The organism is Psychrosphaera algicola (genome assembly GCF_028401425.1).
In the GTDB taxonomy this organism is placed as follows: domain Bacteria; phylum Pseudomonadota; class Gammaproteobacteria; order Enterobacterales; family Alteromonadaceae; genus Psychrosphaera; species Psychrosphaera algicola.
In genome coordinates, this window is record NZ_JAQOMS010000002.1 from 1 (window position 1) to 115343 (window position 115343).

Consider the following 115343-nt stretch of genomic DNA (forward strand, 5'->3'; position numbering starts at 1 on the left):
CCGACTTAGACGGTGACGGCGTGATGGACTACGACGATAACTGTATTGCCGTGATGAACGATGGACAGGAAGACGCGGACGATAACGGCTTAGGCGATGCGTGTGATATTGCGGTGAGTGACATCAGTGGCCTTTGGCATGGTAAAGGACAAGAATCTTTTAGCGATATCAGCTCTGACATGACGTGCGACATGAGCGGCATGATTTATCCTATGGGCGGCTTAGGCAAAATTGAAATGGAAGGCAATCAGTTCTTCGTTTTCGATGCGAATGTAAATGATGATCGTGACGATGACATGTACGGCATGGAAGGCATGGAAGGCATAGAAGGAAACATGGGCGGCCATATGATTGCGTACGGCGTACTGGCCGAGGATGGCAGCTACATGTGGTACGAAATGAAGGACGACATGAAACCTAACAATGCCGAGGGCACAGACGACGGCATGAGTGAGAATATTGCCGAAGACGGAACGGACGACACTGGATCAGAGCAAATGGCACCGATGTTCCGGATGTACATGGGTCAATACGACGAGTTATCGGATACGATGATGCACAGTGATGTGGTGGAAGACACTGAAAAAGGCTGTGTTGTCACCACGACAATGAGCATTGAACGCCCAGATATGAGTGTTAATGAAGAAACGGCATTTATGGCTGGTTTGAGCTGGTTTGAAGGCGAAGATTACGGCGACCATATGTGGTTTGACTATGGCCGAATAATGGATGCGAGTGACACAGTGGATGAAATCTCCTATGTTTATGATTTTGAAACAGCGGATTGGGTTGAAGAAATGGACCCTGAAGTTGAGTTTGTCATTACGGACTTAGGCATTACAGAAAATACTAATACCTTAATGGTGGTGGGTTATGGCGATAATGGCGACACCGCAACCTTAAGCAATGGGTTAGATACGTTTACGGTAGACTTAATAGGTCTGGATATCGCGGGCCAACGCATTGAAGATTATGTGCTAGGGAGTTACGAATGGCATCTAGGTGATGGCATGCCGATGTTCAGTGATGGGGCCATGAGCTTTATCGCGGAGATAAATCAAAGTGGCGACGCACAATACCGTTTCTGGTGTGATTCAGGCGGTGGTTTATCCGACTGGTTCCCAGAGTTGAACTGTGAAAATGTGATTATCGTGGACTGGGTATTGGACGCAGAAAGTAGCAACGGTGCTCAACTTCCAGTCGCAGCGATGAGCATTGATGATGTGATAAACAATGCCAATGAAACGACAGATATGCCGGTTCAGGTGTGGCTTGGCGATAATCAATTTGTGGAAGTTTGGTCAGACGACGGAACGTTTGCCGGTGGTAACCTCGAAGTGAAATACCATTCAGGAATGAACGCAGAAGCGGGCCCTGTAGCGGTAAGTAATGGACTGGAATTGACCATGATGGGCGATGTTGCGGTGTATACATTTGTATTACCAGACGGCATTGATATGCCAGAACAAATGATGTTCCTATTTGAAGAGTCCACATTGGAAAGCACGGATGACATGACAAATACCTACTTACGTATGGGTTATGTGGTTGACGGTATGGGTGTTGAGCAAGTCATGTTGTTTAACGATGTGGCGAAAGACGATGTGCTGATGCACTTTGCACCAATGAAGCCAGTGAGTGATAAAGACTATGATGGCTGGGATGATGATATGGACAACTGTCCAGAGCATTATAATCCGCAACAACATGACCAAGATGGTAATGGTATTGGCGATTTGTGTGACTTCAATTATCAAAATAAAGACTATGACCAAGATGGTTGGTTAGACGGTGAAGATAATTGCCCAGTCGTGAAGAACGAAGACCAACTGGATGTGGACGAAAATGGCGTTGGCGATGCATGTGAAATCAACGGCGAAGCAGATACAGACGGTGACGGTATTGAAGACTATATGGACAGTGACATCGATGGCGACGGCGTGATGAACGACGAAGACATGGATATTTATAATCCATGGATAGGCAAAATGGTTGATGAGCCAGATTTTGATGAAGACGGCATTCCAGATTATATGGATGATGACATCGATAATGACGGCGTATTAAACGAAGACGACGCTGATGATTACGACGATATGGTGTGGGACAGAAGGCAGTTCACCGACTTAGACGGTGACGGCGTGATGGACTACGACGATAACTGTATTGCCGTGATGAACGACGGACAGGAAGACGCGGACGATAACGGCTTAGGCGATGCGTGTGATATTGCGGTGAGTGACATCAGTGGCCTGTGGCATGGTAAAGGACAAGAATCTTTTAGCGATATCAGCTCTGACATGACGTGCGACATGAGCGGCATGATTTATCCTATGGGCGGCTTAGGCAAAATTGAAATGGAAGGCAATCAGTTCTTCGTTTTCGATGCGAATGTAAATGATGATCGTGACGATGACATGTACGGCATGGAAGGCATAGAAGGAAACATGGGCAGCCATATGATTGCGTACGGCGTACTGGCCGAGGATGGCAGCTACATGTGGTACGAAATGAAGGACGACATGGAACCTAACAATGCCGAGGGCACAGACGACGGCATGAGTGAGAATACTGCCGAAGACGGAACGGACGACACTGGATCAGAGCAAATGGCACCGATGTTCCGGATGTACATGGGTCAATACGACGAGTTATCGGATACGATGATGCACAGTGATGTGGTGGAAGACACTGAAAAAGGCTGTGTTGTCACCACGACAATGAGCATTGAACGCCCAGATATGAGTGTTAATGAAGAAACAGCATTTATGGCTGGTTTGAGCTGGTTTGAAGGCGAAGATTACGGCGACCATATGTGGTTTGACTATGGCCGAATAATGGATGCGAGTGACACAGTGGATGAAATCTCCTATGTTTATGATTTTGAAACAGCGGATTGGGTTGAAGAAATGGACCCAGAAGTTGAGTTTGTCATTACGGACTTAGGCATTACAGAAAATACTAATACCTTAATGGTGGTGGGTTATGGCGATAATGGCGACACCGCAACCTTAAGCAATGGGTTAGATACGTTTACGGTAGACTTAATGGGTCTGGATATCGCGGGCCAACGCATTGAAGATTATGTGCTAGGGAGTTACGAATGGCATCTAGGTGATGGCATGCCGATGTTCAGTGATGGGGCCATGAGCTTTATCGCGGAGATAAATCAAAGTGGCGACGCACAATACCGTTTCTGGTGTGATTCAGGTGGTGGTTTATCCGACTGGTTCCCAGAGTTGAACTGTGAAAATGTGGTTATCGTGGACTGGGTATTGGACGCAGAAAGTAGCAACGGTGCTCAACTTCCAGTCGCAGCGATGAGCATTGATGATGTGATAAACAATGCCAATGAAACGACAGATATGCCGGTTCAGGTGTGGCTTGGCGACGATCAATTTGTGGAAGTTTGGTCAGACGACGGAACGTTTGCCGGTGGTAACCTCGAAGTGAAATACCATTCAGGAATGAACGCAGAAGCGGGCCCTGTAGCGGTAAGTAATGGACTGGAATTGACCATGATGGGCGATGTTGCGGTGTATACATTTGTATTACCAGACGGCATTGATATGCCAGAACAAATGATGTTCCTATTTGAAGAGTCCACATTGGAAAGCACGGATGACATGACAAATACCTACTTACGTATGGGTTATGTGGTCGACGGTATGGGTGTTGAGCAAGTCATGTTGTTTAACGATGTGGCGAAAGACGATGTGCTGATGCACTTTGCACCAATGAAGCCAGTGAGTGATAAAGACTATGATGGCTGGGATGATGATATGGACAACTGTCCAGAGCATTATAATCCGCAACAACATGACCAAGATGGTAATGGCATTGGCGATTTGTGTGACTTCAATTATCAAAATAAAGACTATGACCAAGATGGTTGGTTAGACGGTGAAGATAATTGCCCAGTCGTGAAGAACGAAGACCAACTGGATGTGGACGAAAATGGCGTTGGCGATGCATGTGAAATCAACGGCGAAGCAGATACAGATGGTGACGGTATTGAAGACTATATGGACAGTGACATCGATGGCGACGGCGTGATGAACGACGAAGACATGGATATTTATAATCCATGGATAGGCAAAATGGTTGATGAGCCAGACTTTGATGAAGACGGCATTCCAGATTATATGGATGACGACATCGATAATGACGGCGTATTAAACGAAGATGACGCTGATGATTACGACGATATGGTGTGGGACAGAAGGCAGTTCACCGACTTAGACGGTGACGGCGTGATGGACTATGACGATAACTGTATTGCCGTGATGAACGATGGACAGGAAGACGCGGACGATAACGGCTTAGGCGATGCGTGTGATATTGCGGTCAGTGACATCAGTGGCCTTTGGCACGGTAAAGGACAAGAATCCTTTAGCGATATCAGTTCTGACATGACGTGCGACATGAGCGGCATGATTTATCCTATGGGCGGTTTAGGCAAAATTGAAATGGAAGGCAATCAGTTCTTCGTATTTGATGCGAATATAAATGATGATCGTGACGATGACATGTACGGCATGGAAGGCATAGAAGGAAACATGGGCGGCCATATGATTGCGTACGGCGTACTGGCCGAGGATGGCAGCTACATGTGGTACGAAATGAAGGACGACATGGAACCTAACAATGCCGAGGGCACAGACGACGGCATGAGTGAGAATACTGCCGAAGACGGAACGGACGACACTGGATCAGACGAAATGGCACCGATGTTCCGGATGTACATGGGTCAATACGACGAGTTATCGGATACGATGATGCACAGCGATGTGGTGCAAGACACTGAAAAAGGCTGTGTTGTCACCACGACAATGAGCATTGAACGCCCAGATATGAGTGTTAATGAAGAAACGGCATTTATGGCTGGTTTGAGCTGGTTTGATAGCTTTAATTATATCGAAGGCAAGGATTTTGAATATGGCACCATTATTGATGCTGTCGATCAAAGTGCAGAAACCATGTATAGATTTAATTTGGCGGCGCAAAGTTGGTTAGAACATACTGAGAGTTATATGCAAGAATTTATTATAAATGACAGCGGCGTTATGCAAGCTCTTGGTAATCTAACGTTTGATGGCTACGGCTCCGAAGGCCATACCGCAATGTTAAACGTTGATGGATCGCAACTTAATATAGATTTACAGGCAATCGATTTGTCGGGCATGCAAATATCGCATTATTTACATCATGATTATAAAGCCGCTTTTACCAATGAAACGTTTAGTGATGACGCGATAGGTTATATTGCTAACGTTGAAAATGTAGACGGAACTTACCGTTTTTGGTGTGACCAAAATATGGATATGATCGACAGTTTAGATCTGGAATGTGCTAACGCTATTGTTTTGAAATGGCAGGAAAATGAGTTCGAAGAGGTCATTCCGGTTATAGCAACAAGTATTGATGACATTATTGCAAATAAAATGCTCGATGATGAAAATGACGGTTTTAAATTGTATTTAGAAGGCGACATGTTTGCAGAGTTTTGGTCGGATGATGGCACTATTATGGGGGATAATTTAACGGTCACTATATTTAAACACGGATATAACGACCACGGCGATATGGAGAAACTATTATTAGGTGAAGGCCTTGTGCTATTTTCCAATATGGGTGGTTTTGATATTTTTGTTCTTGAACTTCCTGACCATTTACAAATGATGAGAAACTCAGACATGTTCTTATTTGTCGAAAATGTTATTGAATCAGATGGTAAAACGGTATTACGTCAGGGTCACTATGAGTCAGGAACTGAAAATGAAATGCAAATTTTGTTTAATACTGAAGCAACAGCAGATATCTTACTTTCGTTTAATATTGACCATGGACCGGACATGAATTCTGATATGGATTTGGACGGAATAGTTGATTACATGGATAATTGCGTTGCTTACGCTAACGAAGATCAAATGGACTCTGACGGTAATGGCGTTGGTGACATGTGTCAAGACGTTGATTTTGATAATGATGGTGTTGATAATAGTACCGATAATTGTTCTGACGTCTTTAACCCAAATCAGGAAGATTTTAATCTCGATGGGCTAGGCGATGCATGTTCAGATTTTGATTCTGATGGTTATACGGATGAAAAAGAAATCATAGACGGCACAGATCCTGAAGATGAATTTAGTTTCCCTATACCGCTTAATCTGATCTTAAAAAGTTAAACTTAACATATTAGAAGCCAGCTAATCCCTTAGCTGGCTTTTTTGTTTTTGCGGGGAAATTAAATTAACACTCGGAAATCATAACTTATTCAATCAGGCACTTTCACCTCGTCATTTGTTTTAGTAAAGTGCTGTCAAAGAAAGTAATACGAGTTGTTTATTATGTATGAATTACCACCAATTAGTTTAAAAGGCCAGGTCTCTGAACAAGAATGGCAAACTCGTGTTGAGCTTGCGGCGGCTTATCGGCTGTATGTAATACATGGTTGGGATGACCTAATTCACACACATATTTCCGCCAGGATCCTAGGTACTGAACATTTGCTTATTAATGCGTTTGGCCTAGCATTTGACGAAATCAATGCATCCAATTTAGTAAAAATTGACATCGATGGCAATGTGATCCAACAAGACTGTCCTTTCTCAATTAATCCAGCCGGTTATACAATACACGGTGCGGTGCATGAAGCACGCCACGAGGACCAATGTGTACTCCATGTACATACCAATGAAACCATTGCTGTTGCGAGCATGAAAGACGGGTTGTTACCTATTTCTCAATATTCGATGTTTGCATTAGCGTCAATGAGCTATCACGATTACGAAGGTTTAGCGGTAAATCAGGATGAAAAGAAACGCCTCCAAGACGACTTAGGTGCAGCAAATTTTATGTTGTTACGTAATCATGGTGCGTTAACGTTAGGTAAAACTATAGGTGATGCTTTTATGCATATGTACGACCTTGTCCGTGCCTGTCATATCCAAGTGCAAGCTTTGTCTATGCAACAACCAATCAATTATGTTGAACAATCGATTATTGACGGAATCAAGGCCTAGGCTAATATCGTTCATTCTGGCCAAACAGGTGGTGAAAAAGCCTTACCCGCAATGATGCGAAAAGTAAAACGAACTTACCCAGAATTTGACCAATAGAGAATTAATAATGAAAATAACTCATGTAGAGATCTTTGACATCCATTGCCCAGACCGTACCGCTTGGAATCCAATATTTGTTCGTGTTCATACCGACGAAGGGATATCAGGTGTCGGTGAAGCTGGCTTAGCCTATGATTGGGGCCACAGTGCGGCTGCAGCCATGATAAAAGAGATCACTGAAGCCGTTCTTATCGGTTTCGACCCGTTTAAAACAGAGCTGTTGTGGTCAAGAATGTTAAGGGAAAGTTTTTGGGGATTAGGCGGTGGGCCTGTCCTGTATGCGGCAATGAGCGCAATAGACACCGCATTGTGGGACATCAAAGGCAAGGCGTTTGGTGTACCTGTTTACCAATTATTAGGCGGCAAAACAAATACCAAGCTGCGTACTTATGCCAGTCAGTTGCAGTTCGATTGGGATAAGGACATTAAAAAACTAATCGAACCTGCTGAGTACGCTGAAGCGGCATTAAAAGCGGTAGCAGAGGGTTTCGACGCGGTTAAAGTTGATCCAATCGTTTATGATAAAAATGGTGATTCGTCATTTGACCGAACCAATTTATTCACTCGCCCACAGCTTAGATTATTTGGTGACCGCTTACGTGCTATTCGAAATGCAGTCGGCCCAGACGTTGACATTATTTTTGAATCGCATTCTTTAATCGGGGGCTGCATCTGCGATACAGATGGGTGAAATTGTTAAAGAAGTGGATTGCATGATGTACGAAGAACCAGTGAATTACTTAAATTCTGCTGTCCATAAAAAAGTTGCCGACAACGTAAATGTGCCAATTGCCGGTGGCGAACGTCTATATCATCGTTGGGATGTTCGACCTTATTTTGAAGATCAAAGTATTGACGTTTTACAACCTGATGTTGGTTTATGCGGAGGCTTTACAGAAGCGAAAAAGTCTGCGATTATGCCGATGTTTATGACATCCGAATTCAAGCTCACGTTTGCGGTGGTCCGGTAGCAACAGCCGCCAGCTTGCATTTAGAAACAGCAATCCCTAACTTTTTAATTCATGAACACCATACTTACGCAACCAAACACTGGAACCGTGAACTGTGTATTCAAGACCCACAACCTAAAAATGGTATCTTTGAAGTATCAGAGACACCGGGAATTGGAATTGAATTAAATGATGACGTTGTAAAACGCTCACCCAATATTACCGTTAAATAACGGTATAACTAAAATTGATACCATGTATGGGCGTTGTCGTGAAAGAGCGCCTGTGCATGGACAATATTAAGTTTATTGAGTTCTTGCCAATATTGTTGGTAGCCATAACTAAAAGTACACAGAGGAAAGTTACTCGCATACATAACTTTTTTAGGACCAAATATGTCGATGCATTTGAGCACAGCAAAGTGAACATCAGCAAAACCATATGCTCTATCTATCATTTCCCATCCTGAGCATTTCACCGCTATATTAGGCAGTTGGCTAACTGATATTAAGTTTTGATAGAACTGACTGTTAATCTCTGAGTGACTTAAATTGATAAAACCGCAGTGGTTTAATGTAAATTTAATATTATTAAATGGTGTCAGTTTGTCGACACACAACAAAGTAAAATCAGTGTTGTTAAGATCAAATTGTAACTCAAATATCCAACCGAGATTATCAAGTGTTAATAAGTTGATTGCGGTATTTTGATGACTCAAAATAGCAGGTAGATCATCATCTAAGATATGTCTAACCCCAACAACCGAATTTAACACCTTGAGCTTGGAAACTTGGTGCTTGAAGGATGCAGGTGGCAGCGTTAAATCTATCGCCGCAATGCTTTTGAATGGCTTTTGGCAAATACGTTCAAGCCACTCTATTTCCCGCCATGGGGCGTTATTATCAAAACCTGCTTCTATATGGACAAAACCCGCCAGCGTATTCGACATACCAAGCGTTAGATCTTCTTCTGAAAATGAACGAAAAATACGGCTTTTATCCGGCCAATTTGGCTGGTTTTCTGGTTTTAACCAACCATATTCGCCTTTTGATAAGTCAAATAGATGAATATGCGGATCGATTATCTTCATTATTGTGCTGTGTAACCGCCATCGATTACTTGCAAACTACCAGTGATAAAACTGGCTTGGTCACTTGCTAAAAACCACACGAGTTCTGCCACTTCACTCGGTTGACCGAGTCGCCCGAGGGGTTGTAGCGCGGCTTCTTCTTTATGAATTTGGGCTTTATCAGCGCCTGATTTTGCACAATAATTATCAATCGCCCGGTGATAAAGCGGGGTTTCAATCGTACCGGGACAAACGGCATTAGCTCGAATATTAAATTTGGCGTAATCAATAGCCGTAGTTTTTGCCATAGACGCAATTGCGGTTTTGGTTAGGTTATATATAAATGAATTTTGTTTCGCAACAAGCGCTTGGTCAGACGACATTAAGATAATTGAACCTGAATTTTGCTGCTTCATGTAGGGCAGTACCGATTGAACCGCTGAAAATGCGCCCTTGACGTTTATTTCAAGTACACGGTTAAAATCGGCTTCCGTGGTATCTTCAATATTGGCTGAATGATGCACACCAGCGTTTGACACAAGCACATCGATATTGTGTATTGCCCCAATATTTGCAATTGCGGTGGCAACCTGCTGATGATCAGTCACATCGCACTTTATAAATTCACCGTGATTTGAAGGGGTTAAGTCCAAATTGAACACGGTAAAACCACCGGCCAAAAATCGCATTACAATGGCTTCACCAATACCTGAACTGCCACCGGTGATCACACACGTTTTATTATTAAGATCCATAAACCAAATTTCATTCTAACTCGTTAAAAACATGTTAAACGAAAACGAGGTTAGATGCTTTATCCAAAACTAAATTTTTGAACATTGCTCTCGCAGTTTTTCAACAAAAAATTGTGTTGCAGGGCCCAACATATCATCATCTTTATATAACAAGTGCAAACTAACTAACCGTGAAGAGCCCCGCTTAAGCGCTAATGGGGTGATGGTGTTTTGTTGCAGCGCCGTTTGAATCGACGTAACAGGCAGCCAAGCAAATCCCAATCCGCGACTTAACATATCAAGAGAAGTTCGAATATGGCTTACAGTCCAACGCTGATGCGCCCCTAACCAACCAGCATCTTTGCTTTGGGTTAACGCTGAATCGCGGATAACAATTTGTCGATGCAATTTAAGTTCTTCATGTGAAATCGGTTGTGTGTTTTGTTGCAAGGGGTGCTCAGGACTAGTGACTGCAATAAACTCTATTTGGCAAATTGCTTCGCTGCTGCCAGACGTATTGTTTATTGACGAAATTGCCAAATCGACCGCACCTTTTTCGAGCAATTCATTGGCACCACTTAATACCGACTCCAAAATTTCTACCCGTAAAAAGGAAACGCCATCGACGTAAGCTCAAGTGCTTCACATAAACGGTCTTGGGGAAACATTTCATCTACTGCTATTTTTAGTTGAGACTCAATGCCTTCAGATAATATATGGCCAATTGATTCGAGTTTTTCCGCTTCTTCCAACAGATAGTTAGCCCGCCTTAATAATAGGACGCCAGAGTCAGTAAGATGTGTTTTTTACCTTCAATGTAAAATAATTTTAACCCTAAGGATTGTTCAATTTTACTTACCGAGCTGTGAATGCTCGATTGGCTTTTATGAATATTTTGGGCGGCCTGATTAAAACCGCCAAAATCCACAACGGCCTTAAACATTCGCCATTGCTCAAGTGTAATCCGTATCATTGATTACCCTCTATTGTGGGGCGCTAGGAAGTCTTGTTTAGGCCCTTCCGGAATAACTTGGGTTGGGTTGATCATCGTATGACTAAAGTAATAGTGGCGTTTGATGTGCTGCATATTAGTGGTTTCAGCGACCCCAGCAACTTGATATAACGATCTTACATAATTGGAAATATTTGGGTAACTGTCTATTTGTCTTTGGTTACATTTAAAGTGTCCAAAATATACTGCGTCAAAACGAATAAGCGTTGTAAATAATCGCCAATCCGCTTCAGTCTGTAGGTCACCTACTAAATATTTATTGTTAGCGAGAATTTCTTCAATTTTATCAAGTGCGACAAATAACGAATCATAAGCTTCTTTATATGCTTGTTGCGTCGTTGCAAAACCACATCGATATACGCCGTTGTTTATGTTTGGATAAACAAACGCATTAATGGCGTCTATTTCTTTGCGCAATTCAGCTGGGTAAAAGTCTAATGTATTGCCCGTGATATCATTAAACGCTGAGTTAAACATTCGAATAATGTCAGCAGACTCGTTACTAACAATTTGTTGGGTGTTTTTATCCCACAATACAGGGACCGTTACTCGTCCTGTATAGGCGCTGTCATTTTTGGTATAAATCTGGTGCATATATTCAGATTGATATAAGTTATCGCCACTGCTGCCGGTATTTGGGTCAAACGTCCAGCCGTGTTCAATCATGTCAGAGCTTACAACGGATACGTCAATATGCGATTGCAGGCTTTTTAACTGCCTAAAAATTAATGTCCGATGCGCCCAAGGGCAGGCGAGTGAGACATAGAGATGATAACGCCCAGACTCAGCTTTAAATCCTGCTTTACCAGTAGAACCTGCACTTCCATCAGCGGTAACCCAATTACGTAATTTAGCGTCTTCACGTTTGAATGCACCACCATTATCAGCCGTTTTGTACCAATCGTCGCGCCAAATACCATCTACCAATAAACCCATAATTTGTTACCTATTTTTACCACGTTACAACTACATTATTCTTGTTGCATTTAGAGCTATCCAACCTAAGCACTACAAGATATCGCTACTTTGATGTTCTTAATCAGGTTTAAATTGTCAATTGGCCAAATTTGCCCGTTTGATAATCTTGTACAGCCTTATTAATCTCAGCTTGTGTATTCATCACAAATGGGCCCATATGAACAATTGATTCTTTAATTTTATTGCCTGTTAAAACTAAAATACCAGCCCCTACTTGACTCGATGTCATTTCGATAATTGATTGTGAGTCAACAATAACCAATTCACCGCGAGCGAGCGGTGGCGTGCTTAAACTTCCCGTGTGCACATAGATAAGCACTTGCTCAAATTGCTGTAAGTTAAGTGTTGCTTCTTTATTCGCGTCAAAAGTCATATCCGCAACAGCGGCTCCGGTAGCTAAACCATCAAGAGGAGAAGCAACGTGTTGATTTGCAAATTGCCAACTTCCCGCCAACGCTTTTAATGTGACTCCTTGTTGATCGTTTATGACAGGGCTTCCAGCTTCAGCAGAGTCCTGGTAAATAGCTGGACGCATTTTGTCTTTAGCGGGCATGTTTAGCCAAATTTGAAACCCATGCATGCCATGCTCTTCATCGGCAGCCGGCATCTCAGAATGAATAACTCCTGAACCGGTACTCATCCATTGCACGTCACCGGCGCGAATATGTTTTTATTGCCCATCTGGTCTTGATGTTCAAATGCACCTTTAATCATATACGTGAAAGTTTCAATCCCACGATGCGGATGTGGAGGAAAACCCCCAATGAAATCCTTAGCATCGTCGGAACGAAGCTCGTCTATCATTAAATACGGATCTAAGTGAATGCCTGAAAAGTCCGCTATTCTTGAGATTTTTACTCCATCGCCATCTTGAGTAGGGCGACTTTGCAGTTTTTTAATAATGTTCATGAATTGTTCCTCTCAATCAGTAATGTGTTCAGACTAACACTTATATAGTGGAATGATATTAGTATAAATCGAGCCTATCATTCTATTAAATAGAACGATAAGGTGAGGAGTCATTTTCTATTGCAGATGAAGTGACCCGTATTAAGTTATTGGAGCAAATGCATTTAACCAAAATAAAAAATAAGTTATGTTGAAATCAACCAACTACCAGACAACATCGAATGAGTATAGGCTAAATGAGGAATAATAAGCGTGATTAAAAATTTCAATTTAGAAGACGCCAGTCAGGTGTTCGTTGGAGCCTTTGCATTAGCCGTTCCTATTTCATTTTCTGAAGAAGCCTTAGCGATTAGGGGAAACCTTGCCCTAGGTAAATTTGTTTTTTCTGTTTTGCCTTTCGATGATGTTTTTAGGGCTATTTGCCTATCAAAGCGTCTTTCAACAAGATATTAGCCACCGAGTCTCTACCTTTGTATTTCGAATACTAATTGCTTATGTCATTTCAGCGTTTGTTGTTGCACTTGTTTTGATGTGTATTGATAAGTTGCCAATTGTTGACAGTCCCGTTTTAGCGTTTAAACGGATTGTTGTCATCACAATGCCCGCCTCAATGGGGGCAATAATTGTTGATAGCTTTGATAAAGAATAGCGAGAATCAATTTTTCTGCTTAAAGAATGAGCTATTTATATAAATGATTTTATTGATTAATTCTTAATGTCCACGGTTAATATTTTTACCAAAAAATAGAAAAACGGCTATGCTTAATTTTGAATGTTTATAATTAGGATAGTTTTTATTTTATGGGTGACCTCTTAGACTCCTATTTCCGTGCAGACTATATGCCGCATGGTCATTGCTATTTTTGGCAGCCGCATATTTTATGGGCGCACGTCATATCAGATCTTGTTATTGCCGCCGCCTATTTTTCGATACCAATTGCTCTAATTGCATTTATTCGCAATCGACCTGACATTGAACACCGCGCCGTATTTGTCTTATTTTCGGGCTTTATTTTAATGTGCGGAATTAGCCACTTAATGGGCGTTTGGACTATTTGGCAGGGGGTTTACGGCTTACATGGCATCGCAAAAATTCTCACGGCAATCATCTCTTTAGTCACCGCGATAAGTTTATATAGGTTAATGCCTCAAATCGTTAAAATCCCAACTTTAGAGCAATACGAAGGGATCATAAATAAATGGTCCGACAGTCAAAAAGAAAATGAATATTTATCAGGCCAACTTAGAAGCCAGAAACTAACCCAGTTTGTTTTAGATTCGATTCCAATTAGCTTACTTTTAGTCGATGACGAAGGTCGAGTCATTCTCTCAAACTCGTTTTATAACAAAGAATTTAATGACAACGAAGAGTTAAATTCAGTTCATATATCGACGTTATTTCAAGGGAATTCGACAGAATTTAAGTGGGAGTTCCATCAAGAAAAATTATTTGATGGCGTCGAAATAGGCGATCAAATTAAGTTTCTAGACAGTGTTCAATACGGAAATAAGCTAATTCCAGTTGAGGTTGTGATAACGAAAAAGAATTTCAAGAAAAAATGGCCTTTGTTATTACGATCAAAGACCTGCGCGAAGTCATGCAAATTAAACAGATGTTAATTGACAGTAATTCTAGATTTGAGAGGGCCGTTCGGGCTACCGAAGAGGGGCTATGGGAATGGGATCTCAAAGCCAACAAGATGATTTGGTCCCCTAAATTTTACTCGATGATAGGCGCTAAGTTGGGAGACGAACCGAGTTTTGACAGCTGGTTGTCTAATGTACACCCAGATTACGTTGATGCTGTTAGTCATGCACTTAATCAACATTTAGAACATGGCGAACGTTTTTATGTGGAGTATGTGGGTAAAAATGAAACTGGGGAATATGGTTGGTTTGCGATAAATGGTAATTCAATTCTAGACATTAATGATGTGCCAACGCTGGTTTCCGGCTCTCTACGATATATTGAAGAAGAGAAACAAAAAGAAGAGAAGTACTACCAAAAAACAAACTTCTCAATGCCATATATGAAGGCTCTAGCAACGCAATTTTTGTTGTTAATAAAATGGAAGATGATGAGTTGTGTTATACCATCTTAAATGACACAGCGTTAAAAATAGTAAATGTTTCCAAGGATGTCATCATTGGTAAACCGTTTAAACAACTCGCTGGCAGTTTGTTACCACAGGCATTTGTTGATCACGTCTCCGCTCGATACCGAAGTTGTATTAATTCTAAAAAGACCATCGAATATATTGAGAAAGTAGAGACCATTAGAACATTTTGGTTTCAAACGACGTTGTACCCAATTGCTGATTCTCAAGGCGACGTTTCTATGTTAGTTGGTACTGCGACTGACATTACAGAACTTAAAATCGTCGAAGAAAAATTGGAAAAAATACGGAATTTTTGGAAAGTTTGGTTAATAATTCTGTGTGCGGTATGTATATTTTTGATTTAACGACTTATAAAAATACTCTTATCAATGAGGCATACCAAACTATATTAGGGTACACAATTGATGATTTAGACAAGTGCGACAACCTGTTAGCGTTGTTCCACCCAGACGAACAAGAGCTCATTACAACGCATTTGGACAAAATGGCTAACTGCAAAGAGGGTGAACTTCATCCGTTGGAGTATCGTTTCAAACATAAAAACGGTGATTGGGTTTGGTGCTATTCGGTTGATTCAGTTTTAACTCGTCATCCAGACGGAACGCCAAGTCAAGTATTGGGGACGTTTGTTGATGTTACCGAAAAGAATCAATTAGTGGATAAATTAAAAGAATCAAATGAATATTTAGAACGTTTTGCGTTTGTCGCATCCCATGATTTACAGGAGCCATTGCGTAAGATAACCGCATTTAGTGACTCCTTGTCTGAGCGTTTAACACCATTGATCGAGAATGACGAAGCGTCGATATTCGAATTATCGCGAATGAAGTTAGCCGCACAGCGTATGGGAGCAATGATCCACGATTTACTTAAATTGAGTCGGATCACTTCCAATTCACTAGATAAAAAGAACATATCTTTACCAAGGTTATTGGAAGAGGTCTGCGATATTTTGGAGTTGTCTATTGCCGATAGGAAAGCCGATGTAAATTGGGATAAATCGGTGGGTGACATTGTGGGCGATGAAGGGTTAATTTTGCAAATGATGCAAAATATAATCAGTAACAGTTTGAAGTTTTGCAATGCAGAAACAACACCATGTGTTTCTATTCGTTGTAAATATAGGGCGCAGAACGTCGATATTATAATTCAGGATAATGGCATTGGGATCCAAGACTCTGAAATTGCCAACGTATTCGAACCATTTAGGAGGCTGCACGTTAGAGATGAATATGAAGGCAGTGGAATAGGTTTAGCAATTGTGACTCAGATAGTGTCAGTTCATAAAGGGACTGTCGCTTGTGACAGTGAAGTTGGCGTAGGGACGACTATAACTATTTCATTACCAAGGCATTAAAAAATGATTAATTTATTATTGGTAGATGATGATCAAGACGATATATATTTTTTTAAGCAAGCCGTGAAAAAAGTCGCCCTGCCGATCAATTTAAGTACATATAGAGACGGTAAAGAAATTTGTGATTATTTAGCGGTAAATAAAGATTGTGAGAATTCGATTGTTTTACTTGATCTAAATATGCTAAGGCATTGGTGGTCTTGAAACACTTCGGATTATTAGGCAAAGCTTAGGTCTCGTAACGTTACCAGTTTTGATCTATACCACTTCTAAAAACGTAAAAGACATTGAAGAAAGCTATAAAATCGGGGCAAGTTCTTATATAAAAAAACTAGACACAATAAATGAAATAGCGGCTTTTCTAAAGTCAGTAGTAGGATTTTGGGCAATATATAATAGGGCAATTAACACATGAATGTAGATAAAAGTGGATTACTCATTTATCTCCTCGAAGACGATACAGAGGACGCCTATTTGATCACGAAAGCGATTCAAAGTGACGTACTTGATAAACATTCGATTGGTGTATTTAAAACATTGGAGTCGTTAACAAGTGGCCTTAAAAACTTAATGCCTGAACTAGTTATCATTGATCTAAATGTCCCCGACAGCAAGGGGTTGGATACTATGATTAAGGTCAAGAAGCTCGCACACAATGTACCAATCGTTGTTCTCACCGGGATAGATGATCCTAAAATGGGTAATCAGTTGGTGCAACTTGGGGCTCAGGATTATATCCCTAAGCCTGAAATGACGGCATCGTTATTACAAAGGGTTATTCGATTTTCAAAGGAACGGTTTAAGTTAATTAAAGCACTAGAAGAGTCGGCATCGAGAGATGTTTTGACACGGCTTTATAATCGGGAGGCTTTAGAGTCGAAGTTTGCTGAATTGATAAGTAAAGCAGAACGATATGACGAAAAATTTGGCATCATATTTTTAGATTTAAACAACTTTAAATATTTGAACGACACCTACGGTCATCGAGCTGGAGATACCTTATTAACGCTTTTGGGGGGACGGTTGGAAATTTTCAGTCGTTCATCTGATTTTATCGCCCGCTATGGCGGTGATGAATTTGTTACGTTATTGCCAAATGTACAAACTATTGATGAGTGTTTGGCCGCAGCAAAAAGCCAGCTAAGTGTGGTTTGCGATGACTATTTTGTCGAATCAGACGATGGCGTTGCGATCAAAGTTGAAGTCACAGGAAGTATGGGGGTTGCTATTTACGGCGATCATGGCACGACCAAAAAGCAACTTTTAGAATCCGCTGACACAGCAATGTATGAGGCGAAGACTAAAAAACTAGGCCTATCAGCAGCTAAATCAATCAAGCGCTAGATCTGTAAATATAATTAGAGCAATGGTACCTAAGTAAAACGAAAAAAGTGCAACATAAAGGTGAAATGATGAGTGTTGTAATGTATGGTTTGTAAAAGCAAAAACATGATAAAGATAAATGAGTTATGAATAAAATCACATTAAGCCTTTTGATGTTTTTGTGCAGTCTTAGTATTGATGCTAAAACATTACATTTTGCTGATCCTGCAGGTACCGCAATAAGTAATGTTGTTGTTAAGTTTTCCAATCAAGCGGTCGACAAGTCATTGACGAAACCCGTTGCTATTATGGACCAAGTCGACATTCAATTTGCCCCTTATGTTTTGCTCATAGATAAAGGTCAACAAGTAGCTTTTCCAAATCGAGATGATGTTCGCCATCACGTTTATAGCTTTTCAAAAACCAAACCGTTTGAAATAAAACTATACAAAAACACACCCACTGACCCCGTGACGTTTTCATCGGCGGGCGTAGTGGAACTTGGCTGTAATATTCACGATAAAATGATTGGTTATATCTATGTGACTGACCAAGCCAATACCTTTTTGAGTGATAGCGAGGGTAATGTCAATTTGCCAGAATCGATGGGGCTTGCATCGACAATGGAATTTCAATATTGGCATCCGCGTCTGTCCACTAATCGACTCGAGCACAAAAAAGCAAATTTGTCAGACCCGATAGAAGCGACACAAATCATTACCTTATCCTTGTTAAACAATGACGCTTCAACAAAACAACAAAAACGGAAAACTCGTTTTGGGAAAACATATTAGTGTTATTTAAAAATTCATTAAAGTTTAGAATAAACAAGCTCGTCGTTAGCATCGTTTTGTTGATCTCAATCGTTATTTTAATGGCGATTTGGTTTGCAACCAGTCGACATGCCGATACGCAGTTGTCCCGTGAATTAGAAGTTGGTCATAGTGTCTTTGTAAACTCACTTGAAAGTCGTGAAAACCTGTTGGTTAATGCTGCTACGGTTTTAACCGAAGACTTTGGTTTTAAACAAGCCATCGCCACGTTAGATAGCGCAACGATAGACAGTATGCTGAATAACCACAGCGAACGTATTTCAGCGGATCTTATGCTGGTGATGTCATTAGACGCTAAAGTCATTGGCAAAACGGATACTCTAACGACAGATAGCGGCAGTTACCTCACACCAGAAATTTATGATAATGTTTTGCGCGATGGTGGTTTAATTACGTTTAATTTGATTAATGGCAAACTCTACCAATCTTTATTTCTTACCGTCGACGCGCCAAACCCTATCGCCATAGCTATGATAGGGTTTGAAATGGATCAAAAACTCGTTGACCGATTTAGCCAATTAACGACTCTCGATATTACCCTTTTATTTGACCAAGAAAAGTCGGCATATTTAACCACATTGTCGCCGGCAGACGCTGAAATCGTGCTGCAATCAAATTTACCTTTATTAGAAAACGCTAAAAAATTTAGTCGCTTGCATCTAACAACTCAGGCTTTCAGACTGGAAAACTACCCACATTTCACAGGTTATGTGATGCTAAGTCATAACACCGATCTGTTATTTAAAGAGTTTTATACGCTTATTAAAGACGTTGCCGTAATTTCTGTTATCGCCGTATTTGTTGCGCTATTACTCGGGGTTGGTTTTTCTAAAAATGTGACAAAACCTCTGGAACGCCTCTCTATACTAGCGAAACGTATATCCCGTGGTGACTACCAAAATACAATTGAACTAAACACCAGCACGACTGAAATTGCTGACTTATCTGTTGCTTTTAAACAGATGCAGTTGAACATTTCAGAACGTGAAAAAACGATTAGCTATAACGCCACTCACGATATGGTAACTGGCCTTTATAACCGCACTCGATTGCTTGAACTCGTTCAGGAAGGCATAGAAAACAACGGTGCTTTTCAGGTCATTGCAATTCAGATAAATGGATTTAGAGAGCTGAATGAGACTTTCGGTTATAAAGTTGGTGATGAGTGTTTGCAATACCTCGCTGGTGAAATTAAAACGAAGGGCGGCTGTACAGCGAGAATTGCTGGCGGGGAAGTTATTTGGCTCCCCAATCAAACCGTGACGCTAGAGAACATCGTCGATATTCAATCAGAAATGGAACGTTCAATATTGGTTTCGCAGGTAAAAGTGCGGATAAAATTGGTCATTGGCATTGTAAGTGTCAACGACAGTAATAATAAAAATAGCGTGTTTGACAAAGCTGAAGACGTGATCCGAAGTTTAAGTATTGCAGCAAGTCATGCTCGGACAAAAAGTAACAATATTCAATATTATCTGCCTGAGCAGGAAGCCGCCTATATTCAACGAATCGAAGTTTTATATGAATTACAGCACCTATTAGAAAGTGACAATAAAGACGAACTGGCAATGTTCTATCAACCTAAATTGGCATTAAGCAACAATAGCGTTGATAAAATGGAAGCCTTGATCCGCTGGAATAGTAAGAAATTAGGCTTTGTTTCGCCAGAGATGTTTATCCCAATTGCAGAAAGTGCCGGTATCATTAAGTCTTTAACACAGTGGGTTATTCGACGCGTTATCAGAGATTTACATCACTGGCAATTACCTGAACAACAAATAGCAATTAACCTCTCGGCACAGGACATAGTGTGTGGGGACTTAATTGAATATATTGATGATTGCTTAAAAGAGTTTGATATTTCAATTAATCAATTGTCGTTTGAAATAACTGAAAGCGACATCATGTCAGATCCACAAAGAGCCATTGCGCAACTCAATTTGTTTGTCGAAAAAGGGTTTTCGTTGGCCATCGACGACTTTGGTACAGGCCACTCATCGTTGTCTTATATTAAAGACTTCCCGGTGCAAACATTAAAAATTGATAAAGCGTTTATTCTACAACTTGATCAAAATGAAGACGATTTAACCATTGTGAAGTGTATTATTTCCTAGCAACAAACTTTGGATTGTCTGTGGTGGCAGAAGGGATTGAAAATAAAGCATCGTTGGAGATATTGCGTCAATTAGGTTGCCAGTATATCCAAGGTTATTACATTAGCCGGCCTATGCCAGCCTCAGAGGTGACCGGTTGGTTAGCGCAATATCACGATAAAAAGGTGCAAGAATGACAAGTTGGAAAACGATATTAAGCGCAATTTTATTGCCGACTTTGTTTGTCGGGACATTATACGCGGGGACCAATGACGGCAAGTTGCTAGCAACGGCTGGCGTAACACAAATTGAGGGGTCTGCAGGCGGTGGACTTGTACCATGGGCCGTCATATCAGGTTATGGTTCGCGTGACGAAGTCGCGGCAACAGTGTCGACAACCCAAGTTTCAACCACCGATTACCGTTTAGATGTGACCAGTGCAGCAATTGGGCTCTATGATAAAGTCGAACTTAGTTACGCTAAACAACGCTTTACATTAAGTTCGCTGGGTGGTGATATTCAACAGGAAGTCTTTGGTGCCAAGGTAAAATTATACGGTGATGCCGTATACGGTGTTTGGCCGCAGGTTAGCGCAGGTCTTCATCATAAACGCTTGAAAGACTATGTTATTGCAGATGCAGTAGGCGCTAAAGAGTCCTCTTCAAATACAGATTACTACTTAGCTGCAACTAAGGTTCATTTAGGTTTAGCGGCTGGCTTTAACGTTGTTTGGAATGTCACCGCCCGGTTGACTAAGGGTAATCAAACGGGCTTTTTAGGGTATGGGTCCGCGTCAGATACCTCTCATAATTTGATGATGGAAGGCTCCGCCGGAATATTGCTTTCAAGAAACTTAGTCATTGGTGTTGAATATCGACAAAAGCCCGATAATTTAGGTCTGGGTGAGGACGATTGGTATGACATATTTGTGGCGTATGTGCCGAACAAAAATGTCAGTTTAACGCTGGTCTGGGCAAAACTCGGCAGTATTGCCGGGGCAACAGGTCAAGAAGGTTTATTTCTTAATTTAACGGGGAAACTTTGGTGATGAGTGGAAAAGTATGGGGCGTTGTCATTCTCACCGCAGCGTTAACGGGATGTGTAACCACAAATGTTACGTTATATCAGCAGTTAGGTGGCGATAAAAAAGTTGAATTGATTGTCGATAATTTTATTGAAGAGATTCAGTTTAACAAAAGATATTTCAATATTTTACTGAATCGGATGTCGATCGGTTTCGAGAAAAATTAATTGAACATATCTGCGTCATTGCAGATGGTAATTGCCAATATACGGGGATACGATGCAACAGGTACATGAAGGTATGAATATCACAGAGACTGATTTTAATACCACCGTTGACCTGCTCATTAGCGCAATGACTAAGGCCGATGTGCCACATAGGATCCAAAACCAATTATTACAACGATTAGCTAAATTACGTCACGAGATTTTGTACCTGTAGTACCTGTAAGGTTCACTTTTACATAAACGTTTATTTAGTCAAATGTTAAGGCTGTTAAAATAATAACAGCCTTAATTTATAACCAATTGTGTCTAAATTACGACATTAGCAACAAAAGCCAAGGCATAAGCCAACAAGCCATAGAATCCATAGAGACCCCAAGATAATTTATTATTACCTATCTCACCTTTAAGCGTTGCCACGGTAGCCACACATTGCAACGCAACAACGTAAAATAACAACAAGCCGATACCGGTATTAAGTGGTAAGCCTTCGTTAAGTATTTGCGCCGCTAAGCCGCTAATGTTCTCATCTGCGCCTTCCATTCCGTATAAGGTGCCTAGAGCCCCGACAAAGACTTCACGGGCTAAGAACGACATTAATATAGCAATCCCATATCGCCAGTCTAATCCAAGTGGTTCAAAAATAGGTTCAATAAAATGACCAATCGTACCCAAAAACGAATCTTCTAAACTGGCATTGAGTGGAAAATAACCCAATACCCAAATCACTAAAGACACCACAAATATCACAGGCGCTGCACGTTTTATAAATTGCACCGCACTGTTTACGACACGCTGACCTAGTGGTTTCCAGTGTGGAAGTCGATAACTTGGCATCTCGATAATAAAAGGCATTTCAGTTTTTTCTTGCTCAGTTATTGTTGACCGACTTAATAAAGCGCTGATGGCTAGCGCCGTCACAATGCCAAAAAAGTAAAGTCCAAAAACGCCACACCTTGCATATTAAATAAACCCAGCCAATACACATCAGTCGGGATTAACACAGCGATTAGTAAAGCGTAAACTGGCAGTCGAGCAGAACATGACATTAACGGAATAGTCATCATAGTTATGAGGCGTTTACGAGGCGACTCTATCGTTCTTGCCGCCATTATTGCCGGAATTGCACAGGCGTGGCCCGACAAATAAGGGATGAAACTGCGACCGGACAAACCAAAAAAGCTTAGGGGTTTATGGCAAATTAATGCGGCTCGCGCTAAATAGCCACTGTCTTCTAATAAACCGATAACAAATGTAAGTACCATGATTTGAGGTACGAAGACCAAAAACGACCCAACACCACCAAAAATAGCATCATTGATAAAGTCACTTACAACGCCATTACCGACAAAGCCTGTAATAAACTGCGCTATTGCACCGAGGCTAACTTCCACCGCGTCCATCAATGGCGTTGCCCACGTGAATATACTTTGAAATAGCAGAAACATGATGGCAAAAATGCAATGGAACCAAATAAACTGTTAAGTAAAAAAGCATCGAGTACATTTTGGTTTTTAAGAATTACATCACGATTAATTGCGTATTTAGACGCTAATTCTCGACTTCTTTTTACCGCATCGGAAACACTACTAATTGGTGTTTGACGACTCAACGAGGGGTAGGTTTGATAATCTTTCGCCAATAAAGCTTGCTTGAGTTCAGTAATACCATCTAAATCTCTAGCAGAGACCGCATAGACCGGAGCACCTAAATCATGAGACAGGGCGTCGATGTCAAAACTGTGACCAAAGCGCTTGAGTTCGTCAATAAAATTTACGACAAACGCTATGGGTTTACTCGCTTGAGTTGCAAGTTGTTGAGCTTGAAGAGCAAACACCAAACTGCGCTCTAAACGAGTCGCATCTAGAACACATAAAACCAAAGATGTGTCATCGTCAGCGAGCTTCGCATTTAGCTGGTTTATTGCGACTTCTTCATCTTTAGATAAACTATTTAAAGAATAGGTACCTGGAAAATCGATAAGTTCAACGTTGTCCATTACGCCACTTTTTATTTCGACAGTCACACTATGGATAATTTGCGACTTTTTGTCTTAGACCTGTAAGTTGATTAAACAGCAAACTTTTTCCACAGTTTGGCTTACCAACCATTAAGATTTTTTTCATGTTTATATCTTTAATTTGTAACTTAGTTTGTTGCGAGATATACGTGTTGAGCAAGCTCTTGTTCTAATGAGAAAACTGAGTCACCTAATTGGACGACGATTGGGCCAGAAAATGGCGTACGCCTTAAACACGTGATGGATTGATTCGTTTCAAAACCCATTTCCATAAGTCGCACTAACAATGCTTCCTCAAGAGTGGGAGACAGATGAGAAATCGTTGAAAGTGAGTTTTTAGTAAGGTCCCAAAGTGTCATTATTAATCTCCAAAGCCTTATAGGAACTGTCATTTTTTTGCAGTATACAGTGAAGTAATCATGTTGCAAATGATAATAATTATCATTTGTAAGGTTGCTTAAGGTCGCTTTTTGATAAGTATTTGCAAATTGTTGATATAAACAGCGATAACAAGTTGCTGAGTGTGGGGTTTTAGTATATTTAATAAGATACTTGAAATTTTATTAACTCAGAAAGCGTGGCGTTGATGCAATATTCTCATTTTAATGCCTCCATAATTGCGGCCAATCGATTTGGTTATGGAGCAAAGAGCACCGACAATGTTAAACAAAACATTGATGCAAAAGCCTGATTGAAATCAGGGCTAATAGCCCCTAATTTTGATAATAGTTTACCGACGTCAATTGCGCTGCGTCAGCAACTGTATGAATATCAGCAACAGCGGAAAAAGGCTAAAAAACAAGGTAAAGAGCTGTCGAAAGAACAAAAATCTTTTCCTAGACAAACCTATATTCGTTTTATCGACGACTCTTTCACACAAGTCGTTAACGCAGATCATACAATTCAGTGGCGATTATTAGATTTTTTCTCTAATCATTTTTCTGTAACCGCACAGTCAAATGTATTAAACGTATTGGCCCCGACATTAGAGCGCGAAGCAATTGCGCCAAATCTTTTTGGTAATTTTGAAGACTTATTGGTGGCGGTGGTTAAACATCCCGCGATGTTACTTTATTTAAATAATGAACGGTCATTTGGGCCAAATTCCAAAATGGGAAAACGTGGCAAAGGCTTAAATGAAAATTTGGCACGTGAAATTTTAGAGCTGCATACGCTTGGCGTGAACGGTGGTTATACGCAACAGGACGTAATAGAGCTTGCAAAGGGTATTACTGGATGGAGCATTGCATATCCAGCTAAAGAGCCGGATAAAGGCTTTGTGTTTCGAGAAAAAGGCCATGAACCTGGTAGTCGCAAATTGCTGTCTAGAACCTACAAAAAAGGTGGTGTTGAGCAGGGCGAGTTGATGTTAAAAGATATTGCACAGCATGCGTCTACTCGTCATTTTATTTGTAAAAAGCTTGCTTCTCACTTTGTAAGTGACAATCCTCCTAAGTCATTATTGGATAAACTTGAAGTCACTTGGCAAAAGACAAACGGCAATATTAAGCAAGTTATGACAACCTTAATTGATGCAGAGGAATCGTGGTCTGCATCGCTTCAAAAGTATAAAACCCCTCGAGATTTTGTCTTGTCCAGTATGCGATTGCTACCGAATAACAAATATAAAGGCAGACAAGTACAACAAGTATTAAAACAACTGGGTCAAGCACCTTTTAAAGCTGGATCACCTGCCGGGTTTGCTGACACTGAGGCTGATTGGATGGGCGCAAATGCAGTAATGACCCGAATTGATTTAGCCATGAATGTTGCGTCTCGATTTAAAGCAAACGCTGAACAACTATTAGCCACTGCATTGTCTAACACAGTGTCGGAGTTGACCTATCTATCGGTGGTACGCGCAGAATCTCGTAAACAAGCAACAGCCATGTTGTTGCTCAGCCCAGAATTCCAAAGGAGATAGACATGAATAGACGTGACTTTCTAAAATTTTCAGGCGCCAGTCTAGTCCTTTGGCCATCTGCATCTGCTTTGGCAACTACGGCCGTTGTGAAGCCTAAAAAATTAGTGTTTGTTATGCTGCGTGGTGCTTTAGATTCGCTGCACACCATTATTCCTGTAAATGATAAAGCGTTACACCAACACAGGCCAAAACTGGCTGCCGTTGCAGAGAAAAAGCACTCTCGTTAAATACTCAGTTTGCGCTTCATCCTTCATTGCAGACGTTACATCGTTGGTATCGGCAAAAAACAATGTTGCCAATCGTTGCAGTAGGTTCTGGATACGACGCTCGTTCGCATTTTGATGGCCAAGATTTTTTAGAATCTGGCCTTAATAAAATTGACCACGATACAGGTTGGTTGGGCAGAGCAATAGATATTCAACGTAAGTCGGGTTTGGCCGTGTCACAAACTACGCCGATTGTTTTTAGAAGTGCCAAAGACGTTAATACTTGGTACCCAACCAACTTAAAATCTGCAGATGAAGATATTTATAACGATCTAATAAATTTGTACCAAAATGATCCTAAGTTGTTAACCAAATTGCAAGAAGGGATGGAAACCAAAGCGCTGGTTGGAAGCAAAAACGATAAGAAAAAAATCAAGATAAGTTTGTGTCACTTGCTCGTTCTTGTGGCCAATTACTTAATACGAAAGGGGGCCGGATTGCGCAATGTTAGAACTTGGGGGCTGGGATACTCACAACAACCAAGCGAATCGACTCACACGTAAATTAGCCGAACTGGATAATGGCTTAAATGCCTTAGAAAGCGCGCTAAAAGAAACTTGGAATGACACTGTTGTCGTAATCGCGACAGAATTTGGTCGTACAGTCAGAGAAAATGGTACAGGTGGAACCGATCATGGCACCGCAAGTTGCATGTTTGTCGCAGGTGGTGCGGTAAAAGGTGGAAAGGTCCTTGGAGAGTGGCCGGGGTTAGCACCAGAACAGCTGTTTGAAAACCGAGATCTACAGCCAACGTCAAGTGCTTTTTCCTGGATGTCTGCGTTGTTATCTGAACATTGGCAGATGTCACCTGATCAACTGGCAAAGGTTTTTCCTAAATTCACCCTATCCTGCACGTTTATTAAAGTCCTATGCTATCTTGAACTAATAAGGCGAAAGGCAATTTGGGTGGATTTGTTACGAACTTTTAATTAAAAGTAAATAATAAGCCCTAATTGCCGATAACTTGCGTAATAAGTTGATGTTAAGGATTAATATGAAATTACAGCAAAAAGTTTACTTAAGTTTAGTTACCGCTATTTTGTTTCCGCTTACCTTGTCTACGTTTCTATTTTCTTCTTCTATCACCTCATTTTTAACCGATAAGCTTGAAACCTCAGAGCTGCCAACGGCACTAGCAGAAGTGCGAAACGCGATAGAACTGGAATTGTCGAGTCCAGTTGAAGCATCCAAGGCTATAGCAACCAATACGATGGTGACCAACTGGATTACAAATGGTGAATCAAGTTCGAAATTAGCTGAATTTACCGAGTACCTTGCCAATATCAAAGCTAACAATGAAGCTATTTCTGCATTTATAGTCTCAGGTGAAACGTCAAATTATTACACCAATGACGGCATCATTAGACAAATTAATCAAAACGAAGATAAATGGTTTTACAAATTTACTAATTCAGGGAAAGAATTTGAACTGAGTTTAGATGTTGATAAAAACTTAGGCCAAGCTGCTGTTTTTATTAATTACAGCATTAAAGTGAATAATAAAGTGGTGGCACTCGCAGGTGTTGGACGTTCTCTTGAAGCCATGACAAAACTTATTAAAGGTTACCGAATTGCCGATACGGGAATTGTTTATCTAGTGGATAGCGAAGGGATAATTACTCTGCACCCAAATCATAACTTAATTGGGCGGAAAATTGATTTAGCTGCAACTAGAACAACATCCCTTAATGAAGTTGATATTAACGGCGAGGAACATATTCGCAGTAGCATTAAACTCAAATCAATAGATTGGAATTTAGTGGCTGAAATTCCAAAAGTAGAATTGTTTGGTGCAATTCAATCTGCAATTTTTCAGAATATTTTTGTCGGGTTATTAATTGCGGCACTTGGGTTTGTTTTAACTAAAATATTAGCGAATCAAATTTTTAGTCCAATTCGTTGGATCCATAAGTCGGTTGTTAACTTGACTGAAAAAGACGGTGATTTAACCGCTCGGATCAGAGTTGATGAACAAAATGAAGTGGGCGAATTGGCTCAACAGATCAATATATTCTTAGAACAACTGCACGGTATGTTTAAGCGGGTTTCAAATGCGACAGAACATGTAAAAATTATTGCCGACACAGTGGCTGACAAAGTAAACCATTCGAAACATTTAGCGGATACTCAGTCCAATAGTACCCAAACGGTTGCCGCTGCGGTTAACGAAATGGAATCCACAGTCCGACAAATCTCTGAAAATGCGGAAGTGGCATCCGGTGTCGCTCATGACACTGAGCTTAAGACAAATGCGGGTAACGAATTTGTGCAACTAACAATAGACCAAATGAAATCGTTGGAATTGTCGATGAATCATTCAGTGGATTCAGTTAACGAGTTGTCGAATGAGATCCAGTCGATCACCCACGTACTTGATGTTATTAAAGGTATTTCAGAACAAACCAATTTGTTGGCGCTAAATGCGGCGATAGAAGCAGCGCGAGCTGGTGAACAAGGGCGTGGGTTTGCTGTTGTTGCTGACGAAGTACGAACTCTTGCCAAACGTACAGCGGATTCGACGGAAGAAATTAATTCGATGATCGCCAAATTACAAAATAAAGCTTCAGATGCGGTGTCTGCTATCAAAATTGGCAGCGAGGGAACACAAAATGCGGCGGGTCGTTTGATTAAAACAGGCGAAACCTTCACTGAAGTTGCCCATGAAATTGTTAAATTAACTGAAATGAATAACCAAGTAGCATTGTCAACGAAAGAACAAACATTGGCTACAGGTGAAATCAATGAAAACGTTGTGCTTATCTCTGACACAGCAGGGGACAATAAACAAAAAATGGAAGAAGCGGCTGAGCTTTGTTTAGAGCTTGAAACGAATGCAAAAGAGTTAGAACATTTGGTGTCTAAATTTGTACTTTAAGTCTCCCTTCTTGTTGCGATGTGTCACCAATTAAACGGTTAGCAGTCTCGATGTTGTTATGGACGTCGAGACTTTATTCACTCAAAAACGCCTCACTTCCTTTTTATAAGGTCAATCATCCTACCTAGTAAATTATCAAATAAATTATAAATATCAGCTTGTTATGTTTGTACTAGTAATTGTGTAATGTATTTTACAATATTTTTATTTGGTTAATTGTTTACAAAATACTATCCAAAATGGAAAAGCTAAGGTATGGTCTTAAAAAGGTTAACGGTTAAATTAAAATGAGATCAGCATTCATCGACAACAAAAATCACATAACTCACGCAGCGTTATTTCAAAAGAGATCATTATTAAAACTTGCTGTATTAAGCATAATGCCGATTAAAAAATATCGGCAGGTTTTGTTGTTCGTTAAACCGGTTATATTAGCAACAGCTGTGATCTCAAGTGCGCTTACAGCAGGGTGTTCTGAGCAGGCAGTAAATTCAAATGTAGGTCTCGCCGCTTTTTCTAATAAGACGGTATTGCCAAACTCACCCCTATCAAGTGAAGTCAATATCACGGGTAGTTTAGTGAAAAAGTTAACTATTGAATTAACTAATCCTGCAAATTACGCAAGTTTAAGTCTTTATGGTGATAACGTTTTACTCGCGGATAACCTCAATATTGCCAAGTCCGGAAAACAGTCCATAAATGTTTTAGTACGGTTTCCCTCAAACGGAAAGGTTAAATTAACATTTAGGTCAAATAACGCCGACGTAATGATTAATCATTTGCTGCTCGAAGATATGGGACCAATAAATGTACCTAATTTTTCTGACATTTCGATTAAGGCCGGAATAGATAAAGTGAACTCGATAAAATACGGCGGGCCGACTATCGCCGACATCGACCAAGACGGTGATTATGACTTTATCGTTAATAACCACAATCAAGAATCGAGTAAACTTTATTGGAATAACGGTGATGGTACGGTAAGCAAACACAATAAAGACTTAGCGCGTTGGTTTATGCATGATTTACACGGTACATCAGTGGGTGACTTTGACAACGATGGAGATTTAGATCTTGTAGTTACCCAAGGCGGTGGCAATGGTAAAAACCCTTCAAAGGCAAATTTTTATACCAACAATAATGGCACTTTTGTATTGACCACTGGTGATGTAGCGATTGACAAAGGCGGGCGCGGACGAGGGGCAAAATGGTCCGACATGGATCTCGATGGCGATCTTGATTTGATGTTAATCAACGAGACTAGCTTAGCGGGCTCAAAGCCCCAGCATTTTTTCTATGAAAACTTAGGCGATGGCACGTTTACCTATAAACCAATTGCTGGCTTGCAAGACCAACATCCTTCCAGAGCGTTAATAACCGATATTAACAATGACCATATAGACGATGTGATTTTGTACGGTCCGTTGTCAGTATGGCAAGGCAATGGCGATTTTACATTTACCGACATCACATCTCAATTTCCCGCAGATATATCGTCTATTAAAGGTGTAATGGGGATTGCGGATTTAGACATAGATAACGACGGTGACCTTGATTTGTACCTTGCTAGAGGCAAAGAATTTGAAGGTGGCTTTGGCGAAAAACCGTCACTTGATCACGACCCGATCACTAAAGAATTGTCTATAAAGCCACGAGGATACAAAGGGGTTGATTCATTTGAGTTTACCGCCGACGGCGATATCAAGTTTCATAGCTACTATTATTTATCACAGGGGTTTTTAGGGGCAAAGATTATCCCATTTTTTTAGGGGCTAACAAAAATGCTACAGTTTTGGCATCCGGTGATGAATTTGTTATTGAGCAGCAAAGTTCAATTGGGTGGCCCACCGATTTAACGGAAAATGGCATGTACTTTGGCTTTGTTGGTGATAGTGATGTTGGTAGTGGCACAGGCTCCAACCCTAACAAAGGTAAATGGAAAGCGGCGTTGGTCAGAAATGGCGACATATTTTGGGGCTTTAATTTTAGTTTATCTGGCATTAATAGCGTGACGCCAAACTTCGAACCGGAAAATCGTAATACCCAAGATATCTTATTAAGTAATGACAATGGCACATTCACCAATGTAACGGAAAGTTGGAATTTACCAAGTGGTGGCAACGCCTTAGGGGTAACGGTAGGGGATTTTAATAACGACAGTTTTCAAGATGTATTTGTCTATCGTTGGGGCAAAATAGACGGCAGAATTTCAGATTATATGTTGTTAAATGACGGCAAAAATCAATTTCAAACGGTGACGATGCACGGTGCCAATGATGTAGGCGGACCGGGCAATGGTGATATGGGTCAGGCATTTGATTTTGATCTAGATGGTGATCTTGATTTACTTAATGGTAGTGAAGGTGGTCAATGGTACTTATATCAAAATGGTGTCAGTGACCAAACTGAGTCGCTTGCAGATAATGCGTATGTGCTCGTTAATGTTGGTTATTCACCACAATCCCACGTTGACGCGATTTCGGCGGAAGTTATTGTCAAAACAGCTAAGGGAGAATTTACCAAGCGAGTCGGTTCAGCTGGGTCAGTTTTCTCTCAAAGTTTATTAAATATAGTGCATTTTGGTCTTGGTGACGTTGACGTTATAGAATCAATTAAAGTGCGCTGGCGCAATGGCGAAACGATAGCGTTTCGCCACAAGGCGGTTAATCGACTTTATGCCACTGACAGGCTCGACCCAAAGGGATTAGACGTGTTTGTTGATGCGGAAAACAATCATATCAGACAAAATGCGACGATTCAGCTTAATACGGCGATGGTACCAAGTAACGCGGACAATCAAATTAACTGGACATCCAGTAACAAAAATATCCTGAAAGTTGATGAACGCGGTCGGGTAACCGCTGTGGGTGACATAAATCAAAGTGCAATAATTACCGCAACAGCTGCCGTAAATAAACTGACAAGTTCAGTAGAACTAACAATTATCCCTTGGACTCCAAAACCCGTTACTGCAGTTACAATTGCGAGTCAAGATGCCGCGGTTCGTCAAACTATGGTGGAAGGTGAGACTCAGAAATTACGCGCAATTTTATTCCCAATAAATGCAGACAACGCCATTGTTAACTGGAATAGCAGTAACCAAGAAATAGCAAGGATTAACGATAATGGTAAGGTCACCGCGTTAAAACCGGGTACAACAACGATTAGTGCCAAATTAGGGGACTCCGCAGTTAATAACGCAAATAAAGTCGTCGATAAGTTTACTTTGACCGTAAAGCCACTAATAAAGCCATTTATTAAAATTACGAATGCTGAGGCGTTTTCGGGTAAACCGATACCTGTGAACAGTCAAATTGAAGTAAAGGTGCAATACAATGCCGGAACTGGGAATCAGGTGATCTCTTCAGATGAAGGGGAATTCGATTTTGGTTAAGGCACTTTCAGTCAAAATGGATCCCGGTAGAAGATAGGGTTGTCGTTGATTCATCGGTATTAAAAACTAACGAAGGAATTTCAAGTAAGGTCATTTCTTTGGCTGGCTTGAAGCCAACGTCAGAATTACCCGAGGGCCAGTTTTATCAACTAAGAGTGTCATTTGCATCAAGTGACGGAACGATGAATGACGCCGTGATTTACCCGCTTAACTTAGTTGCAATCGATTAAGATAGGCACTTTTTAGCAATGCTTCTCAGCGACTGTTAAAGGGCATTTGTCAGCAACAATTTAATTAATAAAAAATAGCGCAGTGTTGCTAGGGGTGCCTGCGTTATTTTTTATCTGAGTACAAACTCGACATTCTAGCCAAACGACATATTCACCAATCTGCTTTAAATCCTTGACCTAATTTTTACTCGCACTTAACGATAGTGCATATTGCAATATGGTATAAAACCATACTTATTCTGCAAAAAAACAAGACAAAATAAGGTTAAAAACCGTACCAACAACTAAATGAAAATAATAAGTTATTGTTAAGTATTAGTAATTTTAAATATATTACCCTTTAAAAATTATTCGTATACATATGATGTTTAAAAATATAAGATGTATCTCAGAAGGTTAAATTTATATTTTAGCTCTGGTTAAATCCAGAACAAAGATCAGGAGGCATCAATGAAACGTCACTTAATAGGCGCGGCCATCGCTTCGGCCCTGTTGTTAACAGCGGCTTGCAGCACAAAAGAAGAAGTTGCAGCAGAAACCGCACAGGAACAAATAGCTAATTTTAACGAACTGAGTCCATTGGAGCAGGAAGCTCGAATTAAGTTAGTTGAACTTAAAAGCATGATGGAAAAAGCGCAGAACAACGAAATAGATGTGGCCAGAGAAGAAACCATAGTTTGGTTTTCTGAACAGTTTTTAACGTTTGCTAATTGGGATGAAGCCAATCGTGACTCAATTGAAAAAGCATTTGGTTACGAGCGCTACTACGCAAAAGATAAAAAACGATTAGCAGATGAATTACCCGATTTTGAACGTCAAAAAGTTATCGATATTCTCGATAAAGGGATTGAGGTATTGGCTCAAGAATTACGTGGCGAAATTAAACGTCGACCAGTTAATAAAGTCGATTGGCAAGGAACGAAGGCGTCAGACAATATGTTTATCAGCAATGGCAAGCCTATTTTCCCATATGACTATTTCTCAAAAACAGTGGGACAACCGTTAACAAATACCGATATCTACAATGACCATTTGGGGGCCTTGTATCATGGTGGTGAAAACCTATACCCTGTCGATCATGACAGGGCCATTAATTCATTTTTGTTAAAAGAAGACGGCACATTTGACCAAGAATTAATGAAAGAGTTAACAAGTATTCCAGACACTAATGTAGGATTTCTTTATTATTGGATCATGGGCATTCCAAAGTGGGTGGAAGAACGCGAACCGGAAGTACGCAAAGGTCGCTCATTGTTTACTGGTTTTGATGTTGATAACCCATTAGTTCGTGATGTTTGGGGCAAGATCATCCGTGAAACGGGTCGTTTAACTAAAGGTAAAAAAGTTACTGAACTTGGTTTTGTGTTGGCAAATGAACCTCATTGGTTTTCTGAAAAAGACCACTGGACGTATCGTTTTAAAGAAATGAACGACATTTCATCTTACACGCTAAACAAATTTCGCAATTGGTTAGACGCTAAATACAGTGGCGATGTCGCTGAATTGAACAGCAACTGGGGCGCTGCTTTTACAAGCTTTGACCAAGTGCAAATTGACATACCTTTGGACACTAAGTTTAAAGGCCAACCAATGTGGTATGACTGGATGCGTTACAATATGGACCGCAGTACCGAGTGGTTTAAGTTTATGCAGGACGAATTGCATACTGTTAATGCCGATGCGGATACGCATATAAAGATCATGCCACGGATGTTTATGGATAATTCCCGATCTGGTGGTATCGACACTGAAGCACTAGCTGAATTAACGACTATGGTTGGCCACGACGCTAAGTCATTTGGTAGCAAAAATATTCGTCCAGGTAAGTCTTCTGAATGGATAGAAAAATACGCTTATCACTGGGGCATAGTAGCAATGTTCCATGACTTTATGGAGTCAGTTGCACCGGATAAAATTAACGTAAATTCAGAATCACACTTTCTGTCGTCAGGCCAATGGCGTGACTTAGATACTCGAACAAGTTACGTCAGAAGCGTATATTGGTTAGCGACGTTACTTGGCATGGACGCAAATATGGGCTGGTTTTGGGCCCGGGATCCAGATGGTTCGCCAGAAGATCGTTTAGAAGGGGATTTAGACTTCTTCGATCCTGGTTTAGGTGGCGCATACGCCGGTTCTAATAACATGCAACCTCACGTCACTAATGAAGTTACCTGAGTAATGTATGACTTAAATAGTTTTTCTGAAGAAATCGTTGAGTTACGTGAACAACGTCGACCCATCAGACTGTTTTACTCAGAAACCACTGCAATAAACGCAGACGATTACATGACTCAAGGTTATAAGCTTTATGAAGAACTGTTCTTTGAAGGCATGCCGGTCGGCTTTGTGACTAAGAACATCATTCAGAAACAAGATAATGGGCTTTGGGATGTTGTTGTGGTTTATCGTAACCAATTTGTGACGGAAGCAGAGTTTGCTGCACTGCAATCATACCTAAACCAAGGCGGCACTGTAATTCTCGATACCAAAGATGCGTTATCTTTAAATGAATATGGTCAGAAACGCAAACAGCAACTGGTTAAAGGCAACGGTAAGTTGTTGGTGTTAAACACTAATAATATCGCTAAAATTAAACAGGCGACGTTAAATGAGGTTAAACCAAGTAGTAAACCTGCGGTTGTGCTGAAAGAAATTAACGGTGTTGCCCACAAAACCACTATGTGGCGTGTTGTACCCAATGGTAAAGGGGTTACTTGGTTAACATCCTCAATGTAGGTCATAACAAGGCAAATATTGAGCTGACACTGGCAAATGGCAAATCGGTCGATATCACAGATATGATGACGAGCAATCCACTGGAAACTCGATTTGAAATAGCATCTGAGCAAGTTTTGTTGTTGGAAGTAACACCAAAATAATAGGGCTAGAGATATAAAAACCCGGGCTTCGCAATGACTGCGTCGCCCGGGTTTTGTTTATATAGCTCACTAAAATCAATCGATTCAGGTTTGCTGACGTAAAAGATTTATCCGTTATTCAACCAGACCGTTTTGCTGGTTAGTCCTTGCCCCGAAATCGTTATCCAAGCCGGTTTGTTGTCATTTACTCTTACAATACCTAAAGCACGGCCTTCGCTGGTGATTACTTTGGTATTTTGATATTTGTCTATGGTGCGAGAGTTACCACTGTCTAAGCCAAGTAATTGTACATTGGTAGAGACATCAAATTGCAGTTGAATTTCTTGGTGGTGGACGGCAATATTATTTTCATCAGTGAGCTGTATTTCGATATGAGCAACATGATGAGGGTTAACGTCTAATGTCGATTTATCAATTGAAATGGCGAACTGACTGGCATTTTTTGCCGTAGTCACTTTATCGCTTGCGTCACAACCATCTAAGCCTTTAGCGACGAGTTGCCCAGCAGTGAAATTTACCGCCCACTTCAACTCGTGGTCAGGTGACTCGGATAAGCTTTGTATACCTAAAGATGACTCATTTTGAAACAGTTCTACACGGTCACAATTGCTGAGAACTTCAACAATGACAGATCCACCTTCTTTGTAGTTCCAATGGCGGTTTACATCTTGCCATAACCAAACTCGCTCGGCCCATTTTCCTTCTTTCTTTTCAACAACCTGTTGCCCATCTACTTTGTAAAGAGATTTATCTTCTACTTGGCTGGTTATGTGGATATGAGGTTGGTTATTCCACAACGTTTTATACATATGGAACGATGGGGTTTTAAACCCTGCGGTATCTAACATGCCTGACTCTAACGCCTTGCGAGGCCAACCATTGTTTGATTCGCCTAAATAGTCAATGCCGGTCCAAAGGAATGTGCCTTGGTATAAAATCTCGTTCTTCAATGGCTTTCCATTCGTGCCATTGCACTAACGTTTTCGGTCCCCAAGATCATTTTATCCGGAAACAATTCATGTCCATAATCGTAGATTACCCGACGGTAACTATAGCCAACAACGTCCAAAGCATCGGTATAACCCGAAATATGGCTTACCGATGGTAATATTAAATTTGCGGTAACAGGGCGTGTTGTGTCCATTTCTTTTACCCATTTAGACAGTTTTTGAGCTGTTTTTGCGAGTACATATTGGCCTTCTTCGCTGCTGTGGAAGCGCTCCTTGATTTCTTCGGGCGAAATAAACGGTGGGTTAAAAAAGTAGTTGCCCGCGGCGTTCATATCAAAATATCCCGTGGCTTTTTTATAACGAGGGTAGGTCCACTCAATTTCGTTCCCGATACTCCACATAATTATCGATGGGTGGTTTCTATCGCGTTTAATTGGGTCTTTTAAATCGTGTTCAGCTTCTTGTTGAAAAATATCGGCATATCCACGGCTTATATCATCGTCGTGACGTTCCCATTGATTTAGCCGTTTATCTTTAGGGTTATCCCATTCGTCGAATATTTCCGCTTGAACTAATAAACCAAGCTCATCACACAACTCTAAAAAGAAACTGAAACTGGATTATGAGCCGTTCTCACTGCATTTACGCCAGCTTCTTTGAGGGTTTCCAGCCGACGTCTCCATACATCATTTGGTACCGCTGTGCCAACAAGACCGGCACCATGGTGTAGATTTACGCCTTTGATTTTGTGATTTTTACCGTTTAAAAAGAATCCTTTGTTCGCATCATATTCGATAGTACGAATACCAAAGGGCGTTTTGTAAGTATCCACCGTTTTGCCATTTAGGCGCAGTTCACTTACTAAGGTATACAGGGATGGGGAATGCAGATCCCAGAGTTGTGGTTGAGACACTTCTGACGTGCTAGATAACGTTGTTTGTGTATTAGCTGCCAATTGGCCATTTAACGAGTGTTGGCTCACGAGGGCGTGGTTTTGGTCGTAAATTCGATTCACTAACGTGAAAGACTGTGCCACATCAAAATTGTTTTTAATTTCAATTTGGCTAGCAACTTCGGCGCTGCTTCTTGTCACTTTTGGTGTGGTGACATAAGTGCCCCAAATAGGAATGTGCAATTTGCTGGTGGATACTAAGGTAACATCGCGATAAATTCCTGATCCGGTATACCAACGACTGTCGATGTAACGTTCATGTTCTACTTTGACTGCAAGCACGTTTTTGTCTGCATTCAAGTGCTTGCTGATATCAATGTAAAATGGCGAATAACCGTTTAAACGGCCTCCAATATGTTTGCCATTCAAATACACTTCTGAATTGGCATATACACCATCAAAATAAATATAGGTCGAATTATCTAACCATTGTGGATCGGCTTTAAACGTTTTTCGATACCAACCCGTTCCGCCCGGCAGATAAGCTGTCGCCCCGTGATATTTTTGATCAAATTCGGCTTCAATGCTCCAGTCATGTGGTAGCGTTAACGTTCGCCATTTTTCGTCGTCAAATTCTACCGTGGCAAAGTCTTGGTTGTCCCCAAGGGTAAATTGCCAATCGTTATTAAAGTTGAGGGCACGTTTTTCAGGTAATGGAATGTGGGTTAACTCGGTATTGGTGCAAGCTTGAAGAATAATTCCAAACAATAAAATGCCTATAAAATGTATGGTTCGCATCGTACGTTTCCTTTGTTGTCTAATGGTGGCAAGTGTTGATTGTTCATGAGTAAGATTAGGTTTTGGGAACGGGTTTATAAAAACGCACCCAATCAATGAGATAGATATTTTTTGAGGATCATTTATTTCTTCATCTGTTGGTGCAATGCCCATGTCAGAACGCCAGTCATGTGACTCAGTATTAATAATGGCTTGCATCGGTTTATTAAGACCCGAACCTTCGGTGTAATTAACAGGATCGATAATATCTTTACCGCTACTGGACTTAATAAACTTACCGTCTACGTAATACTCTAAATGCCATGGATCGCGCCAATAAACCCCAACGGTGTGGAAATCATCTTTCCACTTTATGCCGTTTCGTGCATACTAAGGTATCATCCGTTTTAGGTTGGTAGTCTTGAAACGGATTACGAATAAATACGTGATGACTTAAGTGTAATCGTTCTGAGAACCATTGTTGATCCGCTCGTCCACTGCCATACGCCTCTAAGACATCAATTTCATGGGTGGAGTCTTTACTTAAAAACCAAAAGTTAGACGCGGTAACCATATTTGATATTTTAGCTCTGACTTCCATATAGACAGGGTATTCGATGGATTGTTTTGAAGTAATACTGCCGGCAAAAACATTGCCGTTTGTTTCGTTTCGACCGGTGGTTATTCTTAAATATCCATTTTTAACTTCAGAGTATTCTGGATGCCATTCTGTAAGACCTGGGCCATTAAGGCGTTAATAAAGCCCTCAGTCCAGCGTTGATGAAACTCTTCACTTTTGCCTTTGGCGGGGGCGGTGTAATTGAAATCGTCTGACATATCAGATAACTCCCAAATCATACCATCAGGTGGTATCGCTGGAATGGGATAATCATTCCAATCGTTTACTTGGAGCGGTGCGATAACCGCGCATGCCGAAAGCAAAATAAGGTTTTTCATATAGCCTCTTATTGATGACTGTTTATTGTTGACAATTTCAGGGTAAAACGAATAGCTTAAAATTTCCACTACTAATTTAGCTACTTAGGAGATTTTGGTGCTGTTGTACAAATTAGCGGTTTTGGAGGGAGGGGCGTAAAGTTAGACTCTGTAAATCCAAGTTTTTATTGCTCTAAAAATTGGTGGTCAAAATATTAACTCTGGTTAAAACAATAAGTCTGATCATAAAAGAACAGACTTATTGAGAAAATGACTTACTTAACTGGTGAGTCATTAATTGGTAGTTACTTTATGGTATAAGGCGCTCGCTCTTTTGCTTCTTTTAAATTTTTCTCAAATAACGCACGGTAAAATTGCGACATGGCCTGTTTGTATTCATTGTGTTGGTACAAGATGTTATTGATATTTCCTGAGTTCCATTCATTCCATAATTGAGCAAGTTTGGCTTGTTCTGCTAGGTTAGTATCAACAATGTTATTTTGCTCTGTTGGATCGTTTTTCATGTCAAAAAAGCGCGATTCACATAAGAAGTCCTTGATACATATATTTTGACTCCATAGTGCGAACAGCCCAAATGTTATCAGCTTCTTCTAAACGCCAAAATAAAGCAGTTCTGGGGGTTCCGGTTTTTTACCGGTCATATACGGCGTTAAGTCGACGCCTTCCAATTTACCGTCTGAAGCATCGGCTTTGGCTAAAGCCACGGACGTTGCCGCTAGATCTGAGAAGACACTAATCCATCAAAGGTTTGGCCTTTTGCTATTTTGGCTGGCCAATGGGCGATGAACGGGACTTTAACACCCCTTCCATCAGTGCGACTTTGCCGTGGCGATATGGCGAGTTGTCGGCCCAATCAAAACTTGGCCACCAAGTATCTGGATACAAACCACCATTATCTGATAGGAAAAATATCAATGTGTTTTGGTATTTTCCTTGTTGTTTTAGTGAGTCAATCAACATGCCGATACCTTGGTCCATTTCGTCAACCATAGCAGCATAGATTTGTCTGTTTTTGTTTTTTAAGTGGCTGTACTTTTTTATGGTTTCCGCTGGGGCTTGCAATGGCGCGTGGGGCGCATTGTAAGATAAGTACATTAAAAAGGCGCATCTGTATTATCAGCAACAAATTTAGCGGCGTCTCGGCTTAAGGCTGTTGTTAGATATTCATCAAAAGACACGACTTCTTTATTCCGCATAATAGGTAGGGCATAGCCGTCTGAATTTATTGTGGTTTGCTCTGGATAGTAATGATGGCCACCATCTAAAAAACCATAGAAGTAATCGAAACCACGACTATTAGGTTGAAAATGCTCGGCACCGCCTAGGTGCCATTTGCCAAAAACAGCTGTGGTATAACCCACATCCTGCAGACGTTTGGCAAACGTTTTTTCACTTAAAGGCAAACCCATATTAGGATCGTATGGCGTGTAGGTAACGTTATTTTCCATACCAAAACGGGCTTGATAGCGGCCTGTAAGCAATCCGGCTCGTGAAGGGCCACAGTATGGGTGCGTTACATAGCCATTTTTAAAAATGACGCCACCGGCGGCAAGTTCATCAATATTAGGTGTTTGAATTGGAGTTTCGCCGGTAAATCCTACGTCGTTGTACCCTAAGTCGTCAGCAAGGATGACTATGATGTTAGGCCGTTCATCAGCAAATACTGAGCTAAAGGCTCCAATAAATAAAAGATAAACTAACAATTTTGAAATCTTCATTGTCTTCGAACTCTCTATGTCTTTTTGATTAATCGTTTGTTGTGCTTGGTTTATCGGTTCGGCTTATGGGTTCTAAATTTATCCATTCGTTCCATAGCGGAGCCTTCATATTCACGCTTTAGTTGCTAGGCCGGTCGTTCTAACGTTAGCTCCCAATTAAATAACTTTTTGTATAACCGCTTTACAACCTCTGGCCGCTGGCTCGCTAAATTATTTGACTCTGAAACGTCGTTATTTAAGTTGTATAACTCCGCTGGGCGGTCTGGGTAGCGAAGCAATTTCCAATCCCCATCTCGAATTGCACCGCGATTTTCTTTTTCCAATATAAGGTTTGGTGTGGACGTTGTTTATTCTCGCCTGTGATGTAGGGCTTTAGGTTTACGCCGTCAATGGGTCCTAAATCCTTAGTATTGCCGCCCGCGATTTCATAAAAAGTCGGCATTAAATCCAAAGTACTAATTGGCTTATCAAAATTGCCGCCAGCATCAGTCACCTGTGGCCAGCGCATTAAGAATGGCACACGTATACCGCCTTCCAAATGATTTGCTTTGGTACCACTTAACGGATAATTATTAGAAAAATTTGTATCTGATGGGCCGCCATTATCATTGGTGTAGATAACGATAGTATTGTCTGAAAATCCTTTAAGGTCGATGGCATTTAACACCTTGCCAATTTCTCGGTCCATAGCTAACGTCATTGCGGCGAGTTGTTGGCGCTTGCCGCTTAATTTTGGAAACTGTTTTAAATCCTCAGGATCGGCTTCCATTGGAGTATGGACAGCGGTAAAAGATAAAAACAAAAAGAAGGGTTGGTTTTGACGATTTATATACTCTACGGCATTGTTTGCCAATGCAGCTGTTAAGTATTTCTGATTCTCTTGATACACCTCAAAGCCAAATTCCAGCTTGTTTTGAGGCTGGATACTTTGATGAAATTCGTCTAATTCCCAATAGCTACGAGATCCCCCACGAAATCCAAAGAAATAGTCAAAACCGCGCTTAGTTGGGTGGAATCGGTCTGCATCGCCCTGGTGCCATTTGCCAATTAGTGCAGTGTTGTAACCTTGGTTTTTAAGGTGATCAGCAATCGTCTTTTCATTTAATGGCAATCCCATATTTTCTCCCATAAGGCCGTTGTGGCTCATATAGTCTAGGACATTGTTTTCTTCAAAACCAAAACGTTGCTGGTATTTACCAGTGAGAATACCAGCTCTTGATGGGCCACAAACCGCTGCAGTTGTGTATGCTTGTGAAAATTTTAAGCTTTCAGTTGCAAGCTTATCAAGGTTTGGTGTTTTAAATTCGGTGCTGCCTTGAAAACCAAAGTCAGCATAACCCGCATCGTCACTTAAGATAAATATAATGTTTGGTCTTGGGGCTTGTTCATTCGACTAAGGCGGTTAAGCTAACAAACAAGTTGACCAAAGTGAATGCAAATAGAGAGAGTCTTAACACGTTTTTACTCCAATAACTGAGGCAATATATATTCACAATTAACAACACTCAAACCTGCGTTGTTAATTGTTGACAATATTTGATAGTTACAAAAAACCTTGTTTGTGCAACAAGGTTTTTCGTTTCTATTTGATATTTGCTTTAGTCGACTTTATCGCTCAGGCAATATTCCCTTCTCTAAGGGCATTTAGTATTGCTCTGTGTTCGTTAACGCATTGCTCAGTATTTACGATACGTTTGTAATTTAAACGCATACGCATAACATATGGATACCAGATATTGACAAGTTCATCACCGCCAGCTTTTTCTATAATGTAGTGATGGAATGAAATGTCGATTTTGGTTACCGCCGTATAATCTTCATTTTCTAACGCTTCTTGCAAGGCAATTAGGATGTTATCCAATGCATTAAAGTCGCGTTCAGTCAATTTGTCTTTGATTTGCTCCAAAGCAAAAACTTCGATTTCGCGTCTAAGCTTTATCATTAATTTTTGTAATTTTGGTTCGAGGATACAATTTACAGAAGCACCGCAATTGTTTTTAGAGATCAAAAGGCCTTCTTTTGTTAATTGTAAAATAACATCACGAATCGGCCCACGTGATAGACCAAAGCGTTCAGCAAGTTCTTTTTCATTGAGTTTTGTGTTTGGTAATAAATCACCTGAAATAATATCTGAACGAATTTGATCGGCAATTTGGTCTTTTACGGTAAGGATTTTTGTAGTTCTGGTAACGGCCATCGAGGTTCCTCAGTTGTTAAGGCGGTAATTTTAGTGTTTTCGCAATAAAATGCAATTGTTTAATTGTTTACAAAAGACCAGTGTTTTTTGTTGAATTAGCCAGTAAAACGAATTAGCTATATATAAGTAACCACTGATCAAAGGTTAAGGTGATAAGAATTGTCAAATTACGTTCATTATAGTTAACAATATCGCAATGCTAATTACTGATACTTTTGCGCGTTACTTGTTTAGCGTTAAATAAAGGTTTAATAGTTGAATGCGTAAGTTAGTAACTTATTGGATTTGTTCACTTGCCTGCATGTTCGTTTGCTTTGTTTAGTTCATCAATCAATTTCAGCGCTAGTGTGGTGCTTTATATTTTACTTTCGACTAATCTAAAAAATTATTTGGCAGCGAATCATTAATTTATTGCCTTAGTTTTCATTTTGTTACTGGGGTAATTACCCTCGTTTAAGAGCCAAAATAGTAATAATTGAAAATTGTTAACAAAATATTTGTGAGGTTTATGTACGCGTCGCTAGCAAACAAATGGGCGAGTTAGGTTATGTCATAATAAACGGCAAAGTGAATGGAAATAGAGATTGAGGCTAAATGCTTCAAACTATAAAATGACTTTCTTTTGTATGTCGTATATAAAAAGTTAATTGAAGATTGTTAACAAAAACTTGTTGACATAAGTAATTGGGTAGATCTAAAGTGTGTGTAGATTTTATTCAAACTCTGTAGTTGGTGGGCGAGATAAAATCAACAACTATTAAAACTAGATCAACTGGGAAAACACAATGTCAAAATTAAAGACGAGTTTTAAGTTAAGTGCTGTCTACATGGCGATGCTTGCTTCAACAAGTTATTCCTCACACGTCATTGCTGAAGATAACGATAAAAATAACAAAGCAGAAGAAGACGTTGAGGTCATTGAAGTTAAGGGCTTTCGAGGAAGTCTTAAGAAATCGCTAAATGATAAACGATTTGCTTCGGGAGTTCGTGACACAATTAATGCTGAGGATGTGGGTAAATCTACTGACCAAAACATTGCTGATGCTTTGGGCCGAGTAACTGGTGTTACCGTAGTAAGTAGCGACGGTGAAGGTACTCAAATTACAGTACGTGGTGCTGATGCTAATCAAAATAATATTACGCTTAATGGTCAAGCATTAACATCAACGGATTTCTCTCAAGCTGTGGATTTAAGTTCGTTCTCCGCCGACATACTTTCTAAATTAGAAGTTGTAAAAACACCAAGCGCCGACCACGACGAGGGGTCATTAGGTGCGAGTGTCAATTTAGTTACCGTACGTCCATTAAACCAAATAGATGATATTCGTTCTCTAACGGTTCAAGGTCGATACAATGATTTTTCAGATGAAGCAAACCATAAGATACAGTTTTCAATTTCAGAAAAATTTTTAGATGAAACATTAGGTGTTTCACTTACTGCGTACGATGAAACAAATGCATATCGTAAAGACCAATACAATGCAGGCAATTTTGTCGAATCCCAAGAATATACTCAAGCTGTTGATCAAAATGGCAATGTAATATCTGGTGTTAAAGCCATCGAACCAAGTTTTGCAAGTTATGAACTTCATCAAAATGAAAGCAACCGCCAAGGGGCTTCATTAGGCATTCAGTTTTTACCAACAGACACATCAGAACTAATGTTTGATGTTACTTATAGTAAACAAGATTCAGTTAGAACATTTGATGCGATACAGGCAAAAAGCTTTTCGAATAACCTTAACTGGATTGAAGGTCAAGTACCGACAAGTTTCGTAAGAGCGCCAAATCCATATTCTGATCCAATTGACTGGATCCAAGTGGATACAACGACGCACGACATGACAAAACGAGTTAATCGTTATGGTAACGGTAATATGGTCCGTTCAGACGGTGGTCAAGACAATGAGAACTTGAGCACGACGTTAAACTTTCAAACTGAATTAACCGATAATTTGCGCGTACAAGCGCAAGTAGGTTATTCATCAAGTAAATCAGAAAGTTTACCAAATGCTTATACGGTTATGGAAAACTATTATCAAGTTCCATAGTCAGCTATTATGGGATGCCGGTGCAAATATTGAACCGGTCGGTGTTGATTGTACCGGGGGCGGTGATACATGCTCAATGGTATACGGTGATTCGTTTGTTGATTTAGGTGACCATTTATACGCTTATACCGATCCTGAGACCGGCTCTCGAGTGCTAGGTAGCGCCGATAACGTGGCCTTAACAGGTTTCAACCCTCAAGATGTTTCATCCTTCCATTTAGGTTATATCCGTGAAAATGATCGTAATATTAAAGATACTATTGCTAATGCTCAAGTGGATTTCGACTGGGATATAGATGACTATGGCATTACAACTATTGAGTTTGGTGCTAAAACTTCAAAACGTAACAAAGATGTTGATGATCAATCTTATAGTTTCCAATCTTTGGAAGCTACGGAGATTATCAGAGACCCTGTTACAAATGAAATAGCGGTTGAGCTTGGTGGTTCATTAACGGATATACGCGGTGATATAATCGCAGGTGACCCAATAGAGTATGATGACTTTATGGAATCACTTGGATATGCACGAGAAGGGTCTACAGTTGGCTGGACACCTATTGATGTCAAAATGGCTAAAGAGATGATTTTAGGCGACGGAAATGTGATTCGCAATGTCGACAACACTGCCTCTCGTGAAACCAATATTGATACAAATGCCCTTTATTTCAAAACAAACTTTGAATTTCTTGATGGCCAGTTAACAGGTGATATTGGTGTTCGTTATGTTGAAACCGAAGTAGAAGCTATTGGTTACTCAGGTATGAGTTATTATGAACAAGGTGGTTCAGATTTAGAGCGTGACATTGACCGCCATACTTTAGGTGAATTGGCTGATAGAAGTCTACCTGAGTGTCGAGCTGTTAATTTAGGTGATGATGGCGTTGCTCAAGATTATGAATTAAAATATCAACGTGTAGATGGAACTGGTTGGGATACAAGTGCCGGTCCTGATCCATCGACTTGGACTCGTATTGAAGACCAAGGGGCTTGTCACGATCCATTATTTGCTAATTACGCAGATGCATTAAATGATTATCGAGCTGGAAACGGTGCAATACCTACACTGGCTGACTATAGTTTGTTATGGCAAAGTATGTGGCGTTATGCTGATATAGGTACTGGCCGTACCTATGGCTGGGACAATCTACCTGCATGGAACGGAGAATCCACAGGCGTAATTACTAATTACTCTTGGGAAACATCGACTAATAATCAAGTTGCGTCAACACCAGCATATAAAACTCATAAATATACGAATGTTTTACCTAGTTTAAATTTAAACTATGCATTCTCTGATGATTTTGTTGGTCGTTTAGCTTTGTCTAAAACCATGACACGTCCAGAAATAGATTTGTTACGTCCAGGTTATAAAGTGACAGAAGCTGGTTATTGGGGCAGTGGTAATACTAATGTAGGTCGTGTTGATATGTATAACACGCAATTAGAGCCATTAGAGTCTAATAATTTGGACTTATCACTAGAATGGTATTTCAGTGAAACGGGTATGTTAAGTCTTGCATATTACAAAAAAGACATGTCTAACTTCACAGATCGTGAAACTACTTTGTCGCCAATTTACAGTGTCAGAGACCCTGAAGACGCACCAGAAAGCGGTGATGAATTAATCTTGCAAAATGAAGCTGACATTGCTGAATGTCACCCAATTAGAGCGACGACTGAATTCGGTTACCTAGCGAGTGACCCAACAACGTTTAGCGGTGATGCAAGTGACAACTGTGCAAATATGACAGTGACAAAAACAGTTAATGCAAAAGACGCGACAATTGAAGGCGTAGAAGTCGGCTACATGGATACCTACGACTTCCTACCTGGAGTTTTCGGTGGCTTAGGTATTAATGCAAATTATACTTATCAACAAAGTGAATATGAATCAGAGTATTCATCAATCAATCCAAACCTGTTACTACCGTCATTCCCAGTAGCAGATACTCCAGAGCACAGTTATAACTTTACCGCGTTCTGGGAACAAAATGGTAATCAAATACGTTTAAGCATGCGCGGAACCTCTGATTCATTAGTGGGTAAAGATTGGGCGAATGGCCAATACGGTCGTAGCTGGAACCAAGGTTCAATTTGGAATGAAGGTCGTACGACGCTTGATTTGTCAGCTTCTTGGCAAGTAAGTGAAAACATGTCGTTGACATTCCAAGCAATTAACTTAACTGATGAAGCATACCGCACCTACTTTACTAGCCGTACGTTAAATGTTGTACGAGTCGCGGCAGACAATGCAGCAGGTTACGACTTTGTTGCGTTAGAAGAAGGTAATCCACTTGAGGGGATGCACCAACACATCGTACTTATACTAAGTACAAAGTTGGTACGACATACCGCTTAGGGTTACGCGTTAACTTCTAAAAGTAGTTCGGATTGTGGCGGTATTACACCGCCACTAAGCAAAAACAGAATTTGGTACAAAATAATGAAAACAATAAAAACAAATAGAGTTTTATTAGTTAGCTCAATACTGGCAGCATTAGCTGGATGTAACGTAGAAAATCCAGAATACGACCCAGAATCAATGGGTAATTCAGTCGCGCCGACACACGGTGGTGATATTGTTGTTGATATTCACGAAAAAAATGTATTCAAACAATACAATTTATTAGGTTCAATAACGGGTGAAAATACTGGTGAAAGCATTGCAAAAGACGCCGATGGTAATTATTTGTCTGTAACGGATATAGCCATTACCACATCTGGTGATAGAACCGAAGATATCGGCTCTGACGGTATTTTAATTCAAGGAAATAAAGTAGGTGTTAGAGCTTTGGATATCGCACCTAATTTAGATACTGACGAAACCCATACGGTTGTATTAACTTACAATATAACTGACGGCGTAAACAAAACGCCTCGTACAGCAACTTTTAACTTTACCGGGAAGATTTTGCTCCTGAAATTACCGGCGGGTTACTTGGTAATTTCACGCGAGACGCTGGTGCCAGTGTATTAGATGGGCTTAAAAATGTTACTGATGCTGACAATGAAATACTTACGTTAAGCAACTTAGTTGCTGACGCAGCGAACCCATATAATTTGCCTGTTACTATAAATGGCAGTAATTTAGATGTAGATATATCTGCAGTTGAAAGTAGTATTCCTGATGGCCAAAAAGTGACATTTAACTTTACTTATACAGTAAGTGATCATCGTTTTGACCTTACGCGTAATTTAACTATTAATGTACTAGGTGTACAAGATATCAGTGGCGCACCATTAGTTTTAAACTACTTTAAAACTGATAAGTTTGACGAAACCGACGGTTTAAAAGTTTACAACCTAGCGGATGAGATAGAAGAGCGTGAAGGTGATGACATCGTAATTAGTGACGTTATGTTAGACGGTTCTGCGGAATTACCATTTGGTGTTAAATTTGAAGGCACAACATTAACGTTTAACCCTAATGCATTTTATGACGATATCGCGGCTAATTCATTTAAAGACTTTGTTTTTACTTATAAAGTAGCGGATTCCAATGGCAACATGTCTGACGGTACTCCAGAGTTAGCTCTGACTGTTGATGGCGTTGAGTCGAACTTATTTAAAGCGTTAGGCGCAGACGTAGGTTTTGAAAATGGTGGGACTGGATTTAGTTTGTTTAACTGTCCTGCAGGGATTGAATTTACAAACTCAATCGTTGCCAACGGTGAACATTCTATGCAGATGTTGGGTAATCCTTGTTATGTCACTATTGGCGCTCAGTATTTCCCTGATTTAGCCGCGGATCAAAAGTATTACTTTAGTTACAATGCTTATGTAGGAGCGGGTGATGCATCGCCATACATGATGATCAGTAATGACCCAAATGGTGGACATAACTTCTGGGCAGGTGCTCGCCCTTGGCATCCAGCTAATGGGACTTGGCGTCCACTCATGATAAATTATGATACCAATAGTGGATATTTAGCGACAGCCAATGCTGCCGGTGAAAAACCAAATGAAATTGGTGATCAATTACAAATGTTTATCATGAGCGCATGGATGGGTAATGACGGCATGCCGGTCTTTGATGACTTTAATATGGTTCGTTATGATAATTTAGAAGGTGTTGATTTACTAAATAATAACGAAGGAACATTTGAAGCCGCAGATTATGCTCCAACGTCTTCAGGTGGTGGAACGGTTGAAGTTCAAACCGACGCAAATAATGCGGATAACAAAGTTCTATATGTGGATACAACTGGCGCCGATGCTGGCGGAGTTAAAGTAGAATTTGCAGTTCCCAATGGTGCAATTGTTTCTGGTGGTAAATATCGAGTCACTTTTGATATTCAGTATGTGAACTTTGAGGAAAATAAAGCAGCAGCAACTGATCCAAATATTAACCAGTGGGGCGGTTACACATTAGATGTAGTATTTGCTAATGGTGACAATGACTTAAACTTTACTCTAAACAATACGATATGGAATGGTGCAGGCTTTGGCCAAGTTCAAGGTATTGCGGATGAAACTACCCATTGGTTCGGCTTTGGTGCTAATACTGATTGGAACAGCGATAATGTTACCGCAACCTTTGTTTTAAAAGGGGTTGGCGCTAAATACATTATTGATAATATTAAGATTGACCGCGTACCTTAACTGTTCGTAGTTAATTAAATTTGATAATAAAAGCCGGCTTGCCGGCTTTTTTATTGGGTAAAATTAATTTAATGTAGATTGATAATTGTTAACAATTGTAAAAGGGTGTATAAAAGAATATAAATTTAATAGATGAAGTCATCTCATAAAACGTGAGTAAAGATCAAAATGCCAAAACAACAATATGAATTAGTTAATACAGAAGCGCATAAACATCTAAAAATTAACACGCAGCAAGTTAATGTAGTTGAAAACAAAGTGAATGCCTGTGTTGTCGTGGCAGGTGAACTTAGTACTTTAGTTCATGAATACCCTATATTTATTAGCAAAAGCCAGCAAACACAGCAGTATCAATTAACCGCTATTTTAGGGTTACATAGTGGTGAAAACCTCTATTTAGACGGTGAAAAATGGCGGGCGAAATTTCTGCCGCTAGATATTTTACGTAAACCATTCCACGCTTTTATTCCCGACCCAAGCAAGCCAACTAAAGGTTCAATTGCAATCGAACTTAATAGCGCCATGGTCAATGAAAATGACGGGCAAAGCTTATTTGAAGACGATGGCAACGCAACGGATTACTATAAAAGAATTGAAACAACATTTGCCCAATTAATGGGTGGCAGTAAGCACAGCGCAGACTTGTTGCAGCTTGCCGCTGATTTAGAATTGTTAGAACAAGTTTCTCTCGACATTGATTTACCTAATGATCAAAAAACTAGCTTGACGGGATTATACGTATTTGATCAGGAAAAACTGACTGCACTTACCGGTGAAAAACTAGAGAAGTGTCATCAATCAGGTTTATTGCAAGTTAGTCATTTGGTTTTGAGTTCTTCCGTACATCTCCAAAAATTAATTAATTGGTTTAACGAAAAATAGCCGGTAACCAGCTTGGAATTCAGCAAGAAGAACACAAAAATGAACATTAACAAGACACCGACAAACATTTCTATAGTTGCATTTGCCCTGATCGCTATTCCTATATTATTAACTGGTTGCGGTCAAAGTAAACATCAAGACTCCGTTGAGCCAAAGCCTGGGCAAACCCTGTTTAATTTTGAGTCAGATGCAGAACTTAGACAATTAAAATTAAACAACGCTTTGGCGACACTAAGCCATATAAATCATAGTCAGGCAGCTAAGATTGAATTTTTAAGTGCTCATAACCATGAGTCAATGGTGGAATTTGTCCCTACTGAAAAATGGAATTGGTCAAAGTTTAATGCATTTGGTGTCGCGCTAGATATCAGTAACTCAGAAAACTCGTCGGTACATTTATACGTGACTGTTAAAGACTCCCATGGTTCGAGGCATAACCGTAGCTTTGTGGTACCTGCTAATTCATCAGACAAATACGTAATGGAACTTGCCGGAATTGACTTAAACATTGAAACCGGTATTCGTAGCAACCCATTTAGTTGGCAAGATAAATATAAACCAATAATTTGGCGGTATGGTTCAAAGAATATTGATTTAACGGATGTAGCCAGTATTTCTTTTAAAGTGATTGGTGTTCCAGAAAATAAAATTTTGCATTTTGATAATGTCGAATTAGTCGAACCCAAACAGATTGATCAAGATTACTTAGTTGGTTTAGTAGACAAGTACGGTCAAAGCACAAAAATTGAATTTGCCAATAAAGTTTCGACAGACGTTGAGTTAGTAAAAAAATCACAACAAGAAATTGAACGGCTTAACAAAGCTGCAAACTTCGATAGATCGAAATTTAATGGCTGGAAGTCTGGCCCCAAACTTCCTGCCACAGGTTTTTATCGAGTGGATAAATATCAGGGCAAGTGGACTCTTGTCGACCCACAAGGCTATTTATTTTATTCCAACGGAATTGCCAACGTTCGTATGGCAAACACCACGACAATTACCGGTTATGATTTCGACCCAACACACATTAAACCTCGCGACCCTAGTGATTTAACTCCAGAAGATTCAATTGGTTTAAATACGGCACCTGCGAAAGCATGGCCTACACGTAAACGAACTTCTGACCTTAGAGCAAATATGTTCACTTGGTTACCTGAGTATGATTCCACGTTAGGGCAATACTTTGGATACCGTCGTGAAGTACATAGTGGCGTAATTGAAAAGGGCGAAACCTTCAGTTTTTATCAAGCTAATTTAAGTCGAAAATATCAAATGAAAGACATGGATAAAGTCGAACGTACATGGCGCGAGACCACCATTAAACGAATGCAAAATTGGGGCTTTACCTCGTTTGGTAACTGGATTGACCCAAGTTTTTACGACATGGCGGAATATCCGTACTTTGCCAACGGATGGATAATTGGTGACTTTAAAACGGTTAGCAGTGGCAATGACTATTGGTCGCCGCTACCAGACCCATTTGATCCAAAGTTCAAAACGCGCGCCTTTATTACCGTTGAGCAGATAGCGAAAGAAGTCAAAAACTCTCCTGGTGTGTTGGTGTGTTTATCGATAATGAAAAGAGTTGGGGACAAATGGGAAGCCACAAAAGTCAATATGGTATCCCATTGAGCGCGTTGGCACTGAATAGTAACAACAGCCCAAGTAAGGCCCATTTTAGCCGCTTGATGAAACAACAATACAATACAATTGAAGGCTTAAATCAAAGTTGGCAAACCAATTTTGAGTCATGGTCTGAGTTTGATAGTGGCGTTGAGTTACAAACGCTAACGGACAATATTGTTGCTGACTTATCAACGATGTTGTACGAATTTGGTCGACAATATTTTGTCATTGTAAATCAGGCGATGGAACAATATATGCCAAATCACTTATATATGGGCGTGCGTTTTGCCGACTGGGGGATGACACCAGAGTTACGTCAGGCAGCCGCTGAAATCGCGGATGTCGTAAGTTATAACTATTACAAAGAAGTGATAAATGATGATTTTTGGCAATTTCTAGCTGAAGTTGATAAACCAACAATCATTGGTGAATTTCATAATGGTTCCTTAGATTCTGGCCTGCTCAATCCGGGTCTCATTCACGCAAGCGACCAAAAAGATCGAGGTAAAAATACGCTGAATACGTCAACAGTGCGATTGATAACCCGTATTTTGTCGGCACACATTGGTTCCAATACATTGACTCGCCACTTACTGGGCGAGCACTTGACGGTGAAAATTACAACGTCGGTTTTGTCTCGGTGACCGACATTCCGTATCAACCGCTCGTAGATGCGGCGAGCGAAGTAAATCGTAATTTATACCAACGACGGTTTAACGATAAACGAAATTAACACTAAGCCAGTGACAAAAACATTAGCGTGTGTAAGTCGCTGGTGTTTTGGTCATTAAAAAACTTGTTAATAATCAATTGTATTGAGGTAGATTGGAATTGCGTAACATAACAGCCATATTATTAGTAGTCACAAGTTGTTCTGGGTATTCTGCTCAAGCAACGGGTGCTGAAAAAGGCAAACCAAATGACATAGAAACGATAGAAGTTTTTGCTAACTTTAATCCGGTTCGGTCGAATCAAATGCCTAGCTCGACATTTGTATTAGAGAAACATCAAATCGATAAAATGCAGGGGACGTCAGCGTTAGATCTTTTGGCGCAAGTACCCGGGATTACAACAAAATCGTCTGGAATGGTGCAAGAAATTTTCCTTCGAGGGGCCGAAACCAATTTTGTCATCTTGCAAATTGATGGTGTGCAAGTCAATAACCCAATGGACAGCCGTGGTGGTAGTTTTGATTTAAATTCAGTCTCCAAATATATCATCCAAAGAATTGAGATCATTAAAGGTGCTCAATCTTCAATTTATGGCTCCGATGCCATTGCCGGAGTGATAAATTTAATTACTTTTGAGCCATCTAATGACGTTCGCACAGTAGGCCTTCATTATTCAAAACACGGAAAAAAATTGCGACAATCGCAGTTGGCGGCCAAAACAGCGCGCTTTCGGCAAATTACACAACCACTGATGTTCAGCCCAACGGAAACAAATTAAGGGCCGCAGAATTTAGCATTCATCATCAAGTCAACTTGCTTGATGACTCTACAACGCGTTTTAACATAAGGCACAGTCGTTATCGTCAGCAAGGTTATGCGGACCAAAGTGGTGGCGCCATGTATGCCGCAAATACAGACAAAGAAAACAAAGATGGTAAATCAATAACTGCTGCGGTGCGTCATACACAGAAGGTGAGTCCCGAATACGAATTGGGTGTTCAAGCTGAATATTATTTAGCGGAAGATAATATTACTTCATAAGGCATACAGCCTTATGACAATGCGCCACCATCGCAAAGTCAAAACGAATATGAGTACATTAAAGTGCGCTGGTTGAATCAGTTACTGTTAGGAAGTAATACACTCACCGCTGGCATAGACATTAAAAGCGAGCAAGGCAAAACCGATGGACAGATGTTGCTGTTTGGGACTGAACTGCCAACCATTTACGATATATCAAGAGATAACTTCGCGGCTTTTATAGACAGTCATTGGAAAATTGCCCGTGCAAGTTTATTTGCCAGTTTTCGACATGACTATAGCAATGAATTTAAGAGTATAAATACTTGGAAGTTAGGCGCTGATTATAACTGGAGTCCTAATATTAGAGGGTATATAAATGTTGGCACTGCATTTAAACAACCCAGTTTATATGCGCTAAGTAATAACTTAATCGGCAACATGGACCTTGAGCCAGAGGAAGCATTCAACACGGATTTAGGACTTGAATGGTTCGTTAACTCATCAAGCTTGAGTGCCTCTATTTTTAGTTATGAATATGAAAATCTAATCGATTTTGATGGGCAAACGTTCGCTTTAGTCAATCGTTCGAATATTCGCAGCGCTGGTGTAGAAGTTATTGTCGAACACGAATTGACAACACAGCTGTCGATGTCGGGTCACGTCACCTATGTTCATACTAAAACCCAAGAAGGGGCATTATTAACAGGCCGACCAGAGTGGCAGGCTGGGTTAACTATGAACTACCAACACAACAAAAATTTGTCTACCTCCATTAGTACAACTTATATCAGTGATACGACAGCAACTAGTTTGCATACAGGTACATTTTCGGTTGAACAGTTGTCAGCTTACTCTCCGTTTCATGCAGCGCTTTTTTGGCAACTCAGTGACAAGCATTTATTGGATCTTTATTTAACAAATGTTTTTGATGAGCAGTATCAAACTGCTGTTGGTGTGCCCGGCGAGCCTCAAACTTGGGGCGTTAAATATCAATATGTATTTTAACTTGGTATGCGTAATTAACCTTTTGGAGTGTCATATTTAATGAAGAATGGCGTTTTTAACCTAGTACTTTTGCTTCTGATCTTATCGAGTGACTTGATGGCAAACGAAGTCAATCAGCGACTCACGCAAAAAAGTTTGTCGCCGATTGAGATCAAACAAGGCCAGCAATTATTTGAGCAGGTATGTGCTTCTTGTCACAGTAAGGATCTAAGTGGTGCTTCGGGTTTTAACCTCAAAGATGCAGAATGGGTTCATGGTAATAAACCCGAGGCCATCTTACATAATGTCAAAACGGGTTTTGCTAATGCGGGCATGCCAGCGTTTGGTGCAATATTTACCGAGTCGCAATTGGAATCGATAGTCGCGTATGTCATTTCTAAGCGAGAGGGATGGGATAACTTATCTTACAAGTTGTATCAGTTGAATGGCGAACACGATAAAGAAATAACGGCCGACAAATTAGTGAAATCAGGCTCATTACCTAAAGGTTTTGCGGATTATTCGATTCCTGAAATTGAACATTATTTCATAGAGTTTGAGGGTGACTTTTACGCCCCAAAAAATATGGATTCGCAACTTTGGCTCCAATGGGGCTTCCCTCATGAATACAATGTATTTATTGATGGGTTACAAGTGCATAAAGGCGGAACGGCGTGGTTTCCAACTTGGGGTTTAAAACGAGGCAAGCAACGACTTAAGGTAACTTACCATTCTGGAACGTCAAAACCCGGTCAACGAAATTTAATTGTCTATGTTACTAACCTAGATATGACCATCAAATTGTTTGCTTTATCTAGTCGAGCAGAGCAAATCATGGCTGGAAAAAACTACGAGATAACCGCGTCGAATAAAGCCGTTGTTGAACGAAAACGAATCAATGAACTACCGCCCTATACTATTTCGGTAGGGTTACCTTCAAAAATAAATTACGCTTTTAATACTAAATCTTGCTCTATTGTCGGCCTTTGGTCGGGTGATATGTTGAATATAGGACCAAACATTGATGGTCGCGGTGATTTCCCAAGTTTACCTCTTGGTGATTTAGTTTTTAAATATCCTAAACAAATCAAATTTGAGCCTTCTCATTCTTGTAAGTATTTGGGCTATACCACCCTTAATGACGTTCCTGTTTTTAAATTTCAAATACAAAATGAAACCTATCAATTCTGGGGAGAAAGCAACAGCTCGAAGGAAATTTCTTTCTATTGGCAGTTAACGGGTCATAAAAACTTACGTTTATCACTGCCTCAGGTTGACTCTATTCAGTGGCAAGATCATAACGGTAAAACAGTAGAAAACGGTTTTGATGCAATGCCAAATAAAGAACAACAAGTATTGCTAAAAGCAGTCATAAAACAATAACTATTGGGGTTGAATTAAGATGAATAACGTATTCATAAAACAATTTTTAGAACTGCTTTCGCTATCTCTAGTGTTTTGACAATAGGCACTGCGAATGCCGCGCAAGCACCAGATCATACTTATAAACCAGACGGCTACAAGATCATTACCGTTGAAACGCCAAAAGATGTTCGTTTTCACGCGACCGGTTTAGACAGCGACAAAGAAGGTGTCATTTGGGTGGCAACTCGATTGGGGGAAGTTTGGTATTTAAAAAATAATAGTTGGTCTAAATTTGCGGAAGGTTTGCATGAACCAACGGGGCTATTAGTGGATGAAGATGGTTCTATTCTCGTTGCACAAAAACCAGAGCTAACTCGCTTAGTTGATGCTAATGATGATGGTGTTGCTGACAGTTATATACCAGTAGCGAACCAATGGACGTTTCACGACAACTATCATGAATTTACCTTTGGTCCAGTAAAAGATAAACAAGGGAATTTATACGGCACTTTGAACCTAAGTCATAATCACCCTGATGCTTTCAGAATGGGCGCGATGGGGACGACAGGCGGGAATCGAGGTTTTGCTTTTAAAGTAGACAAGGAAGGAAAATATACGCCTTATGCTCACGGTTTACGCTCGCCTGCGGGTATAGGTGCTAGCCCTCAAGGGGAAGTGTTTTTACGGATAATCAAGGGGATTGGGTACCAACCTCTAAAATGCACTTATTAAAACAAGATAAGTTTTATGGTCACCCCGTATCGTTAATTGAAATCGACGGATTTACTCAAGAGCGTGTAAAAGCATTACCCTTAGACACACTAAGCGCTATGAGTGAAAAGCCAGTGGTTTGGATACCTCATGTTGAAGTCGCCAACTCACTATAGGCAATCCAGAGTGGAACACCACTGAAGGAAAATTTGGCCCGTTTGAAGGGCAAATATTTATAGGTGACCAAACCCAATCAAATGTATTTCGAGTCTTATTAGATGAAGTGAACGGCCAATATCAAGGAGCTGTTATTAACTTCATGAATAAATTTCAAAGTGGCAATATAAGGGCTGAGTTTGATATTCATGGTCAGTTATGGATAGGACAAACTGCACGAGGTTGGGGCGCTCAAGGTGGTAAACCATTTGGTTTGGAAAAAGTAGTATGGGACGGTACAAATCCATTTGAATTGCTGGACATCAAACTCACGAAAAAGGGCTTTAAACTAACCTTTACTGAAGCGCTAAACCCTGAGTCTGTTACCGCTAAAAGTCTCAGTGCCCAATCTTGGCATTACCATTATTCTAGTAACTATGGCTCCCCTAAGGTGGATTTAACCTCTTTAACCATTAATAAGGTTACCTTGTCTGAAGACCACAAAACAATCTATGTTCAGATGCCTTTGGCAAGCGACAAAGTAATACAAATTGATTTTCCCGGTTTAAGAGACGTCAAAGGACGGTCTGTGAGCGTGGAAAAAGTGTATTACACCCTGAATCAGCTACGTAAGTAAAAGCCGTGATGAAACTAAAATTAATGCCTTTAGTGCTATGTTATTTGTTGCTTAGTTGCTCGGTGATTAATAAAGCTGAACCTAAATTAAAGGTACTGATTATTGATGGCCAAAATAACCATGCTATCTGGCCAAAAACAACCCAGATGATGAAAGTGTACTTGGAGAGCATTGGGCAATTCGAGGTTGATATTTATCGTACCCAATTCACTTGGATGGGAAAAGACTTAATCACCCAATTTCCAGCTCAAGATGGCAGAACACATCAAGCGACTAAACAACCTAAACATGATCCTACATTCAGTCCAACGTTTTTAAACTATGATGTTGTGATTTCCAATTTTGGTTGGCAAGCAGCGCCTTGGCCAGAATCAACACAATTAGCGTTTGAGCAATATATGAAAAATGGCGGTGGTTTTGTCACTGTTCACGCGGCCAACAATTCGTTTCCTCAATGGGTTGAATATAACAAAATGATTGGGTTAGGTGGTTGGGGTGGTCGTACTGAGAAAGATGGCCCTTACCTCTATTTCGACGACGCTGGCGAATTACAAAGGGATATGACACCGGGTAATGGCGGAGGTCATGGGCATCAACATGAGTTTGATATTCAAGTGAGAAACAAAAACCACCCAATTATGCAAGATTTACCAACGAGTTGGCGTCACAGTAAAGACGAGTTATATAACCGGTTGCGAGGTCCTGCGGAAAATTTAACCATATTAGCCACGGCTTACGACGATAAAAAATTTAATGGTTTTGGACGGAATGAACCCGTCTTTATGACCATTAAATACCATAAGGGCCGAGTATTTCATACGACCCTTGGACATGATTCGACGGCATTCCAAGACACAATCTTTATGTCGATACTGGCAAAAGGCACTCGCTGGGCAGCGGGTTTAGAGTAAAGCTTGAATAACTAAGTTAAAGGCGTTTTCTATGTTTCGCAACATGACACTATCGATGAGTTTGTATGGTTTATTAGCGTTATTTTCTTTTGTTCCATCGCTCAAGTCCCAGTTTCAGTTCAAGGAGAGCTGAAAAAATGGCACAAGATCACTCTTGAATTTGCTGGGCCAAATGTATCGGAACAGGATAACTACAATCCGTTCATTAACTATAAATTGAACGTATTGTTTACCCATTCAAAGACCAAAGCTACTTACCTCGTTCCCGGGTATTTTGCCGCTGATGGGAATGCGGAAAATACCAGTGCTGATTCAGGTAACAAGTGGCGTGTGCACTTCAGTCCAGATGAAATAGGCCTATGGAATTGGAAGGCGAGCTTTATAAAAGGTAATTATGTTGCCGTTGCGAAAACCAATAAAACAGGATTGAGTGCTGGTTTTATGGATGGGCAATCTGGCTCATTTGAAGTAAATGCCACGGACAAACGAGGTCCAGATTTTAGAGCATACGGCCGTCTACAATATGTTAATAAGCCCTATTTAAGGTTTGCGGATCAAGGTGGATATTTTATAAAAGCAGGACCTGACTCTCCTGAAAATTTGCTGTCGTACGCTGATTTTGATGGCGGATTTAAAAACGATGGGTTTAAAGATAATTTAGTCAAAACCTAGCAACCTCATGTTCGAGACTGGCAAAAGGGGGACCCTACGTTCAAATCTGAAAAAGGCAAAGGGCTGATCGGCGCACTGAATTATATTGCCAGCAAAGGCATGAACTCGATTTCATTCTTAACGCTTAATATTGTTGGCGACGATCAAAATGTATTTCCTTATGTCGATAATAAAGATTTTTTACGCTTTGATGTGTCGAAATTGGCGCAGTGGGAAATGGTGTTTGAACATGCTCAATCGTTAGGTCTGTTTTTACACTTTAAGACACAAGAAGTGGAAAATCAGGGTCTATTAGACAATGGTGGATTGGGACTTGAACGCAAGCTTTATTACCGCGAACTAATAGCACGCTTTGGACATCACTTAGCGCTTAACTGGAATTTAGGGGAAGAAAATGGTGAATGGCATCCTAATCCGCCAACACCACCACAAACCACCATCCAGCGGTTGGCAATGGCTGAGTACTTTAAACAAACCGATCCGTATCAACACCACAGAGTCATACACAATGGTCAATACTTTCATGATATAGCAGCCAACAACAGCCAATATACAGGCGCTTCAGTGCAAACTTCCTCACCCGATTTTTCACAAATTCATGGTGCGGTTAAACGTCTCAGAGATTGGCCTGTTAATAATGGCCGACCATTGGCTATCGCAGTAGATGAGCCCGGTGACGCTGAATACGCTTTGCGTTCTGATGCACTAAACCCTGAACATTTTGATGCGCGTTCAAATGGTTTATGGGGCGCATTAACCGCAGGCGCGTGGGGCACTGAATGGTACTTTGGTTATAAAAATAAACACTCGGATTTAACCGCGCAAGATTGGCGAACCAGAGATAACTTTTGGTCGCAAGCCAAACACGCTATCGACTTTTTAACATCACCAATTTAGATTTACCTAATGCCGTCAACAAAGATGATTGGGCTACAAACGCTTGGGTGTTAGCCAAAGATAATGAGTTTTATGTTGTTTACACCAAAGATGCATCAGCAGGTGTTTCGCTTAAATTACCTGTGGGAGCCTGCGAATTATAGTGTGTCATGGTATGACCCAAGAAACGGTGGTGAATTAAAACAAGGCTCAGTAACTCAATTGTTACAAAACGAGCCATTTAAACACTTTTGGGTTCGACATCAAAAAGATTTAGGCGCTGCACCAAACAATCCAGATAAAGACTGGGTGATTTTGGTTCGTAAAATCCAGCAGTAATGTAAGTCAATAGGGCAATCAGGTTGTGTATGAGGATACTTACAATCCTATTACCACTATTTTGAGAAATAAAACGCAAAACATTTTTTGGGAGATCAAAGAATTGAAGTGGATTGGAATAAACAAAACGATACGTACAAAAGTAATTTTGCCAAAGGTGCTCATGATCGCTCCTTAAAAGAGCTTAATAATTATTCCGATATAGCGTGTGAACATTAAAGTTTGTTGTATTCGCAAACTAAGAGTTAAAACAAAAATTAGAACATTAACCTGAGTATATTTTATGAAACGAAAAAGTTACAAAATCACCTCTTCAATGATATTTATTTTGCTCACTGCCGTAATGACTGGCTGCAATAGCTCACAGACTGCAACGAACAGTCAAACAGCAGTCCAAAAAGAAAAAGAGCAACCCAATATATTGTGGATCATTACAGACGATCAACGACCAGACTCGGTCAGTGCATACAATCGCGTAATGTACGGTACCAACGAGAGCCCGTTAGGGTATGTAGAGTCTCCAAACATTGATAAGTTGGCTGCAGAGGGCACGCTATTTGTTAATGCATTCACGAACTCGCCGGTGTGCGGGCCTTCAAGGGGCTCGATGTTGACAGGTCGTTATCCTTTTAGAAATGGTCATTATGCATTTGAATTGACTCATCAGAATCCTGACTTTGTAAAACCTACGGTGTCACAAACCATTCGTGACAATGGTTATCAAACCTCTGTTTTTGGCAAAGAAGACTCTTATATTTTTAAGTGGGGACCCGGTCAAGGTTTTCATGATGCAGGTTTGTTCGACTATAAAGTGCATTTTAAACATCACTTACAGGCAAATAACAAAGGCGATATCTTCGGCGAAGCGTCGTACGGCGAAGTTGATGGTTCTCCAGTAATGAACGGTTATGCTGAGAACGTTGTTTATGCAGACGGTCGTACTCGTAAGTATTTTCTTAAAAGAAAAGGTGGTGAGCTTACTGAACAAGATTTAGCTGAAAGAGAAGTGACCAACCAAGAATTTGATATTTTACGTGCGTATACGCGCACCAATACATCGCTAATTTTAGCAGGGGAAAATCCACAACCTGCAGATAAAACGGTTGACGCTTATATTGTTAAAGAGTTTGTAAACTACTTAGATAATGCAAATAAAGCATTTAAAACCAGTTGGGGCAGTGACGCTAAAGGCGCGAATTCAAATAAACCGCAATATATGCAATTGGGATTTCATCTGCCACACACACCGGTTTTACCGCCTAAATCCATTCGAGATAGATTTAAAACTAAGTCTTACAACATACCTGACTATTCAGCCGCAGAAACTGATAAGTTGCCAGAGCAACTGCAGGCGATTCAACAAGCCGGTGACATATCGGGCATGACTTATGAAGAGAAGCAAAAAGTAATTCAAGACTATTATGCCTTTTGTGCTCACGGCGACGACCTAATTGGTAAAGCCGTTGAAGCATTTAAAGAATACAGTAAAAACAGTGGCCGAGAGTACGTCATCATCTACACTATAGGAGACCACGGCTGGCATTTGGGTGAGCAAGGCATCGAAGCCAAGTTTGGCCCATGGGCGCAATCAACCGCGAATGCCGCGATCCTTGTATCTTCAGACAAGTCCCTTATCCCAGCGGGTAAAGTGTATAAAGACTTAGTGGAGTTTGTTGATTTCGCTCCAACGGTATTAAGTGCCGCAGGCGTTGATACCAGCACAGAACAGTTCGATTATTTAGACGGCTATAACTTGTTTGATGTATACAGTGGCAAGCTACCAAAACGCGATTATGTATTGGGTGAAATAAGTGTAATTTCGGGACCAAGAGCTTATCTGCACTCTGAACGTTTTCGATTCTCAATGCGAACACGACCATTTAATAATTGGGCAACAGAAGAGCAATTAGGTAAAGAGTTAGATTGGGCGCTAACGACAAAGGCAGAGAAAGCTGAAATGACGCTATACGACTTGGACAACGACCCGTTAGAGCAAAACAACCTTGCTTATCAAAACGATTATGTTCAACTCGCGGGCTGGTTCAGGAATAAACTAGGTAATATCGTGCTGGGTGATGGACGTGTTGAAGCCGATTGGCGCAAAGCCAACGCTTACCACATCAGTAATTTTGCTAAAGGTGCGGATGATAAGGTGCTCAATATACCACAAGAGCTCATTCCTTCAATTGCCGGTAGGAAATAATATTTATTTAATGGGTAATTATTTAGTTGAAAGGGTTGCCGTTAGGGGTTGGTTAGTCGTTGGGTTAATAACGAGATAACTGGCTGAACAGCGGTACCTGACTTATTGTCAACACAGTGACGTTACAAGCCAAATATTTACCCATTGATACATTAAGCTTTTGAACATAGTAAGCGAAAACCTAAGCACAAAGTAGTTATCGGCCACTGGAACACTACTACGTCAGTTTTACACGGAAATTAATGCCGAAGTTGATCAGCGAATGGAAAGGAAGACAAGCTCAGAATTTTAATTCTGAGCTTTTTTATTTGCTTGTTAGTTATCTCATTTACTAAATTATTGTGTTATTGATCTTCTAACTTCCAAGTTCTCACCCAATCAATATATGCCGTATTTACGTCATTGTTTGAGAGTTCAGACTTTTTAGGAAGACCGCCCACCCAACTCGCTTCACTAGTCCAAAGATCAAATATTATTTCTAAATCTCTGGTAAATTCACGATCGTACGTTTTGCCATCTAAATGCTCACCGACTTTGACTTTTCCTGCTGGTTCGCCATTTAAATAAAACTGCAGGTTGTTGGCATCTTGCCACCACACACCATAAATATGGTAATCCTCATTCCAACCCACATTTTTTAGCGGATTGACATCCGACAGACCTGAACGCAAAAAGTTACCATGTTCACGAACGGTTTGAGGGTCTTTGTTTGAATCCGCTTGGAAATACTGAGAGTTCATTTGATTAGGGTATTCAGGTTTACATCCACATGACGGGTTTGAGTTATTTTCTATAATGTCGATTTCATCTCTGTTGTTGCTGTCTCCATTGTTTAACCAATATGTTGTATAGGCTGACAAATGGGAGGTTTTTATTCTCGCCTCGGTATACATAGGGTATTTAGTTTCGGCTTTACTGTGAACTCGAGCAGTTTGGAACCAACGCCCTTCAGGATTGCTTTCATTTAATGTTGCTTTAAGCCATAACTTGCCGTCGGTAACACCTGAGTTTTCGTCTGTTGTGGACATAAAAACCGGGACGCCATAGTTCCACGACGATTTGAACCATTTCGAATTATCCCAAGAATCAAATTCGTCTGACATAGATTCGAGTTTAACCCAAGACTTTCCTGTTGGCGTGGTATCTGAAATAGATACAAAAGACGGTAAGCTAGGGTCCATGTTGTTAAATAGCTCTGCGGTCAGCTGGGTTTCTATTTCGTTTACTGTAATTGATACAGTCGCTGTTACTTCGTCCCCATCAGCATCGGTCAGCGCATAAGTGAATGAGTCGTTACCTGTGAAATTTTCATAGGGAATATATTGAAATACGCCATCAGAAATTTCAGTTACATCACCGTAAACGGGATAATGAGTAATACTGTAATCATCTCCGTCGCTACCGTTAGCACCAATATCGTCGTTATTTGATACGGCAATTTGGTTTGCCGAGCCTGTTTGACTATTTGCATCGACGGTTAACAAATCATTTTGTGCGCTCGGTACAGTATTTACAGACGTGTTTTCATCATTATTTGAGCTACAGCCTAACATCAGAGATGCGCTTAACATAGACATGATAAATGGAGATTTTTTAAGGTTTAGTGTGTTCATATTTTTATTAGCTTCAGTTGATATAGAGGTACTAAAGCTATCAGAATATTTAACAAAAATGCAAGTTGTTAACAATTTATTATAAACAAAGTTGTTGGTGCTTGGAATAAACTTAAATTTGTTATTACAAATGCCTAAGGCGTTCATCGCCTACAAATGTTTCTATTGTTAACAAAAAACAGTTGACTAAGTTGTGTATTTTTATATTGTTATGTTCTTTATATAAATAAAGAAATGCATAAATGTTTGAATCGATTCGCCGAGCTTTATTGTCACTAACATCATTGAGTTTGTTGGCGTGTAATAGCATAGAAACAAATACAAGGGACATATCGTCAGTTCCTTTTGAAAAGGTTTCTAAACCAAATGTGGTGTTAATTTTGATCGATGATCTCAATCACTATGGCATAACAGCCTATGGCGCAAATCGGTTACATTCCTATGATGGTGAATTCAAACATAAAGTATTTTCAACCCCGAGTATTGATAGCTTAGCCCAGAAGGGAGTGTTGGTAGAGAGGGCTTACGCTCATCCAATTTGCGAAAATACGCGGATTTCGTTAATGAGCGGCAAAAGAAATAACCGGAATTATTTAAGACCTAAATCACAACATCATTCTGATTTAACTTTTGGCGATGCTTTTAAAAAAGCAGGTTATAAAACAGGACTTTTTGGTAAGTGGAAACAATCTCGAGGCACTGAAGAGATCGCCGGTCAAAGTTATTTATCTGAGTTTGGCTGGGATACATATACTGCGTTTGATGTTATTGAAGAAGGTCAACGTTTTATAAACCCGAGTCTAGTGGTCAATGGCGAAGTAGTAAATTATAAAGGTAGGCAAGACGTCGATCCAGAAACAGGGAGACGTTGGTATGGTCCGGATATAGTTAATCGCCATGCACTTCGTTTTATTGAAGAAAATAAACATCAGCCGTTTTTTTGTATTACCCAATGTTACTTGTTCACGATGATCATAAACCAACGCCTGATACTCGCCCTAAATCCATTTTTGACAATTTTCCAGAAGTTGCAACCTATAACAATACTCTTGGAGATGATCGTCAATATTTTCCTGACATGATCACTTATATGGACAAGTTAGTGGGGAAGGTCGTAAACAAGTTAGAAGAGCAAGGTTTAATAGAAAATACCTTAATCGTTGTGATGGGAGATAACGGTACTAAGTCAACTTTTGGTCATGTTTTGCCAGACGGAACCATCTATCCATAGTGGCAAAGGACGTACAGCTGAAAATGGTATTAGAGTGCCGTTGATATTGAGTCAACCGAGTGTAATACCTTCTGGTCAAGGTTCCTCAATAAGACGTTATTCAGGCATTGTTAACATAACTGATATTTATCCAACGGTTGCTGAGAGCGCTGGTGTCCATATGCCTAATGCTGATCAAGTAGATGGAGTAAGTTTTTGGCAGCAGGCTGTAGGGAAAAACAGTGTAGAACACCGAGACTATATTTATCGTTGGTATATTGGTAACAATCGATTTCCAACTGATGATTTATTGAGATTCGTTTTTAACAAAGACTATAAATTGTATGCCCCCGACAAAGATTTTCCAAAAGGGCGTTTTTTGATTTAACAAATGATCCATTAGAGTTACATGGCGAATTTTATATCAATCGTAAGTGGGGTATTCGCAGGTATAGCGGACTCAGTTTTGACTCCTTGACGGAAACGCAACATTTAGCTTACCAAGAATTAAAGAACAAATTAGAAAAGCATAAAGAGCAACGTGTCACATCGCTTGCCATTATCGTCGATAAAAGGCAGCTAACCGTAGGTGAACGTTTAACATTTGACGTTGAGGTTTTACCTAATTCAGCGCAACGACAAGGTGTTATATGGCATTCAACGGATCCAACAATTGCGACGGTTGATAAATTTGGCGTAGTTACCGCTTTACAGGTTGGGGAAGTCGAAATACAGGTGTATTCATGGGATGACGCAAAGCCATTGGCTGCTAATGAGGCACCGAGTTTTTTACGAGAAGGTCTATCGGATATGGTTAAAATAGAAATAAAGTGAATACGAGTGACTCCTGAAGGAATTTGAAGTGCTGAAAAGATAATAAATTGGAATGATTTAGAGTTAATCAAACTCTCTATCTCAATCAAATACAGGTAAAAAAATGAATAATAAAATATCTCGACGTGATGCGTTAAAAGTTTTTGCGGCTGGTTTAGCAGCAACAGGCGTAGCGTGTTCAACAAAAACCACAAATATGATCAGCAAACCTGTGTTACAGAACACAATTAAAGACAGTTGGAGTAATACCCACAACAGAGTTTGGTTAGGTGGTGAATATTGGGCCAATCCAATGGAAGATTGGCGAATAAACAATGGTGCTGCAGAGTGCGTTACAACGGGTGGTCAACGTAGCGTGCACTCATTACAACATCAGTTGGTTGATACCACTAAAGCATTCAGAACGTCTGTACGTGTAAAGTTAGCAGAACAAGGCATCAAAGATGGTGGCGCGTCTATCCGATTTGGCATTCGCAGCGAAATAAATGAATATCGTAGTAACTGTTTTGTACAACAAGGTTTAGACGTAGGGATAATTGATAATCAAATAGCGCTAGGAGATAAACGTAAACCGCTATCCAGACCTAATGTTAATGAAGAATTAGAAATTATAATTTCTGGCGCCCCACAAGCACAGTTGGTTGCCCTTGACGTTGAAATTAAATCGGCGACCAGTGGTGAATCCCTTGGTCGTATGGCGTCTTTAGTCGGCACGGAAGAGTTATTAGGAAACCTTGCTGTCGTGAGTAATTTTGAAATACCTTCTTTTGAAAGTGGGCCACAACAGTCCCGTAGTGATGGTGGCCGTTATCAATTTAAAAATTGGCAAATCGAAGGTGAAGCTTTTAGTCATAACGTAGAGCAAAAATTTGGACCTATCCTTTGGACTATGTACACCTTAAACAACAGTCGCAGCGCTGAAGGTTTTGTTATGAACCTGAGTGTGCTCACAGGTCCGCTAGGCAAGAAAGACTCTAAACAAGTAATATTACAAACTTTCCAAAATGGTGATTGGCAGGTCATCAGTAAAGCTGAACTGGATACCGATGCTTGGGTTGCTTCCTTTAGAATCGTTAACTGGGATGAAAAACAAGCAACTCCTTACCGTGTTGTTTATGGCGAAGGACAAGTAGACGGGACAACAAAACTAGACGTTTATGAAGGAATGATTAGGGCAAATCCTTCTGAGCGAAAAATGCGTATGGCTGCGCTGACATGTCAAAATGATTATGCATTTCCTTATGAGCCTGTTGCTAATAATGTAGTAAAAATGGACCCTGATTTAGTGCTGTTCTCTGGTGATCAACTTTATGAAAATCACGGTGGCTTTGGCATGATCCGTGTGCCAGCTAAAATGGCGATTTTAAATTACCTTCGTAAGTATTATCAATTTGGATGGGCCTTCAGAGATGCCATGAGAAATGCCCCGACAATTTGCTTGCCGGACGACCATGATGTGTTGCAAGGTAATTTGTGGGGAGAAGGGGCAGCCCAATGCCATTTTCTGCTCATGAAGAAAACAGAGTAGACAAAACCGGAGGGTATATTGAGCCAATTAGAATGTTGAATGTCGTACATCGCACTCATACAGCCCATCATATGAAACCGGCTGATCCTACTCCATCAAAAAATAATTTGAGTGTGTATTATGGCGAATTAATTTATGGCGACGTTAGCTTTGCAATTGTTGCCGATAGGCAATGGAAAAGTGGTCCAGAACGATTAGACATTTTAGTTGGCACCTCAGGCAATGAAGAAGATCCTAATTTTATAAATCCCAAATGGGATTCTCCAGATTTACATTTGTTGGGAGAACGTCAAGAGCAGTTTTTAAAAGTATGGAGCCGTGATTGGCGAGAACATAAGCTGAAAGCTCTGATATCTCAAACTATTTTCGCAAGTTTAGCGACACATCAAATGACCCCTAAACATTATTTAAAATATGACTTCGACGCTAATGGTTGGCCAGCATCAGGTCGCAATCGAGCTGTAGAAGCAATAAAAGGGTCTAAAGCCTTACATATTTGCGGAGACACGCACTTACCAAGTGTTTCTCAATATGGGTTAGAAAAACATCGTGATAGTAACTGGGCGTTCTGCACTCCTGCGATTGCGGTTGGTTGGCAACGTTGGTGGCGACCTGATGATGTAGGTTTGAAGTATACTCATCGTCCTGAACACGGTATGGCGAATACCGGTGAATATTTAGATAGCTTTGGCAATAAAAATTATATTTATGCCATAGGCAATCCAGAAGTTAGTCGCTCAAAAAATAGATATGTAATGGCACATGAGAAAAGTAGTGGTTTTGGTTTTGTTACTTTCGATAAGGAAGAGAAAACCTACACTATGGAAGCATATAAATTCATGGTGGATATCACAGATGGGAAATCGAGCAATCAATTTGATGGTTGGCCTTTAACAATCAAGCAATCGGAAAATCAGAGTGTTTGATTTTACAGATGATAAAAAGATAACAAAGATTAAGAAACCGCTGAAGTATCTGATTTTGAGTTTATTTTTTTGCAATACAATTAATGCTCAAGCCTCAGAACTGCCCCGGTGTTGATGAAACAGGGGGCTTATACGATCTACGATAAACAAGCGCTTGATTTACTTGATCTTGGTGCAAAATTAGAAGTGTTAGCATCAGGTTTTGAATGGACAGAAGGGCCAGTATGGGATGATAAAAATAAGCGTTTATTATTTGTCGATATTCCCAATAATAAAATCCATTCGTATAGTGAATTACAAGGTGTTACTGACTTTTTATACCCAAGTGGCCGAGCAAATGGTTTGTTAATTGATGCAGAGGGCACATTAGTGATGATGTCCACAGCGACTAGAACGGTTGCGAAGTTGAAAATGACTGAGCGTGTGAAAGCACCAAGCGTCCAGCATATTGTCAGCCACTATAAGGGAAAGCGACTCAATAGCCCGAACGATGTCGCTTTGCATCACTCTGGGGTCTTGTTTTTCACAGATCCACCTTATGGATTACCAAAACGTATGGACGATCCTAATAAGGAGCTCGACTTTCAAGGGGTATATCGTTTGTCAGTGGACAATAAATTATCTCTAATAGATGACGAACTTACATTTCCAAACGGTATTGCAATATCACCAAGTCAGGACAAGCTTTATGTTGCGGTATCTGACGACGCTGAGCCTGCTTGGTATCAATACCTGTTAGATGCACAAGGTAATGTCATTGATAAATCTTTGTTATTTAAACCCAAATTTTTAGGCATTGAGCATGGCACAACGGATGGTCTTAAAGTACATAGTACTGGAACTGTTTTCGCGACAGGTCCTGGAGGGGTTTGGATATTTTCTTCTGACAAGCGATTGCTAGCACAAATAGCCATGCCTTAGCTTTACTGCAAACTTGGCATTTAATGGCGATGAATCTCTTATATATTTAACAGCCCATAAAGAATTAAGACGGTTGAAATTGAGACACGCTGATTAGTTTCTAGTTGCTGGATAGATTACTAAATATAATTTTTAAGAAAAGGAGGCCTGAACATTAAGTTCAGGCCTAATATTTACCACTATGTTGAAGGTATTATTTGGCTAAACGTTGCTGGTACATCTTGCCTGTTACTTCTTTAACCGCCTTTATTAATTCAGGGTAAGGCGTGTCAGTAACGTTTACAAAACCTATATTGGCATTTTCTCCATCAAGTGCTCGACCGGTAATAGGTTCATCGACATACTGGAACCAATGCGCGCCAACCATATAAGGTTTTGATAAAACACTTTGCATATACGCTGTGTATTTTCGAGCTCGATCTTTTTGATCGCTGGCATGAACAATACCAGGATTGAACATCCCGGAATCTGACGCTGTGCCAATATGAAATTCACCAATCGTTACCGGTAAATCGACTTCTTCTAAAAATTGCCAGTAGTCATCCTGCATACTGTCTTCGTAAATGTTAAAACTCAAAACATCAGAATACGCCGTTGATGCCTTAATAATTTCATCAGGCATTCCCCAATTCGCCATTCGTGCTCCCATATATAAATGGTTTGGTAGAACGTCTTCTAACGTGTTGTGGACAACGATAAAGTACTGTTCACCTAATAACTCTAACATTTTAGATAGATCTGCTACGTAGGCCGCAGTATGTTGCTCAACAACTGCGTTTTTAGCAAATGACTTCCAACTTGCAAATGTTGAATTCCAGCTAGAGTTTAATGCCGAGATAGATTGATATTTTTGTTTTAAGTGTTTAGTGAACGCTTGTTTTGCTGGGCTTTCCAAACTGTTTTTGGATAGCGCATCCAATATTATACCGTAACGTGCTTCAATACTGCCTTCACGTTCGCCCCAGCTTTTTCATTGTCGATAAAAATACCAGCACACCAAGGAGAATTGTTAATGTTTTTCGCAATTTCTTCAATTGTCGCGCGGGCACGTTCAGCAAATACCGGATCAAAAACATCTGGCATTAACCCCCAATGATTTACTTTACCTGACAATGTTTTGAAATCACCAATGATCCAGCCATTGGCAAAGTAAGGTACTTGTTTTTTCTTATAAAAGTTTGGGTCAACCCAGTTACCAAAAGAGGTGAATCCCCAGTTTTTCATGCGCTGCAAGGTAACGTCATACCAAGAATCCATGAAGTTTTCACCGTATTTACGTTCTAGGTTAGCCCGATAAAAGTTAAATGTTTCGCCGTGGTCCATAGCGCCTTTTAAAGCCCACCGACGGTAGCTGTAGTGTTTGGCGAGCGTTTCATTATATTCGGGTAACCATGCAAATAGGTTGCGTCTAATATCCGATGATAAGTAGCGTGTTTGGCGAGTTTCGTCTGAAACGTGTACAACGCCCATTGAGTCTTCAGGGGTCAATTCATCAGGGGAACGATATCTTACCTTGTCATCCTTAAAGTCAATTCCAGTCAATGTAGACAAGTTCGCCATGCGAACATTGGCCGGGCCATGGGAAAAGTAAAGATAGCCGTCGGGGTCAACCATCCACCACTTTCCTTGATATTTCTGGGTACGAAAATAACCAGTGGCCTCTAGTTTTGGGCCAGCTTTGTAGCCACCAAATCGTGAACGAGTTGGATCAGGTTTGGCGTCTTTAAGCGCCGTCAACTCGGCTTGCGTGTTTGCCGCTAATTGCGCATCGTTATCGATATGTAAAGCCGTTTTATTGTTATTGTTTTGACCATATTGATCTAACACATTGGTCATCCAGTTTGGATCACGTGGTGGGTTTTTTCGGATCCTAATATTATTGATTTCAATTGTATTATCTTCAGCAAGACCAATTGTTTGAAAGGTCAACGCTTTAATTGTTGATACGTCAACGTTATCGTGGCGCCACGAACGCCATATCATTAATTGGTCTTTGGTTTGCCACGGGGTTGGTCCCCCAAAAACCCGCTTCGGTTTCGGCTTCTTTTCCTGATAATGGGAAGTAAACCGTTCCTTGATATCCCTCTGGAATGGCGATGGACCGGCTCTGAGCCTCGCCATCTTGATTTTCTAGCAACAAATAAAAGTGACTTGAGTGAGCGCTTAAATTTTTAACGTCAAATGCAAGATTGTGCTCAGGAAAATTGGAGAGTAACCATGGAGAGGCGGGTTCAATTCGAACTGTTGATATGTTTTCTGATGCTTTGAAATTAATGATTAGTGATTCATTATCGATCCAATCATACTTTGCTGTTTCAGCTGTTATCCAACTGGATTTTTGTCGCTGTATCTTCGGTAACAAGTCCAATAATAGGGTTTCTGTTTCAAAGTGGTCTACTAGTGCTGATTGAGACTGCTTTGCTAACTGAGGTTCGCCGTTTTGGTAGCAACCTACTAGCACCAACGAGGACAACAGAGCCGCAGTAAATAATGGTTTAAATTGAATGTTGTTGTTATTCATTTATTTCCCTTGTGATTGAATTTTAAACACGTCCCATTGTTTGTGTTAAATAGTTAATTGTCAACAATCAAAGGTGAAAAACAAGGCTAATGAGGATAGCACTGTATGAATCATAGTGGTTTGCGGTTATGTAAGCTTTAGCGTTTTGTATTAACTAACTAATTCGTTTTAAGTAGTCAGCATGGTTAGGCAATCGTACAACTTTCTTTTGAATATCTTGTTCAATGTCGTCAAGAAAACGCTTTAATTCACTCTCTGAGAGTTCGTCGGCAATTGGGTGATGGTTATCTGGGATCAAACCTTGCCCAATCATTACCTGCAACCATGAGTCGTTAAAAATTTCGTTTTTACGTTGCACAAATCGACCCGTTTGTTTAAACATATCCATTCTTTGTTGCAGACTTGGCGGGACTTTCATTTCTTGGCAGAACTGCCAAAATGGTGAGTCATTGCGGTCCGTTTGTTTGTAATGCAGAACAATAAAGTCTTTAATTTCGTTGTAGTCCGTCTCCATATAATAGTTGTATTCATCGACTTCCAGCTGATTTATGCCGTATGTTGGGAAATACTTAATAAGTTGTAAGATCCCTGCTGAATGAGATGAATTGCCGTAGACTCTAGCGGTTCAATAAAGCCACCGGCCAAGCCAATTGCGATACAGTTTTTATTCCATAGTATTTTTCTGTGGCCCGTTTTAAATTTTAGCATGCGCGGTTCAGTTAACATTTTACCTTCAACAGATGTTACTAATGTATCGCGGGCTTCGTCATCACTCATGTAATCGCTACCGTATACAATGCCGTTACCCATCCGATGTTGTAAAGGAATACGCCATTGCCAGCCAGCCTTGTGAGCAATAGAACGCGTATAAGGGAGCGGTGGTGTTGCGAGTTCGGTTTGCACTGCAATTGCTCTATTCATTGGTAACCAATGGGACCAGTCGACAAATGGTGTTTTTAATGTTTCATCAATCAACAGCCCTTTAAACCCGGAGCAATCAATAAAGAAGTCTGCCTCTACGGTAGGACCGTCTTGTAGCTCAAGCGCAGTGATATAACCATTATCAGGGTTAGTTTGTACGTGATTGACTAAACCTTCTTGCCTTTTCACGCCTTGTGATATGGCTTTGTCTCGCAGCAAATTCGCATATAAACTGGCATCAAGATGATAGGCAAAGTTTGGACCGCCTTGGAGATGGGCAAATTTACCTTGTAAAGCAGCTTGGGTTTCTAAGTTGTAACAACCAAAAGGCTTGCTGATCCCAAGCTCGATACCCCGTTGCCAGTATTCATGAAACCCTGCTGCCCACATACCTAGCCCTGTAGAGCCAAAACCATGAAAGTAGCTTTCTCCTGGTTTACGCCAGTTTTCAAATTGAATACCGAGTTTAAAACTGCCTGACGTCTTTTTATAAACTCGCTAGAATTTACCCCTAACATATCATTAAAAAAGTGAAGACTCGGGATTGTCGCCTCGCCAACGCCAATGGTTCCAATTTGTTCAGATTCCACTACCGTGATGTCAACTTTAGAAAGCGCTTTAGATAAGAGGGCCGCGGTCATCCACCCTGCAGTACCACCACCCAAAATAACGACTTTACTTACTTTATGTTGCATATCTATTGGCTCCCCAACGCCTTGGTCATTTTTGCCATGACTCTACTTTAATATAGTGTACTTTACATACTATATACAACTAGTCAATTGTAAATTGTCAACAATGAAAAAGTGAGATACAGTAAATACCGAACAAAATAATAACCAGTAAATTAAGTAGAGTGTCATTATGAAAATGTTAAAAATAATTTGCATGATATTAATTTTGGCTGCTTTCCAAAGTGCAGCCGCTTTAGATCCAAACATTAATTATCTAAACAAAGGCAGTGCGGTATCGCCATGGGAGTTGGGGTTAAATTATGGTAAGACCAAATACATAGGAGAAAGTGTCGCTACAGTTCGCAGTAGCTTGCAGGCGTCTCCTGCAAAAAAATCTGTTGATGGCGATGCTGTTCGATTTAAGTGGAAACCGAAAGGGATTAAAAACGAATGGGGCAGTGTCGACTCGAATATTCTGACGTTGAATGTGACCAATAAGATGAAACACACAGACCTAACGAGTGTCATTGACCGAGCGGCGCTAACCTTCGATGTAAAGGTAAATAAAGTCCCAAAAGAAAACGTTGAGTTGATGATGGAGTGCGGTTGGAATTGGAAATGCCGGACGAAGTTCCCACTTAAAAATGCGTTTAAACGTGCGCCTAAAGGAAAGTGGGTTTCTATCCCTATCCCGCTTAAATGTTTGGCAAATGAAGGGTTTGATTTTAGCAAAGTGACAACCATATTTAGCCTTCAGACTGTCGGTAAATTAGACATAGAAATCAGCAACATTCAATTGACTGGACTTGCTTCTGGTGAAATCAATTGCGGTTAGTTTTAATGTAATGCGAACCAATGCGCTTTTTACTTATTGAGAAAGCGCATTGGGGAGCCCTAAAAAGTAAAAATGGCCACGATTTATTGTCAGTAACAGCAATAGCCTTAGATCTGGTTGTACAATAAATGTCACCTTTTAGTTACCCCGACTTAAAATTATCAGTGGATAGCTGTTGATTTAGGTGGCAAATAGACCGAATAAAAATGTCTACCTTATATTCTTCAAGGCTGAAATCTAATTTCACCTTATCATGTTTTTTAACTTATCCAACTTTTAGTAAGGGGAAGGTTGGCGTCTAATCGTTTTGGTAATGATCTGTATTTGTTACTAATTTTCACTTACACACGATGAAATTTCGTTATCGCCATAACAAAGGTTATTTCCCCGCGAATTATAGCCGAAAACCAATGCTCGATTTATTTAACTAGGTTAAAACTATTTTAACTTTCAACTTTACATACCTAAAATTAATGTGTAGATTGTTAACAATAAACTGTAATTAGTCTTCTACTTTGAGAGTGAGTTATGCCAATTCGCAAAATTAAATCGATAAAAAATGCGATTTATAACATTCCGTTGAAAGAAGTTTTGTCTGACGCCAAACATGGTGATCATACTCACTTTGAAATTATCGTTAGTACCATCTTTACGGATGATGGGTATGAAGGTACGGGTTATACCTATACCGGTGGAAAGGGCGGCAGGGCCATATTTTCGTTGCTAGAAGACGAAATTAAACCAACGCTAATTGGTGCTGATGCCAATGACATTCAAGCCGTCTGGAATAGCATGTATTGGAATTTACATTACGTAGGGCGTGGTGGAATTTTAAGTTTTGCAATGTCAGCGATAGATATCGCTCTTTGGGATATCAAATGTAAAACCTTAGGCAAGCCACTATATCAGGTCGCCGGTGGCGCTAGTGACAGAACCAAATGCTACGCTGGCGGAATAGATCTTAATTTTAGTCAAGAAAAGCTGTTAACGAATATTCAAGGTTATTTGGATAGAGGATTCCATGCAGTAAAAATTAAGGTCGGTAAAGAAAACTATTTAGAAGATGTTGCCAGAGCCGAAGCCGTGCGCAAACTGATCGGCTCTGACATTAAGTTCATGGTGGATGCAAATTATTCAATGTCTGAAAAGCAGGCAATCCAATTTGCAAAAGCCATTGAACCTCTTGATATCACCTATGGTTTGAAGAACCAACCTTGCCAGATGAGTACGAGATGTATGGACGTATCGCCGATGCGACGACAATACCTTTGGCAATGGGTGAGAATCTCCATACTTGGCATGAGTTCACGTATGCATTTGCCCAATCTAAACTGGGTTTTGTTCAACCTGATGCATCAAATATCGGTGGCATTACGGGCTGGTTAGAAATCGCAGAACTCGCGAAACAACACAATATTCCAGTATGCAGTCATGGAATGCACGAATTACACGTGTCATTGCTGTCTTCTCAGTCACACGCTGGTTATTTAGAAGTGCACTCATTTCCAATTGATGAGTACACCACACGTCCAATTCAAATCGAAAATGGCTTGGCGCTCGCGCCTGAGCTGGTTGGCACAGGTGTCGAGTTTGACCCTGTTTTAGTTACTCCACATTTAGTCAAGACTTCTTAAATTTATAGGTAAAAACATGTTAGCAGCTCAATATATTGGTAATAAAAATTTCAACATCGTTGAAGGGCAGGCGTTAAAGCCAGGTGCAGGTGAAGTGCGTCTAAATGTTGGTTATGTTGGTATCTGTGGAACAGATATGCACATTTATCATGGAGTGATGGATCAACGTGTTAACCCTCCTGCGACTATCGGACACGAAATCTCAGGCGTTGTTGCTGAATTAGGTGACGGCGTAACCGGTTTTTCTATTGGTGATAAAGTTGTAGTACGCCCATTAGATTGGTGTGGTGAATGCCCAACTTGTAACGCCGGTTATACTCACATTTGTCAAAATCTTAAGTTTATGGGAATTGACTCACCGGGTGCGTTCCAAAACTCATGGACAGTTAAATCGCGTACATTGCATAAATTACCTGCAAATGTTGATTTGCAACAAGGCGCACTTATCGAGCCTTTATCAGTAGCATGTCATGACATTCGTCGTTCACGCTTACAAGCTGGTGAAAAAGTGGTTGTTTTAGGCGGTGGGCCAATTGGTCAATTGGTTGCAGCTGTTGCCAAAAGTGTTGGTGCAGAAGTATTGGTTTCTGAGCCAAATGAAAGCAGACGAGCATTTGCCACAGAAAAACTAGGAGTGAGTGTCGTTAACCCAATTGACACGGACTTAGCGAAATTTGTTGACGAGTGGACAGAAACAAAAGGTGCAGATGTCGTATTTGAAGTCTCTGGAGTAAAACCTGCCATAGATGCAATGACACAAATTGCTGGCCGACGCGGTCGTATTGTTATGGTGGCTATTCACGCCCAAGCACCTGAGATTGATTTGTTCCAATTTTTCTGGAAAGAGTTAGAGTTATTAGGTGCACGTGTTTACGAAGCGGCTGATTTTGACTGGGCTGTTGAGCTAATTTCTTCTGGTAAAATTGATGTTAGACCATTTATCAGTTCAGTAAATGAGTTAAAAGACATCGGTAAAGCATTCGCTGGGATGGATAACAATCCGACTGGTATGAAAGCATTGGTTTCATGTGGTGCGGAATAAACCGATAAACCATTAATATCCTAAACGCTTATATCGCTAATTAATTTATTGGTTTTCCCAGGCTTTTGGGGAAACCAAAGAGAGAATAAAAAATGTTAGAAAAATTCAATTTAGAAGGCAAAGTGGCCTTAGTAACTGGCGCTAAACGTGGCATTGGTAAAGGTATTGCATTGGGACTAGCAGAAGCTGGCGCTGACATTATCGCAGTATCAGCGAGTTTAGAACTTGAAGGTTCTGAAGTCGAAAAAGAAGTCAAAGCATTAGGTCGTAATTTTAAAGCGTACCAATGTGATTTTTCAGACCGTGATGCTCTGTACAAATTTATTGAACAAGTAAAAGCTGATTTTGACCAAATAGATATTTTGGTTAATAACGCAGGCACTATCCTACGTGCACCAGCTGCAGAACATGGCGATGACTTGTGGGATAAAGTGATTGACGTTAACTTAAACTCGCAGTTTGTACTTAGCCGCGAAATTGGCAAAGATATGGTTGAACGAGGCAGTGGTAAGATCATATTCACTGCATCTTTATTGACTTTCCAAGGTGGAATTACCGTACTTATGGTTATGCTGCAAGTAAAGGCGCAATTGGTCAGTTAGTTAAAGCATTAGCAAATGAATGGGCAGGTAAAGGCGTAAACGTAAATGCCATCGCACCTATAGTTATATTGACACTGACAATACTGAAGCATTACGCAATGATCCGATACGTTCAAAATCGATTTTAGATCGCATACCACAGGGTCGCTGGGGCACCCCAGATGACTTTAAAGGCCCAGCTGTGTTTTTATCGTCAGACGCAGCTTCTTATGTAAATGGTACCATCTTGTTAGTAGATGGCGGCTGGATGGGGAGATAATCCAATGCAATTTCAAAATAATGTAAATTTTATAAATGGCGAATACGTTGCGTCAAAAGTAACAGAAACGATCGATATCTTAAGCCCATCAACGGGTGAGAAAATTGGTGTTATCCCAAAAGGTTGCGCAGAAGACGCACAATTCGCGCTAGAAAACTCAGACGCTGCACAAAAGAAGTGGGCTAAGCTAACGGCGCGTAATCGTCAGAGTATATTACGTAACTTTGCGAATAAAATTCGTGAAAACAAAGATATTTTAGCGCCAATGATTGTTGCAGAGCAGGGTAAACTGTTATCGGTTGCTCAAATGGAAGTGGATGTTACTGCGACATTTATTGATTACGCCTGTGATAATGCATTGACTATCGAAGGTGACATTTTGCCTTCAGACAATGAACACGAAAAAATCTATATTCACAAGGTTCCTCGTGGTGTTGTTGTGGGAATTACCGCATGGAATTTCCCACTTGCTTTGGCGGGTCGTAAAATTGGTCCAGCCCTAATTACGGGTAATTCCATTATTGTCAAACCCACGCAGGAAACACCATTGGCGACAACCGAACTCGGTCGAATAGCAAATGAAGCTGGCATTCCAGCGGGAGTGTTAAACATTATAAATGGTTCAGGTTCAGTGGTGGGTCAGGCACTTTGTGAAAGTCCAATTACAAAAATGATCACCATGACAGGGTCAACGGTAGCAGGTAAGCAAATTTACAAAACCTCTGCAGAATATATGACACCTGTTATGCTGGAGTTAGGTGGTAAAGCACCTATGGTCGTTATGGCCGACGCCGACCTTGACCAAGCGGTTGAAGGCGCATTATGGGGACGTTTTGCTAACTGTGGACAAGTTTGTACTTGTGTTGAACGTTTGTATGTACAAGAAAGTGTCTATGACAAGTTTATGGCGAAGTTTTTACCTGCCGTTAAATCGCTCAAAGTGGGTGATCCGATGGACCCTGAAACACAAATGGGCCCTAAGTGTAATCAACGTGAAATTGAAAACATTGACCATATTGTTCAAGAAAGCGTTAAGCAAGGTGCAACCGTTGCCCTTGGCGGTAAAACGGCAAATGTCGATGGTTTTGAAGGTGGTTGTTGGTACGAACCAACGTTATTAGTTGACGTTGAACAAAGTAACATTGCCGTTCATGAAGAAACATTCGGTCCTGTTTTACCTATTATCAAAGTGAAAGATATGGACCAAGCTATTGAATACTGCAACGACAGTATTTATGGGTTAAGTGCTTACATTTACACGAAAAACTTCTTTGATATTCATAAAGCCATTAGCGATTTAGAAGTCGGTGAAGTTTATGTCAACCGCGGTATGGGTGAACAACATCAAGGTTTCCATAACGGTTGGAAACAATCTGGCTTTGGTGGAGAAGACGGTAAGTTTGGTCTTGAACAATATTTAGAGAAAAAGACTGTTTACCTTAAAGAAACCCCGTAAACCCATATGTTTTAAATTAAAAACTAGTCCTGTGTCTGCTCAGAACACTAAATCTGAGTCCTGTTGTTTTATAGCGATGTTAGCGAAAGCTACATCGCTTTTTTTGCCTGCAATTTATACTGGCCCATTGAACAAAATGGGCCAATAATAATTGAAGAAAAGCGAGTAAACAAAGGAGATTGCAGCAAAAACAACCCCGATTAAAACAACCCCTTTTAAAAAGAGGTAGCTAAACGCTGGTCTGTAATGGTCATCTTGTATGTGACCAATTAGTACGTCTCATTGGAAATCGTTACATTACCGCCTGACGTCCATGTTGTAAGTTTATCGTGCCACTCCTTAGTGTCCCAGCCTCGTTGTTCGGCACGGTAAATGGCATCTTTAATCATTCGAACAGCATCTGCTCGCTGGCGTTTGTCTTGCTGTTCATATGCAAGGGCCATTAAATATAGTATTTCGGGATTGTCACCATTTAAGTTCATTAGCGGTTGTAAGTAGGTTAACGCTGTTTTGGCATCGCGCAGTTTTGGGTCCGTAGCATTTAATTTAATATAGGCAGAGCGCTTTAACGCCAACTCATGACCCTGTTTCGCGGCGCGTTCTAGCCAAAAGTGTGCTTTGTGTTCATCAATCTCTATCCAAGGGCTAGTTAAACAGAGTTCACCGACCAAGTATTCGGCATTTGCGAGACCATTTTGGGCCGCTTTAATCAGCCAATGTGTAGCTTCTTTTATGTTTGTCTGTTCTCTATACATTTTGCTGCCTAGCACATATTGCGCCTCTGCTACGCCAGCGTCTGCTGACTGCCTAAGCAATGTTTCTACTTCGCCTGCTTGTCGTTTTATTCCGTCGAATGCCATTAAAACAACGGCATACAAATATTGATCTGATGGAGTTAGAAGGTCGTTTTTACGTTTGTTTGTGATGTGTCTAATCCCACTATATATTTTTTATAGTCTGTACGTAAGTCACTGACATTAAGGTGTTGCTGGGCTAGACCTAATCTAACCCGTTTAAAAAATGGTATTGTGGATTCGTTAAATATAGGTTTAGCAAATTTCACTTCTTTTAGTTGTCTCAATGCTCGACGAATAGAGCCATATTGTTGAATAACATCGATATGTCTTACGGTGCCGTCCGCAGCAATTGATAAATCCGCAATTAGCAAATAAGGGCTTTTTGGCTTCTCATCGAGGTATTACTTACATAGCTACTGCTAAACTCATCTGAAAAGTCAGAATCGACTGATAAATCTAAATCCTCCTCGTCAAGGATGTTGTCAATTATGTCATCTTCAATATCCAATAAATATGACTCGTCACCGTTTGAAAATTTAACTTTTTTGACAGATTATTGGTTATCAACTGGGGCAGAATATTGGTATTAATTGATTGTTTCCCATATATAGGCTCTAGTCGTTGTAACTGTTCGACGACGATTTGTTTGTCTTCTGGGGAAAGTTTGGCAGATAACAAATTTGCTAATTTTTTTGAGTTTTTAAAGTCATATTGCGCCGCTAATGTTAGCCAACTGATGACCATGTTTTTGTCTTGTTCAACGCCTAAACCCTGGTTGTATATCACGCCAAGAGTATGCAACGCTCTGGCATTGCCGGCCTGCGCCGCCGCTTTATATTCGGTAATGGCACTTTGATAATCACCGGATTCAAAGGCAATATCAGCGAGTTTTATGTTGGCATCAACTGGACCGGTCGCTACGATAAGTAAGGACACGAATAAAGTCTGAAATTTGGATAGCGTCATGAGTGTCCTAAGGACGGTAGTTTTGTTATCTGTTTAAAACAAATTACAACGGAAGAACCATAATTTAATATTGAGAATTGATAAATAATTTCTATTTTGGTTGGATCTAAATGTTTAACCAAAGAAGTTAGATTTTTGTTTTTTAACTTTCTATCAACTCAAAACTAAGCGTGTCGTTGTTAATGTAAACGTAAAGTTAGTGGTGTAGTATTGTTGTGTAACCCAGCAAAGAATACATCCAAGGGCTCTGATTTTATGCGTTTTTTCTACTTAATATTTGTTTTTTATTACTCGCTTTGCTCAGTGCATGTGGCACAGGTCAACACTTTAAAAATATCGAACAAGGGACAAGCCCAATCAATACATCAACACCGATTACATTAAAAGTGGCCACATTTAATGTCAGCATGGAAGCCACTAATTATGTAGAAAACAACCAAAAAGCCATGTCGAATGCAGCGTTGCGAACAGCCCTTAAGTCTGGACAACACCCACAGATAAAAAATATTGCTGAAATCGTGCAACGTGTTGCGCCCGATATAATACTGCTTAACGAATTTGATTACATTGCTGACAAGCAACAGGGCATTGCGTTATTTAAACAAAAATACCTAGAAGTTAGCCAGCAAGATCAGCAACCTATCCGTTACCCCTTTGTCTATCTGGCCCCGGTTAATACCGGTATGAAAACGCCTTTCCATCAGGATAAAAAAGTCGCTTAAGTCATTTTGGTTTTGGCAAGTACGAAGGTCAATATGGCATGGTTTTATTGTCAAAGTATCCAATTGGCCCCACTGAAGTCAGGACATTTCAGCATTTTCTTTGGAAAGATATGCCAAACCATTTGATGCCTAAAGAGACGGACGGTAATCATTGGTATCGTAAAAATGAAGTTGAGTTAATGCGTTTGTCGTCAAAGTCTCACTGGGATATTCCGGTAATGGTTTGTGGACAAACCGTTCGGGTTTTAGCCAGTCATCCGACGCCTCCTGTATTTGACGGACCAGAGGATAGGAATGGCCGCCGTAACCATGACGAACTGCGTTTTTGGGCAGATTACATTAACAATAGCAGCACAAGTTATCATTATGATGATAATGGCACTAAAGGGGGATTCCGGATAATTCTCCATTTGTTATTTTAGGGGACTTAAACGCAAGCCCAGTAGAAGGGGATGCATTTATAGCGCCATCTCGCAATTGCTAACGCATCCAAAAGTAAACAGTAAAATAATCCCAGAGTCAGAAGGGGGCGTGCTAAATCGCAATGCCAGCGAGTTCGCTGCAAATCATACAGCATCATGGGGGATAAGAGCTGATTACGTTTTGCCTTCCATTGATTTTAATGTGATGTCTAGTGGCGTATTTTGGCCAAAGCCGCAAAGCCCGTTATCGCGCCTAGTTTCAACTCGGGTAGCCTCTTCAGACCATAGATTGGTTTGGGTGACGCTGCAATTACCAGCCAAGACCAATGACTGTATAAGTAAAGATTAGAGCGTAGTTACTTGAACGAACATACTAAATTCATCGTTAAATAGGATATTTATGATTTCTCGTCGCCATTTTATGTTTGGTATCGCCGGCACTGCTTTTGCCGGACTAAGTTTAAGCTTGCTTGGCCGTAAGGTGAGCGCGCAAGTTACCAATCCTCCTCTCCCAACTTATTCTGGGTATGGCCCGTTACTTACTGATCCTAATCGACTTTTAGATTTACCAGAAGGCTTTAGTTATCAAGTGATTTCACAGTTCGAAGATCGAATGAGTGATGGCTTGCCTGTACCTGATCGAGCCGATGGAATGGGGTGCTTTAAACTTGATGACGAGCGGGTGGTATTAATCCGAAACCATGAACTGCATCCAAAACATTTCGACGATTTACCTGAAAAATCCAAAACCTACACCTCAGACAAAGCATACGATAGTTTTACTAACGGAATCGCTTTGTAAGGCGGGACAAGTAATTTAATTTATAATCTTAAAACTCAAAAGCTAGAACAGGAGTTTTTGAGTTTAATTGGCACAATTCGAAATTGTTCAGGCGGCATTACTCCTTGGGGCACTTGGTTATCATGCGAAGAGTCTGTCGCAAAGGCTGGGGACGATATTACACGCGACCATGGTTACATTTTTGAAGTCTCGGCTAACGCTACGGGTTTGGTAGAACCTAAACCGTTAAAAGAAATGGGACGTTTTAATCATGAAGCGGCTGCAGTCGACCCTCAAACTGGAATTGTTTATCTAACAGAGGACAGGGGGGACAGTTTGTTTTATCGCTTTATACCTAACGCACTTATAGCCAGTTGGATAAAGGTGGTCAGTTACAAGCAATGGTTGTCATGCACTTGCCTAAATTTGATAGCCGTAATTGGTCTAATTTAACTATGCCAATAGAGAAGTGGTTTGATGTTGAATGGATTAATATAAACAACCCAGAGGCACCTGAAGACGACTTGCGAATCCAAGGTTATGACAAAGGTGCAGCAGTCTTTGCAAGAGGTGAAGGTATACATTGGGGAGATCACGAATTGTATTTTTGCTGTACAAATGGTGGCTCACAAAAACTGGGGCAAATTATGCGTTATCAACCTTCAGTGCATGAAGGAACTAAGGATGAAGCCAAAAGCACTGGGCAAATTCAATTGTTTCTAGAGAGCACAGATGAGTCATTATATAATTTTGGTGACAATCTAACGGTTGCGCCAAATGGCCACTTAATCGTTTGTGAAGATCAATATACGGCAATAACGAGTAATCATTTACGCGGCGTTACACCAGACGGCAAAGTATATGACGTTGCGCGTATTCGAGTGCAAACCGAACCTGCAGGCGCTTGTTTTTCACCCGATGGCAGCACTTTGTTTGTTAATCTGTATTCACCGACACGAACTTTGGCAATAACCGGCCCTTGGCAGGCGTTTATAACGAGTTGATTTTATCCTAGTGAATATTGCTATGGGTAGTCTTTATCGGCTAATTAAAACGGAACTGCTCGAATGTACGGCTGGATTCAAATCTAAACATCAATCAATAAATTTAATTGCGTTATTTAAGCAACTCTAAATCCAATTGTTTTAGATAACCTTACGGCTTTAGAGTTAGTTAAATTGTAAACGAGTAGCCGTAACGATCGACTGCGCTAAAGCTTACCTTCAAAGTGTATTACACATTAGAGACGAGAATGACAACGTCGGATTATTAATTAGATAGACGAAAATCCAAATGATGGGGCATATCGATACGTTTATCCGTTACAACTTATGCAAATTGCTTCGCCCAGAAATACGTTACAACTAGGGGAAGAGATCATTCTTCAGTTGTTCTTTAGGTTGCTCTCGAACCTCAGGTAGTGGCAGGTGTGCAGGTGGCGGTGGTTCTGGCGGCAGTTAACCTTGATACTCAACTTAATGGCTTAATTGGCCGCTAAAAAATCCAGCCCTAAGGGCTGGATTTTATTGATGGTTAGATTAGAAACGGTAGGTTAAAGAAGCTTTAATCGTACGTCCTAACAATGGACGTGCAACGCCCGTGTAGTCACCATTTGAGAAAGACAAGCCACTTAGTATTGGAGAACCTTCTGTAAATGAATCGGCATCATTTAGGTTTGCAATGTGAATTTGCAGATCCATTTGCTCAGAAAATTCGTAGATACCACCTAAGTTCATTTGATAATAGGCTGGATATACAGTCACGTTGGTACTGTCATCAGTCGCAAAACGTTCTGAGTAATACATGAACTGGCTGTAGATCGATAATGGGATAGATTCAAAATCATATGATGGTCTGAAATTAACCAACAATTCAGATTGACGTCTTGGTCGTCTGCCTTCGGTTGTTGAAACATCGTATTGACGTTCGTCAAATACACCATCGCCATTTGTATCAACTTCTACGATCCCGTTTCTGATCTCATTATCTTGACTCAGTTGCGGATCTTGCCAAACGATACTGCCTTGTAAAGTCAAACCTTCCAGCGCTTCTGGAGAATAGGACGCTTCTAACTCTATCCCTATATTATCTAAGCTTCGGCGGAATACATCGCGTACCTTAGGGCAATTTGCTGGCGCAGGGATTGCCGTACAGGCGATACCATTACCAGTAGCACTAAGATCATCTAGCGTTGGACCTAGGTTTTCTTTTGCCGCAAAGTCGATGTAAAAGGCCGTTAAACTCACTGAGTTGACGGAATCTGCATAACGCAAACCACCTTCAACTTGTTTGATGTTTTCGACTTGATCACCACGTGCAACTTCGCCTGTTGTCGGATTTGTTGCAGGACCACCAAAGATATAATCTTCAAAGCCTGGTAAACGGAACGAGTCGGCAATGCTTAAGTACGTGGTGAAGTTTTCGTTGATGCGGTAGTTTGCACCAATTGTCCAACCTATATCATCGTAACTTTCAGATGCAAAACGTGGGGTACCGTCAGGCACATTAACAAAGTTATCTGCCAAGGTATCGCTAGTTGAACCGACAACGACATCTGCTGGGGTAAAGTCATTGGAACTGTTACTCAGGGTCAAATGAATTGGTTGTTAATCGGTCTACATCCAATTCTTGCCAACGAACACCAAGGTCGATTAATAAATCACCGTCTAAGAGCGTCATATGATCCAAAGCGTAAAACGCATTGGTTCTCATAGTGGCGTCCGCGCCAAGACCAAATATCGCAGGTTGATCTAAACCACCGCGAGTTATCGATGGACCAACTTGCTGTTCATTATTATCGACGGCGTATAAGTCAACTAGACGAGCACTTTCACCAATGTCACTCCAACCACTGGCAAATACAGAATAAACATCATAGGTGTAATGACTGGTGTAATAACCAAACGTTAATTCGTGAGAATTGTCACCGACTTCAAATTCTTTAGAAAGTTTAAAGTCAGCGATATTACTTGTCGCATCAACCTTGCCATAGACTGGAATGTTGTGTGCCAAAATGCTCGGCGCCTCTTCAGCACCAGTTAAATCGGTACCAGTCACGGTGTCAGAATAATAAGCTTTTACCCCAACAGCGTCGCTATAGGCATCTCCTAATACGCCAGTAAAACCTTGGATCCGGTTAAATTGATCATTGGTTAATCGAGATGTTTCAGCCGGTGGATCGTTAAATAAAGAGTAGAATCCATTGGAACCGGTTGTGGATCGAATCGAGGAAACAAAGCGCCAATCATTTTGTAAATCTTTGGAGATTTCAAGAGACAAAATATCAAATTTAGGGTTTATACCATTAGTAATGTCGAGTGGCAGTTGAGAGCCGTCGCTATTGTATAATTGATAAAAACTGGTTTGGTGTGACAATACCGTCCCATCTTGAAAATTAACGCCTAAACTGTTTACATCATTTGGATTAATTTCAAACGGATTGCTTTGAGTGCTTATAGCTCACGATTACTCTCTACTGAGTAAGGTATGTTTTGATAAAAATTGGTTTTATCGTTAATGCTGTGGGCTTGTAATTTAATTTGGGTTGTACCGTCATCGCTGGTATAAACTAGGTTCCCTCGGATTTGACCACCAGAATTACCGGTATAACCCGGATCACGGATACCATCTGCAACGCGATAAAAACCACCAACGGCAAACGTTAAGTTTTTATTAATTGGACCGGACACTAAAAAATTCGTTACGAACGTGGCCCCAATCGCCAACTTCTAACTTATAAGCGCCTTCAAACTCTTGACCACCAGTACGGGTAATATAGTTAACGGCTGCACCCAAAGCATTTGAATATAAAATGGCGCTAGGGCCACCCTTAACGGCTTCTACAGTTACCGTCATTAAGTCAGGTTTTATGAACACGTCATTATTCATAAATGGAGCTTCAGGCTCTTCATATGCTGGCAAACCATCAATTAAATTCGGAACATAACGATAACCACCAGCTTGTGGCAAACCTCGGACTAACACGTTGTTGTGGGACTCACCTGCTGTGCCACCTTCTGGAAAAAGCTAGGAATGTTACCGAGTAAGTCGGCGGCGCCATGAGGCGCTAACTTTTTAATGTCTTCTTCACTAATCGTGTTGATGGAAAAAGTCGCTTCCATTTTATGGGTGTTTTTTGTAACACCTGTGGATACGGTGATGACTTCGATTTCCTCATCTTTTTCTTTGTTCACATTTTCAGCAAATACATACCCTGATTGAGAGAGCAAAGTTAAAGAAATTATTCTGCTAAGTGTTTTTAATTTCATGTGTGTGTTCCGTTGATCAAGTTTTATTTTATAATTTTAGACTAAATGTACATCGATGGACATTGTGAGTCAAAAAAATTCGATGCTAACAAACATTGTATGTTCATCGCATCGGATCGTGATTGCTCTATTTGGCTATCGATGGACATTATGACACTTTTTATACAGTAGTTGTCAATAGTATTTTTAAAAAAGACAAAAAAGATGGTTTAATGCGCAGTTAGACATTAGGTATTGAATTTTAAATCTTTGTATCTTGTTGTAAATAATAAGAATTGTTTTTGTTGGTAAGGCGATTGGAGCCATCGGCGTATTTATAAAGTGAGAGTGGCGAACAACAATTTTGTCGCCACTCAGATGACACTGGAAAAGATTAAGCTGGCTGCTCGCTTAATTGCTTTTCGTTATTTTTTTGTCATCGGTTAAAATAACCCAAGAGACAATGGTGAAAAAGACCACCACACTGCCGAGTATTTTATAAGATAAGGTAAAGCCTATTGCGTCATACATCATTCCCGCGACCACAGACAAGATACTGGCAAATACTTGAGTGGAGAATAAAAAACCCACCAAATAGAGTGTTGAGGATAACCTTGCATCAAAAGTCGCAGAGATATATTTAAAAATGGCTATCAACATTATCGGTAATTCGGCGGCGTGCAAAAGCTTCATTGCCGATATTGAAATGGGATCCCAAGCGTAGCCTGACCCTATCATTCGTACGGCCATAATGACACCGGCTAATACAAGGCCGTTTTTAGCGCCAATTCGATTCACGATAAACGGGGCAATAAACATGCCTCCGGCTTCTAAAAATACTTGAAAAGAGTTTAAGTATCCAAACATCGCGTTGCCTTCAGCTTGGGTCGGAAATAAAGAGGCAAAATAGACTGGAAATTGCTGGTCATATACGGAATATACGCAGGTTACCCCCATTACATAGGTAGCAAATGCCCAGAATCGTTTCATTTTTAACAACCCAAAAGCATCTTGGATATTTAATGCCGACGCTTTATCGTCAATGAGATTTTCATCTTCGGCTTTTTCCGTGGGCTTAACCAAGGTTACGGAAACTAAGAAGATAATCGCACAACAAGATGCCAACCAGAAGTTAATATTAGGGTCTATATTAAACAGGGCACCTGCAAAAAATGTGGCGGTTGCCCAACCTATCGATCCCCACATTCGAGCTTTACCAAATTCGAACCCAGAAATCCGACTGACACGTTCGATAAAGGTTTCGGTCGCACCGACTCCGGCGGAAAAGGATAAACTGAAAAAGATGCCGCCAAGTATGACGCCTAAATAAAAATTAGAGGCCAAAAGAGGCGCATAGACATAAATAAAAAATGGTCCGCTGGCGATGAGTAAAACACCAACCCATTGCAACAGATATTTTTTAGCCCGAGTTTATCTTGAATAAAGCCATAAAAGGGCATGATGAATAATGCGGCCACGGCATTGAGGCTAAATATAATCCCCATATTTTCGCCATTTAATCCCGCGGCTTGATTGAGCCATATAGGAAATAATGAGAATGAAAATGACCAAGTTAAGAAGAAGGAAAAGAGTGCTAAGCTTAATAGCCAATAATTTCTATCTGAGTTTTTAAACATGTTGCTTCCTATTATTGGCCATTTGACGCTCAGAGCAGTGTAGCTACTGATCCTCTATCGACAAACTGACCGCTGATTTTATGAATTTTTGCTTGTTTAATTTTGGCGATTGCCAATTTTGCTGCCTCTTGTCCCATGGCAAAATATGGCAAGCTCACCGTGCTTAATTTGGGTAATAGATTTTCTGAAATTAGGCGATAATTATCGTAACCGACGATGGAGATCTGTTGTGGGATCTGATACCCCATCACGCCACGTACTAACATATAAGTTCGCATTGCCATTTTATCGTTACCACACATTAGAGCGGAAGGCGGGTTTGGCAAGGAGAGTAAGTCTTTAAGTACTTGCTCTAGTTGTGCAAACTCGTCAGACTCATTTTCAATAACTCCTATCCGAATAAGGGTAGGGTCGTATGCGATTTGGTGATCGGATAAAGCCTGTTTATAACCTTGGTGACGTAATTGGGAGGCCTTCATATCTTCAAAAAGTCGAAGTTCTGCGATCCGGGTGTGCCCTTTATTAATGAGGTGGACGGCCGCGTCATATCCACCTTGGTAGTCATCAGGGATAATCGTCGGGTGTAACGTTTGTTGTTCAAAACAGTTGACCAAAATAAGTGGCGTATTTTTGAAGGCCTGCTCTATTTTCACTTCTTTGTGGAAAACCGTCGCTAATATGATGGCCTGTGAGCGATGACGTTTAAAGTCGTCAACCAACCGCTCAAAGTTTTCTGGTTTACCTGCCATTTCGCCAATTAATAATTGTTTACCATGTTGGTCACAAATGTTTTGGATCCCGGCGACGATTTCATAGGAGTCTGGTGTTGTCGTCAAATTGTCGGTAATTAAACTTACGATCCCAGCTTCGACTCCACGTAGCGCTTGAGCAGCCGCAGAAGGTGCATAGTCGAGCTCCTTCATTGCATTGGTTACTTTTTCTTTGGTCTTGGCACTCACCCCTTCAAATCCGCCTAAGATCCGAGAGACAGTCTTTATCGACACATTGGCTTTTTCTGCTACGTCTTTAATTGAAGTCATAAAAATTCTTTTGTTTATCAGTATATGAGTACTGATTATCTACTTCCTAATCTGTTACGACAATTTAAATTTTGGATTAATTCTTGACAAAGGCTAGCATTGTAAAATTATAATGTCCATCGTTAGTCAAAAATAGTTTCACACCATTAGGTCAAATGAGAGGAAAAGTTTTACCGCTAAAATGTGTGCATTTAGTGCGGTGAAAATGAGAATTTTTATGAAAAACACTGAAGAAAAACAATTCACTGAACAGTGGCGACCACTGAACCATTTTACGCCACAAGAAAATTGGATGAATGATCCTAATGGCTTAGTGTATTACGACGGGCTCTATCATTTATTTTACCAGCACAACCCTAAGGCACATGTATGGGGCAATATGAGTTGGGGTCATGCTGTGTCAACTGACTTGTTGAATTGGCAGGAAAAACCCGTTGCTTTGTTACCAGATGTCAACGAAAACAAACAAGGATTAGGTTACATCTTTTCCGGTAGCGTGGTGGTCGATTGGAATAATACGTCGGGATTTCAGCAAGGTGAACATCCTCCATTAGTTGCGATTTTCACTCATCATTCTGAACAAGCGGTTCAGTGCCAAAGTATCGCTTACAGTAATGACGCAGGTGAGACTTGGACTAAATTTGAAGGTAACCCCGTTATCGAAAATCCAGGTATTAGAGACTTCAGGGATCCAAAAGTGTTTTGGCATCAAGAGTCAAAACAATGGGTCATGGTATTGGCGGCTGGCCAAGTTGTGAAACTGTTTGGTTCGACGGATTTAAAATCGTGGCAGTTTTTATCTGATTTTGGTGAAGATGTAGGAAGCCATGCTGGAGAATGGGAATGCCCCGACCTGTTTCAATTGACCACCGAAGATGGTGAGACAAAATGGGTATTGATCGTCAGCATCAACCCCGGTGGACCTAATGGCGGTTGTGGCACGCAATACTTTGTTGGCGAATTTAACGGCAACAGATTTGAGACGGATCACGATAATGTGAAATGGTTCGACTATGGACCGGATAATTATGCCGGCGTAACGTTTGACGGCCTACAGCGAGTCGATGGTCGACGGATCATGATCGGTTGGATGTCAAATTGGACCTATGCCGGAGATTTACCGACCTACCCGTGGAGCGGTGCTATGGCGTTACCAAGAGAGTTAACTCTTCTTAGCACATCAAATGGACATTTGCTTGCTAATAAGCCGGTGAACCAATATCAAAATTCGATGGTAGAGGTCACCCGGAATAAAAGCACCTAGAGCGATTTCGGCGTACCTTCCACAAGAGTCTGTCGTCAATATTGAGTTTAACGTATCGACTAGTGCGCCGAGCAAAACAACTTGGGAGTTAACTAACGTCGATGGCGAAAAAGTGATCATCAAATACAACCCATTGCGCAAGCTACTGACAGTCGATCGTCGAAATGCCGGTTTTGACATTAAAATTTGGACGATGCCAATAATTGAGGCGCCGGTATTGCCGCACAACGATCAAATATCGGGGCAAATGATTTTAGACAAATCTTCGTTAGAAATATTTTGGGGAGATGGTACCACGTCAGTTACCGCATTACTGTTCCCGTCTAGTCCTTTTGATACGCTCGTCATGCAGTCGCAATGTGACTCTGAGAAGTCGATTATCATCAGCAAAGTAGGGCAAAAATGATGAGGAATAAAGTTGCGGTATTTGGTGAAGCGCTTTTTGATTTATTGCAACAATCTAATGGTGATTATCGTCCATTTGTTGGAGGGTCACCGTTTAATGTTGCTCGGAGTTTTGCGAAGCAAGGTTTAGATTGTTGTTATTTGTCGCGCATCGGAAATGACGATTTAGGAAGTCAAATCATGCATGCGGCGCAACTAGATGGGATCCAGCTCCCGGAAAATAATCGTTCGGACAAACCCACCTCTTTAGCGCTGGTTTATAAAGATGAGAATGGGCACCCGAGCTATCAACTTTACCGTAAATCTGTTGCTGATCTGGATATGACCGCAGAGCAATTGTTAGCGATTATACCAGCGGACGTTGAGGTATTTCATACAGGATCACTGGCCTTGGTTCCAGAGATGATAGATGTGTTAACGCCAGTTTTAATTAAATTGAAAAATCGCGGGGTGAAGATCAGCATCGACATTAATGTACGACTAGGGGTTGAATTAGATCATAGCCAATATGTCGGAGCGATATGGCAGTTTATTGCGTTAGCTGACATCGTGAAAGTTAGTGATGAAGATCTACATCTGATGGGTCTGCAAGATGATCCAATATATCATGCCGCAGAATTGTTAAGTGTGATGAACGACGGTATTGTCGCGTTAACATTGGGTGAACAGGGGGCATTTATCATCACCGATGGGTTAACGGTACAACAAGACATCATTCCAACCCGTTCTTTTGGTGATGCTGTAGGGGCAGGCGATACGTTTTTTCTGCATTAGTTTCTGAGTTGCTACGTAACAACGCACTGCATCGTTTTGCCGAAAAAGAACAACTGCAACAGGGCTTGTTATTTGGCGCTATGGCTGCGTCGTTAAACGTCAGTGAAATCGGCTGCCACCCCCATCACAACAGCAAGTATTAAACGCATTAGCCCTTCTTTAGGTATGGATATAGGTATTATGATGACTACAACGCTTCGATTTTTTGCCAATTTATTGGCACTGCATGCATTTCTCGCAGTAATTTTTTTTAGTGAAAGAGCGCTTGCCAACAGCGTATTACTGACGGAAAACTTTGACAATTTAGCAAAAAGTAACGTTAAGTTATTCACTCAATTTGAGCAACCAGATAGCGTCGCGGGGGTAACAGGCAGGGCATGGCGTACTGACGGTTTTTACAGTTGGGGCGAAGCTTCAGTCTCGCTTCAGGGAGTAAATAGTTTTACATTTTCCACTTGGGTTGCGCTTGAAAGTTATCCTTCTGATTTGGAAGTGACCGCAGATAAATTAACGCCATCTGCGATAGTAAATCAACGTATCGGTGATTTAGGGTTTGAAGTTTACCTCGATACGTTTGGTCGCTGGGGGTTATGGCTTGCGACCAGTAAAGGACCGGTGAACATAAAGGCAACAGAGCCGTTCCCACTTTATCAATGGAATCATTTGGCGTTTTCATTAAACGACAAGACTAAGACGGTAAGTCTTTACCTAAATGACACGTTACTTGGTAAAGCTCAAATGCCTTCTTTCGGTCAATTTACGCCAGCCAATACACCACTTTTGTTGGCCAAAAGTCATCAAGAAGTCGAGTTATTAAACTTTACCATTAATCGCATTAATGGCGCCTTTGACAACATATTGTTGACCACTGAAGTATTTTCGCTAGAGAAGATAACTCAAATGTATCTCACAGCCGATTTGAGTGTTGTTGACGCAGAAAATGCTTTGTCAGTACCATCATCTCGATTTGCTCTAGATCATTTAAGACCACGTTACCACCCTATGCCGCCAGCAAATTGGACCAATGAACCCCACGGTTTAGTCCGGAAAAATGAATTGTGGCACATGTTTTATCAACGGACGCCAAATGGCCCCTTTAAGACTCAGATGCACTGGGGACACATGGTGAGTGATGATTTGGTAACTTGGACGGACTACCCCGACGCTCTAAGGCCTGAGATAAACCAAGCTGGATTTGGTTATGACATGAAAGGTATTTGGTCTGGAGATGTCGTCGTTGACGGTGAGCAGGCATATGCATTTTACACCAGTGTTAACCATTCGGATCGTTTAACATCCGCCAACCCTAGTGTATCCGTGGCCATGAGTCTAGATCCCAATTTAATTGAATGGCAAAAAGTTGGGCCCATTATCAATACGCAACATGTCGAAGACTTTCGTGACCCTTACCTTTGGCAGGAAAATGGTAACTGGCATATGCTCATTGGTGCAGCCTACAAAAATTATGGTGGATTAGATTATTACATCGCGGATAAGTTGGGGCCTAACGTCAAATGGCAGCACCAAAGCAACTTTAGCAGTTTGCCATACCAAACGATGGATATTGGCTCGATCATTTGGGAAATGCCTGTATTTGAGGCGCTAACCGAAGATGTGTACGTGTTAGTTGTGAACCCAATTGGCGGCACAATTGAAAAGTATGGAGACCCGGCGACACGAGGAGTCTATTGGACAGGGACTTGGAAAAACGGTCAATTTCAACCTCATTATACCAAGCCTAAAATGTTAGATGTTATCGTTGGTCATCTATCGCCAACGGTTGCTCGTGGTGAAGATGGCGCTATTAGAGCGATAGGCATTGTCGATGAACGACGCACTGCCCAAGCGCAAGAAAACGCAGGGTGGACACATACGTTTAGTTTTCCACGTCGCTGGTTTTTGAGTCAGAACCGACTAGCGTTGGGGCAGGCTCCAGCCCCTGAGTTAGTCCAGTTACGTGATAAGTTGCAGTTTAATCTACAAAAGGTCTTGATCTCGCCAGAGCCGATTTTTGTGTCATCAGAACTAAAAGCTTACGAGCTCTATATTAAAGGCCAGGCTGTTGAGTGACAACAGCTTGAAAATCGACGTATTGAGCAGTAGCGATGGCACAGAACAAACATCCATTGTGATTGATGGGGAAACGGGTAAAGTCACATTGGATAAAAGTCGTTCTAGTTTAGCTGGTGAAGACGAAGGGCCTCAGATCTTAACGGGACATTATTCTAAACAAGATTTTGGCACAATTGAGTCCGTACGAGTTTTTGTTGATGGGTCAGTCGTAGACGTGTTTATTAATGACGCGGCCGCTTTTTCGGTTCGAAGTTATCCTTCAAAACGAGATAGTGATTTAGTCAAAGTGTCGTCAACGTCAACATTCAGTTTAGAAAACCTGAAATTATGGTCTTTCCAACCAGATGTTCGGAAATTGTCGATCACTGGAAAAAATAAGTAGATGTGTTACTTAATCGAATAGCCGCTTAATGCCGTTCGACTTAGTGAGTAGGTCAATGTGCTCTGCAAGCTAGGTTAGAACGGCGATGTTTTCGACGGCTATAAACGACAGGTAATCGTTCTTGTGCGCGCTTAGGCAACCCAACTAGACTTTAGAGTAATTATCTAGTTGCAACTATCAACGGAAAGTCCGATGTTGACCAAAGTGCCTCCGCAGCACTTGCAGACGATCTTTGTTTGACGCTTACCAATATGAAGGTGATTATAGCGGGTGGGATGTTTTAGTGCATGTTGCAAATAGTGCCTATGATATTGTAGGTGATACTCAAGCAAAGAATGCCTTACTTGCTAACTGGACGACAGATCAGGATTATGCTCAGAGAGTTGATAACTTAGCTGCTGGGTTAGTGTCTGCGGTTACAAATAGAAATGTACACTTTTTATAGTAGTTTAGAAAGCCATCTAATTGCGATGACACCCAAAACGAAAAGAACAAAAACGAGTGGCACATTGAATAACCACGTAATTCTAATTTACTATGGGTATCCACACCGCCACGAATGTGACCATCCATTGGACCTAGCCAGACAAAAATTCAGAAATGATTTTACTATTCATTTTGGCATCTTGTTGAAAAATAATTGTGTCGTTTTCAGCCTAAAATTACTTACATTTGAATCACTGTATAAGTGGGCGTTAAGTGGGCGTTAAGTGGGCGGCAAATTCAGAGATGCTCTGAAAGCCTTTAAAATTGGTCGGACTGGTCAGATTCGAACTGGCGACCCCTGACACCCCATGACGGGGATCCAACCAAATGGTTTTGTGTACCACGATGTGTACCACAGTGTTAGCTTTAATGATTTTGGTGCGTGGGAATTCTATTTAAAAATGTGTTGGAAGTCTTTGTTTTAGGTGGTCCCCAAGGTGCCGATGAAAACTAAAACCTTGAACGCCGAATTGTTCAAGGCGGAGCACATTTCTGTTCCGTAGGCTTCTCGATTACTAGCCAAAGACTAGCCGAGCTTGCGCAATAGAACGGAAAATGCATTCCTAGGTAAGTATTATCGGCTCAGGGATATGAGTTTTCTGTCAAACACCCTACAAGCAACCAAAACAAACAATAAACCAGTATTTCCATAATGCCCAATAACAATATCGAACATTGTAGAGAGAATTTATTGCGTCGCGGAATATAACAGGATTAGAAAGCGCTGCAACGGAAAATAGAGAAATAAAATTCAACTGGCCATTTATTTTTCAAGATGACGTTTTATTGCCCGTTATTTACACGAAAAACAACATTCACAGCAATCTACTTCTTTAAATTCAAAATCTGTTTTACACTTAAAGTATTAAATTTTTTGGAAGATAATATGAAACATCAGGAATTAATGAGCGTAATAAACGAACACGATTTCACAGCGACAGCGAGTGAGCTACACGGTTTAATTACCGGGTTAATCGCTGGTGGCATGTTTAAAGGTTCGGAAGATTATTTAGCCCATTTAGCCGACTTGTTTAACAATGGTATGGCTATCAAAGGCTCATTAAAAAAGTCTAGCGAAGAATTAACCCAGTCAATATTTAGTCAATTGGCCTCGGAAGATATGTCGTTTGAACTTATGTTACTTGACGATGATGAGGTTTTGTCAGAGCAAGCCGAAGAGCTAATTAACTGGGTTCAATATTTTTAGTGGGTTTTGGTCTGAATCAACGTGATTTAAAAATGGCATCCAATGACGTACGTGAAATTATTGAAGACTTTACTAACATCACGCGCATGGATCCAAATTTAGATGATACAAACGAAAGTCAGGGCGACTATTACGAAGTGGTGGAGTTTATTCGCATATCGGCTGTGTTAATCCATCAGGAGTTTGGTAAGCCACTACAAGACGACGCAGAGCCTAAAAAGACCCTTCACTAATTATTTACGAGTTAATAAAACGTTATGATACCAAACAGTGAGTTTGTCACCCGCCGCAATCGTCTGTTAGCCCAAATGGCGCCAAACAGCGTTGCCATAATACCCGCCGCCAATGAACTAACACGCAGTAACGATACCGAGTTTCCGTTTAGACAAAATAGTGATTTTCAATACCTCACTAATTTTCCTGAGCCAGATGCGTGGCTTGTTTTAGAAAAGTCTTTGGATACAACAAGTTCAACACTGGTTTGCCGGGTTAAAGACAAAGTTGCTGAAATTTGGCAGGGCCGTCGTATTGGTGCAGAAGTTGCCAAGCAACAATTTGAGTTTGACGAAACGTTTGATGAGTCTAAACTCCACAGTGTGTTATTTACCGCTATAAACAATACCACTATCTTGTATTGGCCACAGGGTGAATCTGAAGCAAACGACAAACGTATTTTTGATTTGTTAAACGAACTTCGAACAGGGCCTAAAAAGGCTGGAATGCGCCAACGCAAATATCCGATCCGCGACCACTTATTCACGAGATGCGTTTGTTTAAGTCGGCTGATGAAATTACCGTTATGAAACGGGCCGGCGTAATATCTTCTACCGCCCATAAACGCGCCATGTTGTTTGCGGCAAACCTGCATAAGTTAAAGCAACCGGTCACTGAGTTTCAACTCGAAGCAGAAATTCATCACGAATTTGCGATGTCTGGTGCCAAACACCCAGCCTACGGCACAATTGTTGGTGGTGGCGAAAATGCCTGTATCTTACACTACACTGAAAACCAAGATGTGATTGAGTCTGGGTCATTAGTCTTAATAGACGCCGGTTGTGAATTACAGGGGTACGCGGCTGACATTACTCGTACCTTCCCTGTATCGGGTAAATTCTCACCAGAACAAAAAGCGCTGTATCAATTAGTATTAAATACTCAGGTTGAAGTCATTAATAACATCAAACCGGGTACGACACTAAAAGCGTTAACCGAATTATCGGTTCGACTTATTACCCAAGGGTTGGTTGAGTTAAATATCTTAGAAGGCGATGTCACGCAACTAATTTCACAAAACGCCCACCGAGCTTTCTATATGCATGGATTAGCTCATTGGCTCGGCCTGGATGTACACGATGTTGGAGACTATAACCAAGCTGGTGCTCAACGTCCGTTGCAAGCAGGCATGGTATTTACGGTTGAGCCAAGGCATTTATATCGATTCGGAAGCTAATTGTGATCCAAAATGGCACGGCATCGGTATACGTATAGAAGATAATATTTTGATCACCGAAACCGGTTATGAAAACTTAACGATTACCGCGCCAAAATCTGTTGAAGAGATCGAAGCGTTAATGCAATAAGATTACTTTTATTGATGTGCTGTGAGATTAAGCATTTTTCGTTTATCTCACCACTCAATAAATTGATGATGCAAAGTTGTTTTTTTGAATACGAACGGACTAATTGCAAACCGTGACAAGGTTATAGAAACCGAAAACAAATTTAACGCCGACGGACAAAGTTGAAATAAAACCGATGACAGAAAATGGATCAAACCCTCAAATATTCGATGTTGTTATTTCTGGCGGTGGACTGTCGGGATTGCTAACTGCAATTGGTTTGAGGCAGGAGTCGCCGGAATTAAACATTGCGATAGTTGACCCAAACGCAACAACTAAACCACAATTTGGTTTAGAAGCGCAGCAAACCGAACCTCAATTAAACTTTACAAACAACTTTGATGGTCGTTGCATCGCGTTATCTTACGGCTCGTTAAAGCTCTTGCAACATTGGCACGTTTGGCCAAGATTAAAACCCCACGCATGGCCAATTAAAACTATTGTTACGTCTGACAAAGGTCATATTGGTAAAACCATTTTAAAAGCCACTGATTTCCAATTATCCGCCATGGGATATGTAGCCGAAATGCGCAATATCGGACAGATATTTCAGCAAACATTGGCGCAAATGGCGGAACAAAAATGAGTTGGTTTGTGCAAACCGAAATTAGCGCAATTTGTCATCAGGGTGACTACACCAAACTCACGTTAACCGATGGTAATGAATTGCATTCCAAGTTGTTAGTCGTGGCAGAAGGCGGTATGTCGAGCACAAAATCTTTGTTAGGCATTGAAAACGATACAGCGGATTACAGTCAAACCGCAGTTGTGGCGAATATTAAAACCCAAGGTGCAGATGGTAAAGACGGTAAGTTTGCAAAATTGCTGCGTCACCCAAACCTTGAGAGTAAAGACTTTGTTGATGCTGTTGCGTTTGAGCGTTTTACCACACATGGTCCAATAGCCCTGTTACCGATAGGTCCGCAACAATACTCTGTTGTGTGGACCGAAAGCCACGATAAAGCAGACGACATTTCAAAATTAACAGACACTGAGTTTTGCAAAGCGTTGCAGGCTGAGTTTGGTTTTGCCGCGGGTGAAATTATCGAAGCGGGCGAGCGGGCGTCTTTTCCACTGTATTGCTCTAAAGCTCAAAACTTAACTCACAATCGCGTTGTTTTGTTAGGCAATGCGGCACATACCGTTCACCCAATTGCGGGGCAGGGGTTTAATTTAGGATTGCGAGATATTGCGGTTTTGGTTAATGAAATTAAAGTTGCTTTAGATAGTAAACAAGACATCGGTAGCTTTAGGTTATTAAATCAATATCAAAACAATCGGGTGGACGACATAAACCGGATCACAACTTTTACAGATTCATTGGTACGAATATTTGGACTGGAAGGGCGCTTGCCAGCATTTGTCCGGACTATTGGATTGATGTCCCTGCAAAAATTTGATCCCCTACAACAGTGGTTAGCATTACACTTTATGGGCAGTCAGTCGGCAAAGAATATTCCGCAACTCACGCAATTGCCTCAATTAGCTCAGTTAAAACCGTTAGTTCAAGAACAACAAGCGCATGATCAAAATTAACCCAAGAACAAAAACAGAGTAGGATTTTAGGCATGATTTCAACAGACATCGTTATCGTCGGTGGCGGAAGTGTAGGGTTAACGACAGCACTTGGCCTTGCCAATACCGGTTTTACGGTTACGGTAATAGATAACAGTGCGGCTGAAACCAAACTGTCATCGCCTGAAACGCGAGTATCAGCGCTGTCACCCGCAAGCGAAGCGATCCTGAGGAACTTAGAAGTTTGGCAACATTTGGATTGTGCTCGACTAACACCTTATTCAGACATGGACGTTTGGGAAAAAGATTCTTTTGGGCGAATTAATTTTAATGCCGAACAAGTCTCTGAACCGCGTCTTGGGCATATTATCGAAAACGCCAATATTCGTAATGCATTAATTAATACAGCGCAACAACATCATAAGATTACCTTGTTGTTTGAGACAAAATATCAAACGATTCATAACAGTGACGAACATGTATTAGTGACGTTAGAAAACGGCGCACCTATATTAGCCAAACTGCTTATTGCGGCCGATGGGGCTAATTCAAATATTCGAAAATTGCTAAAACTACCCATTACTTTTTCTGATTACGATCACCATGCAATTGTTGCCACAATTAAAACCACTGAACCACATACTCATTGTGCAAGACAGGTATTTTTGCCTGAAGGGCCATTAGCATTGCTACCACTTTATAATAGTAATTTGTGCTCTATCGTGTGGTCAACATCACCTGAAAACGCCGAGAAATTAATGGCAGACAACGATGAGCAATTTTCTCGAGCATTAACAGCCGCAACAGACAGTGTACTTGGGCCGGTTAGCTTACACAGCAAACGCCAGTCATTTCCACTTACAATGCGTTATGCTAATCAATGGCTGGATAAACGCGTGGTTTTAGTGGGCGACGCCGCACATACCATTCATCCATTAGCCGGATTAGGCATGAACCTTGGCCTATTAGATGCGGCGAGTTTGGTGCAACAACTGCAAAGCGTAGATGTGGCAAATTTACCTGAAATGACCCAACAATTACGTAGTTACGAGCGATGGCGAAAAGCGGAAGCGCAGCAGGTTATTCTTGCGATGCAGTCGTTAAAGTCGTTGTTTGAAGGCAACAATCCAATAAAAAAATTGATCCGTACAGCCGGTTTATCAATGACTAATTCGATGCCAATGGTGAAACATGAAATTATACTCAACGCTATGGGAATGAAAGGTAACCTACCGACATTAGCGGTGCCCGTTGAAATCATCTAAACCAAAATTCGGTAATGTTTCAGATAAGTATTACTAATGCTTAGGCTATGGAGAATAAGTCTAAATTAGTCTATACTCTGCCGCAATTTCAATTCCCGTGTAATTTTTGTGGTTAACAAAATGAACAATTATTTTCATCATTAATCATGATGAAAGGTTCAAACTAGGTGAGAATATGAGCAATAAAACGGTTTTATTTGATAAACATGTAGAAGCAAATGCCAAAATGGTTGATTTCCACGGTTGGGAAATGCCAATCAACTACGGATCTCAAATTGAAGAGCATCATGCGGTTCGCCAAGACGCGGGTATGTTCGACGTATCTCACATGACCATTGTTGATATTAAAGGGACAGACGCTAAATCGTTTTTACGCTATTTAGTTGCCAACGACGTTGCTAAATTAACTGTACCGGGCAAAGCCTTATACACAGGAATGTTAAATGAAGCCGGCGGCGTAATTGACGACCTTATCGTATATTACTTTGACGAAACGTTTTACCGCTTAGTTGTAAACTCAGCAACTCGTGAAAAAGACCTAGCTTGGATCAATAAACAAGCCGAAGCGTTTTCGGTCACTATCACAGAACAACCAGATTGGGCGATGATCGCTGTTCAAGGCCCAAATGCAAAAGCAAAAGTAGCCACATTATTAACTGACGAGCAAAATGCAGCCGTTGAAGGCATGAAGCCATTTTTTGGTGTTCAAGCTGGCGATTTGTTTATTGCAACAACCGGATACACAGGTGAAACTGGCTACGAAATTATGTTAGCGCCAGAGATGGCCGCTAACTTATGGCAACAACTACTAGATGCTGGCGTTAAACCTTGTGGCTTAGGTGCCCGTGATACGCTTCGTTTAGAAGCGGGTATGAACCTTTACGGCTTAGATATGGACGACACTGTTTCGCCTCTTGCCGCTAACATGGCTTGGACTATCGCTTGGCAACCTGAAGACCGTAACTTTATTGGTCGTGATGCAATTACGAAAGCGAAAGAAGCGGGGACTGAGCAACTAGTTGGTTTGGTTATGGAACAAAAAGGTGTTTTACGCAGCGGCCTGAAAGTCATTTCAGAAGCAGGCGAGGGCATAATAACGTCAGGCACATTTTCACCTACGTTAGGCTATTCAATCGCTATGGCCCGTGTGCCAAGTGGTGTTGCTATCGGTGAAAGCGTACAAGTTGAAATGCGCAAAAAATTAGTTGACGTTAAAGTGGTTAAAGCAGGCTTTGTTCGTAACGGCAAATCAGTACTTTAATTTTTATCGTTTTTGTTGCTATGCCATCTTGGATTAGGCTGAGTTCTTAACTAAGAAAATAGCGACAAATAAGAGCAAAAAGAACGTCAATTAGACGTTTTATAAAGAAATTATCGTTTGCAGGTTGAAGTATAGCCGCACACCAATTATCTTTTCCAAGGTATGTGGCTAAATTTGTAAATAACTAAACTTAAATTATCTATCCTAAGGAACATAATAATGAGCAATATTCCATCGGACTTAAAATATGCTTCGTCTCACGAATGGGTTCGTAACGAAGGTGAAGGCGTTGTTACTGTAGGCATTTCAGAGCACGCACAGGAACTTTTGGGCGACATGGTATTTGTTGACTTGCCTGATGTAGGCGACGAATATGCCGCTGGTGACGATTGTGCAGTTGCAGAATCAGTTAAAGCAGCATCAGACATTTATGCTCCTGTTGCGGGCGAAATTGTTGCTGTAAATGAAGAATTAGAAGACTCTCCAGAAACAGTTAATAACGACCCATACGGTGACGGTTGGTTGTTCAAAATTAAAATGGAAGACGCTTCTGAACTAGAAGATCTTCTTGACGCAGAAGGTTACGCTCAGTCTATCGACGAAGACTAATCGTAAATGAATAAAGGCCCCGTTAACTTATCTCTATAGGAAATGTAACGGGGCTTCTTTGTTTTTGCGCTGCAGTTTTATGGGTTGTTTAGACAAACCATATCCTGCAACGCAAATTGTAATCGTTTAAGTCTAGGTGCTTGGTTAGGCCAGAAAACGGTTTCAATGCAAAAGTACTATTTGTCGATTTATGCACCTTTCACTTTACATGGTGTTTAAAACGCAAAGCCGATTTACAACACATACAGCAATTTTAGGAAGTCGCACTACCATGACCGAAAAAACCAGCTTACAGCAACTAGAACAACACGACATTTTCATTCGCCGTCATATTGGTCCAAGCCAAAGTGACCAGTCAGAAATGTGTCAAGTGTTAGGCGTAAGTTCAGTGGATGAGCTAATTGACCAAACGGTCCCAGGTTCGATTCGTTTAGACAAAGATATGAACATTGGCGACGCGCAAACAGAAGAAGAGACGTTAGCGTATTTAAAACAAGTTGCTGGTGAAAACAAGGTTGCAAAATCTTATATCGGTTTAGGTTACCACCCAGTGTCGGTTCCTAACGTTATTTTACGTAACGTTATGGAAAACCCAGGATGGTATACAGCGTATACGCCTTATCAACCTGAAATTGCTCAGGGTCGTTTAGAATCGTTGTTGAACTTCCAACAAATGACTATCGACTTAACAGGCTTAGATTTAGCAAGTGCATCATTATTAGACGAAGCAACTGCAGCAGCAGAAGCGATGGGTCTAGCAAAACGTGTTTCTAAAGCCAAAAAAGCCAATAGCTTCTTTATTGCAGACGATGTTTTCCCTCAAACCATTGACGTTGTTAAAACCCGTGCAGAAATGTTTGGTTTTGACGTAATCATCGACAAAGCAGAAAAAGCCCCAGAATTAGAAATCTTCGGTGCCTTGTTCCAATACACAGGTGCAGAAGGTCAAGTAAACGATATCAAACCTTTGATTGCTGGCGTTCAAGCCAATAAAGCCGTTGCATTAGTTGCAGCCGATATCATGAGCTTATTATTATTAGAAGGCTCAGGTCATTTAGGCGCAGATGCCGTATTAGGTTCTGCTCAACGATTTGGTGTTCCTATGGGTTATGGTGGCCCACACGCCGCGTTTTTCGCCACAAGCGACAAACATAAACGTTCATTGCCTTAGCCGTATCATTGGTGTGTCTAAAGACCGCCGCGGCAACAAAGCCCTACGTATGGCAATGCAAACCCGTGAACAACATATTCGTCGTGAAAAAGCCAATTCAAATATTTGTACCGCTCAAGTTTTGCTTGCCAACATGGCGGCATTTTATGCGGTATACCACGGTCCTCAAGGCCTTAAAACAATTGCAACTCGCATTAACCGTATGGCAGACATATTTGCCGCAGGTCTTACTGCTAAAGGCGTTTCACTTGTTAATGCAACTTGGTTCGACACCATCACATTTGTGGCACCAAACAAAGATGAAATTTTAGCCCGTGCTAAAGGTAAGTTAGTTAACTTCCGTACCGATCTTGAAGGCAAGTTGTCAGCAACGTTAAACGAAATCACTTCACAAGCCGATTTACTTGAGTTGTTTGATGTTGTTTTGGGCGAAGGTCACGGTTTAGATGTAAGTGTGATTGACGCACAAATTGTTGCCCAAGACAGCTCGTCTATCCCTGCTGAATATGCTCGTAAAACAGACGTATTAACGCATCCAGTATTTAATTCTTACCAAAGCGAAACAGAAATGTTGCGTTATATCCGTAAGTTAGAGGGTAAAGACTTATCGCTTAATCACTCAATGATCTCATTGGGTTCTTGTACCATGAAGCTAAACGCAACTGCGGAAATGATCCCAGTGACTTGGCCAGAATTTGGTAACTTGCACCCATTCTGTCCTGCGGACCAAGCTTTAGGTTACCGTAAGATGATTGGTGAATTGTCAGATTGGTTAATCGACGTAACCGGTTACGACAATATTTCTATGCAACCTAACTCAGGTGCACAGGGTGAATACGCCGGTTTGATTGCAATTCGTAAATATCACGAAAGCAATGGCGATCATCACCGCAACATTTGCTTAATCCCAAGCTCTGCACACGGCACTAACCCTGCATCTGCGCAAATGGCCAGCATGAAAGTGGTTGTTGTTGAATGTTTACCTGACGGTAACGTCAACATGGAAGACTTAAAAGCAAAAGCGGAATTACACGCTGATGCGCTGTCTTGCATCATGATCACGTACCCGTCAACTCACGGTGTATACGAAGAAACCATTAAAGAAGTATGTGAAATTGTTCACCAGTTTGGCGGTCAAGTTTATCTTGACGGTGCAAACATGAACGCCCAGGTTGGCTTAACTTCACCTTGGCTTTATCGGTGCCGACGTTTCCCACTTAAACTTACACAAAACCTTCTGTATTCCACACGGTGGCGGCGGCCTGAGTATGGGACCAATTGGCGTTAAAGCGCATTTAGCACCATTTTTACCAAACCACGTCGTGAGCAAAGTTGAATTTTTTGGCGACAACAATGTCGACAACGTGGGAACAGAAAACGGTGCGGTTTCTGCTGCACAATATGGCTCTGCGGGCATCTTACCAATTTCATGGGCCTACATTGCCATGATGGGTAAACATGGCTTACGCCAAGCAACAGAAGTGGCTATCTTAAACGCCAACTATGTAATGGAACGATTAAGCAAACACTACCCAGTATTGTACCGCGGCCGTAATAACCGCGTAGCGCACGAATGTATTATCGACATTCGTCCACTTAAAGAAAGCTCAGGCATCACAGAAATGGACATCGCTAAACGTCTTAACGACTACGGCTTCCATGCACCAACCATGTCGTTCCCAGTTGCGGGCACGTTAATGATTGAACCAACTGAGTCAGAAGCAAAAGTAGAACTAGACCGTTTTGTTGACGCGATGATTGCCATCCGTGAAGAAATCGCGAAAGTTGAAAACGGCCAATGGACTGTCGACGACAACCCATTAGTATTTGCACCGCACACAGCTGAAGATGTACTAGACCCAGAGTGGAACCGAGCATACGCCCGTGACTACGCCGCATTCCCATGCGCCGCGGTTAAAGAAAATAAATTCTGGCCAACGGTAACTCGAATCGACGACGTATACGGTGACCGTAACCTCATCTGCTCGTGCCCTCCGCTGGATACGTACAGAGAAGATTAGTTTATATGTGAGGATAATTAACTAAGTTGGTTAACGATTTAACTAAGATGGTTATTTCAATTAAGTTGGTTAATTAGACTCAACATTATTTTTTAAAAGGCGACCCAGAAATGGATCGCCTTTTTTCTTATGCGTTTTTGAAGCCGATAGTACTTCATATTGTTAGGGAAAGTTTTAAGATGAAAGAAGTTATACATTAATGAGTATTAGCTTGTAGTTGATCTGCCGAGTCCTACTGAGCGAAATGCGATCATTCACGGTAACTCATTTCTGGATAAAAGCGTGTAATCTACCTTGTTACTTAGCTGTCCATGAATTAACAGAGTTATGGGAAAAGCTCTCTTTAAGTAAATTTAAAGTGGTACACATCTCAACTAACACACTATATGCAGCTAAGTTTACATGATAAACTAATCTGTAGTGTAACCCTATGATTTATAAAAGAACATTGTAGCGATATAGATTAAGGGTATGTTTTTCGTTTGTTGATTGGGTATAAAAATGTATTTACATTGTTTGAAAATGGAAAATTTCAGAAGGTATGAACAGTTAGAGGTTGAGTTCAACTCTGGCCTAAATTTATTGGTTGGGGAAAATGACTCAGGAAAAACGGCGATTGTAGATGCTATTAAGTATGTGTTGAACACTCAAAGTTATGAGTATTTAAGACCGTGCGTAGAAGACTTTTATTTAGACTCAAGCAAAGATGAATCACATCGAGCCACTGAATTCCGTGTGGAATGCACCTTTAAGGGCTTTGATAAGCACGAAGCAAAGCACTTTATTGAATGGCTTGGTACTGATGAAGACAAAAATTACTTCTTGAAGGTATGGATCTCAGCATCAAGGAAAACTGGCAGGGTCTTTTACGATGTTAAGGCTGGTAGTGATGATGAAGGAGTTGCAATTAATGGTGAAGCTCGTGATTTGCTCAGGGCAACATATCTCAAGCCACTACGTGATGCTGAAAGCGAACTAACACCGAAAAAGGGATCTCGTTTATCTCAAATTCTTTATAACCATGATGTTTTCGAGGATGAAGAAAACCATCGCTTACTTCGAATAATGTCCTTGACGAATAAGGCTATCGAAAAATTCTTTACAACTCATGATGGCAAAGAGTTGCTTTTAGACATAAACACATATCTAGATGAGTTTTCTCTTGAAAACAATAAGCTCAACTCAAGGTTTAATGTAAGTGATAGCTCCCTCAAATCGGTTTTAGAAAAGTTATCACTAAGATTATTCAACCAATCAGTATCTGAAAACAACAATCAAGGTCTTGGTTCCCATAACCTTTTGTATATAGCCGCAGAGCTGTTATTACTGAAAAAAGCAACTATCAGGGCTTGAAGTTAGGGTTGATCGAAGAGATTGAAGCTCATTTGCATCCACAAACACAAATCAGGTTGATTGAGGCTATTCAAAATATATGTGAAGAGAACAAAATTCAGTTCATACTCACAACTCATAGCACGAGTTTAGCGTCTAAAGTCAAATTGAAAAACTTAGTACTATGCAAAGATGGATGTTTATACCCAATGGGCAAAGAGTATACAAAGCTGAGAGAGGGGGATTATTCATTTCTGGAGCGTTTTCTTGACTCAACTAAGTCTAACTTGTTTTTTGCCAATGGAGTGATTCTAGTCGAAGGGGATGCTGAAAATATTATGTTACCTTCTTTTGCCAAAAAATTAGGTCGTGAGCTTTCACAGCATGGTGTGTCTATTGTAAATGTAGGTAGTACAGCATTCTTGCGCTATTCAAATATATTCTTGAGACAGGACGAAAAAAATTAAGTCTTGATGTTTCATTGATAACTGATGTGGATGTAAGACCTTTTATTCATGAAGATAAGCAAACTAAAAATAAAAAAGACGAAGATGGAAATAATCTTAAAGATGAAGAAGGCAAAACTATTAAAGTTGAAATGACCTCAGTAGAGATCGAAGAGATGAGGATAAATACAGCTCAAGACATTCGAGATAAATATGAAGCGCCTGTAACTGCTTTTGTTGCGCCTTATTGGACTCTTGAATATAGCATCGCTAGAAGTTGTTTAAGTGAATTGTTCCACCAAGCTGTTTATATTTGCCATAAAACAAAGTCAAAAGACTATGTGTATAACAAAGAAGAAAAAGTTGCATTAATTGAAAAAGCTAAGGTCGAATATAAGAAATGGAAAGATGAAGATAATTTGAGTGTTGATGAAATTGCTTACAATATCTATCAGAAGATCATGCTCGATAAGAAGATTTCAAAAGCTGTTGTAGCTCAGGTTTTCTCAGACTTTATCATTGACGCCGATTTTGAAGGCGTAGAAGCAGATGAAAACCTTAGCTATTTGGTTAGTGCGATTAAGAATGTGACGGGCAAATAAGTATGAGTCCGATAACAGAACAAGATATTCTAGATGTAGAGAAGAAACTTTCCCTAAAGTTCGATGACGGGAGTAAAGAGTTTATTAAATGTTCCGTCACAAAAGATATCCAAGCTTGTCCGGGGGCAGGTAAAACGACTTCATTGGTTGCTAAGCTGGATATACTCGCCACTAAAATGCCGTTCCCGGATAAAAGTGGCATTTTAGTTCTAACTCACACCAATGTTGCTGTCGATGAAATCAAACGTAAGCTTGGCCATAACGGAAGCAAGGTTCTTGGATACCCCAACCATGTAGGAACATTTCAGTCTTTTATTAATAAATACTTGGCAATACCTATGTATGTGAAGATATTTGGGAAAAAGCCCGAGACAATAGATTCTGAAATATTCAATGAGAAACTGGTCTCTTTAATGAATTCCAACTGGATTGGTAGGATTTTATTAAAGCGATGCCAAGAAAATAATTTTAAAAGTGTTGAGAGGTTTTTAGACAACTTAGAGGTATATGACGAAAAAATTGTGTTAAAGCAATCTGGAGGAAGGGAAAAAACAATGGTTAACAGTACAAAACCATTTTATGCCCAACTCAAATCTTACCTTGAAAAGAACGTTGTAAATCAAATAGCATCAAGAGGTTATTTAACATTTAGTCACTGTTATGACTTGGCAGAAGCATATCTGAAAGAAGTCCCTGATATAGTAAACCTTATCAGCGCAAGATTCAGCTATGTTTTTGTTGATGAAACTCAAGATACAGATAATAGACAGTTTGATCTTTTAAATAATATTTTCGGAAATTCTGACTCTACAATTCAAAAAATTGGTGACAACGATCAGTCAATATTTAATTTTCAAAGTTCAAATGAACAGACATGGGATATCAAGGATGAACATATTAGAATATGTGATACGAAGAGGTTATCTCCAAAAATCTCTAATGTTGCTAGCCATTTCTCCATAACAGATCATAAATTAACAACTGGTAGTCAAGTTAATATTGATCCAGTAGTCATAGTATTCGATGATGAACGTATTGATCAGGTATTGCCTAAGTTTGCTGAGTTGATTAAAAGACACAACTTGCATTTGGAAAATAATCCAATGTTTAAAGCAGTTGGGAATATAGGAAAAGTTAACGACTACCATACCATACCAAGCTACGTTGAGTCTCATGCTGTAACCCCTCCTGAACTTATAAATGGAGATAATATTAGAGATAAATTTTTCAATAGTAGCTGTGAAATTACGCCATGCTTTATCAATAACGTTTATTGGAACTTGGTTGTTCAATACCTAGACGTGAATGGAATAAAAAATAAAGGGAACAAGTTTACAACAAAGACACTAATTCACTATTTGAAACTCAACAATAAAGTTCTTCTTGATGAGTTAAAATTGAACTCATTTTACATTGTTGAAGAGCTTCTAATTGAGACTGACCTCAATCTATATCTTGAAAAATCATTACAGTCACTGGCTGATTTTATGGGGTTCAAATACGAGCAAGATCAGCTCATTACATTAATTTCCAACTATAGAACACCAAAAGTAAAAGCGAGCCAAACAAAATTTCAGTCGTTGCTGAAGGCTCTCCTATAGATATATTTGTTTCTACAATACATAGAGCAAAAGGTGAAACCCATACTGCGACTCTAATTATGGAAACATACAACAAGGGCTACGATATAAATCAACTCTTGCCTCTATTAAAAGGCAAGAAGAAGAAAGGCTTAGAGGCGAAGAAAAAGGTACTTTATGTCGGTATGACAAGACCGACTCACTTGCTCTGTATAGCAATTCATAGGACTTATGCTAAGTCAGCGAAAAATAGAGTCACTTTAAGTGAACAAGATTTAGATCAGATTAGGGCAAATGGCTACGAAGTTGTATGTATAAATAAATGATTTAGATTATTGTCAGCAATAAAAATCTGCCGTACCTGTGTTTTCTCGGTAGAAGCCTCAACCTATCTCATCTATGGCAGCTAATTTGTCAATATGAGAATTTTGGGGACTGCCCCTTTTAGCAACTCCTTCTCGTAGAACCGTTTATGCTCATTATTTTGCCCTCAAATTTATAAAGTTACATTAGTTATAGTAAGATAAACTTTACCTATTCGGCGGCACCGATATCTGTTCTACACGCTTTGGGACAGAAGATAGCTAGTTACCAAGTGCTAAGCAACAGTCAGCATTGATCAATCGTGTTAAAGTTGTTTGATGTTTTAGCAGTGGTCTACGGCTCTTAAACTATATTCAGATTACAGTCTATATAATTTTTAGACAATATTAGGATTATGTAAAATATGAATGACTCTAAGGTCCCTGAAACTATTTCAGAGTGGCATGAATGGCTTTCTGAAGAAGAAACAAAAACTCTAGAATCATATTTAGCTAAACCTGCTAATTTAATAAAAGAGTTTCGCAGTGAAAGAGCCACCAGTGAAGATTATAAAGGCAGGGAGGTTTTAGAACTTTTACAAAATGCTGCGGATCAAGCTAAAGAGTCTTCTGTAAGGGGAGAGTTGTTATTGAGGTAATGGATGAAGGGCTATTAGTTGCTAATACTGGTAAGGCGTTCTCGCTTGGTGGTGTACATTCATTACAAAATCATCATCTTAGTCCTAAAAGGCGTAAAGAAAAAAGTTAATCGGATGCAAAGGACTAGGGTTTCGCTCGGTACTAAATTTAACTAAAAAACCTTTAATATCTAGTGGGAGTTTAAATATCGCATATAGTGGTGCGTATAATAAAAAGTTATTAAAGCAGATCTGTAGTCAATCTAATGACGTTCAGTTATTAGTCTCTAAAGAGCAGGAGCAAGAAAAAGGGTTAGTATTTCCCATTTTGCCATTTCCAGCATTTGGTAAAAACTATGATGAATTGACTGAACCTACTACTTTAAAGTTTAAAGAGCGCTGCCATTTCTGGCGTTCCGAGGGTTACAATACTGTTATAGGTATACCTTTTGAAAAGCCTGAATTTAGATATGATGTCGAAAAACAAATCTGTTCACTTAGCCCAGAAGTACTTTTATTTGTCCCATATTTAGATGAAATTATATTTATCCTGCCAAATAAAGACGTTAAAGTTTGGACAAAAGAAGGAGATGAATCGGCATCTTTAGTTTTAGAGAATGATGAACCTATTGGTATTTGGCAAATATTTAGACAGTCAGGAAATGTAGAAAGTACTTATCTTGATAATAACACCGATAAATTATTGGGTTACGAGCTAATCATTGCTGTGCCGGATTATAATGACGGTGATAACCCAGTAACTCATCCATTATATTCTTATTTTCCTACACAAATAAACCTTCCCGTTCCTGTTGTTTGCCACGCTACTTTTGAATTAGACCAAAGTAGAAACCACTTAAAAAAATGCAAAACTAATGAGTTCGTTTTTGAAAAGTTAGCGGAGTTTATAGCCGAAGTAGCAGAGTTAAGAGCAAAACAGTTCCCTGATGGTATTAATGCTGGTTATAAAATAGTGATACCTTTAGAAAGTTATTCACACGATTTTAAGTCTGTGAATTTTGAAGATTTATTATACGATGCTGTGTCCAATAAAAACATAATACCTACTATTGATGGTTCTTTACTTTCACCTAAACTTAGTAAAGTTTTAAACATTGAAAGTACCGAGTGGTTGCCTGAAGAAAGTTTTGGCGATATTGCAAAATGTAATAAAGAACAAAGCCGATTTTTCATTAAATTAGGTGCTGAACACATAAATAATAAAGAGATACAAGAAAGATTTATTGCTCATAATTGGCAAGATGTAGATCAGCGAGTTAAAGCAATTACTGGAATAATAGCTCATAATTTCCATTCTTCTACTCATTCATCTTCTTTACTGTTAGCAACTAACCAGAAAAGTCTACCGCATGCAGTGACAGTTTTTAATTCTCGGAAAGGAATTGATTTACCCGAACTTCCTTCATGGCAAAAGCTTTGGTTTTTAGATGAGCTTATGCAAACAAAACTGATGTTCCTCTTAGAAGCAAAGGATGTAAGAAGTCTACAAGTAAAACTATCGGATTTTGGCTTAAGAGAATACTCCTTGGGTAGCCTTATTAGTAGGTTAGCAGCAAATGCAAACTCGAAGAAAAAAGTTGTTGAAACTCCGGAAAGAAAGATAATAAATGACGAATTGATTACTGCAATTTATAGAATATATAAAGCTGAAGATCTTAGTTCAGTCAAACCTGCCTTTCCACCGAATGTTACTATAGAAATTGAAAACCAATCAGGGGATTTAATTCGAACGTCAAATTTATATTTTGGGAAAGGTTATGGTTCTGATGGCAATATTACCCAAGTTTTGTACGAAGATGTTAAAGATTGCAAATTAGTCGCTCTACCATCTACATTTCATTTCACGGAAAGCATTGAAAACTTGATTGAGTTTTTTATTTGGCTCGGTGTAAATAAATGGCCAAGAACTATAATCCAAAAGCGAATAAATATTAGCGCTGATAAAACTTATCTCGAACATGTTAAAGACTCATTCGATTACCCTGTGAGTTTTGGGAATGAGTATATTTTTAAAACAAAAGAATCACTATCTTCATCTCCATTGTATTTAACTTCAATAGCAAATATAGATGGTTTAGAACAATTTTTGATTCCAACTAAATCGGATGCAGTAGCAGCATGGCTGTCTAGAGATGAGAGAATTAATACTCTTTTAGCTGACACCACCGATAACAAAATAGCGGCAAGAAAAGGCTACGACAGAAATGATAGAGTTCATCAAGGGGCATTGCCTAGCTACATAAAATGGAAGCTGGAATATACGGATTGGTTGATGGATAAACACCAAAAACCAATAAAGCCTAAAGAGTGTATTGTCATAGATAAAACTACAGATGCAATTTTTAGTAGACCAGCTAGACCAAAAGCTGAAGTGTTATTAAGCTTTGGAGTATCTGAAAGAAACATAATTGATGGTTGGAGGAAAGGCGGTGTAATTACCAATCAGTTTGAGCTGAAATCCTCTGATATTTACGATAAATTGATAGAACTTCCTGCAAAAGATCCGAAGGGAGTTGCAGCTAAAGCACTATACCGCTGGTTCTTAGATATTATCGATGCTATAGAAGTTGGTAATGAATCGTCAAAGTTAAAATTTTTGTCTACTGGAGAAATGTGGGGTGTGTGTGATGGGAAGTTCGATTATTACCCGATAACAGACTTAAGACATGATGATATTGGAAGTTTGCCAAGCACTTTAACTAAAAAGTTATCAATGGCTGCGCTTTCTCATAAGGTTGGGGTTAGAAAAGTAGAAAAAGTTTTTGGTATAAAGTCAATTAGTCTTTCTTCTTTAAAGCAAAAACCAAAACATTATATTCTTGATATTGACCTTGATGATTATTTCCAGAAAGCCAAACCATACTTGTATGCTGTAAGGGCTGGAGTAGCTGGCCAACAAGCAATTTTACAAAAATTAAAAGGTTATTCACTTAAAGTATGTTCTGAACTAAATGCAGAAGTAATATATGAAGGCGATGCAATAGAGTTTTCTCTTCCGTTTTGGGGATGGTTAATAGATGAAGCAACTAGCACTATTTATGTGCGTTCAAATCCATCACTACAAACAAATTCTAATTCACAGTTACTTGCTGATTCAGTTGGTTCTGCATTAGCAAGCATGTTCTTACTCACAGATGGAGGTAATTTTTCTAGATTATTTTCATGCGGAGAAAATGAAAGAAGAGAGTTACTAAAAAGTATCAGAGGCGATGATAGCTTTATTGATATTGATGAAATTTTGTTGGATTTTGACGATGATTTTACTATTGATGAAGAAGAGCACCTATACTCAGCCTTCGATGAAATTGATGATCCTGAAGTAGTAAATGATAAAGATGAAAGCTCTGAAAGCCCAGGTGATGATGAGCAACTTCGCGATAAGAGATCTACTCACAAGAGTGAAAAAGAAGCATCAAATGACGATGATGATGATATAGAGGTTACGTCGAAAGATCCCCAGCCAGTCAAAAAGAAAAAACAACTAATATAAAAGTTGTCAAGCGAACTAAAAGTTCAAGGAACAGCGTTTCAGGATATAAAGCTACGGATGGAGACTTTGCTGAAAAGAAGGCTATTGAATTTGAAGAATACTCGAATAGGTTTCCATTGAGAGTAGGACAAATTCAAGGAAAGGAAGGTTTCGGCTGCGATATCCTAAGTTTTTCATCTCAGCAATTAAGAGATGACTTTAAATCAAATAAAAATAGAAATATATCTTCAGTTAGTCGCTTCATTGAAGTTAAAGGCAGAAAAAATATAAATGCTGAAATAGAGTTGCGTGGCAATGAAAAAAATTGTGCGTATAAACATTCAGAAAAATATTATATATATAGATTAAGTAAAACCAATGACGGTGAATACTTGTTGGGTATATTAAAAACCCTCTGTCAGTGCAAGAGGCTGTTGAACAATCAATTTATGTTCACCTTGATATGACAGAAAGTACTGAGTTTTTGGATATTAGAGGGGGATCAAGGAGAGCTAAATAGTAAGGTTATAACCAATGTTCAGGTATAACCTGTAGTGGCATAGTGATTTTGGCCACCTAATTAGAGGATGTTATGATTGAATCATAACAGTATTAGGTGAAGATAATGGCTAAGAAGTCACGTAAAAATTTCAGCCCAGAATTTAGATTAGAAACGGCACAATTGGTACTCGATCATGGTTATACCCATGAAGAAGCAGCTAAGGCCATGAATGTGGGTTATTCGACGATTGGTAAATGGGTTAAACAG

99 protein-coding genes, 1 other RNA gene and 17 pseudogenes (1 of these 117 running past the window's edge) are annotated in these 115343 nt (G+C 40.3%); 86 read left to right on the top strand and 31 right to left on the bottom strand.

Annotation, left to right across the window (positions count from 1 at the left end; genetic code table 11):
- Positions 1–23: 23 nt before the first annotated feature.
- The 3 genes and pseudogenes from PN838_RS00010 to PN838_RS00020 all read left to right on the top strand — a co-directional run bounded on the left by PN838_RS00010 (position 24) and on the right by PN838_RS00020 (position 8307).
- Positions 24–6188: a thrombospondin type 3 repeat-containing protein gene (locus PN838_RS00010; RefSeq protein ID WP_272182470.1), complete on the top strand. Its 6165-nt coding sequence runs from the start codon at positions 24–26 to the stop codon at positions 6186–6188.
- A gap of 162 nt (positions 6189–6350) precedes the next feature.
- Positions 6351–7121: pseudogene (locus tag PN838_RS00015) on the top strand (class II aldolase/adducin family protein).
- A 10-nt stretch (positions 7122–7131) separates the two neighbouring features.
- A pseudogene (locus tag PN838_RS00020) lies at positions 7132–8307 on the top strand (mandelate racemase/muconate lactonizing enzyme family protein).
- 8 nt (positions 8308–8315) lie between these two features.
- Here the strand turns inward: PN838_RS00020 and PN838_RS00025 are convergent.
- From PN838_RS00025 to PN838_RS00045, 5 genes and pseudogenes are all read right to left on the bottom strand, one after another.
- Positions 8316–9164, bottom strand: coding sequence for an amidohydrolase family protein (locus PN838_RS00025; protein ID WP_272179353.1), 849 nt, complete (start codon positions 9162–9164; stop codon positions 8316–8318).
- Positions 9164–9898, bottom strand: coding sequence for an SDR family NAD(P)-dependent oxidoreductase (locus PN838_RS00030; RefSeq protein ID WP_272179354.1), 735 nt, complete (start codon positions 9896–9898; stop codon positions 9164–9166). Before PN838_RS00030 ends, PN838_RS00025 begins: the two co-directional genes overlap by 1 nt.
- A gap of 69 nt (positions 9899–9967) precedes the next feature.
- A pseudogene (locus PN838_RS00035) lies at positions 9968–10850 on the bottom strand (LysR family transcriptional regulator).
- A 3-nt stretch (positions 10851–10853) separates the two neighbouring features.
- A complete protein-coding gene (locus PN838_RS00040) occupies positions 10854–11825 on the bottom strand; it encodes a glutathione S-transferase family protein (protein WP_272179355.1) in 972 nt (323 codons plus the stop codon).
- Between the two features lie 109 nt (positions 11826–11934).
- Positions 11935–12776 (bottom strand): annotated as a pseudogene (locus PN838_RS00045) (pirin family protein).
- A 252-nt stretch (positions 12777–13028) separates the two neighbouring features.
- Here PN838_RS00045 and PN838_RS00050 point away from each other — a divergent pair.
- The 13 genes and pseudogenes from PN838_RS00050 to PN838_RS25815 all read left to right on the top strand — a co-directional run bounded on the left by PN838_RS00050 (position 13029) and on the right by PN838_RS25815 (position 21967).
- A pseudogene (locus tag PN838_RS00050) lies at positions 13029–13425 on the top strand (DUF2391 family protein).
- 152 nt (positions 13426–13577) lie between these two features.
- A complete protein-coding gene (locus PN838_RS00055; RefSeq protein ID WP_272179356.1) occupies positions 13578–14396 on the top strand; it encodes a hypothetical protein in 819 nt (272 codons plus the stop codon).
- Positions 14375–14878, top strand: coding sequence for a PAS domain-containing protein (locus PN838_RS00060; protein ID WP_272179357.1), 504 nt, complete (start codon positions 14375–14377; stop codon positions 14876–14878). The genes PN838_RS00055 and PN838_RS00060 overlap by 22 nt, the downstream gene beginning before the upstream one ends.
- Positions 14845–15240: a PAS domain-containing protein gene (locus PN838_RS00065; protein ID WP_272179358.1), complete on the top strand. Its 396-nt coding sequence runs from the start codon at positions 14845–14847 to the stop codon at positions 15238–15240. The genes PN838_RS00060 and PN838_RS00065 overlap by 34 nt, the downstream gene beginning before the upstream one ends.
- Positions 15222–16253, top strand: a complete 1032-nt coding sequence (locus tag PN838_RS00070; protein ID WP_272179359.1) for a PAS domain-containing sensor histidine kinase — start codon at positions 15222–15224, stop codon at positions 16251–16253. The genes PN838_RS00065 and PN838_RS00070 overlap by 19 nt, the downstream gene beginning before the upstream one ends.
- A 3-nt stretch (positions 16254–16256) precedes the next feature.
- Entirely contained in the window at positions 16257–16457 is a 201-nt protein-coding gene (locus PN838_RS00075) for a hypothetical protein (protein WP_272179360.1), read from the top strand.
- Positions 16458–16664: 207 nt separating this feature from the next.
- Positions 16665–17597, top strand: coding sequence for a GGDEF domain-containing response regulator (locus PN838_RS00080; RefSeq protein WP_272179361.1), 933 nt, complete (start codon positions 16665–16667; stop codon positions 17595–17597).
- Positions 17598–17722: 125 nt separating this feature from the next.
- On the top strand, positions 17723–18370 hold the full coding sequence (locus PN838_RS00085; protein WP_215964874.1) for a methylamine utilization protein: 648 nt from the start codon (positions 17723–17725) through the stop codon (positions 18368–18370).
- 80 nt (positions 18371–18450) lie between these two features.
- Positions 18451–20523, top strand: coding sequence for an EAL domain-containing protein (locus PN838_RS00090; RefSeq protein WP_272179362.1), 2073 nt, complete (start codon positions 18451–18453; stop codon positions 20521–20523).
- Positions 20508–20699 carry an EAL domain-containing protein gene (locus PN838_RS00095; protein WP_272179363.1) on the top strand — a complete coding sequence of 64 codons (192 nt, stop codon included), beginning with the start codon at positions 20508–20510 and terminating at the stop codon, positions 20697–20699. Before PN838_RS00090 ends, PN838_RS00095 begins: the two co-directional genes overlap by 16 nt.
- Entirely contained in the window at positions 20696–21550 is an 855-nt protein-coding gene (locus PN838_RS00100; protein WP_272179364.1) for a DUF3034 family protein, read from the top strand. Before PN838_RS00095 ends, PN838_RS00100 begins: the two co-directional genes overlap by 4 nt.
- Entirely contained in the window at positions 21550–21753 is a 204-nt protein-coding gene (locus PN838_RS25810; protein ID WP_334313233.1) for a hypothetical protein, read from the top strand. The genes PN838_RS00100 and PN838_RS25810 overlap by 1 nt, the downstream gene beginning before the upstream one ends.
- A gap of 52 nt (positions 21754–21805) precedes the next feature.
- Complete coding sequence (locus PN838_RS25815; protein ID WP_334313234.1) at positions 21806–21967, top strand: globin domain-containing protein; 162 nt, start codon at positions 21806–21808, stop codon at positions 21965–21967.
- A gap of 92 nt (positions 21968–22059) precedes the next feature.
- Here PN838_RS25815 and feoB read toward each other — a convergent pair.
- Positions 22060–23876, bottom strand: a pseudogene (gene feoB / locus PN838_RS00110) (ferrous iron transporter B).
- 22 nt (positions 23877–23898) lie between these two features.
- Complete coding sequence (locus PN838_RS00115) at positions 23899–24129, bottom strand: FeoA family protein (RefSeq protein WP_215964879.1); 231 nt, start codon at positions 24127–24129, stop codon at positions 23899–23901.
- Positions 24130–24461: 332 nt separating this feature from the next.
- Between PN838_RS00115 and PN838_RS00120 the strand changes: the two genes are divergently transcribed.
- The 11 genes from PN838_RS00120 to PN838_RS00170 all read left to right on the top strand — a co-directional run bounded on the left by PN838_RS00120 (position 24462) and on the right by PN838_RS00170 (position 35341).
- Positions 24462–25694, top strand: a complete 1233-nt coding sequence (locus tag PN838_RS00120; protein WP_272179365.1) for a DUF1800 domain-containing protein — start codon at positions 24462–24464, stop codon at positions 25692–25694.
- A 2-nt stretch (positions 25695–25696) separates the two neighbouring features.
- Positions 25697–25921: a hypothetical protein gene (locus PN838_RS00125; protein ID WP_272179366.1), complete on the top strand. Its 225-nt coding sequence runs from the start codon at positions 25697–25699 to the stop codon at positions 25919–25921.
- 62 nt (positions 25922–25983) lie between these two features.
- Entirely contained in the window at positions 25984–26463 is a 480-nt protein-coding gene (locus tag PN838_RS00130) for a DUF1501 domain-containing protein (protein WP_272179367.1), read from the top strand.
- Positions 26405–26893 carry a DUF1501 domain-containing protein gene (locus tag PN838_RS00135; protein WP_272179368.1) on the top strand — a complete coding sequence of 163 codons (489 nt, stop codon included), beginning with the start codon at positions 26405–26407 and terminating at the stop codon, positions 26891–26893. The genes PN838_RS00130 and PN838_RS00135 overlap by 59 nt, the downstream gene beginning before the upstream one ends.
- Before the next feature lie 61 nt (positions 26894–26954).
- Positions 26955–28835, top strand: coding sequence for a methyl-accepting chemotaxis protein (locus tag PN838_RS00140; protein ID WP_272179369.1), 1881 nt, complete (start codon positions 26955–26957; stop codon positions 28833–28835).
- A gap of 287 nt (positions 28836–29122) precedes the next feature.
- Positions 29123–30604, top strand: coding sequence for an FG-GAP repeat domain-containing protein (locus tag PN838_RS00145; protein WP_272179370.1), 1482 nt, complete (start codon positions 29123–29125; stop codon positions 30602–30604).
- A 23-nt stretch (positions 30605–30627) separates the two neighbouring features.
- Complete coding sequence (locus PN838_RS00150; protein ID WP_272179371.1) at positions 30628–32229, top strand: Ig-like domain-containing protein; 1602 nt, start codon at positions 30628–30630, stop codon at positions 32227–32229.
- A gap of 98 nt (positions 32230–32327) precedes the next feature.
- Positions 32328–32459: a hypothetical protein gene (locus PN838_RS00155; protein WP_272179372.1), complete on the top strand. Its 132-nt coding sequence runs from the start codon at positions 32328–32330 to the stop codon at positions 32457–32459.
- A gap of 450 nt (positions 32460–32909) precedes the next feature.
- Positions 32910–34637, top strand: coding sequence for an alpha-amylase family protein (locus PN838_RS00160; RefSeq protein WP_272179373.1), 1728 nt, complete (start codon positions 32910–32912; stop codon positions 34635–34637).
- A gap of 3 nt (positions 34638–34640) precedes the next feature.
- Positions 34641–35198, top strand: coding sequence for a type 1 glutamine amidotransferase family protein (locus PN838_RS00165; protein ID WP_272179374.1), 558 nt, complete (start codon positions 34641–34643; stop codon positions 35196–35198).
- On the top strand, positions 35177–35341 hold the full coding sequence (locus PN838_RS00170; protein ID WP_272179375.1) for a hypothetical protein: 165 nt from the start codon (positions 35177–35179) through the stop codon (positions 35339–35341). The genes PN838_RS00165 and PN838_RS00170 overlap by 22 nt, the downstream gene beginning before the upstream one ends.
- 107 nt (positions 35342–35448) lie before the next feature.
- Here the strand turns inward: PN838_RS00170 and PN838_RS00175 are convergent, their stop codons facing one another.
- From PN838_RS00175 to PN838_RS00220, 9 genes and pseudogenes are all read right to left on the bottom strand, one after another.
- Positions 35449–36291 carry a DUF4982 domain-containing protein gene (locus PN838_RS00175; RefSeq protein WP_272179376.1) on the bottom strand — a complete coding sequence of 281 codons (843 nt, stop codon included), beginning with the start codon at positions 36289–36291 and terminating at the stop codon, positions 35449–35451.
- Positions 36288–36887, bottom strand: a complete 600-nt coding sequence (locus tag PN838_RS00180) for a glycoside hydrolase family 2 TIM barrel-domain containing protein (protein WP_272179377.1) — start codon at positions 36885–36887, stop codon at positions 36288–36290. The genes PN838_RS00175 and PN838_RS00180 overlap by 4 nt, the downstream gene beginning before the upstream one ends.
- Positions 36888–36889: 2 nt before the next feature.
- Positions 36890–38179 (bottom strand): sugar-binding domain-containing protein, encoded by a 1290-nt coding sequence (locus PN838_RS00185; RefSeq protein WP_272179378.1) that lies wholly within the window; start codon positions 38177–38179, stop codon positions 36890–36892.
- Between the two features lie 139 nt (positions 38180–38318).
- Entirely contained in the window at positions 38319–38645 is a 327-nt protein-coding gene (locus PN838_RS00190) for a hypothetical protein (protein WP_502592195.1), read from the bottom strand.
- A 2-nt stretch (positions 38646–38647) separates the two neighbouring features.
- Complete coding sequence (locus PN838_RS00195; protein WP_272179380.1) at positions 38648–38986, bottom strand: hypothetical protein; 339 nt, start codon at positions 38984–38986, stop codon at positions 38648–38650.
- Positions 38987–39201: 215 nt separating this feature from the next.
- A complete protein-coding gene (locus PN838_RS00200) occupies positions 39202–39420 on the bottom strand; it encodes a hypothetical protein (RefSeq protein WP_272179381.1) in 219 nt (72 codons plus the stop codon).
- A gap of 256 nt (positions 39421–39676) precedes the next feature.
- A pseudogene (locus tag PN838_RS00210) lies at positions 39677–40635 on the bottom strand (sulfatase-like hydrolase/transferase).
- 235 nt (positions 40636–40870) lie between these two features.
- Positions 40871–42001, bottom strand: coding sequence for a sulfatase-like hydrolase/transferase (locus PN838_RS00215; RefSeq protein ID WP_334313459.1), 1131 nt, complete (start codon positions 41999–42001; stop codon positions 40871–40873).
- 249 nt (positions 42002–42250) lie between these two features.
- Entirely contained in the window at positions 42251–42832 is a 582-nt protein-coding gene (locus PN838_RS00220) for a GntR family transcriptional regulator (protein WP_272179384.1), read from the bottom strand.
- 785 nt (positions 42833–43617) lie between these two features.
- Between PN838_RS00220 and PN838_RS00225 the strand changes: the two genes are divergently transcribed.
- From PN838_RS00225 to PN838_RS00315, 20 genes are all read left to right on the top strand, one after another.
- Positions 43618–44883 (top strand): TonB-dependent receptor plug domain-containing protein, encoded by a 1266-nt coding sequence (locus PN838_RS00225; RefSeq protein ID WP_272179385.1) that lies wholly within the window; start codon positions 43618–43620, stop codon positions 44881–44883.
- Positions 44843–47245 carry a TonB-dependent receptor domain-containing protein gene (locus PN838_RS00230; RefSeq protein WP_272179386.1) on the top strand — a complete coding sequence of 801 codons (2403 nt, stop codon included), beginning with the start codon at positions 44843–44845 and terminating at the stop codon, positions 47243–47245. The genes PN838_RS00225 and PN838_RS00230 overlap by 41 nt, the downstream gene beginning before the upstream one ends.
- An 84-nt stretch (positions 47246–47329) precedes the next feature.
- Entirely contained in the window at positions 47330–47863 is a 534-nt protein-coding gene (locus tag PN838_RS00235; protein WP_272179387.1) for a hypothetical protein, read from the top strand.
- A gap of 83 nt (positions 47864–47946) precedes the next feature.
- A complete protein-coding gene (locus PN838_RS00240) occupies positions 47947–49488 on the top strand; it encodes a hypothetical protein (protein ID WP_272179388.1) in 1542 nt (513 codons plus the stop codon).
- A 168-nt stretch (positions 49489–49656) separates the two neighbouring features.
- On the top strand, positions 49657–50370 hold the full coding sequence (locus PN838_RS00245; RefSeq protein ID WP_272179389.1) for a SapC family protein: 714 nt from the start codon (positions 49657–49659) through the stop codon (positions 50368–50370).
- A gap of 39 nt (positions 50371–50409) precedes the next feature.
- A complete protein-coding gene (locus PN838_RS00250) occupies positions 50410–52002 on the top strand; it encodes a hypothetical protein (protein ID WP_334313235.1) in 1593 nt (530 codons plus the stop codon).
- On the top strand, positions 51966–52640 hold the full coding sequence (locus PN838_RS25820) for a hypothetical protein (RefSeq protein ID WP_334313236.1): 675 nt from the start codon (positions 51966–51968) through the stop codon (positions 52638–52640). The genes PN838_RS00250 and PN838_RS25820 overlap by 37 nt, the downstream gene beginning before the upstream one ends.
- Before the next feature lie 187 nt (positions 52641–52827).
- Positions 52828–53445 carry a TonB-dependent receptor gene (locus PN838_RS00255; RefSeq protein WP_272179390.1) on the top strand — a complete coding sequence of 206 codons (618 nt, stop codon included), beginning with the start codon at positions 52828–52830 and terminating at the stop codon, positions 53443–53445.
- A gap of 35 nt (positions 53446–53480) precedes the next feature.
- A complete protein-coding gene (locus PN838_RS00260; protein ID WP_272179391.1) occupies positions 53481–53708 on the top strand; it encodes a hypothetical protein in 228 nt (75 codons plus the stop codon).
- A 72-nt stretch (positions 53709–53780) separates the two neighbouring features.
- Positions 53781–54695, top strand: a complete 915-nt coding sequence (locus PN838_RS00265; protein ID WP_272179392.1) for a TonB-dependent receptor plug domain-containing protein — start codon at positions 53781–53783, stop codon at positions 54693–54695.
- Positions 54696–54734: 39 nt separating this feature from the next.
- The gene (locus PN838_RS00270; protein WP_215964893.1) at positions 54735–56057 is read left to right on the top strand and encodes a c-type cytochrome; all 1323 of its coding nucleotides are present in this window, start codon (positions 54735–54737) and stop codon (positions 56055–56057) included.
- A gap of 75 nt (positions 56058–56132) precedes the next feature.
- A complete protein-coding gene (locus tag PN838_RS00275; protein WP_272179393.1) occupies positions 56133–56771 on the top strand; it encodes a DUF7133 domain-containing protein in 639 nt (212 codons plus the stop codon).
- A complete protein-coding gene (locus PN838_RS00280; RefSeq protein ID WP_272179394.1) occupies positions 56759–56926 on the top strand; it encodes a hypothetical protein in 168 nt (55 codons plus the stop codon). The genes PN838_RS00275 and PN838_RS00280 overlap by 13 nt, the downstream gene beginning before the upstream one ends.
- Positions 56927–57069: 143 nt before the next feature.
- Complete coding sequence (locus PN838_RS00285) at positions 57070–57543, top strand: hypothetical protein (protein WP_272179395.1); 474 nt, start codon at positions 57070–57072, stop codon at positions 57541–57543.
- An 8-nt stretch (positions 57544–57551) separates the two neighbouring features.
- The gene (locus PN838_RS00290; protein ID WP_272182472.1) at positions 57552–58454 is read left to right on the top strand and encodes a ThuA domain-containing protein; all 903 of its coding nucleotides are present in this window, start codon (positions 57552–57554) and stop codon (positions 58452–58454) included.
- A gap of 129 nt (positions 58455–58583) precedes the next feature.
- Entirely contained in the window at positions 58584–59126 is a 543-nt protein-coding gene (locus PN838_RS00295) for a DUF5060 domain-containing protein (RefSeq protein ID WP_272182473.1), read from the top strand.
- A gap of 99 nt (positions 59127–59225) precedes the next feature.
- A complete protein-coding gene (locus PN838_RS00300) occupies positions 59226–60023 on the top strand; it encodes a hypothetical protein (RefSeq protein WP_272179396.1) in 798 nt (265 codons plus the stop codon).
- A complete protein-coding gene (locus tag PN838_RS00305; RefSeq protein ID WP_272179397.1) occupies positions 59975–60166 on the top strand; it encodes a hypothetical protein in 192 nt (63 codons plus the stop codon). Before PN838_RS00300 ends, PN838_RS00305 begins: the two co-directional genes overlap by 49 nt.
- A 1-nt stretch (position 60167) precedes the next feature.
- The gene (locus tag PN838_RS00310; RefSeq protein ID WP_272179398.1) at positions 60168–60341 is read left to right on the top strand and encodes a hypothetical protein; all 174 of its coding nucleotides are present in this window, start codon (positions 60168–60170) and stop codon (positions 60339–60341) included.
- A 283-nt stretch (positions 60342–60624) separates the two neighbouring features.
- Positions 60625–62544 carry a sulfatase-like hydrolase/transferase gene (locus PN838_RS00315; RefSeq protein WP_272179399.1) on the top strand — a complete coding sequence of 640 codons (1920 nt, stop codon included), beginning with the start codon at positions 60625–60627 and terminating at the stop codon, positions 62542–62544.
- 344 nt (positions 62545–62888) lie between these two features.
- Here the strand turns inward: PN838_RS00315 and PN838_RS00320 are convergent, their stop codons facing one another.
- Entirely contained in the window at positions 62889–64157 is a 1269-nt protein-coding gene (locus PN838_RS00320) for an Ig-like domain-containing protein (RefSeq protein WP_272179400.1), read from the bottom strand.
- Positions 64158–64537: 380 nt separating this feature from the next.
- Between PN838_RS00320 and PN838_RS00325 the strand changes: the two genes are divergently transcribed.
- The 7 genes from PN838_RS00325 (at position 64538) to PN838_RS00350 (ending at position 69576) form a co-directional block, all read left to right on the top strand.
- Positions 64538–65239 (top strand): sulfatase-like hydrolase/transferase, encoded by a 702-nt coding sequence (locus PN838_RS00325; RefSeq protein WP_334313237.1) that lies wholly within the window; start codon positions 64538–64540, stop codon positions 65237–65239.
- Entirely contained in the window at positions 65164–65388 is a 225-nt protein-coding gene (locus tag PN838_RS00330) for a sulfatase-like hydrolase/transferase (RefSeq protein ID WP_334313460.1), read from the top strand. Before PN838_RS00325 ends, PN838_RS00330 begins: the two co-directional genes overlap by 76 nt.
- Positions 65357–65755, top strand: a complete 399-nt coding sequence (locus PN838_RS00335) for an alkaline phosphatase family protein (RefSeq protein WP_272179402.1) — start codon at positions 65357–65359, stop codon at positions 65753–65755. The genes PN838_RS00330 and PN838_RS00335 overlap by 32 nt, the downstream gene beginning before the upstream one ends.
- Before the next feature lie 86 nt (positions 65756–65841).
- The gene (locus PN838_RS00340) at positions 65842–66201 is read left to right on the top strand and encodes an Ig-like domain-containing protein (RefSeq protein WP_272179403.1); all 360 of its coding nucleotides are present in this window, start codon (positions 65842–65844) and stop codon (positions 66199–66201) included.
- Positions 66202–66304: 103 nt separating this feature from the next.
- Positions 66305–67729, top strand: a complete 1425-nt coding sequence (locus PN838_RS25825; protein WP_334313238.1) for an alkaline phosphatase D family protein — start codon at positions 66305–66307, stop codon at positions 67727–67729.
- Positions 67696–68655, top strand: a complete 960-nt coding sequence (locus tag PN838_RS25830) for an alkaline phosphatase D family protein (RefSeq protein WP_334313239.1) — start codon at positions 67696–67698, stop codon at positions 68653–68655. The genes PN838_RS25825 and PN838_RS25830 overlap by 34 nt, the downstream gene beginning before the upstream one ends.
- 114 nt (positions 68656–68769) lie before the next feature.
- A complete protein-coding gene (locus PN838_RS00350; RefSeq protein WP_272182474.1) occupies positions 68770–69576 on the top strand; it encodes an SMP-30/gluconolactonase/LRE family protein in 807 nt (268 codons plus the stop codon).
- Positions 69577–69769: 193 nt separating this feature from the next.
- Here the strand turns inward: PN838_RS00350 and PN838_RS00355 are convergent, their stop codons facing one another.
- The 3 genes and pseudogenes from PN838_RS00355 to PN838_RS00370 form a co-directional block, all read right to left on the bottom strand.
- Positions 69770–70495, bottom strand: coding sequence for a hypothetical protein (locus PN838_RS00355; RefSeq protein ID WP_272179404.1), 726 nt, complete (start codon positions 70493–70495; stop codon positions 69770–69772).
- Between the two features lie 2 nt (positions 70496–70497).
- Positions 70498–72097, bottom strand: a pseudogene (locus PN838_RS00360) (hypothetical protein).
- Positions 72098–72251: 154 nt separating this feature from the next.
- Positions 72252–73713: pseudogene (locus tag PN838_RS00370) on the bottom strand (tryptophan halogenase family protein).
- A 169-nt stretch (positions 73714–73882) separates the two neighbouring features.
- Between PN838_RS00370 and PN838_RS00375 the strand changes: the two are divergent.
- The 5 genes and pseudogenes from PN838_RS00375 (at position 73883) to aldA (ending at position 79520) form a co-directional block, all read left to right on the top strand.
- Positions 73883–74527 (top strand): putative glycoside hydrolase, encoded by a 645-nt coding sequence (locus tag PN838_RS00375; RefSeq protein ID WP_272179407.1) that lies wholly within the window; start codon positions 73883–73885, stop codon positions 74525–74527.
- Positions 74528–75055: 528 nt separating this feature from the next.
- Positions 75056–76161: pseudogene (locus PN838_RS25835) on the top strand (mandelate racemase/muconate lactonizing enzyme family protein).
- A 16-nt stretch (positions 76162–76177) separates the two neighbouring features.
- Positions 76178–77203 (top strand): zinc-dependent alcohol dehydrogenase, encoded by a 1026-nt coding sequence (locus PN838_RS00390; protein WP_272179409.1) that lies wholly within the window; start codon positions 76178–76180, stop codon positions 77201–77203.
- A 92-nt stretch (positions 77204–77295) separates the two neighbouring features.
- Positions 77296–78064 (top strand): annotated as a pseudogene (locus tag PN838_RS00395) (2,5-didehydro-3-deoxy-L-galactonate 5-reductase).
- 4 nt (positions 78065–78068) lie between these two features.
- The gene (aldA, locus tag PN838_RS00400) at positions 78069–79520 is read left to right on the top strand and encodes an aldehyde dehydrogenase (RefSeq protein ID WP_215964907.1); all 1452 of its coding nucleotides are present in this window, start codon (positions 78069–78071) and stop codon (positions 79518–79520) included.
- A 269-nt stretch (positions 79521–79789) separates the two neighbouring features.
- Here the strand turns inward: aldA and PN838_RS00405 are convergent, their stop codons facing one another.
- The 3 genes from PN838_RS00405 to PN838_RS00415 all read right to left on the bottom strand — a co-directional run bounded on the left by PN838_RS00405 (position 79790) and on the right by PN838_RS00415 (position 81253).
- A complete protein-coding gene (locus PN838_RS00405; RefSeq protein WP_272179410.1) occupies positions 79790–80380 on the bottom strand; it encodes a tetratricopeptide repeat protein in 591 nt (196 codons plus the stop codon).
- Positions 80381–80415: 35 nt separating this feature from the next.
- The gene (locus PN838_RS00410) at positions 80416–80688 is read right to left on the bottom strand and encodes a hypothetical protein (protein ID WP_272179411.1); all 273 of its coding nucleotides are present in this window, start codon (positions 80686–80688) and stop codon (positions 80416–80418) included.
- A gap of 115 nt (positions 80689–80803) precedes the next feature.
- Positions 80804–81253, bottom strand: a complete 450-nt coding sequence (locus PN838_RS00415) for an SEL1-like repeat protein (protein WP_272179412.1) — start codon at positions 81251–81253, stop codon at positions 80804–80806.
- Positions 81254–81579: 326 nt separating this feature from the next.
- Here PN838_RS00415 and PN838_RS25840 point away from each other — a divergent pair, with 326 nt between their 5' ends.
- From PN838_RS25840 to PN838_RS00425, 4 genes and pseudogenes are all read left to right on the top strand, one after another.
- The gene (locus tag PN838_RS25840; RefSeq protein WP_334313240.1) at positions 81580–82005 is read left to right on the top strand and encodes an endonuclease/exonuclease/phosphatase family protein; all 426 of its coding nucleotides are present in this window, start codon (positions 81580–81582) and stop codon (positions 82003–82005) included.
- Positions 82006–82043: 38 nt separating this feature from the next.
- The gene (locus PN838_RS25845) at positions 82044–82427 is read left to right on the top strand and encodes a hypothetical protein (RefSeq protein ID WP_334313241.1); all 384 of its coding nucleotides are present in this window, start codon (positions 82044–82046) and stop codon (positions 82425–82427) included.
- Positions 82428–82482: 55 nt separating this feature from the next.
- Positions 82483–82776 (top strand): hypothetical protein, encoded by a 294-nt coding sequence (locus PN838_RS25850; protein ID WP_334313242.1) that lies wholly within the window; start codon positions 82483–82485, stop codon positions 82774–82776.
- A 51-nt stretch (positions 82777–82827) separates the two neighbouring features.
- Positions 82828–84212 (top strand): annotated as a pseudogene (locus tag PN838_RS00425) (alkaline phosphatase PhoX).
- 534 nt (positions 84213–84746) lie between these two features.
- On the opposite strand, the gene PN838_RS00430 reads toward PN838_RS00425, so the two are convergent.
- The 7 genes and pseudogenes from PN838_RS00430 to PN838_RS00465 all read right to left on the bottom strand — a co-directional run bounded on the left by PN838_RS00430 (position 84747) and on the right by PN838_RS00465 (position 90132).
- A complete protein-coding gene (locus PN838_RS00430; protein WP_272179413.1) occupies positions 84747–85802 on the bottom strand; it encodes a TonB-dependent receptor domain-containing protein in 1056 nt (351 codons plus the stop codon).
- Positions 85789–86583, bottom strand: coding sequence for a hypothetical protein (locus PN838_RS00435; RefSeq protein ID WP_272179414.1), 795 nt, complete (start codon positions 86581–86583; stop codon positions 85789–85791). Before PN838_RS00435 ends, PN838_RS00430 begins: the two co-directional genes overlap by 14 nt.
- Before the next feature lie 77 nt (positions 86584–86660).
- Complete coding sequence (locus tag PN838_RS00440; protein WP_272179415.1) at positions 86661–86897, bottom strand: hypothetical protein; 237 nt, start codon at positions 86895–86897, stop codon at positions 86661–86663.
- Positions 86881–87192: a hypothetical protein gene (locus tag PN838_RS00445; RefSeq protein ID WP_272179416.1), complete on the bottom strand. Its 312-nt coding sequence runs from the start codon at positions 87190–87192 to the stop codon at positions 86881–86883. Before PN838_RS00445 ends, PN838_RS00440 begins: the two co-directional genes overlap by 17 nt.
- Positions 87186–87401: a hypothetical protein gene (locus tag PN838_RS00450; protein ID WP_272179417.1), complete on the bottom strand. Its 216-nt coding sequence runs from the start codon at positions 87399–87401 to the stop codon at positions 87186–87188. Before PN838_RS00450 ends, PN838_RS00445 begins: the two co-directional genes overlap by 7 nt.
- Positions 87402–87866: 465 nt before the next feature.
- Positions 87867–89092 (bottom strand): annotated as a pseudogene (locus PN838_RS00455) (MFS transporter).
- Between the two features lie 29 nt (positions 89093–89121).
- Positions 89122–90132, bottom strand: a complete 1011-nt coding sequence (locus tag PN838_RS00465; RefSeq protein WP_215964913.1) for a LacI family DNA-binding transcriptional regulator — start codon at positions 90130–90132, stop codon at positions 89122–89124.
- Positions 90133–90349: 217 nt separating this feature from the next.
- On the opposite strand from PN838_RS00465, the gene PN838_RS00470 reads away from it, so the two are divergent.
- The 6 genes from PN838_RS00470 (at position 90350) to PN838_RS00495 (ending at position 95475) form a co-directional block, all read left to right on the top strand.
- Positions 90350–91396, top strand: coding sequence for a glycoside hydrolase family 32 protein (locus PN838_RS00470; RefSeq protein ID WP_272179420.1), 1047 nt, complete (start codon positions 90350–90352; stop codon positions 91394–91396).
- A 40-nt stretch (positions 91397–91436) separates the two neighbouring features.
- The gene (locus tag PN838_RS00475; protein ID WP_272182475.1) at positions 91437–91802 is read left to right on the top strand and encodes a GH32 C-terminal domain-containing protein; all 366 of its coding nucleotides are present in this window, start codon (positions 91437–91439) and stop codon (positions 91800–91802) included.
- Positions 91799–92575, top strand: coding sequence for a PfkB family carbohydrate kinase (locus PN838_RS00480; RefSeq protein WP_272179421.1), 777 nt, complete (start codon positions 91799–91801; stop codon positions 92573–92575). The genes PN838_RS00475 and PN838_RS00480 overlap by 4 nt, the downstream gene beginning before the upstream one ends.
- 102 nt (positions 92576–92677) lie before the next feature.
- Positions 92678–94645 carry a LamG-like jellyroll fold domain-containing protein gene (locus tag PN838_RS00485; RefSeq protein ID WP_272179422.1) on the top strand — a complete coding sequence of 656 codons (1968 nt, stop codon included), beginning with the start codon at positions 92678–92680 and terminating at the stop codon, positions 94643–94645.
- A complete protein-coding gene (locus PN838_RS00490) occupies positions 94638–95030 on the top strand; it encodes a GH32 C-terminal domain-containing protein (RefSeq protein WP_272179423.1) in 393 nt (130 codons plus the stop codon). The genes PN838_RS00485 and PN838_RS00490 overlap by 8 nt, the downstream gene beginning before the upstream one ends.
- 232 nt (positions 95031–95262) lie before the next feature.
- On the top strand, positions 95263–95475 hold the full coding sequence (locus PN838_RS00495) for a hypothetical protein (protein ID WP_272179424.1): 213 nt from the start codon (positions 95263–95265) through the stop codon (positions 95473–95475).
- Between the two features lie 466 nt (positions 95476–95941).
- Here PN838_RS00495 and ssrS read toward each other — a convergent pair.
- A non-coding RNA gene (gene ssrS / locus PN838_RS00500) (6S RNA) lies at positions 95942–96137 on the bottom strand.
- A gap of 283 nt (positions 96138–96420) precedes the next feature.
- Here ssrS and PN838_RS25855 point away from each other — a divergent pair.
- The 17 genes and pseudogenes from PN838_RS25855 to PN838_RS00580 all read left to right on the top strand — a co-directional run.
- Positions 96421–96956, top strand: a pseudogene (locus PN838_RS25855) (UPF0149 family protein).
- A gap of 24 nt (positions 96957–96980) precedes the next feature.
- Positions 96981–98303, top strand: a pseudogene (gene pepP / locus PN838_RS00515) (Xaa-Pro aminopeptidase).
- Positions 98304–98478: 175 nt separating this feature from the next.
- Positions 98479–98928, top strand: a complete 450-nt coding sequence (locus tag PN838_RS00520) for a Rossmann-fold NAD(P)-binding domain-containing protein (RefSeq protein ID WP_272179427.1) — start codon at positions 98479–98481, stop codon at positions 98926–98928.
- Positions 98925–99878 (top strand): FAD-dependent monooxygenase, encoded by a 954-nt coding sequence (locus PN838_RS00525; RefSeq protein ID WP_272179428.1) that lies wholly within the window; start codon positions 98925–98927, stop codon positions 99876–99878. The genes PN838_RS00520 and PN838_RS00525 overlap by 4 nt, the downstream gene beginning before the upstream one ends.
- A 32-nt stretch (positions 99879–99910) precedes the next feature.
- Complete coding sequence (locus PN838_RS00530) at positions 99911–101122, top strand: FAD-dependent monooxygenase (protein ID WP_272179429.1); 1212 nt, start codon at positions 99911–99913, stop codon at positions 101120–101122.
- Positions 101123–101297: 175 nt separating this feature from the next.
- Positions 101298–102383, top strand: coding sequence for a glycine cleavage system aminomethyltransferase GcvT (gene gcvT, locus PN838_RS00535; protein WP_272179430.1), 1086 nt, complete (start codon positions 101298–101300; stop codon positions 102381–102383).
- A gap of 219 nt (positions 102384–102602) precedes the next feature.
- Positions 102603–102992: a glycine cleavage system protein GcvH gene (gene gcvH, locus PN838_RS00540; RefSeq protein WP_215964921.1), complete on the top strand. Its 390-nt coding sequence runs from the start codon at positions 102603–102605 to the stop codon at positions 102990–102992.
- A gap of 271 nt (positions 102993–103263) precedes the next feature.
- Positions 103264–106184, top strand: a pseudogene (gene gcvP / locus PN838_RS00545) (aminomethyl-transferring glycine dehydrogenase).
- A gap of 501 nt (positions 106185–106685) precedes the next feature.
- The gene (locus PN838_RS00550) at positions 106686–107537 is read left to right on the top strand and encodes an ATP-dependent nuclease (protein ID WP_272179431.1); all 852 of its coding nucleotides are present in this window, start codon (positions 106686–106688) and stop codon (positions 107535–107537) included.
- An 8-nt stretch (positions 107538–107545) separates the two neighbouring features.
- Positions 107546–107983 (top strand): ATP-dependent nuclease, encoded by a 438-nt coding sequence (locus tag PN838_RS00555; RefSeq protein WP_272179432.1) that lies wholly within the window; start codon positions 107546–107548, stop codon positions 107981–107983.
- A 26-nt stretch (positions 107984–108009) separates the two neighbouring features.
- Positions 108010–108564, top strand: a complete 555-nt coding sequence (locus tag PN838_RS00560; RefSeq protein ID WP_272179433.1) for a hypothetical protein — start codon at positions 108010–108012, stop codon at positions 108562–108564.
- 2 nt (positions 108565–108566) lie between these two features.
- A complete protein-coding gene (locus PN838_RS00565; protein WP_272179434.1) occupies positions 108567–110165 on the top strand; it encodes a UvrD-helicase domain-containing protein in 1599 nt (532 codons plus the stop codon).
- Between the two features lie 2 nt (positions 110166–110167).
- Positions 110168–110470, top strand: a complete 303-nt coding sequence (locus PN838_RS26840; protein WP_370661077.1) for a hypothetical protein — start codon at positions 110168–110170, stop codon at positions 110468–110470.
- A 401-nt stretch (positions 110471–110871) separates the two neighbouring features.
- Positions 110872–111105: a hypothetical protein gene (locus tag PN838_RS00570; RefSeq protein ID WP_272179435.1), complete on the top strand. Its 234-nt coding sequence runs from the start codon at positions 110872–110874 to the stop codon at positions 111103–111105.
- A gap of 307 nt (positions 111106–111412) precedes the next feature.
- Entirely contained in the window at positions 111413–114595 is a 3183-nt protein-coding gene (locus PN838_RS00575; RefSeq protein WP_272179436.1) for a hypothetical protein, read from the top strand.
- Between the two features lie 83 nt (positions 114596–114678).
- Positions 114679–115041 (top strand): protein NO VEIN domain-containing protein, encoded by a 363-nt coding sequence (locus tag PN838_RS26845; RefSeq protein WP_370661078.1) that lies wholly within the window; start codon positions 114679–114681, stop codon positions 115039–115041.
- 158 nt (positions 115042–115199) lie between these two features.
- Positions 115200–115343 (top strand): annotated as a pseudogene (locus tag PN838_RS00580) (IS3 family transposase) (it continues 1052 nt past the right edge of the window).

Excerpts from the sequence above, each read along its gene's own strand:
- PN838_RS00300 (WP_272179396.1), top strand. The coding sequence starts at position 59,226 with ATGAACTCGATTTCATTCTTAACGCTTAATATTGTTGGCGACGATCAA.
- PN838_RS25845 (WP_334313241.1), top strand. The coding sequence starts at position 82,044 with ATGGTTTTATTGTCAAAGTATCCAATTGGCCCCACTGAAGTCAGGACA.
- PN838_RS00405 (WP_272179410.1), bottom strand. The coding sequence starts at position 80,380 with ATGGCATTCGACGGAATAAAACGACAAGCAGGCGAAGTAGAAACATTG.
- gcvT (WP_272179430.1), top strand. The coding sequence starts at position 101,298 with ATGAGCAATAAAACGGTTTTATTTGATAAACATGTAGAAGCAAATGCC.
- PN838_RS00135 (WP_272179368.1), top strand. The coding sequence starts at position 26,405 with ATGTTAGAACTTGGGGGCTGGGATACTCACAACAACCAAGCGAATCGA.
- PN838_RS00235 (WP_272179387.1), top strand. The coding sequence starts at position 47,330 with ATGAAAACAATAAAAACAAATAGAGTTTTATTAGTTAGCTCAATACTG.
- PN838_RS00375 (WP_272179407.1), top strand. The coding sequence starts at position 73,883 with ATGAAAATGTTAAAAATAATTTGCATGATATTAATTTTGGCTGCTTTC.
- PN838_RS00315 (WP_272179399.1), top strand. The coding sequence starts at position 60,625 with ATGAAACGAAAAAGTTACAAAATCACCTCTTCAATGATATTTATTTTG.
- PN838_RS00520 (WP_272179427.1), top strand. The coding sequence starts at position 98,479 with ATGACAGAAAATGGATCAAACCCTCAAATATTCGATGTTGTTATTTCT.
- PN838_RS25810 (WP_334313233.1), top strand. The coding sequence starts at position 21,550 with ATGAGTGGAAAAGTATGGGGCGTTGTCATTCTCACCGCAGCGTTAACG.
- PN838_RS00055 (WP_272179356.1), top strand. The coding sequence starts at position 13,578 with ATGGGTGACCTCTTAGACTCCTATTTCCGTGCAGACTATATGCCGCAT.
- PN838_RS25830 (WP_334313239.1), top strand. The coding sequence starts at position 67,696 with ATGCCATTTTCTGCTCATGAAGAAAACAGAGTAGACAAAACCGGAGGG.
- PN838_RS00200 (WP_272179381.1), bottom strand. The coding sequence starts at position 39,420 with ATGAAAAACGATCCAACAGAGCAAAATAACATTGTTGATACTAACCTA.
- PN838_RS00250 (WP_334313235.1), top strand. The coding sequence starts at position 50,410 with ATGAACATTAACAAGACACCGACAAACATTTCTATAGTTGCATTTGCC.
- PN838_RS00165 (WP_272179374.1), top strand. The coding sequence starts at position 34,641 with ATGTATGACTTAAATAGTTTTTCTGAAGAAATCGTTGAGTTACGTGAA.
- PN838_RS00160 (WP_272179373.1), top strand. The coding sequence starts at position 32,910 with ATGAAACGTCACTTAATAGGCGCGGCCATCGCTTCGGCCCTGTTGTTA.
- PN838_RS00550 (WP_272179431.1), top strand. The coding sequence starts at position 106,686 with ATGTATTTACATTGTTTGAAAATGGAAAATTTCAGAAGGTATGAACAG.
- PN838_RS25815 (WP_334313234.1), top strand. The coding sequence starts at position 21,806 with ATGCAACAGGTACATGAAGGTATGAATATCACAGAGACTGATTTTAAT.
- PN838_RS00480 (WP_272179421.1), top strand. The coding sequence starts at position 91,799 with ATGATGAGGAATAAAGTTGCGGTATTTGGTGAAGCGCTTTTTGATTTA.
- PN838_RS00130 (WP_272179367.1), top strand. The coding sequence starts at position 25,984 with ATGTTGCCAATCGTTGCAGTAGGTTCTGGATACGACGCTCGTTCGCAT.
- PN838_RS00080 (WP_272179361.1), top strand. The coding sequence starts at position 16,665 with ATGAATGTAGATAAAAGTGGATTACTCATTTATCTCCTCGAAGACGAT.
- PN838_RS00140 (WP_272179369.1), top strand. The coding sequence starts at position 26,955 with ATGAAATTACAGCAAAAAGTTTACTTAAGTTTAGTTACCGCTATTTTG.
- PN838_RS00185 (WP_272179378.1), bottom strand. The coding sequence starts at position 38,179 with ATGCAAGCCATTATTAATACTGAGTCACATGACTGGCGTTCTGACATG.
- PN838_RS00230 (WP_272179386.1), top strand. The coding sequence starts at position 44,843 with ATGCTTATACGGTTATGGAAAACTATTATCAAGTTCCATAGTCAGCTA.
- PN838_RS00065 (WP_272179358.1), top strand. The coding sequence starts at position 14,845 with ATGGAAGATGATGAGTTGTGTTATACCATCTTAAATGACACAGCGTTA.
- PN838_RS25825 (WP_334313238.1), top strand. The coding sequence starts at position 66,305 with ATGAATAATAAAATATCTCGACGTGATGCGTTAAAAGTTTTTGCGGCT.
- PN838_RS25820 (WP_334313236.1), top strand. The coding sequence starts at position 51,966 with ATGGGAAGCCACAAAAGTCAATATGGTATCCCATTGAGCGCGTTGGCA.
- PN838_RS00100 (WP_272179364.1), top strand. The coding sequence starts at position 20,696 with ATGACAAGTTGGAAAACGATATTAAGCGCAATTTTATTGCCGACTTTG.
- PN838_RS00070 (WP_272179359.1), top strand. The coding sequence starts at position 15,222 with ATGTATATTTTTGATTTAACGACTTATAAAAATACTCTTATCAATGAG.
- PN838_RS00025 (WP_272179353.1), bottom strand. The coding sequence starts at position 9,164 with ATGAAGATAATCGATCCGCATATTCATCTATTTGACTTATCAAAAGGC.
- PN838_RS00145 (WP_272179370.1), top strand. The coding sequence starts at position 29,123 with ATGAGATCAGCATTCATCGACAACAAAAATCACATAACTCACGCAGCG.
- PN838_RS00040 (WP_272179355.1), bottom strand. The coding sequence starts at position 11,825 with ATGGGTTTATTGGTAGATGGTATTTGGCGCGACGATTGGTACAAAACG.
- PN838_RS00220 (WP_272179384.1), bottom strand. The coding sequence starts at position 42,832 with ATGGCCGTTACCAGAACTACAAAAATCCTTACCGTAAAAGACCAAATT.
- PN838_RS00245 (WP_272179389.1), top strand. The coding sequence starts at position 49,657 with ATGCCAAAACAACAATATGAATTAGTTAATACAGAAGCGCATAAACAT.
- PN838_RS00465 (WP_215964913.1), bottom strand. The coding sequence starts at position 90,132 with ATGACTTCAATTAAAGACGTAGCAGAAAAAGCCAATGTGTCGATAAAG.
- PN838_RS00525 (WP_272179428.1), top strand. The coding sequence starts at position 98,925 with ATGAGTTGGTTTGTGCAAACCGAAATTAGCGCAATTTGTCATCAGGGT.
- PN838_RS00285 (WP_272179395.1), top strand. The coding sequence starts at position 57,070 with ATGAATAAATTTCAAAGTGGCAATATAAGGGCTGAGTTTGATATTCAT.
- PN838_RS00090 (WP_272179362.1), top strand. The coding sequence starts at position 18,451 with ATGGCGATTTGGTTTGCAACCAGTCGACATGCCGATACGCAGTTGTCC.
- PN838_RS00225 (WP_272179385.1), top strand. The coding sequence starts at position 43,618 with ATGTCAAAATTAAAGACGAGTTTTAAGTTAAGTGCTGTCTACATGGCG.
- PN838_RS00320 (WP_272179400.1), bottom strand. The coding sequence starts at position 64,157 with ATGAACACACTAAACCTTAAAAAATCTCCATTTATCATGTCTATGTTA.
- PN838_RS00530 (WP_272179429.1), top strand. The coding sequence starts at position 99,911 with ATGATTTCAACAGACATCGTTATCGTCGGTGGCGGAAGTGTAGGGTTA.
- PN838_RS00125 (WP_272179366.1), top strand. The coding sequence starts at position 25,697 with ATGAATAGACGTGACTTTCTAAAATTTTCAGGCGCCAGTCTAGTCCTT.
- PN838_RS00270 (WP_215964893.1), top strand. The coding sequence starts at position 54,735 with ATGAAGAATGGCGTTTTTAACCTAGTACTTTTGCTTCTGATCTTATCG.
- PN838_RS00115 (WP_215964879.1), bottom strand. The coding sequence starts at position 24,129 with ATGACACTTTGGGACCTTACTAAAAACTCACTTTCAACGATTTCTCAT.
- PN838_RS00350 (WP_272182474.1), top strand. The coding sequence starts at position 68,770 with ATGAAACAGGGGGCTTATACGATCTACGATAAACAAGCGCTTGATTTA.
- PN838_RS00335 (WP_272179402.1), top strand. The coding sequence starts at position 65,357 with ATGTTTTGCCAGACGGAACCATCTATCCATAGTGGCAAAGGACGTACA.
- aldA (WP_215964907.1), top strand. The coding sequence starts at position 78,069 with ATGCAATTTCAAAATAATGTAAATTTTATAAATGGCGAATACGTTGCG.
- PN838_RS00280 (WP_272179394.1), top strand. The coding sequence starts at position 56,759 with ATGCACTTATTAAAACAAGATAAGTTTTATGGTCACCCCGTATCGTTA.
- PN838_RS00390 (WP_272179409.1), top strand. The coding sequence starts at position 76,178 with ATGTTAGCAGCTCAATATATTGGTAATAAAAATTTCAACATCGTTGAA.
- PN838_RS00075 (WP_272179360.1), top strand. The coding sequence starts at position 16,257 with ATGATTAATTTATTATTGGTAGATGATGATCAAGACGATATATATTTT.
- PN838_RS00010 (WP_272182470.1), top strand. The coding sequence starts at position 24 with ATGGACTACGACGATAACTGTATTGCCGTGATGAACGATGGACAGGAA.
- PN838_RS00060 (WP_272179357.1), top strand. The coding sequence starts at position 14,375 with ATGCAAATTAAACAGATGTTAATTGACAGTAATTCTAGATTTGAGAGG.
- PN838_RS00290 (WP_272182472.1), top strand. The coding sequence starts at position 57,552 with ATGAAACTAAAATTAATGCCTTTAGTGCTATGTTATTTGTTGCTTAGT.
- PN838_RS00565 (WP_272179434.1), top strand. The coding sequence starts at position 108,567 with ATGAGTCCGATAACAGAACAAGATATTCTAGATGTAGAGAAGAAACTT.
- PN838_RS00085 (WP_215964874.1), top strand. The coding sequence starts at position 17,723 with ATGAATAAAATCACATTAAGCCTTTTGATGTTTTTGTGCAGTCTTAGT.
- PN838_RS00470 (WP_272179420.1), top strand. The coding sequence starts at position 90,350 with ATGAAAAACACTGAAGAAAAACAATTCACTGAACAGTGGCGACCACTG.
- PN838_RS00570 (WP_272179435.1), top strand. The coding sequence starts at position 110,872 with ATGAATGACTCTAAGGTCCCTGAAACTATTTCAGAGTGGCATGAATGG.
- PN838_RS00030 (WP_272179354.1), bottom strand. The coding sequence starts at position 9,898 with ATGGATCTTAATAATAAAACGTGTGTGATCACCGGTGGCAGTTCAGGT.
- gcvH (WP_215964921.1), top strand. The coding sequence starts at position 102,603 with ATGAGCAATATTCCATCGGACTTAAAATATGCTTCGTCTCACGAATGG.